The sequence below is a fragment of the Microcoleus vaginatus PCC 9802 genome, from assembly GCA_022701275.1.
GTDB lineage: Bacteria > Cyanobacteriota > Cyanobacteriia > Cyanobacteriales > Microcoleaceae > Microcoleus > Microcoleus vaginatus_A.
The window spans coordinates 3,249,256-3,364,598 of the sequence record CP031740.1; the positions used below are offsets into that span (position 1 = coordinate 3,249,256).

Here is a 115,343-nt window from a genome sequence, read left to right on the forward strand (position 1 = left end):
AATCACGAAAGCCGCCGCAAAATGGCAATGGAAGCTCAGGGCTTGCTGGAACAGGAAGTAGAGGCTTTCGATCTCTGGTGGCGCAGTCTGGAAACTGTTCCTACTATTAGCTGTTTACGGGATAAGATAGAATTGATTCGGGAACAAGAGTTAGAAAAAGCTTTATCGCGTCTGGGTTCGGAATTTTCCGAGAAACATCAAGATGTGATTGAATCTTTAACAAGGGGGATTGTGAATAAGATTTTGCACGATCCGATGGTACAGTTGCGCGCTCAGCAGGATATTGAGGCGCGGCGGCAAGCGATGCAAACTTTGCAAACACTGTTTAATTTGGATGTGGATGTCAATCAGCAGTACAGCTAGTTGGCTATTAGTCATTGGTCATTAGTCATTAGTCAGTTGACAGGAAAGCAGTTGGCAGTTGACAGGAAAGCAGGAGTCAGATTATGTCCGGTCAATTACCATGAATAAAAATGCCTCCAAGCTCTTGCGGAAAAAGCATCGTTCGGGAGGGGCAATTGCTTGAACCTGATATTAGTTATTATTCAACCAATAACTAATGACTAATAACTAATGACTAATAACTAATGACTAATAACTAATGACTAATAGGCGAATTTATCAAATAATCCTACTGATTGTAGGGCTGTGGCTGGTTTTGGAGTTGGCCTCCCGCATTGCGGCAGAAATTCTCTGGTTTCAGGAAGTTGGATATCTTCAGGTTTTTCTGTTAAAGCTGAAAACTCAAGGGTGGCTGGGGGCGATCGCAATTGCTGTTTCTTCTGTCTTTTTGCTGGGAAATTTGGCTTTAGCCCGCCGCCTGCAACACCCCGCAGAACAAATGAAATCGCCGGTTGCGGAGGCGCTATTCGCTTCACTGAGGGCGAACAAAACGGGGAAGAATACCGGGAATAATTACGAATTACCTGTTGCTAAATCCCAAATTACCTTTTCCTGGTTGCTGTTGACGGTATTCGGATTGACTTCGATCGCAACTTTGACAGTAATTCACTGCGGGCTGTTAGCTGCAAGCAGTATCGCCTATTTCGGTATAGCTGACAATTTACCTCTACCGCCCGTGCAGTTGGGAATTGAGTCAATCCAGCAAATAGCGGTGCAGCTATTTGCTCGCTGGTGGCAGTTGGGCTTGCTGCTGGGGACAATGTTAGCTGTGGTAATTAAGCCTGATTTTTGGCTGCGGGCGATCGCTTTTTTTCTCAGTTTAGCGATCGGGCTTATTGCCACCAGTCGCTGGACAAATGTTTTGCAATATTTTCACCCTATTAATTTTAACACAACCGACCCTCTTTTTAATCAAAATATTAGCTTTTATGTATTTATTTTGCCAATCTTAGATTTGCTAGGATTCGGGCTGACAGTTGTATTTTTGTACAGTTTAGTATCTTGTGCTTTAACATATTTGCTGTCAGGAAATAGCCTGAGTCAAGGGATATTTTTGGGGTTTTCTCGCTCGCAGCAGCGGCACTTGTACGGGTTGGGTGCAGCTTTAATGCTAGCCGTTGCATTCCGCTACTGGTTGGGGCGCTACGCATTGCTATATTCGCGGGGAGACGTTACTTACGGGGCGAATTATGCTGACGTGATGGTGCGGCTGCCCTGCTATGGATTTTTGAGTATTTTGGCAGGGGCGATCGCACTTTTGATGCTGTGCCAGGTTTACCAACTCAAAATTAAAAATGAACTCATAAAAAAGATTATTTTAGCGTGGATAAGTTTAAGTTTTTTGGGAAGTTTGCTGCTGCCAACAATTGTGCAGCAACTTCTAGTTAAACCCAACGAACTAGCACGAGAAAAGCCGTACCTCAAGCGCAGCATTGCCTTTACTCAAGAAGCCTTTGACCTCAAAGAAATTGAAATAAAAACTTTCGATCCAGCCGGGAAACTTACTTATGCCGACTTAGAAAAAAATAAACTTACTATTAGCAACATCCGGCTGTGGGACAAGCTGCCGCTGCTGCAAACCAACCGACAGTTACAGCAAATCAGACCCTATTATACCTTTCCTGATGCCGATATCGAGCGCTACACAATCAAAAATGAAAAAGCAAAAAAGGGAGATTCTGAAAGCCAACAAGTGTTTCTGGCAGCGCGGGAATTAGATTACACAGCAGTTGCCCCCGAAGCTCAAACTTGGGTGAACGAACACCTGGTTTACACTCACGGTTACGGCTTTACTCTTTCTCCGGTAAATACAGTCGGTGTCGGCGGTTTACCCGATTATTTTGTCAAAGATATTGGAGTGGCAGCCCAGAAAGGAGAGACTGCTTTAGAAGTAACGAGCGATCGAATTCGCGTCAGTATTCCGATCGGCTACCCGCGAATTTACTACGGCGAAGTAACCAATACAGACGCGATGGCCCCCACAAAAGTCAAAGAATTCGACTATCCCAGCGGCGAAGACAATGTTTACAATACTTACAGCGGTAGGGGCGGAATTGCGATGGGTTCTATGTGGCGGCGCTGGCTGTTTGCTAATTATCTCAAAAATTGGCAAATGGCGCTGACGCGCAATTTTACCCCAGAAACTAAATTGCTGTACCGCCGAAATATTAACAAAAGAGTCCGGGCGATTGCTCCTTTTTTACGCTACGATTCCGACCCGTATTTAGTAGTAGCAAACGCCAATCTTAGCAATGAAGATATAGAAAAAGAAAAAGATGAAAATGGCAACGAGATTAAACCTTCACCCTCGGCCACTGATAAATCTCCCAACTATCTTTACTGGATTATCGATGCCTATACAGCGAGCGATCGCTATCCGTATTCTGACCCGGGAAATCATGAGTTTAACTACATCCGCAACTCCGTTAAAGTAGTGATTGATGCCTACAACGGCTCTGTTGACTTCTACGTTGCCTATCCCTCCGATCCGATTATTAACAGTTGGATTGCTATCTTTCCCGGACTCTTCAAACCCCTTGACAAAATGCCTCCGGCTCTTCGCAAACATATCAGATATCCAGTAGATTTGTTGAGCATTCAATCCGAACGTTTGCTAACTTATCATATGGATGACCCGCAAGTGTTTTACAATCGGGAGGATTTGTGGCGAGTTCCCAATGAAATTTATGGCAGCGAACAGCAGCCCGTAGCACCGTATTATTTGATTATGAAGCTGCCAACTGAAAAAGCCGAAGAATTTATTTTGCTGCTTCCATTTACACCAGTAAGCCGCAACAATTTAATTGCTTGGATTGCAGGGCGATCGGATGGTAGCGAGTACGGAAAATTGCTGCTGTATTTATTCCCCAAACAGCGATTAGTTTACGGCCCGGAACAAATAGAAGCTTTAATTAACCAAGATCCGGTTATTTCCGAACAAATATCTCTCTGGAATCGCCAGGGTTCCAAAGCAATTCAAGGAAACTTATTAGTAATTCCCATTGAACAATCTTTACTGTATGTGGAACCTCTTTACTTAGAAGCCGAGCGCAATAGTTTGCCTACTTTAGTCAGAGTTATTGCGGTCTACGAAAACCGGATCGTCATTGCAGAAAATCTTGACTTGGCACTCAAGGCACTTTTTCAGCAACAATCTACTAATAAACCCGCAATTATTCGACCTGTAGAAGGAACTGAACCAGCTTTAAAGAATCAATGAGCTGCAAAGGACGCTCTTGGCGCACAGAGAAGACCCAGCGAAAAGATAAGAGAAAGAGAGAAATTTATTTAGGTTTATGGGTCTGAGGTGATTTACATCTGCCTGTTTAACTATGACATTTATCATGTAAATTACTGCGATTTCTGTTTGCTAGCAGTTTTGACATCGTGCTACCAAACATCCGCATAGGGCCACATCAATGTCTCATCTCCTCCAAAATCTAGTTTCACTGTCACCTCATAACTCAATATGCGTGAGCTCGCCAGTTTTGCCATTCAAATACAATTGTTTGGGATTGTCGGTGAGAATTTATACCCTTTGATTCAACAGGGGCAGCATCTGGGTAGAAGAACCCTGAAACGAATTTTTGCCTTTGATCGCATAGCTGCCCATCAAAAATAATTACATTGAAGCTAGGAAAAATACCGTACAGAAACCCACAGCTAGCAGTGTTTTTGGTTGCAAAAAATTGGTATGAACGCTCGCGATTCCTAGGATGATAGTTCCGAAAAATAAAAGACTTGGCACTAACAGCCCATCTCCCATAAACTTGCCACCAAAAAACATCAGGGCTATCTCAAAACCACATAATGCAGCTACCCAACTCCACCCAGCTAGCAACGATGCAGATAGTAGTCAATTCATTGCTACAGTAAGGGCGATCGCCATTGCTATTGCCCCAGGTGGTGCTGCATAATCGTACTGTCTGAAGGGAAGAAGAACAAACAAGACTAAAGCGCAAAACCCGCAAAAGCCAGTGCTAATCCACTAATTATTTCGTTCCCGTTCAGCATGGCGATGGGTTTTTAGATCACTAAAGTTAAGCGTTCATCTTCTGTTGTGATAGTAGCCGTTGAAAATTCCCCGCGGACTAAGGCCAGAAATTTTAACCGTAGGGTGCGCCACAAGAACCTTACCGCTATATTTAGGGGAGCGAACTAATGTGTGAACCAAGCGTGCTATCCCAGTTTCCCAAGGTGCAAGATTAACGATGACCGAAAGCACAACTTAGCCGGATCTGAAGGTGAAATTTTCAGAAAACCAGATTATTTAGGGTCGATCGACTTAACAAATTGTTGCACAGGCTGCGGTAGAGCCGGCACAAAAGTCTTTCTAAAACCCCTAACATCGAACACTCGCCACAAAATACCCACCGCTACCGTCAAGAAAAATAACGCTCCCAAAAAATTGAACACAGTAGAGAGAAAACCGTTACCCCTTTTTTTCGGAGGTGTAATATGTTTCATGCGATATACAGCCGGCTCGTAATCTCTCGACTCCTCGCGACTGCGCCGCGGCGTTTTGGGGCGCGAACTCGCACTGCGCTTCTCAGTCAAACCCGTTTTATTAGTTTTAGTAAAACTGCTGGCCGACTTCAATTCAGAAGCGCCGCGGGTTCCCGTTAACTTGCTAGCAGAAGCCCCCGTTTGGCCAACAGCAGCATCCTGAATTCTGCTGTTAGGGCGCTGAGTCGATTTGCGTTCGGCGAGGGTACGCATCAAACTTTGCAATTGCTGAGTCGCCGCCGGCGGGCGTTCCCCTTTCCTCGCCCAATTTAACAGCATCGCCCCGGTAATCCCGCAGAGATTCGTAGTGCCTACAGAAGCCAGCCGCTTCAGCAGAGGCTGGCTGTTGGACACAAAAATCACCAATGCCTCCGGGTGTTCCTGAGCCAAACCGTAAACGCACTGAGCCGTGGCCACCACGAGCATTGCTGGCTTGCTTTGATTTTTGATCGAAGGTTCGAGAGCTCGGTGTGTTTCCTGAGCGTCAGTTGCAATCCAGCCACTGTCGGCAAAAAATCGCATAAACTCTCTAGCTACTTGCTCTTGAGCTTTTTCCACCGCTTGCCCTGTCAGACGATCTATTTCGTCGTACACTACTTCCGGGATATAGCAAGTTCCCACCTTGGCATATTCTTGCCACACTTGGGTTCTGCCAGTCATTAAAACATCTGCATCAAAAGTTACTAATACAGGAGGAAGTTGATTAGCCATGACTTTATCCTATAGGCTCAGATAAGTTATTTAAACTTAATCGCTCAAGTTTAAACAAATTTTGGGTTATAAAAAAATCAACTTTTGGTAGTAGATAAATTGCCCTGGGCGGGGGTCTTAATTGGAAATTAGTAGTTAGGAACCCGATCGCCCTTCAGTTCCCCAGTTCGATCGCTCAATTCCAATATTCTACTAATTTACCGCAACCCAAGAGCCTATTACCAAAAACGCGCGGCTACTGTTAGTTCCCGATTCCCAGACGGCCCGCCAAAGCCGGAGTCAACGGCAACAGCGCAGCAATCATCAAGAACAAAGCTAGCAAGCCCAAAGCTGCGCGAGCGTCGTCAGGCTCAGTCAGCTCGTTGAGGCTCGGCCGCTCCAGATTTCGCTGTAAAATCAGAATCACGATCGCCCAATACAGAGCCAAAGGATTAACTAAAGAAACGATGGCCAGCACCACAAAAGTCGCCAAAGTAGTGCGACTGGCTATTTTCCGACCGTAGATGGCTTGCACAATTCTACCCCCGTCCAACTGTCCCGCCGGCATCAAATTAATCGCCGTTATTACCAAGCCCAACCAACCGATAACTACCAGCGGGTGAACGTCAACAATCTGCTGCTGCAACGCCGAACCCAAAACCACTTTTGCCAAAGTTCCCACCAAAACCGAGCCCTTGAAAAATTCTGCGGGAATTTGAAACAAACTGCCGGGGTGAGACAGCAGCAAACCCGTTACCAGCATTAGCAGAGAAACTATTCCCCCAGCCGCTGACCCGGCAAAAGCGATGTCAAACAAAACTTTACGGTTGGGCAGCAGCGACTCAAAACGGTCGATCGCTCCAAAACAACCTATCTGCAAAGTTGGTATAAAAAACGGCCAACTCAAGCGAACCTTGTACCGATTTGCCAGCACTCTGCGGGCAATTTCCCCAGAGCCTAAAACCGCCCAAATTCCGGCTGCAATTGGCAGAACTTCTACATATCTAGCCGGCGAGTTAAAGAAATCGAAACTTAGCAGCAAACCGCCTGTCTCTAAGCTAGTAGCAATTGTTGCCAGCAGCAGCACGACTGCTAGGATTTTTTGAGACACGGTTGTTGGCTGCGGGTCGTTGGTGCTGGGCAAGATAATAACTACGGGCTTGTCGTCCTGATTTTCTACTAAAAATAGGCGGTAGCGATCGTTTAATTTTTCTTCCAAACTTGCCGTCAAACGTGAGTGTACTTGTTCTGGGTCTCCCCGGAGATTGCCCTTCAAGATTACCCCATCTTGATAGGGAATCGTTTCTGTGGCAAAGAAAGTATCAATTCCAAAGATGCCTTTAATTGCCTTGAGGTCTTCAACTGGAACGGGAATAATTTGTAATTCATTATTCGCAGGCGACGAAGTGACGATTTTAATGGTTTCTGGGCCTGGTGTTCGCTGCGACTCAGGGGCCGAGAAAGCATCGCTTTGGGACTTTACCTCAGCAGCATCCGGGCGCGGCAGCACTGTATCCGATGCAGCCTTACGCAATTGCCGGCCCAGATAAATGTACAATCCCGTGGATGCCACGAGCAGCAACAATACCGCCACTAGATTGAGGTAAATTCCGGCGGCGAACAAACCAAAGAACAGCAGCCAGGGACTCATCAGCGCAACAGACTGCAACCAAGCCAAAATTCCCAGTTTGCCAAAAGGTCTGGCGCGATAAAATCCCCAACCCAGAATTCCCAGGGCAACCAATACGAGCGCAATTGTTGCCGTATTTTCCGATGCAACTATAGGCATTCCGGTTGCTTGCGCCAATAGGGGCTTTAATCGGTCGATCGCGCTGCGGTCGAGTAATAGCATTAAATTTTGGGGAATATGAAATAGAGTTGTTGGGAACATATCCAAACCTATCGGAAACTAGCCTGATTACTAAGGATAACCCCTGAGGGCTACTCGGCCCACAACCTGCTGCTGGTGCTGTTTGAACATCGCAGGAGCTATGCTATTGACACAATAGACTTTTTATGATACCACCTCGGCTGTGTCAAACCTCTACTCCGAAGGGTAGCAGTGTCGATCGCCCAGAAGCAGGCAGATGGGCCTGGGTTTGGCAGGCGGGGCTTTTTTAAGGATTTGTTTCGGATTCGGGCATCGGAAACCAATCCGAAGCAAATAAGATCTCAGCCGCTCTTTCCTTGGCGGTAGAAAGTGCTGAAACCCTTGATATCATTAAATTTGTGTAACGGGTACGGCAGGACTTGAACCTGCGGCTCGCTGCTTAGAAGGCAGCTACTCTATCCAACTGAGTTACGCACCCAACTCAAAAATCGCTAACAAGATTATTGTATCGGTGCAGTGTGCGATCGAGCAAGTAAATTATGTGATGACTTACGCAGAAACCGCTTTGAGCTACAAAAATATGGCGTGCAGTGCGATGGTTCGGGAAAAAAAACCAAGGTGATGAGAGTGTCTGTGCCTCCAAGACTGTATCTGACAAAAGCTGGAGGAACTCACCTGCCAACAGCACAATTGTAAATTTACAATCAAAACTAGGTAGGACGTGAACTCGGGTAAAGTATTTAGAGGTCGAGGTGAAACCCAACTATTTGGTCGATCGGATATCTCTCCCAATTAAGACGGAACTCAGACAGCACAAGAGTCACAGGTGCTTTTTCCCAGATTTCTATTGGTTATGTTAACATCCCGTAGTGGCAAAGCCTAAAACGCTGACGGCATTACCTAAAAACTAGAGCTCGTTCCCTGATTTTAGGTAGGAGTTGAGACAGAATGACTAATTGGCTGATGTTTAGTTATGTTTGCTAACATTCTGCTCGACTTGATATTTGATAAAAATGTGGTAGAACTAGGATTGAAAGACTCAGGTGAAAAGCCCTGATGGTACGGAGCCTCTATATAAGCTCCCTCTACGGCATCAAAGCAAAACAGTCAATCGCCCGCTCGGCACGAGCGCGAAAATCAAGCGTTGCCAGTACAGCAGTCGTAAATTGTGCGCGGGGGGTTTTCCTTCGTGCATTGATTTATACGCCCAGGCTGAGAGACAATCTCAGCTCAGATATTTGTTAGCATTTGTTAGCAAAAAAGTATCGGAACGCTTGAGGAGAGAACCATCTCTGGGTGATCGGGAGCAATCCTGCTAATTTAAGTGGACTCGCTGAATCAAGAATCCCTTCGCCTTTAGGCATCGGGAGTGTCAAAAGCACAGCACCTCGGCCATGACAGGAGTCAAATCGCAGTGTCATGTTTATTCTGAAACGGCAGGATGTTGAAATAACCAATTATCAACACCCAAAACGGGATCAACAAATTCCCATTCTCAATTATCAGGGGCAGACTTTTCGCCTGATCAGCGCCTTCAACGGCAAGCAAGCAGAAGACGCCAGAGCCTTGTGGCGGGACTTAACCGACAACCGAGGCAAAGCCTGTGTTCTGCTAGAAGAGCCGGATCGATATAGCGTCTGGGGAAAAGTCCGTTTAGATCAGCTTGCCGGTGAAGAACCGGCAGGTAATGAAGCAGCCAAAGCACCGCTGTTCGCGCAGGGTTGTCTGCTGCTGCTCCAAGCTGTTTACTTCGATGTAGAAGACCTCTTAGGCGCAAGGCAAGCCACATCGTTTCAGAAAGATATCGCCAAGGTATTTCAGCAGGGAAACTTCCCCCAGGCAGACTCCCCTGATGCGATCAAAAATTGGCTAACCGTTAGTCCCTTGCAAAATCACAAGGTGCCTGCTTGGCAAGAGCAGCATCTCAAAACCTTATTGCAAGAACTCCACCGTTTGGGGAAATCATATTTTGGCAATACGGACTTCGCTGAGGGAGTCAGCGATGTGCTGCAAGATATGCCAGGCCCGGATCGGACTCAGTTTCTAGATTGGCTGAAACAATCAGCCCTCAACAAATTGTGGATCGCAGGATAGAAAATCTTTGACAATTGCTCAGACAATTGGACTGAGAGAATTTAGCTTAGATAATTGCACTGTAGGGGGTAGGGGATATACAGGGTGGATTGCCAACTTGTATTGATCAACCAAATTGTTGATTCGGTTTGGATGCCACCTATGGTCTGGCAATTTAACTAAGTTTCGATCGCAGTCCCCACCCAGAATTATTGATATGAGTGGGGGGTGTGAAAGTAAAAAAACAGATACCTCAACCTTTGATGGTAGAATTTCAGAGATAGATTGGGTACTGTAAAAACCTTAATGGTTGAGACATATACCGTATTTCTATCATTATATTTCCGGGTACAAGATCGACTAACGACTAATTTATTGAATTAGTAAATAGATATTATTCTTGCTTAGTCTTTCTAGAGTGTACGAGGGCGAAAGTCCCGACGACACACTGAGGACGCCAGTTATTCCGGAAGCGTCAGATCGAGGTTTTTTAAGGTTTTTTGGCGAAAGAATCCTCATCTCCAATCAAAGATTGAGATGGGGTGCGTTCAACCGCTAGTTAGGTCTCGTGGAATCCCTATGAGTAGCACTTCAGAAAAGTCATCTACATCTTCATCTTTACTGTCAGCTCAGACCCTAGTGATTGCGGGCATTGTCTGGGCTGTCATGGCGCTGCTGTTCTTTTTGCTGTTCAGCGTCCCCCTCTCTGCTGAAGAGGGTTTACCTCTTTGGTACTCGATCGGCACTTATATTTTTGAATGCGGAGCATACTTCGGAGCGGCTTTAGTCTGTTTTAGAAACTGGCAAAGCCCCCACATGGTCAGTGGGCGCAACGTCTGGCTGGGTATAGGTCTGGGGATGCTGTTTTATTTCATAGCCGGCGTGCTGTTCGGGATTTGGGAACTCTATTTCGGGTTAGACCCGGACGTGTCTCCTGCAGATGCGTTTTATCTGGGCAGCTATGTGGTACTGATCGGGGGCATGGTTGTAGCTGTAACTTCCAAACGGCTGAATCTAGAAATTTGGCAGTGGGGTTTGTTAGCGGGAATTGCAGCCTTCGGGATTGCTGTAGCTATATGGGTTGCTGCACCTGACTCTTGGAGGGCCCAGCTAGGAATGGCTCCGGCAGCCACTCAAGAAGTAGTGACAGAATCTGAACCAGCAACCGCTGCCACAGGAAGAGCGCCTGCTTTGGACAATTCGTCCAAGATACAGCCAAAAGCAGCCGCGACCGATGCTGCATCAGCACCCGAAGAAGAAGAAGCAGAAATCAAAGCTCCCGGATGGGTGATGGCACTGGACAAGCAACTGGCGCCTTACAAAAATGCAATCAATTTGTTTTACATCGTCGGGGACGTTTTTCTGCTGATTATTGCTACTGCATTGCTGCTGGCATTTTGGGGAGGACGTTTTTCCCAATCTTGGAGAATGATTGCCGCTGCAACTTTTTCGCTTTACATCGCAGATATGTACTTTAAATGGCGCGATACTCAGGCTGAGGGTAGTTATCAAAGTGGCAGTTTGCTGGAAGTCTTTTTTGTTTTCAGTGCCATCCTGTTTGGGATTGGAGCTATCTTGGAACATGACATCTCAACCCGTTCTCGCCAGAGCAGGCGCAGTCGTCGCGCAGCCTAGCGATTTGATATTGGGGTTGCTTTGGCAAGCGATGGGGAAGCGAAAGCTTTTTTGCCCTTGTCGGCATCTGTGAGCTTGAAATTGAAAATGAAAAATCAAAGTTCGCTGACTGCTAGCCTGCGTCTTTTCACGTCTTTTTGCTGGGAAACTTGGCATGACGCCTACAAAACTCTCCGATTCAGACAAACGCGAACTCATCAGGCTGTACCGACAGTCAAACGAGAATACTATCACTCTGGCAAAGCGCTACGGAGTGAGCAGTTCGACTGTGAGGCGCATCCTTCAGGGTGCTTTGTCGGAGCCGGAATACGAATTTCTAGTGCAGCAAAAACAAAAGCGTTTGTCCGATCGCAGCAGTGTTTCTGAAGCGACAGAGGCGACTACTGAGTCGTCGGCAGATGGCGAAATCGATCCTGTAGCTGTCCCCCTGTCGGAGCCAGTCCCTGTCCAGCCGTCTGCCTCACATTCGAGACCGACGATCCGAAAGCGTTCTGAATCAGTCCCTAAACCAGTTGCAGAACTCGAAATTCGAGGGAATGCAGAGTCGGATTTGGATGTCTCTGATGTGCCAGATGCCGCAGCAGCCCATGTTGCCGATCCAAGCCACCGCGCTGTTGTGACTGGTGAACTAAAGGCAATGCTTCCAGCAGAAGGGCTGCTGGCAGGTGAAGACTTTAGGGATTTCGAGGACGACGACGAGGATGAGGATGATGATGAGGAGGATGAAGACGATTTAGATGACGACTTCGACGAAGATGTAGAGGATGAAGACTCTCTGTTTGAAGGCAGTCTCCTGGGTTCACTATCGTCGGGCGAGTTGATCGAGCTTCGGGGTACAGGACAAATTCAAGTTTTGCCTTTAAGCCAAGCATCTCTGCCCAAAATTTGTTATTTGGTGGTCGATCGGGCAGCGGAGTTAATCACCAGACCTCTAAAAGCTTTTGGCGAACTGGGCCAAATTCCGGCGGCGGAAATTCGCGAGAAAACCCTGGCAGTGTTTGACAATCACCGAGTGGCCCGCCGATTTGCTACTCGCAATCAAAGGGTTTTCAAGATTCCTGACAGCAGTATCCTGCAAAAAGCAGCGCCTTATTTGCGAGCTAAGGGAATTACTCGGCTGCTGATTGACGGTCAGGTATATTCCCTCTAAGGGATCAAATCTATTTAATATGGTACGCTGTCGGATTCTTCTGGATTTGCCTGAAATTTAGGACGTGAGTTTTGGGAATCTGAAATGTTCCACAGCGGTTGCAGTAGCGCACCTCCGAGCACTCCTGCACTCATGCTCATTGCCAATACTACTCCTACGGGCAGTTGTATCGATTGAAAAAAGATAAAGTTTAATGATACTGGGGCGGCGTTTTGCACTGAGATAATGCCGATCGCGCTTACTAACATTGCTACTAAAAAACTAATAGCGAGCAGAGGAATTGTTTTCATAAACGGTTGACAGGCTAATAATTTAACTTATATACTTGTTTTATAATTGAAATATGTGTTAAATTTTAATTTTTGCAAACACCCCATTATATAATAATGTACAATAAGATTAGGGGAAAAGTCAAGTAGAGACGGAAAAAATAGAGAATTTTTTTTAATTAATTAAAAATTTAACAAACATAAATAAATTTACACTTCCCAAACTTAAACAAATCCAAGTGTATTGCAAATATATAACTGACCCAGCAGTATCGATGATTAATGTTCATAGGCTTTCCCACAGTTATCAAAAATACGTAAGGTGCGCCAAGCGCACCTCACAATCCCAAGCGCTAGGGGAAAAACCCCGGTTGGAATAGGTAGAAATTTAAACAGGTTCTAACTGGGAAATTACCTTTTCCATGTGTTGGGCAACTTGGCTTTCTTTTTCCACAGAATTGGTTTCCATGTAAACGCGCATCAAGGGTTCGGTTCCCGAAGGCCGCAGCAGTACCCAGCCACCGTCTTCAAGATAAAGTTTAATTCCGTCTTTGCGGCCGATTTCCTTAACGCCAATACCTGCTATTTCTGTGGGGGGATTCTTGGTAAAAGATTCCAAAACGGCTGCTTTGTGGGCTTCTTCTAGGTGCAAGTCCAAACGTTTGTTGTACAGGGGGCCGTCGGCTTCTTTAATGGCTTCTTCGACTAGCTGAGACAGCGGTTTGCCTTCATAGGCGATCGCCTCAGCAACTAGCATATCAGCCAAAATCCCGTCTTTTTCGGGAATGTGACCCAAAACGCTCAAACCGCCAGATTCTTCGCCACCGATGAGTACCGCAGTTTCCCGCATTTTTTCACCGATGTATTTAAAGCCGACTGCGGTTTCGTAGATTGTTAAACCGTACTTGGCGGCCAAATTGTCCAGCAAGTGGGTAGTTGCGACTGTACGGACGATCGCCCCTGTCAATCCTTTATTCTTAACCAAGTGACGCGCCAGCAGCAACAGTACAGTATTTGGAGTCAAGACATTTCCCAACTCGTCAACAATACCAAAGCGATCGCTGTCGCCATCGGTAGCTAAACCCAAATCCGCCGAATCCTTCTTAACAGCTTCCACCAACTCAACTAACTGTTCCCCCTTGGGTTCGGGCATTCCGCCCCCAAACAGCACGTCGCGGTAGGTATGAAAACTTTCGACATCGCAGCCGCAGTGTTCCAAAACGCCGTCGAGATAGCCGCGAGAAGTCGAGTAGAGAGCGTCGTATTTCACCTTCAACTTAGCAGAGCGAATCCGCTCCACATCGATCAAAGTATAAAGAAACTTCAGATATTCGGGTTTCGGGTCAAAACTGGAGATTTTATCGTTGTGGCTGCCTTTGGCTGGGGCATCAGAAGCACCAGCAATATTTGCCACAATTGTATCAGTAATTTCCGGGGTTGCCGGGCCCGCGTAGTCGGGGATGTATTTGATGCCACAGTAAGGTGCGGGATTGTGCGAAGCCGTGAACATCAGGGCTCCTGCGGAGTTGAGATGCTTGGCGCTGTAGGCGATGACTGGTGTGGGGCAATCTCGATCGACCACTTTCACCGTCCATCCCAAATCTGCCAATACTTCAGCCGCCGTGCGGGCGAACTCGTCTGCCAGAAAGCGGGTATCGTAGGAGACTAGAACTGGGCGGTCTTTTGGGTAAGCGGTTTCTAGGTAGCTGGCGATCGCCCGAGTGACTTTTCGCACGTTGGCAAAAGTAAAGTCATGGGCAATCAGTCCTCGCCACCCATCGGTTCCGAACTTAATTTCAGTTGAATTGCTGCTAGCGCTCATTTTATCCACTTCCTCTCGTCCTACTAATCCTACCCGAAGCCATAGCCTTAAAGACGTACTGGCGGTGCTGTTTGTGAGGATTGATCGCCCGTGGGACCCGCATCAACGTCATCCTATCGTTGTAGAGACAGGCTTCGGCCTCCGGGAGAGGACTCGAAAAACTCAGAGTTGGCCAAATGTGGGAGTGATCGGGCTAGTCAGTCGCTAATTCCGGTTGTGAAGGGTCGTTTGCGGATCAAATGGACGACGATCAATTGCGGGCCATCGGGGAAGCTAAAAAACCGATCGCAAAAAACGGTCCTGGCAATGGCCTCAACGAAATGCACATAAATCTGATTCTCATCTCAAATTTAATTTTTTATTTAGAAAAGCCGATCATTAAATTTGTTAGGGTTTCCTAACAATCGCCAGACTCAAAATACATTTCTAATTCAGCTATAGAAATAAATTAACTAAAGTCACCCCTAGATCGTGCTGTAGCCTAGCTTCTTAAAGAGATTAGGGCGCTCAACCAAAGCGCTCCAAAAAAGATAAGGTATTTTAAGCGGCAGTTTTTTTTAAGCAGACTTAACTTTAATTCTCAGCTTTTAAGACAAATTAAATTTATTTCCAGCCTTCTTTATACGTCAAAAAAATAGATTAGGGTCGCGATCACAGGGTGATGGTGATCGATCGCACAATAAATAACGTTATTAACGTGCAGCTTATAAAAGATGCAGACAGTCGAGCCAAATGGCTTATAGCTTTAAGCGTAATGGCTGATGACTGTCAGCGTACAAATGCAGAAAATTGTAGTTAACAACGTTAAAAATTAGGGGAATCGATCGGGTGCGACTTAATAAAAAAACGAGGTTTATCATGACGGGTATTTCACAAATATCTTCAAAATCTTTACCAGCAGCCGACCAACTTCAACAGGGCGCAAGTCAGGCGTCCCAAGGTATTACCGGAGCGGACACTGACCAACTCCCAAAAGCTAAAGGGGCCAGCGTTTCTTCCTTCGCAGTTAGCTGGGCAAAAAAATATTACAGTAGCGTTGCCACACGAGAGAACCAAGCGGCACGCCAAATTCTCCCAAGCCTGGATTTAAGTAATTTTGAGGGAAATAGAGCCCCAATAGTTGACAAATTGACAGATACCCTGAAATTAGCCAGCGAGATAGCTTGGAGTAGAGTAGAAGCTCTTTTAGGGAAACAAATAGAGAGGCACGCGATTGATAAGAGCTTAATTAATCCTTTAGAAATTTCCGCCGACACTCGTACCTTATATCAGAAAGCAATAGACGCTTATGCGGATAGAGAACCTGTTTTCCGCTTGTCAGTGCTGGTGGGAAAAGATATTATCAAAGTGAGGCGAAAATACTCAGAGACAGATCCGTTAGTGCTGGGATTTGTGACAATGGAGTTTCAATACACTAGCAAAATCTTGTTAGGATGTCTTTCGGAGTCAGAGCGAGGGGAATTTGCGCCCTACTTAAAAGTTGTAGACGACTACCTGCACATTCCCTACGGAGAGATTAACGAGGCTGCCGCGAATCAGCCCCCGAATTCAAGAGCTCTATTAGCCGTTCAGCATTTGTTGCAGCACACGACTCAGATTGCTAGTGCAGTGTACGAGCGAGCTAGTTCCCAGCATCAAGGATACCGCAGCAGCAGCGGGTATTTGAGCGATCGCGAGGTAAAAATTTCTGGTATCCGGGATGTCGAGATTTTTCAAAGCTATTTGTGCTGGTGCGTTTTGGAAGGTAGCATTCACCCGGTACAGCAAGAATTGTTTCCAATTTGCGTGATGTTGTACCCGAAACTTCATGTAAGTTGGGAGTTAGTGCAGGATATGCTGCTGATTTTATTTTGGGAAATATGCGAGCGGCTTCCTGCTGAAGATTTAACGGTATTTGTACCTTACTTGCGTACTGTGACTGAGATGTTTTCTAGCGATGTGTTTGAAAATTAGATAATTGGAAATGGGGAATTGGAAATTGGGAATTGCCTCAAATTTACCAATTGCCTATTTAAAACTAAAAGCTGCGACTGCCAAACATCCCCAACCAGCAATAAAAGCAACTCCCCCCAGTGGCGTAATTGCACCCAGCCATTTGATGTCGCTCAAACTCAGGGCGTACAAACTGCCTGAAAAGATGATTGTGCCGGCAATAAAAGCCCATCCAGCCACTGCAAAAAAGGTTTGAGACTCTTGGGCGCGGCTCAAGAGTAAAGCGACGAGTAATAAAGCTAGGGCATGGTACATTTGATATCGGGCGCCGGTCTCAAAAATGGTTAAAGCTCGATCGCTCAATTGATTTTTCAAAGCGTGGGAGGCGAAGGCACCGCCTGCAACGGATAAACCTCCGAATACGGCCGCCGCTGCTATAAAAATGCGAATTAAAATTAGCGTTGACATAATATTTATTGAATTAAGAAGAAGGAAGAAGGAGGAGGGAAAAACATCTAATTGTTGATATCGAATGTGCGCGGTGCGTGCCTTACTTGTCATTGCGAGCCTCTGGGAAGCAATCGCATACTAGAGATGTTCACTAGCCTAACTCTGGGAAGGGAAGGTGCGCGGGGCGCACCCTAGGGTGATGAGAAATTAGCTTTTTTGCAGATATTTATAACCTATTTCCGCACAGCTTCCAGCAAGCGAGAATAGTAAAAGCTAGTGCTAGTCATCGCTGTTCTGTTAATAACAAAACCATTGTTTTCTAGGATTTTGATAATATCAGCTTCACGGTGCTGGTAAGCTCGGGTAGTTTTGCTCGGACCGGGGAAAAGTTCACCAATTTTTTTGAGGGCGGTGAGTGCTAAAGTTTTGGGTGCAAAACTAAGAATTAGTCGCGATTCGGCGATCGAACTTAGGTGAGCGATCATTTCTGCAGCCTTATTTTGAGGATAGTGGATTAGCACATCCAAACAAATCACTGTGTGGAATTTGCCCGTTAAAGCTTCCAAATCTTGGGCTGCGAAGGAGATGTTGTAGAGTTTGCCGGGAACTGCGGTCGATCGATCATAAGCTTCTGCTACCATCTTTTCAGAGATATCGCTAGCGCAAACAATTGCCCCAGCGTCAGCCAGAGGAATGCTCAGAGAGCCTACACCGCAGCCAGCATCACAGACACAAAGCCCGGGCAAATTGCCGTCAGCTTGCAGCCAGTTGATGACTGTATCCACCGTTTTCTGGTGGCCGGTGCGGATGTCTAGCTGAACTTTATTGACTTTGCCCTCGCCGTAAATTCGCTGCCAGCGATCGAATCCCGTCGAGTTAAAATACTGTCTAACTATAGTCTTGTCGTCTACCAAATTCATCGATCTGCCTGCTGCTGAATTATTGCCAACGGTTAGATATTATATAGCAATCCGGTTCGGAAAATGTGCAACTTCCAACAACCGATTTTAGATTGGCGATTTTAGATTTTAGATGAAAACGGCATATCTAAAATCTAAAATCTATTGGGTAATACCAGTTGGCCGATTCCCACTTTTTCACTTCTTTAATCTAGAAGGGTATAACAGGCTAAAAGAGTCGATGCCAAGTCAATTCCTTTGTCGCCACATTTAAATTCCAGCGCAACAATTGAGTTGCCGATTTGCCAATAATTCCCGAAATTCCGATCGCCCTTCTCGGAGATTCAGTTGCCAGGGCGATCGCACTATCGGCATCGCAAATCCCCCACTCCACCAAATTCTGCACTCCCGCCAACAGCGGCAGAGTTGTACCCGCCAAAGTAGCAGATTCCAGGGGCGAGTGGTAATCTAATCTGACCCAAGCTGTACCTTTTCTGACTTCAATTTGTCGGGAATCCCAAGGATAAACACCGTCAGGCAAACCCAAAGGAGCCAAAGCATCGCTCACTAAAAAAACGCCTGTTTCGTACCTGCCAGCACGCAGGAAAAAATCAATCATTGTCGGAGAAACGTGCTTGCCGTCCGCAATTAAACCACATTTTACGCCCGGATAAACAATCGCCGCTCCCAACAAACCCGGTTCTCGGTGGTGCAAACTCGGCATCGCATTAAAAGCGTGAGTTACCATTGAAGCTCCCCGAGCAAATGCTTGCTGGGCTTGCTCTGCCGTCGCTTGGGAGTGTCCGAGACTGACGGAAATTCCCAAACTTTGCAAATAGGGAATGACTTCGCCAGTGCTGTCTAACTCCGGCGCTAAAGTAATTATTTTGACAATATCGGCACAATCTCCTAAAACTTGCTTGACATTTTCTATAGTTAGCGGTAATAAAAACTCAACTGGGTGAGCTCCTCGCTTCAGAGGGTTGAGAAAAGGCCCTTCGAGGTGAACGCCGAGAATTTCCGCTGTTTTGGGTTTAATTGTTGCGGGAGCAGCGGTTTGTACAGTGCGGATATAATCAGCTATAGTCGAGAGCGATCGCCTAAACTTATCCAGCGAAGTTGTCACCAAAGTCGGCAAAAAAGCATCGACTCCCTGATTCCACAAAAATTGACAAATTTTCGGCAACATTTCAATATGCTTGCTTTCTAAATCAGGAAAAGCAAAACCGAGGGCGCCGTTAATCTGCAAGTCAACACCGCCTAGAGAAAGCCAATCGCCTCCTACATCAAGCACTTGCAAATCGGGAGGACAAATCCGTTTAAATACGGCATCCATCGGCCAAACTTCTTGAATGATGCCCGTTTCGTCAATAGCAAGCATCTGCAAATCCTTGCAACCGGGGAGGCGAACATTGAGAATATCTATGGGGGCGGCAGTTGGGGTTGTGGCTTCAGTCATCCGATTTTAGATTTTAGTTTTTAGATTTTAGGTTTTATATTCGCTACGGATAAATCCGGTGGCTGGCGATGATGAGGGGCAGCTTTTTGCTGGCTGCACGGCTGCTCAGAGTGCGGCTGGTGGCAAAATTGCTTTTAAGGGTCAGTTTTGGTACAAAATATCTAAATTTGAGTTAACGCAATCATTTAAAATTAGCATTTATCTGAAATCTGAAATCGGAAAATTGCATGAATCAAGCGACAGTTGGAATTATTATGGGTAGCGATTCGGATTTGCCAACCATGAAAGATGCGATCGCAGTTTGCGAAGAATTCAGTGTTGCTTGCTCCGTGGCGATCGTCTCGGCGCACCGTACCCCTGATCGCATGGTGGAATACGCCCAAACCGCGCACCAACGAGGCTTGAAAGTCATTATCGCAGGAGCCGGGGGAGCGGCGCACCTCCCGGGTATGGTAGCATCTTTAACGCCCTTGCCAGTAATTGGCGTGCCTGTACCAAGCCGCCACCTGCAAGGGGTAGATTCGCTGTATTCGATCGTGCAAATGCCAGGGGGGATACCCGTAGCAACAGTGGGGATCGGCAACGCTAAGAATGCTGGCTTGCTGGCAGTTCAGATACTGGCAGCTCATCAGCCGGAATTGCTAGAGCGAGTCTTGCATTACCGCAAAAATTTGTCCGAATCTGTACTGAAAAAACAAAATCAACTAGAAGAGCTAGGCTATCATAACTATCTCAATCTCAACAAATAATTCCTAAACTTTTGTAGTAAGATTGGAAAGTTTTCCGAATATTGCTGAGCTTACTAGCCGTAAAGAGGGTAAAAGTGATTAAAATGACTGTCGGAAAGAAAAAGTCGAAACAACTCAGGCAGGATGCTTTAAATTTGCCAGCAGCTAAATTTTTTACGAAAGTCAACAGGTTGAAGAAGTTACAACGGGCGATCGCCCGCCTCACTCCAAGTTGGCAAGCCTGCATACCTTTAGCTGCAATCATCGTCTTGGTGTGGGGATATGCGGCGGTAGCCCAAACAGCTCCCGCGCCAACCACCGAGGAACAATTAGCAAGCCTTAAGGTGGGCATGGATACCATGTGGGTCATGGTTGCTGGGATGCTAGTGTTCTTTATGAACGCCGGTTTCGGTATGTTGGAAACCGGTTTTTGCCGCCAAAAAAATGCAGTCAACGTGCTCTCCAAAAACTTGATTGTTTTTGCGCTTGCTACGATCGCATATTGGGCGATCGGCTTTGCCTTAATGTTCAGCGACGGCAACGGTTTTATAGGCACCAGCGGCGGATTTTTTCTGTGGAATGTAGCCGACAACAGCCCCGCCACAGGAGAGGCTTATCAAGGCATTTTCGACTCGCTTAACTGGACGGGAGTCCCCCTCAACGCTAAATTCTTTTTCCAGTTAGTTTTTGCGGGAACTGCTGCGACGATCGTTTCTGGAGCCGTTGCAGAGCGGATTAAATTCCTTGAATTCTTAATTTTCAGCTTGCTGCTAGTAGGCATTGCTTACCCAATTACCGGACACTGGATTTGGGGCGGCGGCTGGCTGGCAAAAGCAGGCTTCTGGGATTTTGCCGGTTCGACAGTGATTCACTCGGTAGGCGGTTGGGCTGCTTTGATGGGAGCGGCATTTTTGGGGCCGCGGATCGGCAAGTACCGCGACGGCGATACTGTGGCGATGCCGGGACATAATATGAGCATTGCCACCCTGGGCTGTTTGATTCTGTGGTTGGGTTGGTTCGGGTTTAATCCCGGTTCGACAATGGCAGTCGATCCAAATGCGATCACCCATATTGCGCTCACCACCAACACTGCGGGTGCCTTCGGGGGAGTTGCTGCAACCATTACTGCTTGGCTGTACCTTGGCAAACCCGACCTTTCGATGATTATCAACGGCATCCTCGCCGGCTTAGTCGGGGTAACAGCTAGCTGTGCTTGGATCAACCTGCCCAACTCTGCCATTATTGGCACAATCGCCGGCATCCTGGTAGTTTTCGCCGTAACTTTCTTCGACAACTTGAAAATTGATGACCCTGTAGGCGCAACTTCAGTTCACTTAGTCTGTGGCATCTGGGGAACTCTGGCAGTGGGCTTGTTTGCTGACGGGCCTACAACTGGACTTTATACCGCAGGCCCCGCAGCCGGATTGCTTGTGGGCGGAGGTTTCGGTCAACTCTGGAACCAGTTGGTCGGCATTATCTCTGTAGGCGGGATGACCGTGCTGCTGAGTACGATTTTTTGGATGGCACTCAAAGCTTTGCTGGGTATCCGCGTTTCTGCTTTAGAGGAGGCTGAAGGTTTGGATATCGGCGAACACGGGATGGAAGCTTACACCGGGTTTGTGAAGGAAACGAGCTTCGATAACAGAAGTGAGAGCGGCTACGGCGGTTATGGTGGGGGTTCTGGGGGAAGGACTAACAAACTGTAGAGCGTGCGAAGAGATCGCTCAATTCAGCTTTCGTGTCCTAGATTAGCTATTTATCAGCTAATTCACCCCTTTATTCAGAAAAACCCGAATCTGAAATAGCCGCCAACTTATGGCTGTCTATCGTTGTGCTCGCGTTTCAATCTTCAATGCGAACGCGGGCATATTTTTATTTTTAGTTAACGTTTAAGGGCTGACATATGGCGCTGCACAATTGGAGGATGATTATTGTGGGGTGTCTCGCCTGCTGTGAAAATACACGCCTTCGGGGTCAGGGGCCCATCCCACAAAAAAAATCAAAATCATGCCACTATTATGCAACGCCTTACATATAGTAGTTTCCGATTGCATGAGATGTGCGCCGGTAATTGGTAATTGGGAATTGAGAATCTGTAAATGACGAGCTTTGTAAACTGGTGTATTGATTAGAGTTTATCGCCAATTGCTTTAAGTTCTTCAAGGATGCGCTTGTTCTTGGGATTCCTGCTGCCATCAAGGCGGGCGGAGACAACAGTGATTATTTCTAGTATATCTTTACCTAAATCCTCGTCACAGGTAGCATTTTCGGTTTGATTTATAATCACTACCTCTGTCCCAAAGTGTTCGCACAAATTAAAAATTAGTTCACAACCAAATCTCAGCAGTCTGTCTTTGTGAGTTAATACCAGCCTTTCTACTTGATTGTCTGCGATCGCCCGAATTAGATGTTGTAAACCCCGCTTACTGTAATTAACCCCAGAACCCACATCATCAATGATTTGGAATTGCCAGCCGTGAGATGCACAAAACAATTCCAAAACTTGTTTTTGTCTGTCTAAATCATCTTTTTGGTCGTGGCTGCTAACCCGAGCGTAAGCTATGGTTAAAGCGCCGTTGGGTTTTAAGCCGAGAAGATGAGCTAGGTCATACCGTCTGTGACCGTTAGCCGTGCGTTCCGGTATTAGCTTGCCTTCGGCTTCCCACCTGCGTAAGGTGGAAGCGCTCACACCTTTAATTTTGGCTGCTTCAGTTATAGTTAATTTTTTCATTTTTGGATTTTAGCATCAGAACTGAGTAAGTTCGATCACTTTTAGATATATTTTTGTGGAGTGCAGCAGCTTTGACAAATCCGATTGCGGTGCAAGAAAGTTTGGTAGGCAGATTTTTTATGGTAAAGTAGTGCGAAAAAGCAAAGTTCTGCATCGCCGCCCTTGCCCAACACAGCACAGTGCTTGATTCTTACAAGAATTGAGGCTTTAATTGAGCGGTAAAATTTGATGCAGCAATGAGTGCAAATTATTCGGTGTGAAGCCTGCAAATAGCTTGAGTTTATGGAGAAGTTTGGAGGAGGTAGCAGAAGTAGAACTCATAAATCCCTCTTAGGGATGGAAGTTAGCCGATCGAAAGCTGTTCCGGTTTGGGCTTTGCTATCTTTGGTGACGAACGGGGTACTGATATTCACACTTGCTCAACTACTCCTGGGGGGACACAACTTGACAGAAAGCTTCCAGGCGAATGATGCGGTGACGGCAGAAGGCGCTGAGGAACAAATTGACCAACCGGTGAGCTCTGCAAACCCAGTGCTAGACGTGCCTGTTCCAGGACCGCGACATAAATGGACTTACCAGCAGTGGGTGATGCAGTTGGGTCGCGAAGCTGAGGCGGTGGCTGCGAATCGACCCTCAAGACTGAGTGTTTTGGCTGGGGATTCTCTAAGTATGTGGTTTCCGACGAAGCTGTTACCGGTCGATCGATTTTGGCTGAATCAAGGGATTTCCGGGGAGACTTCGGTGGGTTTGCTGAAGCGGTTGCAGTTGTTCGATCGAACTGTGCCGGATACGGTGTTTGTGATGATCGGGATTAACGATTTGTTGCGGGGGACCAGTGACGAAGGGATTTTGGACAACCAGCGGCAGATTATTCGCGATTTGCGGTGGGCTCACCCCAAAGCACAAGTGGTTGTGCAGTCGATTTTGCCCCACAGCGGGGAACAAGCTACTTGGGAAAATCGCGATCGCCTGTTGGCGATTCCTAACAGTCGGATTAGGGCAATAAATCGACGGCTGAAAGAAATTGCTAGTTCTGAAAATGTTTTGTATCTGGATTTGTACCCGCTGTTTGCGGATGCTGAGGGCAATTTGCCAACCGAACTCAGCACAGACGGCTTGCACCTTAACGATCAAGGTTATCTGGTTTGGCGATCGGCCCTGCAACTGTTCGATCAGATCCAGTTGAAAAATGAGTCATGAGTCATCCGTTTTAAAGATAAAGGATAAAGTAACATTCTCCCCAACTCTCCCCCCCTCCTCCTCCCACTCTCCCCAACTCAAAACTCTCCCCCTATCCTCCACTCGCCCTCCCCAATTACTCTGCTGTCACCGGCTATGTCAAGTAACGGCGGATAGATTAAGAAATATGATACTTAGCTATTTAGTATAGGCTGATACAGAATAACTGTTGGTACAAATGGTGCAATCCAAAAGGCATAGACCGTTGGATTGAGTGTGGACGAATTTAGATGAGTCCGGCTATAGGAAGTCGGGGGGTTGAGGATTGGGGAATTATCTATTGAAGATTTGTTCCGCTAAAACAGGGACTTAAAACCAAATAACTATTGCATCTAAAATCCTCGCATCTAAAATCGGCTCGGTCTTCCCTGAAAATTGCTGAGTATGAGAAGGTACAACTAACGTGATCAAAAAAAGTTTAACGATCGGCATCATGGCGCTGTGGCTGTTAAGCGTACCGCTAACGGACAATGCCTTCGCTCAAGATGCTGCTGGTGCTGCTGCTGCGGTGGCGCCGAATCCGATCGACACCGGCGATACGGCCTGGATGTTGGTCTCCTCAGCACTGGTATTGCTGATGACACCGGGACTGGCCTTTTTCTACGGGGGACTGGTGCGATCGCGCAACGTCCTCAACACCATGATGATGAGCTTAGTCATGATGGGAGTCATCGGCGTCACCTGGACGCTGTGGGGCTACAGTTTGGCTTTTGATGTCACCCGCAGCAACCTCAATGATAAAGGGTTTGCCCAAGGACTCGAAACCTTCATCGGCGGCTTGGACTGGATGTTCTTGAACAACGTCACGGCGGACACACCAGATCCGATCGGCTACGCACCGACAATACCCCACCAAGTCTTCATGGTTTACCAGATGATGTTCGCCATCATCACTCCAGCTTTGATTTCCGGGGCGATCGTCGAACGGGTAACATTTAAAACCTATTTCTGGTTCGTGCTGCTGTGGTCTACCTTCATCTACTCTCCTTTAGCCCACTGGGTTTGGGGTAGAGGCTGGCTGCAGGCGATCGGATCTCTGGACTTTGCCGGCGGCACCGTCGTACACATCAGTTCCGGTGTTTCTGCCGTGGTCGCAGCTTGGATGATCGGGCCCCGCAAAGATCACTTGAACAAGCCCCACACCCCCCACAACGTACCCTACGTCTTGCTGGGAATTGGCCTGTTGTGGTTCGGCTGGTGTGGCTTCAACGGCGGTAGCGCTTTGGGATCTGGTTCTTTAGCAGCAGTGGCTTTTGTCACCACGATGATTTCTGCAGCAGCCGGCGGTTTAACTTGGACAATTGTGGAATGGGTGCTCAGAGGCAAACCCACAGCAGTGGGAATTGCTAGCGGTTTCCTCGCGGGATTGGTGGGAATCACACCTGCGGCTGGATTCGTGTTTCCAGTGGGAGCGCTTTTGATCGGATCGATCACTTCGGTTTGCTGCTTCTTTGCCGTTAGTTTCCGGGCTAAGCTGGGATTTGACGACTCTTTGGATACCTTCCCGATTCACGGCGTCGGCGGAACTATAGGCGCGATTCTGACTGGCGTGTTTGCGACTAAAGCGGTTAACGCTGCCGGAAATGACGGGCTGTTTGCCGGGAATCCGGGGCTAATCGTGACCCAGCTTGTAGGCATTCTAGCTACTTACCTGTTTGCGGCTGTGGGCACTTTTGTGATCCTGAAAATTTTGGGGCAGTTTATGGAACTGCGAGTGCCGTTATCTGCTGAAGACCAAGGTTTGGATATCGGCGAGCATGGGGAAGAAGCTTACGGTGAGGATTTTGCCGGCGGTTTCAGTTCGTTTGAATCGGGTTCTCCTTTTGCACCGAAGAAGGTTTGAAGCTGATTTTCTGAATAAGTTCGATCGTGTAGAGACTCAGCTATCTGGGTCTCTATGCTTTTTTTAAGTTTTTTTTTAACGAACCGCGAAGGCGCGTTAGGCGAAGCCGCGCGTAAGCGCTAGAGCGCGAAGAAGGAAGAGGAAGAAGGGTTAAGATGAAAGTATGATTCGTTTGATGCCTTCTTTGAGGAGGGGAACGTTGAAGTTGATCAGAAGGCCCAAGCTGTTTTTGGTCATTTTAAGATAAGAGATAACTTGGGCTTCGTGGATGAGAGCTAGCTTTTCTACAGCTTTTAGTTCGACAATGAGGATATCGCCAACCATAAAGTCTAATTGACCTTCGCCGACTTGATGACCTTTGTAGGTGATTGCTACTGGCTTTTTAGGGTGACAAGCTATCCCCCACATCCGAAATTCAACTTCTAAGGATTCCTGATACACTGATTCTAAAAATCCTGGCCCCAAAAGCCGATGCACCTCAATAGCCGCCCCAATCACTCTATAAGCCAACTGTTCTACCTGTTCGCCCAATTGTCTCATTCTTCTTTCTTCTTCCTTCGCGTTCTTCGCGTCTTCGCGGTTCATTCCTTCTTCCCTCTCATGTGTCGATCGTATAAATAGCATATCTCCTCTTCACTACTGAACCCATAATCCCGATCGCACCCCAAGCATTCTAAAATCAAAGGTAATTAACCTAGATTTCAACTCGATACCGCATGGATACTAAAGCTTTTAAACGATCGCTCCAACAGTCTGAAAACTACCACCGCAAGGGTTTCGGACACGAAGCTGAGGTAGCTGGGGTGATGCAGACGGCTTATCAAAGCAGTCTGATCCAGCAAATTCGCGACAATAATTACAGGCTAGAACGCGGCGCAGTTACGATCCGGTTGGCTCAGGCTTTTGGGTTTTGCTGGGGGGTGGAACGCGCTGTAGCTATTGCTTACGAGACTCGCCAACATTTCCCGTCAGAACGGATTTGGATTACTAATGAGATTATTCACAATCCGTCTGTAAATCAGCATTTGCGGGATATGGAAGTTGGTTTTATTTCTGTCGAGAAGGGACAGAAAGATTTTTCGGTTGTCGATAGCGGCGATGTGGTAATTTTACCAGCTTTTGGAGCAAGCGTCCAAGAAATGCAGTTGCTTAATGATAAGGGCTGCAAGATTGTTGATACTACTTGTCCTTGGGTTTCTAAGGTTTGGAATACTGTTGAAAAGCACAAAAAGAGGAATTATACTTCGATTATTCACGGTCAATACAAGCATGAGGAAACTGTTGCTACGAGTTCTTTTGCTGATAAGTATTTGATTGTATTGAATTTCCAGGAAGCTGAATATGTCAGCAATTATATCTTGCACGGGGGCGACCGCGATGAGTTTATTGCTAAATTTAGCAAGGCTTATTCGGCTGGTTTTGACCCAGATGTGGATTTGGAAAGTGTTGGTATTGCTAACCAAACTACTATGCTCAAAACTGAGACAGAGAACATTGGCAAGTTATTTGAAAAAACGATGATGCGGAAGTTTGGACCTGAGAATTTGAACGAGCATTTTCAGAGTTTTAATACTATCTGCGATGCGACTCAGGAACGCCAAGATGCTATGTTGAGTTTGGTTGAGGAAAAGTTGGATTTGATGCTGGTGATTGGGGGTTTTAATTCTTCTAATACTACGCATTTGCAGGAAATTGCGATCGACAAAACTGTTCCTTCTTATCACATTGATTGTGCGGAGCGCATTTTACCGGGAAATCGGATCGAACACAAGCCTTTGGGGGGAGATTTGGTCGTAACTGAAGGTTGGCTACCGGATGGTAAAATTGTGGTGGGCGTGACTTCTGGTGCTTCTACGCCTGATAAGGTTGTTGAAGATGCGATCGATCGAATTTTGGCGATGAAAGCCGCTGCGGTTGTCTAATTATATTGTTTCTGCACTGCACTGGGAATCATAATTTTCTCAGTGCAGCACTTGCGTGATTCCTCGCTGGTGACATCGCTCGATCGCTCTCACGTAAGCCAATAGAGTATAATTCCGATATAACCGGATTTGAGATTCAACTAATTTCAACCCATTAATTCTCCGCAGTTACCCGATTGATCGCATTTCTGATACTATTTACCCGCGCCATCGTTCCTGTGAATTTTCCCCCTGCGTCCAACAGATTATTTATTAAATAAAATATTAAAAATTCGCCTTTTTTTTGCGGTAAAAAGCTTGACGGGGCTGGCTTGATAAGGTATTATTTAATAATGGGAATGTGGGCAAAGTTCAAATTTATGTTGCCACTCCTATTATTTAAATAATACCCCAAAAATCAACTTAAATCAATAGGTAAAAACTCCTTTTTTTGCGCCTCGATTTGAAACTGTGAAAGCAGCACGATCGATGCAACAAAACATGGCGAATAAAGCTTTGTTGACCGCCCTAGATTGTGTGACGTTGGCCTGAATCACGACACGCAAGAGAGCAATTTCTGGCATTTCTGGCTTAAGGGGGATGCGAAAAGAATCGAAACTAAGTTACAAACAAGATCGATCGCACATTTGAGCTTTAAATTTATAGTCTTTAGCCACCCTATAGGCCCGCGCCAAAAATTCGAGTAGTCCGCATCCAGTTAAAATAAAAAAAAGCAGGACTCGCACGGCGACTATTTCATGAAACAATCACTGACTCCCCAAATCACCGCAGGTATCGGAATGGTCGTGGCCCTGCTAATTTTCAATGCGGCAACTTCCTACCGCAACACTATCAAGTTAATCGAAAACGAACACTGGGTGAGCCACACTCACCAAGTTTTAACCGAACTCGAAGCTACGCTTTCCACCTTAAAAGATGCTGAAACCGGACAGCGCGGTTATTTGCTGACGGGAGAAGAACGGTATTTAGAACCGTATAACAGCGCGATCGCCCGCATCAACCAGCAAGTAGCCGGATTGCAGCAGCGAACGGCTGACAATAAGCGGCAGCAACAGCGCCTTCGCGATTTGAAAATTGCGATCGACTCTAAATTAGCTGACCTTGAAGGAACCCTCAATCTGCGACGCAAACAAAACTTAGCAGCAGCCGTGCGGCAAATAAAAACCGGTAGGGGAAAGCAAATCATGGGGGACATTCGGCAGCAGATAGCCACCATGACTGCCGAAGAAACTCAGCTATTGCAGCAGCGCGCCCGAGAATCTAAAAAAAGCGCTCATTTGACCATCCTGACTTTTACCGTTGCGAGTTTAGTAAATTTCCTGTTGATGCTGTTGGTTTACTATTTGGTGAAGCGCGATCGAACTTTGCGCGACAATGCCGAAATCAAGCAAAATCAACTTTTAGACCAGCTAGAGCACGATCGCCACTCCCTACAATTAAGCGAAGAACGTTTCCGTCGCGCCATTCTCAACGCACCGCTGCCAATTATGCTGCACGCTGAAAACGGAGAAGTTTTGCAAATTAACTGCGCTTGGACAGAACTCTCAGGCTACGAATACTCAGAAATTCCCACAATTGAAGATTGGACAGAAAAAGCTTACCACAGCCGCCAATCGGTAGTGCAAGCACATATCGATCGGCTGCACCAATTAAACGCCCGCATTTCTGAAGGCGAATATATGATTTCCACAGCCAGCGGCGAAACTCGAATTTGGGAGTTTTATTCCGCACCTTTAGGCCAGCTTTCTGACGGCAGAAGTCTAGTAATTAGTACCGCCCTGGACATAACTGCACGCAAACAAGCAGAAGCAGAAATTCGGATGCTCAACGCTACCTTAGAAAGGCGAGTGGAACTCCGCACCAATCAACTTCAAGCAGCTAACGAAGAATTAGAAGCTTTCGCCTATACCGTAGCCCACGATTTGCGTGCTCCCCTGCGGGGAATGCAAGGATTGGCTGAAGCTTTATTAGAAGATTACCGTGACATCCTCGACGAACTCGGTCAAGAATACGCCCAGCAAATTGTTAATTCTGGGCAACAACTAGAAGAATTAATCCAAGATTTGCTCGCTTATAGCCGCCTGAGCCGCACTGATTTATCGCTGCAAGTTTTGGACTTAGAATCTGCTGTGACCGAGGCAATTGCTATGGTAAAAGCTGACGCTAAATCCAGACAGGCTCAAATCAGTGTTCGAGCGCCCTTGCCTGCGGTAATTGCCCACCGCGTTACTTTAGTTCAAGTAATCGCCAATCTGCTCACCAATGCTATAAAATTTGTGGAAGGCACACCACCCCAAGTGCAGATCTGGGCCGAGGAACTTGAGCTGCCTCAAGAGGGAGAGACAGACAGTGATATAGCGGGAGAATTGGAAAGGGGAACTGTGGGACAGTGGGAACATTCCCAGTTACTGATGGTCAGCCCTGTATTGCCAGTCCCCATAATCCGTCTGTGGGTAGAAGACAATGGTATCGGTATTGCTCAAGAACATCAAAAACGCATTTTTCGGGTTTTTGAACGGCTGCACGGTATCGAATCTTACCCTGGAACAGGTATAGGATTAGCTATTGTAAAAAAAGGAGTCGATCGCATGGGCGGTCAAGTGGGAGTGGAATCTCAAGTAGGACAAGGCAGTCGATTTTGGATACAACTGAGGAAGCATGACCCAAACGCAGACGATTTTGCTAGTGGAAGATAACCCCGTTGATATTCTATTGATGCAGCGGGCATTTCGCAATGAGACTTTTGCTAATACTTCGCTGCAAATTGTCCGAGATGGAGATGCAGCGGTTTTTTATTTAAATGGGGACGGAGAATACAGCGATCGCGATCGCTATCCTTTACCTGCGATAATTTTACTAGACTTGAAATTGCCCAGGCGATCGGGTCACGAGGTTCTAATTTGGCTGAGGCAGCAGCCGGAACTAAAACGCTTGCCGGTGGTTATGCTTACTTCTTCTAGGCAAACACTTGATGTCAAGCGAGCTTACGATTTAGGGGCAAATTCTTATTTGGTTAAACCAGTCGGGTTTGCTTCTTTATTGGAAATGATGCAGAGTTTTAACGAGTATTGGCTCAACTATACCGAACTGCCGGAATCTAGAGAATTTTCTGGTTTGTAGTGGCGGTTTTCCCCGGTTTTTCTGCGTCGTTTTCTCGTTACCAGGCTCTTTCGGTTAACGATAAAATTAAATTTCTCCTGAGGAAGCCCGTCCTCTATAATCTTAAAGGGGCGACCTCCAACATTTTTATGATGCGCGATAGATCCGCACTTTATCTAACAGCCCAATAATCAATTGTTAAAGTGTTACACATTCTAGTAATTGACGATAACCCAACGGATCGGATGCTCGTCAAACGCGAGTTAGAGCGACAATTCTCGAAATTGCAAATAACGGAAATTTCCGACGATAAATTATTTGTGGAAGCACTAAATCGAGGCGGATTCCATCTGGTAATTACCGACTACCAACTACGCTGGACGAACGGTATAGATGTGCTTAAAACTATCAAAGCCAGTTATCCAGAATGCCCGATTGTAATGTTTACGAATACTGGCAACGAAGAAATTGCTGTAGAGGCGATGAAATCCGGATTGGATGACTACATTATCAAGTCGCCGAAGCACTACGTCCGCCTTTGCGTTGCGGTTCGCGGCGTACTCGATAGAGTTGCCGCGTGGGAACGAGTCGCCCGACTAGAAAATCAACTTAATTCTCTGCTAGAACGCTTAAATGTCGGAGTTTTTCGAGCGAGTTCCCAGGGGCAGCTTTTGGAAAGTAATCAAGCTTTTTTGCGCTTGTTTGATGCCAGCAATTTAGCAGATGTCCAAGGAATTTATCTGCAGCAATTGTTTGTGCAACCGGTAGATTCAGGGGAGTCTCGGTGTCAAAATCTGGAAATTACATTTCCTTTGGCAGACGGTCGAGTAAAATGGATTCGGTTTACTCAATATCTCTACAGCGCAGAAGGTGAAAGTACCATTGAGGGATTGGTAGAAGATATTACAGAGCTAAAGGTGGCTGAACTTGCTTTGCGGGAATTTAATGAAACTTTGGAAGAGCGGGTGAGAGAGCGTACTGCTGAGTTAGAAGAAGTTAATGCACAGCTCGAATCGTTTACCTATTCAGTTTCTCACGACTTGCGCGCTCCTCTGCGGGGAATTTCGTTTTTTGCTGAAATGTTGCTCCAAGATAGAACCAGCGAGTTGGATGCTACCGCCCAAGATTACTTGTATCGGATTAATGACGCTGCAAGTCTGATGAATACTTTAATCGAAAATTTACTAGAGTACAGCCGCCTCAGCAAAGCTAACTTGCCGCTAAAAGCAGTCTCTCTTAATTTAATTGTGGCAGGCTCGATCGCGCAACTAGAGGCTGAAATTGCCCAAAAACAAGCTCGGATAACGGTTGTTGAACCGCTACCTACGGTGTGGGCCCATCCTGCTACGCTGCTGCAAGTCTTGGTTAACTTGCTCTCCAATGCTATTAAGTTCGTGCAGCCTGGGATAGAGCCGCAGGTGCGAGTTTATGCAGAAGCTGAGGAGGAATATATCTATCTTTGGGTAGAAGACAACGGCATTGGTATTGCAGAAAGATTTCAAGAGAGGATTTTTGGGTTGTTCGATCGCCTGCACGGTCAAGAAGTGTATCCAGGGACGGGAATTGGGCTGGCGATCGCTCGCAAAGGAGTCGATCAGATGGGGGGTGCGATCGGGGTGAAATCGACTTTGGGAATCGGTACCCGCTTCTGGGTAAAATTACGCAAGTGCGAGAGTTGAGGAAGCAAGTTCGGCAACGCGCAGTGAATCGGGATTTAAAAGATGAGGTTCTAGGCAAGAGGGTTTTAACAGCCATATTCTGCTGTAGCTCAAAGAATCAATCAACCCGCTTGTGCACACCCGAATACAGAATAAACAATTAGTATAATGAGAGTTAAGTAATCTCTTGCACCTTTCCCGCCTGGCAGGCTTCCTGATCGGTTTTACAACCACTTACTTAATTAATTTGCTTGTGGGCACGCCCCTAAAAGGCTGGTTGAGGATATTACAAGCTTTAAAATATAATAAAATACAAGCAAATACAATAAAATTATTGGCAAGTCTAATTAACCCACCAAGTACATATTCAAATTGTCGAGATTGCTTAATAACATATTATTAGATTTAAGAATGTTTGCGCCCATATAAAAACTAAAAGGCTAATGCTGTCTATTCTTTTAATCGACGACAACCCGAACGATCGCCTGATGATCGAGCGAGAACTGAGGAAAACTTTTCCCGATTTAGAAATTAAGTCCGCTATTGATATCCAAACTCTAGAACACATCCTGGCAGCCGGCGGTTTTGATATAGTAATTACCGACTACCAACTGCACTGGAGCGACGGATTAACTATTCTCCAAAAAGTTCACAGCCGCTACCCGAATTGTCCGGTAATTATGTGTACTGACAGCGGCAGCGAACAAGTGGCAGTCGAAGCTATGAAAGCCGGCTTAAGCGATTACGTGTTCAAAGGGCGGTACTTAAAGCGGCTGGCGGGGGCCGTGGGCGAAAGCTTGAAAAAACAGCAGTTGCGCGAGAACTACGCGAAAACGTCGGCGCAGTTGGCAATTTCGGAGGAAAGGCTGAGGTTGGCGATCGAAGCCTCGAAAATGGGAATTTGGGATTGGAATGTATTAACTGGCGAGGTCGTTTGGTCGGAGGAACAGGAACTGTTATTCGGGTTGGAAAAAGGCAGTTTTCCGGGAACTTATGAAGCGTTTTTTGCCTGCATTCACCCGGATGACCAAGCCTCGATCGCCCGCGCTCTTGCCTTTGCTTTAGAAAACAAAATAGAATACAAGTACGAATTTAGAGTCCTTTGGCCCGATGGCAGCTTGCACTGGATCGCTGCTAGGGGCAAGTTTTTTGATGATGATACGGGTAAATCGGTGCGGTCGAGCGGCCTGGTTTGGGATATTACGGAGCGCAAATTATCGGAAGCCCGGGTGCAAGAAAGCGAGGAAAATTTGCGCTTTGCCCTAGAAGCAGCTAACACGATCGCTTTTACCTGGGATGTGGCATCGGGGGAAGTCCGCCGTTCGTCCAATGCCGAAACACAGATGGGTTTGGGCCCAGACAGCACCTTTGGTACTTTTGAGCAAAAAAAGAATGCGGTGCATCCAGAAGACCGTGAAAGGTTTTTGGCTGATGTGGATGCCGCACTCACCGGGACGGGAGTTTACGAGTCGGAATACCGCAAAGTGCGACCCGACGGCTCAGTGATTTGGCTTCACGAGAAAGGGCGGGTTGTTTTTGACGCATCCGGCACACCCCTTCGGCTGTTCGGCGTGGCGATCGACATTACGGCTCGCAAACAGTTAGAATATGACCGCTCGCGCGCGTTGGCCCGGGAGCGGTCGTATTTGCGCCGCCTGCAAAAGTTAACCTCCGCGTCAGTTGCTATCAACTCCACGTTGTCGGTGGCAGAAATACTTCAGTTAGCTGCCGATAGCGCCCGCCAAATTCTGGAAGTGCACCAGGTAGCGGTCAACCTCAACCCGGCAGCCAACTGGGATGAGGGAATTAGCAAGTTTTCCATGTCAGAAAAATACGCCGCGTGGCAAGATTACTGCGACGAGCCAGACGGTACAGGCATTTACCAAAAAGTTTGCCAGCACCAACAGGCGATGCGAATGACTCAAAGCGAGTTAGAGGCTCACCCGGCATGGCGGGAGTTCGGCAAGGCTGCGGGGAAGCACCCGCCGATGCGGGGCTGGCTGGCTGTACCGCTGACGACTCGGGACGGCAGAAATCTGGGATTGATTCAGTTGTCGGACAAGTATGAGGGGGAGTTTGCCGAAGATGATGAAACTATTTTAATGCAGTTGGCTCAGGCGGTGTCGGGGGCGATCGACAATGCCCGACTTTACGAGGAATCTCAGCAGGCAAATCGCATGAAAGATGAGTTTTTGGCAACCCTTTCTCATGAGCTGCGATCGCCCTTAAACGCGATTTTGGGCTGGGCGCAACTGCTGCAGCAACGCAGTTTGAGTCCGGCTGCTACGGGGCGGGCTTTAGAAACGATCGAGCGAAATGCTAAATTGCAAACTCAATTGATTGATGATTTGCTGGATATTTCGCGAATTATTCGCGGCAAGTTGACTTTGAATCCTTGTGCGGTAAATTTGATTTCGATGGTGGAAGGAGCGGTGAATACGGTACGGTTGGCTGCCGATGCTAAGTCGATCAAGTTGCAGTTTGCAATTGGAGATTTGGGCTTAGAGACTGCTGAATTTTCCAAACTTGGGGAGGTTTCTGGCACTCCTGAATCTGACTTAAATCGGAGATTTTGGGTATCAGGAGACCCGGGTCGCTTGCAGCAAGTAATTTGGAATTTGCTGACGAATGCGATTAAGTTTACGCCGCGCGGGGGGCGAGTTGAAATCCGGCTTTCGAGAGTTGATTCGGAGGTTGAGCTGGCTGTTACCGATACGGGAATTGGGGTTGCACCGAATTTTTTGCCTTACGTGTTTGACTCTTTCCGCCAAGCGGATGCTACGATTACTCGCAATTATAGCGGTTTGGGGCTGGGTCTGGCGATCGTCCGGCAGTTGGTGGAACTCCACGGCGGCAGGGTTTGGGCCCAGAGTCCGGGACTGAATATGGGATCGACTTTTACTTTCCGTCTCCCTGCGATGCAGGTAAATTCGAGCCCCGACGAGGAAGCGCAGGTTTTGGCTGGCGCTGGTAATTTACTGGCAGTTAAGATTTTGCTGGTTGATGACGAGGTTGATTCGCGGGAATTTATGAGGTTTGTCTTGGCAGATTCCGGGGCCACTGTCAGGGTTGCATCGTCTGCTGCTGAGGCGTTTGAGGTGGCTTCGCAGTTTAGCCCGGATGTTGTAGTCAGCGATATCGGAATGCCGGAGGAAGACGGCTATTCGCTGGTACGAAGGCTGCGTTCTGTGAACATACAGACAGGGAAATTTTGGGCGATCGCTCTGACGGCTTATGCTAGGGATGAAGACCGCGATCGTGCTTTTGCTGCGGGTTTTGACCGACATCTGGCTAAACCTGTGCAACCCGATGTCTTGGTAGAGACTATAGTGCAGTTAAGGCAGCAAGGGCTAACAACTTAAAACATTCTATTAATAATGGGAAATTGGGAATTAGGAATTGTGTTTTTAGTGACGACTTTAATTCTCGTAAAACTCGCTCGTACTTTTATTCCTGACTACAAATGTATAATGCTAATTTTACCGGATACGACCTGATTAACCCGACTGGATATCGAGGGAATCGCTCAACTGAAAAATATAAAAATTTGTATTTTTCAAACTATTCAACTTCTTCTTGTGGAACCTTGCTTCTAGCCAGCCTAAAATATGCAATTTCTATGCCGATTAGGTGAGGGGTTTGTGTTAATATGCTGAAATATCCAACAACCACGCGGTAATTAGGTGGACAAACTTCAGACAGATATAGAGGCAATTTACTCTCAAATAGAGGAATTGCGCCTGGAACGCCAGCAGCTTACTATTGCCGATGCTGTCCCAGCCGGTGATTCGCCCCAAGCGATCGCCGATGCTTATCGGCGTCACGCGAGGGAAACAGCACAAGTGTCGGCAGAAGTCAAGGGTATAGATGACGCGATCGCGGCTCTGTCTGCTCAACTGGCTCACAAACAGCAGCAGTCGGTAAAGTTGCAAAGAATCACTCCGATGGAGCAGCAAGTTGAAGAAGGAAGATTACTAGCTCAGGGACACGCGGAACGGATTAATGAATTAGCGGCGGAACTGGCGGCGGAAGTGAAGGGACTCAAAGCTATCGCCGACCAAATTAGTCCCAGCTACTGGCAGGTTTATTACAAGCCTTTTATTACTGGTTTTAAGAGTATATCTGTTCCCTACGTGCGATCGGACGGGGATGTTTGGACTATTGTCAATCGAGTAGTTTAGAGAGGCTGCGGGAGCAGAAATAATAAGCGCTCAAGACATTTTTTTTCCTGTCCCTATTCCTCAACCTCAACCTCGCAGCAATTGCTTAATAGTGCCGACCAATTCCTGAGGGTGAAATGGCTTGGCGATGTAAGCGTCGGCTCCTTGTTTCATTCCCCAATAGCGATCGAACTCTTCGCTTTTGCTCGAACACATTACCACCGGCAAATTTTGGGTTTTAGGGTCGCTTTTGAGCCGACGACAGACTTCGTAGCCGTTCATCCGGGGCATCACGATATCCAGAACGACTAAATCTGGCCGGTTAGCCTTGATTTGCTCTAGAGCTTCTACGCCATCACTCGCTACCGTGACGTTGAGTCCTCTACCTTTGAGCAAGTCGGCGATCATCTCCCGCAGAGTGACGCTATCATCAACAACCATAACTGTACTCATAGAATAATCCCTACCAAGTTTCTGGGTTGAAACGTTCACATTAACGTTTACACTAACGTTCACCTTCAAAGGTGTCTTTTCCTGATTGAGATTGCGCTCTGCTAGATGTAGTTTACCCACTTTTGCTGATTTCTCAATCATTTTCTGAGTAATTCCCGCAAAATTTAAAGATCCGCGCAATCTCGGTTGACACACAAGGCTATGTCCGTTAGTCTATCATTTTCTTTCTCAAATGGTACTATTATCAAAAAATGAGGGTATAGCTTGGTTGTGCGTTTCCGGTTGAGGACGGCGGCGCTCGGCCGCCTGCATCAACATTTGTCTATTTAGGATTTTTCGTACCTAAAGCCGATAGTTTTTGGTCGTAGAGCGTCTCTAAAACGGCCGGGCGCTGGCGGTAGCTCTGACCGGTGTTTTTGCAGCCGTTAGCAACGATTCCCAAGACGGAAGCTCCAGAAATTTTTAATTCTTCTAAAACTTTGCGAACTTGCGATCGGTCTGTTCGCCCAATTTGGACGACCATAATCGTAGCGTCTGTGTGAGCTGCGATCAAGTGGGTGTCTGCCAAGCCAGTTAGTGGCGGGGTGTCATAAATTACTAAATCAAAAAATGCTTGAAATTGCTCCATCAGATACTGCATTTTTTTGGAAGAAAGAAGCTTGATCGGATCGGGGGGAATTTGGCCGGCGGTGAGTACGAACAAATTTTCTTGGTTCGGGGCTCGTTGAATCGCGTCGTTGAGGCTGAGATCCGTGGAGATGGCATCGCCCAGGCCACGCACGTTGGGCAGTCCTAACTTAGCGTGCAGTTGGGGGCAGCGCAAATCTGCATCTACTAACAATACTCTCTGTCCGACTGCTGCTGCTGTGGCTGCCAGGTGCAAAGCTACTGTAGATTTGCCGTCTCCGGCTACGGCTGAGCCGACTAAGAGCGATCGAATCGCCGTGCCTGCACTGAGCAAGTGAATGTTCGTGTAGAGCGATCGAAATGCTTCTAAAAATTGATAGTCCAAGTCGCTCAAAATACTTGGTCCTCCAATCTCCTGACCCGTATGTCTAGCTTCGCCCGGTGCGACTATTTCCACTTTCGAGTTCGAGCGAGCCGATGTTAGTTTTCTCTGTCTGGCTGGCCGTCTGCGCTTGACTTTCTTGGTAAACGGAATCACCCCGAGTATTGGCAATCTTGTGGCCATTCTCAGTGATTCTGGAGTGTGGAACACAGTATTTAGTACCTCTACGAGCAAGCCGACTGCTATGCCCAGCAGACTGCTTAAAATTACTGCCAGCGCTAACTGTTTTTTGGTTTGTTTGACGGTAGCTGTTATAGGCTGGCCGAATTTGTCTAGCGGAATTTCCGGAGGATTTATCAGCACCCAGGGTATTTGCTGCTGAGCCGCCTCAATCCCCAAGGTTTCTCGTTTTGCCAAGAAGTCCGACAAGCTCTTAGTAACTACTTGGAGTTCCCGCTGTAAATTGTCGTATTGTCGGGTTGTAACTGAAAAGTTTCTAATTTTTTGGTTGAGAGCATTTTGCAAAGCGGTCATTTCGCGATCGCGCGCTTCAATTTCTTTGATTTGGGTCTCTAAATTCCCCATTACCACTTCTCTTGCTTGTTGAGTGGCGGTTAAAATCAGTTCTTCCCGACTTTTTCGCAGCGCTAAAACTGGCAAACTGTCTTCTCTGTACTGAGCTGATTTCATTGACAGTTCCGAGTCTATTTTCTGAATTTGACCTAAGAGTCCCGCGTAAGCTTGTCCTTGGGTCATCAGCAGCCCCTGGGGATTATTTTCCTTGAGTAGTTCTTCATAGCTTTGGTAGAGGTTTCGCATCCCTTTGAGCTGAACTCTGATTTCTACTTGCTTGCCGCGAATGCTTTGAACTTGTTCAGACAGAGATTTTCCCTCTAGCTGCGGTTCAAACAAGTTGCTCTGCTGCCGCAGTCTTTGGACTTGCAGTTGCAGAACTTCTACTCTTTCTCGGAGCTTGGGCATCTCCGTATCTATAAATTTAATACCTTGATTAATGCCCATCAGCCGTTGCTGCAAGCTGTATTCTAGATAAGCTTTAGAAATTTTGTCCAATACGCCGTAAATTTTTTTTCTATCTGAATCTTTGTAGCGAACTTGTAAAATTTTTGTGCCTTGCTGTTTGCCATCTTTCGTGTAGCTGATGCGGTTGATCGACATTTTTGAACTCAGTTCGCTATAGTTCATTTTGGGATACCAAGCCCGCAATTCCTCAATCACTGGCTGCATCATTTTGGGACTTCGCAAGATCCTAATTTGGGTTTCGTAGTCTAGTAGGCTAATTCCTTCTATATTAATTTTTGCGAAGTCGGCAGCTTGGGTGTTGTTTAATAGTTTGGATTGCAAACCTTCAGCCGTGGCTGGTTCTACTAACAGGGAAAAGGAGCCTTCATACTCGACCGTTATGCTTTTAGAAGTGGCGACGATCGCTGTTCCTGCGAGAGCGCTCAAAGCTATGGTGGCTGCAGCCATGACCAGGAATCGACGGCGCACGACGCCGAACAGCCAGGACAAGTCTAGCTTTTCTTCTTCTCTCTCCTCTACGAAGTGATCTCTGTAGTTCTGAGTAGATAAATCCGGCAGTTTGCCATTCGATTTGGGTGTGAAGGGTTGGTAATCTTGTCTGCTATCCATATTCAGCCTAGGTATTTTTGAGGTTGATATTTTTGAGGTTGATATTTTTGAAGCGGGCAGGTCGCGGCTGGGTAATCTTATTGTTTAGTTTATTCTAGCCTTTGCCAGAAATTATCCACCTCACCCGCCGCCTTCTTACCTGAATAAAAATCGGAGAACGTTTATAAAATTTAACACTCCCGTCGCTGGGCCGACAGGTCCGATTACAGCGTTCATGCGATCAACAAAATTGACGAGACCCCTGCGAGATACGATAATCATGTCGTTGTTGCGAAGTTGAGGATTGCTTTCTTCGTTAATCCCTTGACTTAAATCGACTTGGATCGTCCGTTTAGTAGCTGTACCGTCGTTATTCAGGCGGACTAGCTCAACTTTATCTCTTCTAGCTCTGGTATTCTCGTACCCAAAAAATCCTCTGGAAACTAAAGCTTGATTCAGCGTCGCATTAGCTGGGAGTCTCAAGGGATCGAGGGATGTTCTGAGTTCTCCTACTACAAAAACGTTAATGCCAGTGGGAGCAAAGTTAGTGCTAGCGAGCACACCAGCTTCTGCGGGGTTGACGATCGTAGCTTTGGGCACGATGATCGTGTCTCCCTCTTGGAGGATGGTATCTTGGGCGCCGTCGCCGGACTCTAGGAACTGCCACAGGTTGACTGGGATAATTTGTTCGCCTCTTCTGGTGACGCGCCGTACTTGGATTTGCCGGATGTCGGCATCCGAGGTGATGCCGCCAGCTAGCTGAATGGCGCGGATGACGGTGGGGAAACCTTCGCGGCTGAGGTCGTTTGTGGTGTTGCCGCCGATGACGACGTAAGCCCCAGGGCGGGTGACTTGACCAACGATGGAGATCGATCGAGGTTTTTCTGGGGGTGGCGAAAAGTTAGCCGTCGCAAATTGACGAGCTTCTGCTTGGTTGAAGTTGGCGACTGTGGGGATCACGATTGTGTCTCTGTCTTGCAAAATGATGTCTTGAGAGATGTCTCCTTCTTGCAAGAATTTCCACAGGTTGACGTTGAGAACTTGATCCGGGCCGTCTCGTTGGGGACGGCGGACGCGGATGTTGCGGATGTCGGCGACACCCGTGACGCCTTCTGCGAGTCTGATCGCTTGGGTGACGGTAGGGTACTGGACACTCGGCGAGGCTCCCGGGCCGGGAGTTAGGGTCATAATGAAGTTTCCGGGCCTGGTGACTTCTCCGATAACGCCGACGTTGAGGGGGCGGGCGGCGACGAGGCTGACTGTGACTATGGGGTCTTTGAGGACGCGACGGTAGGCGTTGCGGATGATGTTGGTGGCTTCTACTAAGGTGCGGCCACGGACGGAGACCAAGCCGATTAGGGGCAGGTTGACTGAACCGTCGGAAAGGACTTCGTAGCCACGGCTGAGTTCGGGTACTTCGAGTATTTCTACTTGGATGCGATCGCCGCCACCGAGTTTATAGCTTTCCGGCGATCTCGTAACGGGCGCAACATTCTGGGCTTGCTCTGCGCCTAGCGGGATGGGAAGTTGTGCCGGGGTGCTTCTGGCGTCAGCGATGACAGTGGAAGCAAACAAGACAACACCCACAACCGACCGGGCTATCTGTCCTGGAAAATGGGTGTTAACCATACACCACCTAATTTTATTGACTATGATTTATATAAGTGTAGCCTTTTTAGTGCTGGGCAAAAAGCTCATTATTTTAAGCTATCGCCGAAAAAACGATGCTGTATTTTTGCTTTATGCCTAATTTCTGTGTTAGCGTGGTTGCGGGTTGACCGCTATATTTTATATCTAGATAATTTGCTCTTGTTTTAGATAAAGGAAAGCAATTATGACTGAACCAGTGTCTCCAGCAAATATGCTAAAAGAGCTGATATTAGGTAGTTCTTCATTAACATGGATGCTAATTGCTCTACTCGCGATGGCAACTCTACTATTCTTTCAATTTGCCAGCTATAAAAAAACTGGTTTGGCTTTAGAAAAAAGCTTTGCTATTTTATATATTTTCATCTCCCCCGTTCTGATACAACCTCCTTTTAATTACTTGCATTTTGTTAACTTGAAAGATCCCGAAGGTGGCATTTTAAAACAGCTACCTTATTTTTTTTACCCCTGGGTATTACTTATTTTATTTTCAAGGGTTAAAATTTTTAGTAGCAATTTTATAGATTTTTTTGCTAAGTTATTAATAATGAATCCTTTCTTTTTACTTTATACATTACTTCCATTACTGTCTACATTATGGTCCCTAGTTCCTGAAGACACGCTAAGAGCAGGTCTAGCTTTTTCAGGATTTACTGTTTTCGGGTGTTACATTGCAGCGCAATATAAATGGGAAGATTTATCTCGTTTTTGGCGATGGGGATACACGGCTATCGGTTTGGCCAGTTTTGTAATGAAACCCCCAGGATCAGGCGATTTTGTAGGCTTAACCCTATCTAAAAATTCTTTGGGGGGAGTCTTAGCTTTATGTACAGCCTTTTGGTATTTGCATTATTCTCAAGGAGCTAAAACTCAGAAAGAACGCTGGATTGCTTTGGGAATGATGTTATTTTCATTTTACCTGGTGAGGGCTAATAAGTCTGGTTCTGCTCTAGTGATTACTATCATATTAATAATTGCAGTCTCCTCGCTAAATTTTCTCAAAAAGTTAAGTTTTCAGTGGGCATTTACCGCGATTATATGTTTCCTGGTTTTCAGCATAATTATGACTGTTTTTGTAGTAGACAACCTAGAGGATATTATTGTAGGTGGGTTAGGCAAAGACTTGACTCTAACTGGGCGCACCGAATTCTGGCCACAGTTAATGGATGCGGTCAACCAGCGCCCCTGGTTTGGCTACGGATACGATGGATTTTTTCAACAAGATAAGTTAGGCTCGGCTACTCCTGCTTATTTTATTTATACTCCTAATGGATTTCAACCTAAAAATCCTCACAATGGCGGTATCGGTATCTTGTTAGCCTTCGGTTGGCCGGGATTAATTTTAATGATGACTTCCTTGCTGCTCAATTTAGCTTACGCAGTTCGGTATTTGAGTCGTAGCACGCTGGAAGAAGCGGGAATACCTATTTGTTTTCTAGTGTCTATTATTATAAGCAATATCACAGAAGGTTATATTATAGATATAGGAAATCCTTGGCTGAGTTACGCAATGTTGACGGTTCGACTTGCGATAGATAATGCTAACAATAGTTCTAACAGTAGCACCAGTAACCCTCAAAGGCGTTCTTTAGCTCGCACTGTCTATTGAAGTAACCTTTATTGGGCGGATCGTGGGTCAAGTTGTGGTATGTTGTTATTAGGATCAACCAGTCTAATTTTGCGAGATTGCCGACCCTGCCAGAACCGCGTTTGTGTTTTGTAAAGATTTAAAATATTCTGATGCTAGATAAGTTAACTGCGGTCAGTCAAAGGCTCGCCCCTAGTCTGCGCCAGGTACTCAGCAACATAGCTTGGCTGTTCACTGACCAAATCTTGCAGATGGGTCTAGGTCTGTTTGTAGGCCTTTGGGTAGCTCGCTATCTTGGTCCGACACAATTTGGATTGCTCAACTACGCGCTCGCCTTTGTGTCGCTGTTTAGTTCGGTAGCAACGATGGGCTTGGGTACTCTGGTAGTGCGGAATATCGCTCGCGACCCAGAATGCAAAAATGAGACCCTGGGAACTGCCTTCGGACTGCAATTTACTGGTGGCTGCATCACTTTGGTGTTAAGTGTCACCGTGATTGCGCTACTCAAGCCCAACGACACTCTGACTCGGTGGCTGGTAGGTATCATCGCAGCAGGAACTATCTTTAATGCTTTTGAGGCTATCAATTTTTGGTTCCAGTCCCAAATCCAGTCAAAATATACAGTGTTGGCTAAAAATTCTGTATGTTTTTTAGTTGCTGCAGTCAGAATTGGGTTAGTGACTATTAAAGCCCCCCTGCTTGCCTTCGCCTGGATTCGATTGGCAGAGGTGGCATTGGTAGGCATGGCTTATGTATATTTTTATAAGCTTACTGGGAATAAAATTAAGGAGTGGCAATTCAGTTGGGAGCGGTGTAAGGAACTGCTATCGGAGAGTTGGCCGATAATTTTGTCGGGATTGGCAATTTATCTGTACTCAAAAACCGATCAGATCATGCTCGGTGCGATGAATAAAAATGCTGAACTGGGCTATTATGCGGCCGCTGTTAAAATTTCGGAAATCTGCGATTTCTTGCCAATGATTTTATCAAGCTCTATTTTTCCCAAACTAGCGAATTTGAGAAAGACAAATTATGAAGAATATCTAAATAAGTTTCAAATTTACTCGGATATTATGATATTTTTATGGTTGGGAGTGGCCATACCGATATCATTACTTTCTCCATGGATAGTGCATCTGCTTTACGGGGAGAAATATGCGAAGTCAGCAGCGGTACTGGCTCTCTATGTTTGGGCGCAATTTGGTAGTAACTTTGGAGTAGCACGGAGCACATATTTGAACATAGAAGGTCAGTTACGCTACGGTCTTTACTTGACTGTAGTCGGATCTATTCTAAATGTAGGGTTGAACTTTTGGTTGATTCCTAAGTATGGAGCTTTTGGAGCAACGGCGGCTACTCTGATAACTTATTTTTACGTGATTATATTAGTCAACTTCTTAATTAAGGAATTGCGGCCTTTTAGCACTTTCATCTGGCGATCCTTTAACTTATACAAGGCGGCTGGTAGAATCAGAGGATTAGTAAAGTGATTCAAATTAAACCTAAAATCGAACAGCGCTCGAATTGCCCCTATTGCGACACGGAACTCAATGCCAAAAAAATTTTGTGGCAAGGGATACATATTGTTCTGGACTGTAAGTGCGCGGGATGTGGTAGCGAAATAATCGACGAGTTGAGAGTAGGTCATGGAGTCCGAAACTCTGTCCAAGTTGATACAATCAAAGGTGAAGTTTTTGCAAAAGTTGCTAATATAAAAGAATGGCTAGGCAAACCATTACTCTATTCACTCCAAAATCCTCAACCCGAAAAACTTGAGATTGTCAAAGAAATTTTTAAACCCTGCAAGCGGGTAATTATCTTAAACTGTATCGATCATCTGTATGGTCATTCCCTGCTGAAGTTGCTAAATGCACAAAGGCACTTAGAATGCAACTCAGACTGCGGGTTAGTTGTGATAGTTCCTAAGTTTCTAAGGTGGATGGTTCCTGATGAAGTTGCCGAAGTCTGGACAGTACCTATTTCTTTAAAAAATGGTCAAACTTACTATCCCAGCTTCGCTGAGTTTGTTGAGGAAGAAACGAAACGCTTTGATGAAATTTATGTCAGCGAAGCCCATTCTCATCCTAGCCAGTTTGACATCACGCGGTTTACTAGAGTTCCCAAACACAAATTTGAGGAGCCAGAAACAAGAATTACTTTTATTTGGCGCGAAGATCGTTTATTAGTTAACAGTGGGCTGTTCCGAGTTTTGAAAAAGCTCAATCAACGAGAAAGGGCCTTGCCATTACAAAATTTGAAAATTCAGCAGTTATTTGAGAAAATCAGGTCGCAAGTACCAGAAGCAAAATTTGCCGTAGCTGGTTTGGGGACAAAAACTAAGTTTCCCGAATGGATTGAAGATTACAGAGTGGATAGTTTTAATGAAAAAGTTGAAAAGGAAATATGCCAGGTTTATTCACAAAGCCGCTTAGTAATTGGTCTTCACGGCTCTAATATGTTGCTACCTTCTGCTCATGCTGGTATGACAATTGATTTGATAGATGAACGTTGGGGGAACTTTGCCCAAGATATTTTATACCAAGAAGGTGACCCGAGAATGGCTAGTTTTCGCTATAGATTTTTGCCCTATCAGACTAGCAATGAGACACTGGCATACATAGCGGCTGTGATGCTCCAAAAGTGGTTTAATTTTAAATCGCAGATGACTGCTGATCTTGTTAATTCAGATGTTGAAGACTACTAGAAAAAGTAGAGTCGCAGAAATGTTCAATTACCAAATCCAAACACCCGTCGCTTTTATCATCTTCAAACGTCCAGATACAACGGCTAGAGTATTTGAGGCAATTCGTCAGGCAAAACCTCCCAAATTGCTAGTAATTGCTGACGGCCCACGTCCAGATAAGCCTGGAGAAGATCAAGCATGTGCTGCCGCAAGAGCTATTATTGACCAAGTAGATTGGGACTGCGAAGTTTTGAAGAATTACGCAGACGTAAATCTCGGTTGTCGCCTGCGGGTTTCTAGCGGTATGAATTGGGTGTTTGATACCGTTGAAGAGGCAATTATTCTTGAGGATGACTGTCTCCCTCATCCTACTTTTTTCCGCTTCGCTGAAGAATTGCTGGAGCGTTACCGAGACGATCAGCGGATTCTATCAATCTCTGGTCAAAATGTTCAGTTTGGGCGAAAAAGAACTGATTATAGTTACTACTTTTCTCGCTATAATCACTGCTGGAGCTGGGCGAGTTGGAGGCGAGCTTGGCAGCATTATGATTTAGATATGAAGTTGTGGCCAGAAATTCGAGATGGTAATTTTTTGATGGATGTACTGGGAGACTCCCATGCTGTAAAAGTTTGGACAAATACTTTTCAGCTTTGTTATGAAAAAAAATTACAGAGTTGGGCTTTTCAGTGGACATTTGCTAGTTTTATTCAAAATGGTATGAATATTCTTGCAAATGTCAATTTAGCTTCTAACATCGGACATGGTGTAGGGGGAACTAATACGGAGGATGTCAACAGTCCTTATAGTAATATGCCTGTAGAAGCTATAACATTTCCGATGAAACACCCAGCCTTTGCCATTCGGGATGTGCAAGCAGATAATTTTACTGAAAACACTTTATATGATTACGATCCGAAATTTGTCAAGAAAGTACAACGAAAAATCCAACAATTTTTGAAATAGTAAGTAACCATGAGTTAAGGATGTTTGGATGAAAGTTTTGCTAGTAAGTAATTATGATATTAAAGGTGGTGCTGCGAGAGCTAGTTATCGCCTGCACAAGGGTTTACAAAATATGGGGGTAAATTCCCAAATTTTGGTAGGGTCTAAGTCTAGTAATGATGAGAATGTGCGGTTGATGCCGACTAAATTAGGGGAGAAATTTAAGGGTATTAGAGCTAAATTAAATAGGTTGCCGTTAAAGGTTTATCCAAAACTGGGTCAGGTAATTTTTTCGCCTCAATGGGTTCCTGATTCCCTGGGATCGGAAGTTGCGAAAATTAATCCTGATGTGATTAATTTGCACTGGGTTTGTGAAGGCTATATGCAAATTGAAACGCTGCCTAAGTTTAATAAACCGATCGTTTGGACGCTGCACGATATGTGGGCGTTTACGGGTGGATGTCACTACAGCGAAAATTGCGATCGCTATCTTGATGCTTGCGGTGCTTGTCCGCAGCTTCACAGCACTAAAGATGCTGATATTTCTCGTTGGATTTGGCAGCGAAAAGCTCAATCTTGGCAAAATTTGGATCTGACTTTGGTAACTCCGAGTAATTGGTTAGCTGAATGCGCTAAATCTAGTTCTTTGTTGAAAAAATATCCAGTTAAAGTAATTGCTAATGGCCTTGATGCTGAAGTCTACAAACCGCTGAACCGCCCGCAGGTGAGATATAGTTTGAATTTGCCTCAAAATAAACATTTGGTGTTGTTTGGGGCGATGCAGGGAACGGGCGATCGGTGGAAGGGTTTTCCGCTGCTAGTTCCGGCTTTGCAAAGGCTCAGTAAGTCGGGATGGCAAGACAAAATTGAACTTTTGGTTTTCGGTTCTTCTCAACCGGAAAATCCGATCGATGTCGGTTTTAAAACTCATTATCTCGGCCGGTTGGAAGATGAATGTTTAGCAAAAGTTTATGCAGCGGCTGATGTAATGGTTGTACCGTCGCGGTACGAAGCTTTTGGTCAGACGGCATCGGAAGCGCTCGCTTGCGGCACGCCTGTGGTGGCTTTTGATGTGACGGGATTAAAAGATATTGTCGATCGCCAGCACAATGGCTATTTAGCTCAACCCTATGACAGTGAGGATTTAGCGCGAGGTATTGCATGGGTGCTAGAAAACCCGGAGCGACATCAAAAACTCTGCTTTCACGCCCGTCAGAAAGCGGAAAAAGAATTCACCTTGGAGATACAAGCAAATCGCTATTTGTCTCTTTTTAACGAGGTTCTGTCAACTCCAAAGTCAAGATAAAAATCAGATTTTATTGGGTAAAGTTTACCTTGCATATCGCTATAAGCCGCACAATTGGGAACAATGAACCGTACTAAAATCGCCGCCCTTTTAACTTGCTTCAACCGCAAAGAGAAAACATTAGCTTGCTTAGATGCTCTTTTTAAGCAGGCACTTCCAGCCGATGTTGATATCTTAGCCTATTTAGTCGATGATGCCAGTACCGATGGCACCAGCGAGGCAGTTCGTCAAATCTATCCTCAAGTCAAGATTTTTTCCGGCGATGGAAACCTATTTTGGAACGGGGGAATGCGTGGGGCTTTCACCGAAGCAATGAAAGATGATCCCGACTACTACCTATGGTTAAATGATGACACTCTTATTTATCCCGAAACAGTACGCGTCTTGCTAGAAACCACTCAAAAATTATCAGAAAAAGGAGAAACCAAAGCAATCGTTGGCGGTTCTACCTGCGACCCAGAAACGGGTAAAACAACTTACGGCGGTGTCGTGCGAAATAACCCTTTGCACCCCTTCCGATATGGTATCCTAGAACCAACAAAAGAGCCTCAGATGTGCGATACTATGCACGGCAACTGCGTATTAATTCCCCGCAGTGTTGTGCAAATGGTCGGCAACCTCGATCCGGCTTTTGTCCATTATATTGGCGATTGGGATTATGGTTTACGAGCCAGACAGAAAGGATGTACAGTTTGGATTGCTCCTGGCTATTTAGGCACTTGTTCTCTCAACCCCCAGGTGACCAAAACGGCTGCTGATAATTTAAGTGAAGGATTGGATAAAATGAGCCAACCGAAAGGTTTATCGTTCAAAGATACTACCCTGCAACCGGCTCAAGAGTGGAAAGTATTTACTCAGCGGCATGGTGGCTGGTTGTGGCCAATTTATTGGCTGCTACCTTATCGCAGGTTAGTTTGGCTTTCAGTGTTGAGTAAAGTGGGATTGACTAAAAACAAAACTCAAGGTGAATAGGATGGTTGATAGAAATGAACTCCGCATTGCTTGGCTTGTCCCGGAAGTGGAACTGGGAGCTTACTGGCAGCCTGTTTTGAGGGAATTTACGAAAATTTTTAAGAATACTGTATTTTATACTGGTCGTGTTTGGTCTGGGTTCGATCCGACCCTGCCGGGAGCATCGGCAATTCAATTGGTAGGGGAGACTAAATTTGTCGAGACGGAAAAGATAGAAACAGGATACGATCGCGGATTCATTGTAGTATCGCCTAGTATTATCGGCTATTTGCTAAAATTTAGACCTCATGTGGTCTTTCCCCAAGCTTTCTCTTTGTGGACTGTAATTGTTGCGTTTTTAAAACCGCTACTGAGATGGAAAATTGCGATTATTTACGATGGTAGTTCCCCAAATACAGACTTTCGAGATTCCAGTTTTAGGACATTTGTGCGCCGCATCCTGGTTCGGTTTGCCGATGCTTTTGTTGCCAATAGCAATGCGGGTAAAAAATATCTGATGGAAGTTCTCAACGTACCGGAAGAGAAAATTTTTACCCGAACCTATCTCGTACCTGATGCGGGAGCTTTGCTGAAACGATTGGATCAAACTCAGCAACCAAACTTGCAGTTGAAACGCCCGATTTTTCTCTATGTAGGGCGCATAACGGCTAGAAAGGGAATTAAAACGCTTTTAGAAGCTTGCGCTATTCTTAAAAATCAAGGTTATGTTGATTATTCGCTGTTGATTATTGGCAAGGGAGATCAGCGCGAAGAACTGGAAGCATTTATTAAAAAGTGCGATTTTGAAGAGCAAGTAACGTGGGCGGGATGGGTAGAATATGGAAATTTAGGTGCTTATTTTCAGCAAGCTGATATTTTTGTGTTTCCTACTTTTGAGGATGTTTGGGGTATGGTTGTACCGGAAGCGATGGTGTTGGGAAAAGCAGTATTGTGTTCAAATGGTGCAGCTTCCTGTGAGTTAATTATGTCAGGCGAGAACGGTTATATTTTCGACCCTAACAGTGCTCAAGAGTTAGCGGATCAAATGCAAATTTTTCTAGATAATCCTGATGTGATGGAGTCGATGGGAGAGCGTTCACGACAGATAATTTCTCAAAAAACGCCAGAAACAGCAGCTAAAGCTTACGTCGAAGTTACATCTTTTTTGATGGAGAATAGGTGAACGAAGTTCGGAAACGGATTTTTTAAATGATTTAACGGAGGGATGGAAGAGGGAAGAGGGAAAAATTAGCAATTACCAATTAGCAATTACCACTTAGCCATGAAAGTTTTATTATCTGCGTTTGCTTGCGAACCGAATCTCGGCTCCGAAGAGGGAGTAGGATGGAATACTGTTATCCAATCTGCTAAACATCACGAAAGTTGGGTATTTACTCGCACGTTTTGTCGATCGTACATTGAAGCAGAACTAGAGCGGAACCCAGTGCCAAATCTGCACTTTGTTTATTTTGATCCGTTTGGGTGGAGCGAAGATTGGAAGGGGAAACAAGGATTGCTGCAACTTCACTACTATCTGTGGCAAATCTGGGCTTATTTTATCGCTCGGAAGCTCGATCGCGAAATAGGTTTTGACATAGTACATCACGTAACTTATGTCAAACATTGGTCTCCCAGTTTCTTGGCGCTGTTGCCGCATCCTTTTATTTGGGGGCCGGTGGGGGGGGCCGAAGCAGCACCAAAGCCTTTTTGGCAAGATTTTAGTCGCCGGGGCAAAATTTACGAAACGCTCCGAGCATTGGCTCAAAGCGTAGGAGAACGCGATCCGTTTGTGGGCCTGACGGCGCGTCGCAGTGCCGTGGCACTGGCAACTACGGAAGAAACCGCTGCCAGACTGCGATTTCTCAAAGCAAAAAACGTGAAGATTTTCTCGCAAGTCGGTTTATCGCAGCAGGAAATTCAAGAACTAGAGAAATTTCCTACCCCGCCGGAGCAACCAATTAGATTCATCAGTGTCGGTCGTCTCTTACACTGGAAAGGGGTGCACTTAGGACTCCGTGCATTTGCGGAGGCGAAGCTGGAACAATCGGAATACTGGATTGTCGGAGACGGCCCGGAAAGGCAGCGTTTGGAAGCTTTGGCCACAGAATTGGGACTGGCAAATAAAATATTTTTTTGGGGAACTTTATCTCGCACTGAAACTCTTTCTAAAATGGGGGAGTCTCACGTTCTCCTCCATCCGAGTTTGCATGACTCTGGCGGTTTTGTGTGCACGGAAATGATGGGCGTTGGCCGTCCGACGATTTGTTTGGATTTGGGCGGACCGGCTACTCAAGTAACGGAGCAAACGGGGATTAAAGTGGCTGCTACGGACCCCGATCGCACTGTGCAAGGTCTAGCAGAAGCTATAGTGTGTTTAGCCCAAGATCGTGAATTGCGATCGCGCTTGGGTCAAGCGGGTCAAACACGTGTCAGGGAAATCTATGATTGGGATGTTAAAGGTAAATTCTTTGCCCAATTGTGCCAAAATGTATTCAACGGAAAATCAGGATAACTTCCGATTTTTTCGATCGGGCAAAACGAAGAAAACTATATTTTTTCAGGCGGTGAAACGTGGGCGTTGCAATCATTACGGGCTCGGCGGGTTTAATTGGCTCTGAGGCGTGTAAGTTCTTTGCCAAACAAGGCTTAGATATAGTTGGCATCGACAATAATATGCGCCAGTTCTTTTTTGGTGCTGATGGTTCTACAAACTGGAACCGCCAACTGCTCGAAAAGTCCTTGGGTACCAAGTATTATCACTTAGATGTGGACATTCGCGACTATGAAGCGATTACCAATATCTTTCAGCGGTACGGCGAGTCGATAGAATTAGTAATTCACACCGCAGCCCAGCCCAGCCATGATTGGGCTTCCCGTGCTCCGAAAATAGACTTTACCGTCAATGCTAACGGCACTCTCAATCTTCTAGAAGTAACTCGCTTGTACTGTCCTAAAGCGGTTTTCATTTTCACTTCTACCAATAAAGTATACGGCGATACGCCTAACAGTTTGCCTTTAATTGAATTAGAACATAGGTGGGAAATTGAAGCCGGCCATACTTACGAAAGCGGCATTCGGGAAGATATGTCAATCGACCAGTGCCTGCACAGTTTGTTTGGTGCTTCTAAGGTAGCTGCTGACGTTTTAGTTCAAGAATACGGTCGATATTTTAATATGAACACCGCTTGTTTTCGCGGTGGATGTTTGACGGGACCAAATCACTCGGGAGCTCAATTGCACGGCTTCCTCGCCTACTTGATGAAGTGTGCTGTCACAGGAACTCCTTACACCGTGTTTGGCTACAAAGGCAAGCAAGTTCGCGATAACATTCATAGCGCAGATTTAATTTCGGCATTTTATGAATTTTATAAAGCTCCCCGAAGCGCCCAAGTTTATAATACAGGAGGAGGCAGGTACAGCAATTGTTCGATGTTAGAAGCGATCCAGATGTGCGAGGCAATTGCAGAACGCAAATTTAATTGGACTTATGCTGAAGGGAATCGCATTGGCGATCACATTTGGTGGATTAGCGACAATTCCAAATTTTCCAGTCACTACCCCAACTGGAAAATGAAATATAACGTTAAACAAATCTTACAGGAGATTTATGACTGTAACCGCGAGCGTTGGCTGAAAGAGGATTCCAATGATTGAGCGGGGCCAAAAGAATGTGCTGGGAATTTCGGTAAACGATTGAAGAATACAAGGTTAAACAAATCTTAGGGGAGATTTATGACTGTAACTGCGAGCGTTGGCTTAAAGAGGTGTTCTATGATTGATAAAGGCAAAAAGAATGTACTCGGCATATTAGTAAATGCCGTTAATTATGAAGCGGCTGTTAGCAAAATTATTGCGGCAGCCAGCGCCGGAAAACCAATGTCAGTTTCTGCTTTAGCGGTTCACGGGGTAATGACTGGGGTTCTCGACAGCACTCATCGTTATCGGATTAATCACATTGACTTAGTATTGCCAGACGGACAGCCGGTCAGGTGGGCGTTAAATTGGCTATACCATACGGAATTGCCCGATCGAGTTTGCGGGCCGAATGCGATGTTACAAATCTGCGAACGTGCGGCAGAAGAAGGATTACCTATCTATTTGTACGGATCTCAAGCTTCTGTACTGGAAGCTTTATCTCGCAATCTCTGCCAGCGTTTTCCCAAGTTAATTATTGCTGGAACTCAGCCTTCTAAATTTAGGCAAGTTTCGCCCCAAGAGAAACAAGAAATTGCACAGCAAATTCGCAACAGCGGTGCAGCAATTACTTTTGTCGGTTTGGGGTGTCCTCGGCAAGAAGTCTGGGCTTACGAATACCGGGACGACTTATCAATGCCGTTGATTGCTGTAGGTGCTGCTTACGATTTTCATGCGGGTAATTTGGCTAAATCTCCTGACTTTTTATCTAAAATAGGTTTGGAATGGCTGTTTCGGATGATTAAGGAACCTCGGCGCCTTTGGCAGCGGTATGTTTTTTTGAATCCGCTTTATATCTGGCTATTTTTGCTACAAGCTTTGAAAATCAAACAGTTCGACCCCACAGACGCCACGCCGCCTGTAGAAGAAGTATTATATGGTTGAAATTTAAAAGTTTCTGGTGAATTATGGGTGCTCACAAGTAAAAAGTAAAAAGGCAAACACATCGTAACTAATCGTTGTGTGGTGCAACTGCGATCGCATATTCAAGAAAAGTTATATCAAATCCCGTGGCATCCGAATTATAGTGGGAGCTTAAGAACTCGCGATTTGGGTAGCGAGCTCTTAAACTCCCAGTGACATGATCCAAATATATTATTCCGATGCCACCGGAAACGATATTACGCCAGAAAACAATTTTTACATTATCTATGTGGTAAGCTGCGAACTGCACACCTTACATACAAAGTTGGTGCGTCAGTCTCGATCGAGTCAGGTGGATTGCTGGGTCAATAGTCGCATTTGGTTTGACTGTACACCCGGCCTGGGCGATGATCGCAGGGGATGGCCACAGTATGGTGAGTGTGTAACGAAAGTTGATAATCAAACCCAAAGTTTATTGCCCTTACCTCGATCTTGCTATCGCTTTTGTGCCACAATCCGGATCGAATCGTACTTGTTTTCATCAGCAGCAAAAATTGTTTTCAGCAGTAGCTTCCAAGCTTGGACTTGACTGTTTTCTTTGCGCTTTACTATCTGATGAGATGCAATGGAATCGAACACACTGAAAATTTTTCTTTCATCATTGATCCAAGTGTTGTCAAATTGGCGATAGTAGCCATTAAACTGGGTAGAAATTACCTCAAATCCTACTTTTTCACAGATAGCGCGCAAGCTCTGCGGTGTGAAGAAATACAAATGCCTTGGTACATCTAGATGCATCCATGCAATCCCTGATGACTTCAGCCCAATACAAGAGTTATTTGGTACTTCCATCACCACTTTGCCGCCATCCACGAGCAACTGCATGGCATTGCGGAGTGCAAGTAAAGGATCTCTGGTATGTTCGAGTACGTGGTTCATCACAATTATGTCGTACTGTCTAGACTCGACTTCTGGGGGCAAAGATTCAGCAGTACCATAAAATACATTAAGACCTCGCTGCTGAGCCAAAACTAAAGCTTGTCGATCGGGTTCTACGCCCCAGACTTTGTGACCCTCTGCTTGCAGTTCTTGCAGCAGGTGCCCGTTGGCGCAACCAATTTCTAAGATCGAAGAGGAAGCAGTCCCGAACTGTTGCTTCCACCATTTACTTGTGACATCTACTCCGCGATCGAAACGCCAAGCTAGATGGGTACGCAATTTATCGAAGAAGGAAATAGAAGAGGCAGATACGAAGCCTGTAAAGTCTATATGATGAGTATAATACTCATCAATGTCGTAGAAGCTGGCGATTTTGTTGAGTTCGGGTAGAGGATGAATGCATCCAAGTTGTGACTTTTCGCACCAGTACAATTGAAATGACTCTTTGTTTCGAGGTCTGCGCCAATCACCGGGTATGAATAGCCACGGTTTCATACTCTCTGCCGATATCGGGCAGACGACGGTAGGGCTTAAGCACGTTTGACTTTGCATTTTAGTTTTCCTTACTTAGGAACTTGATGTATTAATAACCACTCCTGTTAGAGCAATCCGGGACGTTATGTACCCGTGATAATTGCGGACTCCTAAACACAGTAGATGAATGCCTAAAACTTATGAAGTTTTGGGAATACAATTGCTGAGGCGTGCTTTTCAAGTAACATCGAATTTAAGCTAACGCATATAACTGGCTTTGTCACTTTTGATTAAAAACTACACCTTCCGCGAGCGGGCGGTGAGTAAGTTTTTCTGTTGTCAATAACTCAGCAATAATTCAAGTCTATATTAAGTTATAAACAAGGTAGGTTTCTCGGCTATGATACTAATAAAAGCATTTGTGCATCCACCTAAATAATGAAGCAGTTGATTTAACAAGATTTAAACTAAAACGCCTGTTAGTTTTGCCTGTTCCGGTGGAAAGGAAAATGAGTTGGTCGCTCAATGGTTTAGAGTTGCTGTGGGAGCGGGTGGTTGCCAAGAAAATGTAACCTGTTAAAGGAGACTTGAGAACCTATGGAAGAAGTGCGATCGCCCAGTCGAGTTTGATGCTATTAAGTGTGAAAAAAACATCTAAATCTAATGGCGATCGCTCCGCTCAACCATTGCCTTTACAAGACCTCCGATTTCCGTGGCTACCTTAATGAAACCTGTCTCAATCATAAGCCGAAGCATTCTTAAGGCAGTTGACTGTACGCCAAAACCATATGTGGAGCATCAGATACTTGAGTTTCGATGACTTGACTAGGCCGTGTTGAGTAGGCAATAGCCTGCATATGTTTTACGCGAGCTTGAAAAGTCTTCTCAAATGTGTGCTGTTGAGCAAACTTCAGCGACTTGAACGACATCGATTTAATTTCTTCCCGGTTTTGGCTGAGTTCGGCAATTTTCTTCGCCATCTGTTTAGGCTGATTCATTGGCACCACCCATCCTGCCTCCGACATTTCTGCAATTCCCTGGAATGCTTCGTTAGCATATCCAACAATCGGCACGCCACCAGCCATAGTTTCTATGTAAGTACAAGAAGGATCGCCCTGCCGATGACAGCAAACAAACAAATCAATATTGTTCTTCACAAAGGGGAAAAACTCTGTTTTAAAGTCAGGCACTCCGAGCATTTTCACGCAATCATTAAGTTGATTTGCAGCTATTTGCTGGTGCATCATCTCTTCTAAGTCACCAATACCACTGATGAACATTTCAAATTTCACCTTCAGTTGTTTGAGTTCTTTAGCGACCTCAAGTAAATGATCCGCTCCTTTCATCTTAATTAGGCGACCTGAGAATACTAGCCGCAGAGGCATATCTTGAGAGCGGTTTTCAGTGCGCCGTTCAATGTCAGCTTCTGTTGCTAACATATCCTCTCTAATCCGCGTGTCCAAGAACAACTGTGGGTTTCGATTGAGATGCTTGTATTCTTGGTAGGTAGGAGTGCCGTTGCACTGCAATCCGTCTGCCATTGCGATCGCCTTGCGCTGCTTATATTCCTGACTGTAGGTCCAGATGATTCTCCGCAAGCGGATCAAGGGATTGCTCGTACTCACATTCACGATCTGTTTGCGAGTTTTCAGACTGTATTCGGAAACGTAAATACACGGTACTCCCGCTATTTTACACACTTGACTGATATGGTTCTGTCTGTATTCCGGGGCTGCCAATACCAGGGCACTCTGATGCTGATGTAGTAAAGCTGGGGTGATTTGATCAAAAGAAATTATTTCCAGTTTGAATGGCAATTCATCAAGTTTGAATATTTTTGCATCCATCTGGTCGTTGTCTTCTTTCGTTTCTTCCATCATCACAGTAATTGAACCAGACCAATAGGTGGCTAACTCACCAACTGCTTCTATTAACTTCCGGGTCAGTAAAACTTCACTGTTTGGCAAAAACTTGGCTTTTAGTGGCTGTACGATTGTCAGATTGTTGTTAGTAAGCATAGGTTAGGTGCTCCCTGATTTTAAGTTTTTACTGTTGATGCGGTAGTGAATCTTTGCTGTAGGCAAGGGCTGTTGATCGATATAACCGACATCGACCGAATTTAAATTTCCCCGCCTGATACGAGAAGCATTTCAGACTCTGTTGCGGAGATATCTCATACTTAAGATGGAGCCCGCAATTGGATTAGACCTTTATTATTTAAGGTGGGGTCTGTTTGATATTTCGCAATCATCTGCGATCTCCGTATAAGTGTCAATAACCTTTTCCCAGCTTTACTCAATCTTTATAATTGAGCGGTCAATTATAAAGAAGAGCGCAATTTTAGGGTTAGTTTGGTTAAAACAAGGGCTGTTATAAGTATTTCTACTTAAGTAAAACCCTCTAACTGCTTCTAGCTAGCAAGACTGAGCGCGAGTTGCGAATACGGCGAGGCAAATGCTTTAAGTAAGTCGGCGCGAAAAAACGCTCCTATGTAAACGAGGGCCAAGTCTCCAAGTGATCTCTACTGGCTGACTTAAACCTGTTTACAGAGTGTTACATTATGCGGTTTAATCCGGCGTCCCTACTTAAACCATAGACTTATAACAAATTTATTAAAACTTTACATAAATACATATTGTGTAACATACAAATTATATTTCTTTACAATTAACAAGGCAAAGGAGAAGGAGTAAAAAAAAAGAAATTTTACCCCTTCTCTCTTCGCTAATGCGAAGCCTTGATGCTGAACTTTTCTTTAATAAACCGGATATAAAGGTGCTTGAAAGCCGACTTCACCACTCGGGGCATACCAAAGTCAATTGGCATCATGCTTTCCGGCAACTTCCAATCCAAAACCTTGAGAGTTTCCGGCTGCAAAAGCGGAAAATCAATCGCCTCTAAATTCGAGCAAAGTCCCAATCTCATCGCCGCAGCTACAGTGGGAACCGTCGCCGGATCAGCATTAATAATTTCAACTAAAGTTCTGTCCAAAGCAAACACATCATCAGACGCGGCCAATATTCCCAAAAACTTAGGTTCGCCGCCGCTTGGCCCGTTACCTTCGTGACCGATAATGCCATCCAAAATCGTCAAATTTGGGTTAATTGCCCGGGCAGTTTCTACCAGCATTTCACCGAATCTGGCGCTATCTTTGCCAGCTTCCATGTGCCACCAAGCCTTCATTTTCCCGGGGACGCAGCCAAACAAATTTTTCACGCCCATTGTCACGGTTAATTGAACGTGAGATTTGAGTTTGGGCAAATTAATCACTACATCCGCTTCCATTGCTTCTTTGCAAATTCGCAGATGATTGAAATCTTCGCTGACAGTTTCGTAGCGTTTTCCTTGAAACTCAACTATTGGCAAATTCAGTTCTTCCAACAGGGGCAAATAACCGTTGGCTTTGGCTACACCCATTGCGCTGCCAAAAGCTGGACTATCACCTAAAAACGGTTTTCCTCCCGCTTCTATAACCATTTTGGCCACACAGTAAACCAATTCAGGGCGGGTGACACATTCTTTTGTAGGGCGAGAACCTGTCAGGAGATTGGGTTTGAGTAAAACCCGATCGCCCGATTTGACAAAAGCCGAGATTCCGCCCAAGGGTGCGAGCAAACTTTCTAAAGATGTTTGCAAGATTTGGCGATCGTATGAATTGGCACGAATTAAACTAACAGCCGACATAATGGGTAATTGGTAATTGGTAATCGGTAATTGATAATTGGTAATTAGTAATTGGTAATTGGTAATTTTTCCTCGCTATAAATTGTCAGCGATTATCCTTACCCATTACCCATTACCTCTAACTAGCAACTCGGTTTAAGTATCCATCGGCAATCTGCCAACGGCCGCCCGCTGCATGGTACTAACTCGCAGCGAGTTAGAGAATATTCCTTGACCTTGAAGTGCCGGGATAGCAGGTTTTACTTCTACTTTTACTATCCGGGCAGTACAGATAAAAACTGTTTGATCGGCTAAATGGAAAGTCAACCAAGGTTGACTTAACAAAGTCAGCACTTCCTCTTGGAATTCTTGTGCAGGCATCGGAATAGTAAAGGTTTCTGCGTGACCTTCCACATAATGAAATGTCACTTGAGTTGTGTTCTCTTTATCTTGAGTTAATTTGCCAAAAGAACCGGCGCGCATGAATGTTGCTCCCAAACTTTAGACTATAAAAAAAATTCAGAATTAAATGTAAAAAAATTAAATTCTGAATTCTTTAACTTTAACCTGTGACAGCACTTAGGCAGAACTCAGAAGGCAGAAGGCAGAATTAAATCGAGTTCAGCCTTCTAGTGTCTAGCTGATACCTGCGAGATCCTAAACGTTAGCAGAAGATGCCGGCATCGCACTCATTTTCTCTAAATCTAGAACTTTTGCCAAGTCTTCTGCACTCATTAAACCCCGTTCTAGCACAATTTGCCGCAAAGATTTGCCTGTTTCTAGAGATTCTTTGGCGACGGCGGCGGCGTTGAGATAGCCGATGTGAGTGTTGAGGGCGGTAACGAGGGCGAGACTGCCTTCTGCGTAAGCGAGACACCGATCGCCCTTAGCTTCAATTTTGGCGAGGCATTGGGTAGTCAAAGCACTGATGGTATTGCCTAAAATTTCGATGCTGTGAATGAGATTGTAGGCAATCAGGGGCATCATCACGTTCAATTCTAATTGTCCCGCTTGGGCAGCAAGGGCGATCGCGCTATCGTAACCCATAACTTGAAAACAAACCATCGATGTCATTTCTGCCATCACAGGATTGTATTTTCCCGGCATAATTGACGAACCAGGTTGCACAGGAGGCAGTTGAATTTCTTTCAAGCCCGTTTTCGGCCCGGAGTCCATCAAACGCAAGTCGTGGGACATTTTAACGCAATCCTGAGCGAGATTTCGCAGTGCGCCGGACACATTTACAAACGGTGCCATACTCTGCATAGCTGCCATTAAATGCTTTGCTGGTTTTAGGGGGTGGTCGATTAATTCTGAGAGAATTTCAGCAACTTTTTGACAGTATTCAGGGTGAGTATTTAACCCGGTTCCGGCCGCACTTCCCCCCAATCCCAGGGATGTCAAATCATCGGAGGCCCTGTCAATTCTCAAAGTATGTTCTCTGAGAATTTGCGCCCAAGCGCCGAAGGTGTCGCCGAGTCGAACCGGCACAGCATCTTGCATATGAGTGCGGCCGGATTTTACAATATCTTTGAATTCTTCTGCTTTGTTTTCTAAGGCGACTACGGCATCTGACAAAGCCGGAAAAAGAGTTTTTTCTAACGCCAACAATCCGCCGATCCGAATTGCCGTTGGAATCACATCATTTGTCGATTGACCGTAGTTTACGTGGTCGTTAGGACTGACGCGCTTGTAGTTGCCTTTTTCATCGCCCATAATTTCCAAAGCGCGATTGGAAAGAACTTCATTAACGTTCATGTGGTGAGAAGTTCCGGCGCCGGCTTGGTAGACATCAACTACAAATTGATCGCGCAAGTTGCCAGCTAGGATTTCATCTGCTGCTTGGACAATTGCTTGACTGATGTCTTGGGGAATGCAGCCGAGTTCGCCATTGGCGATCGCCGTTGCCTTCTTAATTAAAACACAAGCATCAACGTATGTTGATAAAGGCTTAATGCCGCTAATCGGGAAATTTTCAACTGCGCGCAGGGTTTGGATGCCGTAGTAGACATTAGATGGGATTTGTTTGTCTCCCATCGAGTCGCTTTCAGTGCGATAGGTTGCGGTTGGCTTTTGAGTCATATCGTCTGGTTTGTGATTATTAGGAATTGTGCAAACAGAACTTACGCACAGTTGGTCAAAAACCGGGTTTATTGTCGGGGAATCTGTTTGAAAGCATAGTTTTTTGTCAAGAAACCCGGTTTCTGAAGGTTTTTGTGTGTCGTGGACTGGCAATTTTTTTGGTAACACGGCTGACGGGCGATCTTACTTTTCTGCGCCCGCAGGCAACTTTACAGTAATGCGTAAGTCCCGATCGTACAAAATTATCCCACATATTAGGCTTCAATCTAAAATCTCAAAGCTGAAATCGATTGACAGTTTGCAAAAGCTAAAATTAGTCTATCGGTAAGAGCGATCGCACGCAGACAAGGCGAGTCAGCTATAATCATACAAGTAAATCCATTTCACAAGAGTGTTAAACTCCCATGAACAAACCAGCAAAAACTTTCAAACACCCGCTAAATATTTTGATAATCGGCTTAAGCGCCTCTGCGCTTTTTCCGGCTTCAGTAAAGGCTATATCCAGCATTGTTCCCACCGCAGCCATCCCGGATAAACCGGCGATTTTAATGAGTCAGCGCCAGCAGGAGATTCAGTTTAAGCGCGGTGCTAGTTCAGCGGAAGTAAAAGGAGGAGTAGCGCGCGGCGAAGTCATGATTTATCTGATTAACGCCAAAGAAGGTCAAACCATGAATGTTGAGATCCAATCAGTTGAGGGAAATGCTGCTTTTAAGGTTGTCGATCCAAATACAAACGCCGTAGCTGAAGGAGAAAAAAGCTGGTCTGGAGAAGTGTCCCAGACGGGGCAATATCAGATAGTCGTCGGTACAGAACGAGGAGGAGCTAGTTACACTCTATCAGTTTCGATCAACTAATTGTATGGTGCGTCGCCACGAGATATTCAAGCTGCTTGGAGATTGTTAGTAGCGACGCACTCTACGTTCTGTCTCGCGTGGGCAATCTTGCCGTCGATTTACCCGATGCCGATGTGTTGCTTCAGGTATCAGGAAAGTATGGTTCTCGCCAAGAAGAAGCGCAGCGCCTCGGACGAATTCTACGCCGGAAATCTGACGGACATACTGCGAGTTTTTATACATTAGTCTCGCTACAAACTTGCGAGGAAGATTTTGCCAGACACCGGCAACTATTCCTCACCGAACAGGGCTACAGTTATACTATTGAGGTTCAAGGCGATGGTTAGTCAGCGAGCGATAAATTCTTGGTAAAACTGCTCATGCAAACCGGAGAAATTATCCATCCCCTCCTTTGTCAGATACCCGCTATTCTTACCAGTGTGCGGATTTTTTACGTAGCTATAAATTACTTTTGAAACCTTAGGATTCTCGCTCCACCTAATGTTGAACGCTGCATAGTTTGGGAAAAAGGTCATTTCTGCATAAGCATCAATGTGGTCATGTATCCACCATGCCAATGCTGTCCAATCTTGAGTGCGTTCATAGTAAGGGATAAATGATGAAACAATAATACATACTGTTGCTCCCATATACCCATCTGAATCTTTTACGTCCCAGATATGTTCTGCATAGTTGGACTCATTACTGGCACAGTTGTACTGATTTTTATTCTCTGCTCCTTTGGCGTTCACGGCACAAGAACGATAGGCTGAGCGGATACTAATCCGACCCAGCGCATCTTGAATTGGTTCAAGCACCCTCTCACACAAATTCTTTCCTGCTGCGATCGCCAAGTCAGGATCGCTAGGAATGTTAGGGATACCTTCAATTTGAGAGATTTCTGAATAAAGAAACTCACGCATGAAAAAACTCTTAGAGAGTTGAACCCGTCCTAGCTCTTCCAAAGCTTTAACAGTTTGTGGCTTTCTCATAGACTGAACTACAGCAATTAGAGGTGAATAGCTTAATGTTACAATACTGGCAGATAATTTAGAAGCATTGTTTCAGCCAAAAGCAACGTTCCGGTTGAGTGGCTAGAAATAACTTTTGCATCACCACCAATATCTTTCGGTAGTCCGCTCCAACCGGGTTGTTAGATCGCGGCGATCGCCACTTGACGCTGTTATTGTCCGCGTCCTGGTTTGCAATCTGCAAAACCTAATGCCTCTGTGTCAAGGAAACTAGCGATCGCCATCTCAATGACTGCTTCGATTGGGTATTCAATTTCAGCAGCACGAGCAATTAGGGCAGCACGAATTCGTTCAGGAAAACGTCCTAAAATAACTTCGGCATCAGCGAGGGAAAGTTGCTCTTGAAGTTTGGCTTGCATGGCTTTACATCTCAGTTGGAATTTGGACGTTGTAAGGGGGTTCAGTAGCTCTTAGAATGATGGCTTCTAGCTCCAATAGTAACGCAGGGTTCTCAAGCGTGAGAAATTGTCTGTACTGCAATCCGTATGTCTTCATCGCTATATTTATCGAGCCATCCCCACAAAAAAGCTTTGTGCCCACCACTGAAGCGACCTCGTAAGCTCTTGGTTTTACCGATGTAGAGCAATCCATCAGTTCTGTGCCTGATTGCATAAATGCCAGGACGCGCAGGAATGCTCTCAAACCCACGGGTCAAGGGTTGACATTGCTCAAAAGGAATGAAAGCAATCGCGTCTAGAATTCTTCGTGCTTGGATTTGTAGGTCAGAATCATTCGTTGGCATGAAGGCAAGAAGGCTAATTGCACAGAAATCATAATCCCACAAATTCTGTTACAACCATCATCAACTAGGGATGGTTTCCTGCGCGATCGCACAGAGAAGGCGATCGATCCCGAGCTGAGTTGAGCCTTGGCCGTGCCTGTGTTTTTCTAGGATATGGGAAAGGGGCGAGCGATCGAGTTTTACCTGCCGGTAAAAGATGTAACGTTATTTCCGTAAAAAACCTCGTTTCTGCGTCCCGGAGTATTAATGATGAAATTAAATCTAAAAAGCAACAAGTGCAGAATATCTAGCCACCATCCGAATTATACCTCCTAACATCCTGCTACACTATTAATAATCGCATCCTCACCCACAATTATGCTCGCAAAAGCAATCCTCGCTATCGCTCCCTACATCTCAGAAGTGCTCTCACCCATCGCCCGAAATATCGGCTACAAACTAGGAGAAGCCTTCGGCAATAACTCTCAAAAGTACCGAGATATTCTGATTCCCGCTCCCAATAATTCATCGAATTCGGCTGAGATAGAGCGAGCAAAACAGAGTTATTCCCAAGAACTGCTGGAATACGCGAAGGCGAAAGATACCAGAGATAGGGAATTGTTAAAGCTAACAGTAGCACAAACAGCGCGTCGCATTGAGTTGCAGGAACAGGAACAGCGAGACAGACTGAAGTTGGCAGCCTTGCAGCGGGATTTGATGCGGGAATTGCAAGCAAAGGATATTCAGGTCAAGCTGGCTGAAATTCAAACAATTTGGGATAAAGATACTTGGTTTTCTAAGTTGAATCGAGAGGAAACTAAGCAGATTTTACTTCAGCAGCAACACCGCCTCTTAATCTTACTATCACCGCCCAAAATTAGCAAGCGATGCCCGGAAACCTTTTGTGAAGATTTGCCAATTGAGATGAGAAGTGTGGGAGATTTTCTCAGACAGCATTATCCTCAACAGGATGTCTTACGCCCAGTTAAGTTTTATAGCGACTATTTCACTGAGTCGATTGGTGATATTGATGTGGAACGCTTGCAGCGAATTTTATCTCCGGTTCCTACTACAATTTTATATAGCGATATCAGCGACTATGCGGTAACTTTCCGCGTCGGCTTTTGGGGATTCCTCAACAATCAGGAAGTCTCCCTGTTTTCTACCAAAGTTTTTGACTGGGAAGAGGCAAAAGATGCACTTTTAGCCTCTGGGGTAAGTGAGAAAAAAGCCCTCCGCATGATTCGGCAGTTGATTGTAGCGATTCATAAGTTGCTGGCGGGATTTTTAGCCGATTTGTATTATCTCAATATTGACCCTGGCTATGAACCTTTGTTATTTAATTTAAAGGATGAATTGGCTGAATATGGATTAGCAGAAGAGTGGGTGAAACCTTATTTTGATATTCTTCAGGATATTCAGCGGCAACAGCGAGAACAGTATGAACAGGAGTTGAAAAAGCTGATTGAGCAAGTAGAAGCGGAACGTCAATCTCAAGAGACTGTCAAAGCTGAAGCAAAACGCCAACAACAAATAGAAGAAGCTGCCAAAGCTGAAGCAAAACGCCAACAACAAATAGAAAAAGCACTCAGGAGAAAAATTTATCAGCCATTCAAATGTGTCAAAACTCTTAATCGCGTAGGTAACTCATCTGTTAATTGCGTAGTTATCAGTCCAGATGGCAAGACTTTTGCTAGTGATAGCAGTGGAGATTGCAGCAAAATTTGGAATTTGCAGACAGGAGAGCTGATTCGTAGTTTCTATGGGCATTTATATGAGGTTTCTTGCGTTGCCATTAACCCTAATGGTAAAATTTTAGCTAGCGGAAGTTATGACGGAATAATTAAGCTGTGGAATCTAGAAAATGGACAAGAGATTAGGACTCTCAAGGGTCACTCACGTTTAACTCGGTCTCTTGCTTTTAGTCCAGACGGAGAAACTCTTGTTAGTGGCAGTTATGACCATACTGTCAGACTGTGGAATCTGAAAACAGGACAGGAAATCCGCACTCTCACTGGACATTCAGACCTGGTTTATTCTGTCGCCATCAGCCCGGATGGAGAAACTATTGCTAGTGGCAGTTGGGACAAAACTATCAAACTGTGGAGTCTGAAAACCAGACAGGAAATTTGCACTCTCACTGGGAATTCAGAGTCAGTTTATTCAGTCGCCTTCAGCCCGGATGGACAAATTATTGCAAGTGGTAGTGGAGACAACACTATCAAGCTTTGGAATCTGAAAATCAAACAGGAAATTCGCACTCTAACAGGGCATTCACACTTGGTTTTTTCCCTTGTCATCAGCCCGAATGGACAAATTATTGCAAGTGGAAGTAATGACAATACTATCAAGCTTTGGAATCTGAAAACCGGACAGGAAATTCACACTCTCACTGGACATTCAGCCAGGGTTAATTCGATCCGTTTTAGCCCAGATGGACACACTCTAGTTAGTGGCAGTTGTGATGGGAGTATCAAGATTTGGCGGCGTGATGAGTGAAGTAACAGGGAAAGATGAAAATTATGGCGCTATTTGCAAACAGGGAACTACAAAACTTGACTGCGTGAGAAATAAACCGATAAACGCTTAGGGAAGGTAATTGAAATGTCAGAAACAATTAATTTTGAGCAAGCAGTGTTAGATAATCTGCGACAGTTGCCAAGGGAGAAACAACAAGAAGTGCTCGACTTTGCACAATTCCTCGTGCAAAAAGCGGAACAGAAAAAGCAGTTACCCAGCGAAAGTTCTGAGTCTAACAGTTCGTCAATAACCGAACCTACTCTCAAGCTATCACAAGCGAGAAATTGCTAGCCTGCCAATAGCAGAACGCCATAAAATACTAGCAGCATTTATACCTGCTACAGCCGAAGATTTTTTGACATATCCTGAATTAACCGAGTTTTCGGTACTCGATGGCGAGGAGTATTTAATTGAGAAATGTTACACTCGCAGCCACGACGCTTTTTTGAAAGGCTACGTACCCGAAGACGAAGGACTTTATGATAACTACAGTACGTTTGTCTAGATTAGATTGTGTGAAAAAGTTTTTGTTGCTAGCGAAAATCGGGCAAATTTCTCAACCAGATGCAGCAGCAGTGAAACCAGTCTGGGATTTGTACGTTAAGCCTCAACTTTAATCATAATTCGATCGCCCTCAACTCCCCAACTCCCCTCAACTGGGCCCTCCCATCCCCCAACAGCCCAACAATACTTAATAAAAAGTTTATAAAACTTACCATGTTCGCATAGATTAGAGTTATCCTAGAAAATCCAGCAATCCTGCAAAGCGTCAACCTTCTCGTCACTTATCCAGTGGTTCGATGACTCAAACCCAAAGCACTAAGACCGCCACCGCACCAGCAATTTATTCCTTGACAATTGCTCCCGCCTGTGTATTGCGAGGTCGATCGGCCATCGCACAAGCCGGAGATGCGATCGCCCGTTTCGGAAAGCGGCCGCTAATCGTCGGCGGCAGCAACTCCCTCGCCGCCGCCCAACCCTACCTGCAACCAATCCTCGAACAGCAGCAGTTAAAATCCGCCGAAACATCATACGGCAAGGATTGCAGCGAAACCAGCCTCGAAACCCTGCGCGCTGCAGCCCAAACCCATCAAGCCGACTTCATCATCGGTGTCGGCGGCGGCAAAGCCTTAGACGCAGCCAAACTCGTCGCCCATCAGTGCAAAATCCCGATCGTCACCATACCCACATCAGCAGCCACCTGTGCCGCTTGGACAGCCCTATCTAACATTTATTCAGAACAAGGTGCATTCCAATACGATGTCACATTAGCCAGATGTCCCGACTTATTAATACTAGACTACGGCTTAATTCAAACCGCACCGCAGCGGACATTAGTAGCAGGAATTGGAGATGCGATCGCGAAATGGTACGAAGCATCAGTCAGCAGCGGACACTCCGAACAAACCCTGATTATTTCGGCCGTTCAACAAGCTAGAATACTGCGCGATATTTTATTCCAAAAATCAGCCTCCGCCCTCAAAGAACCCGGTAGCGAAACCTGGCAAGAAGTCACAGATGCCGCCGTATTGCTAGCAGGAGTAATCGGCGGAATTGGCGGTGCCCAATGTCGCACCGTCGCAGCCCACGCCGTCCACAACGGCCTAACTCATCTATTAGCAAGTCACGGCACATTGCACGGCGAAAAAGTCGCCTACGGCATTTTAGTACAACTGCGACTAGAAGAAATGCTGCAAAACAATCAACTCGCCGCTAGCGCCAGACAGCAACTGCTAAAATTCTACGCCGAGATTGGATTACCGCAAACTTTAGAAAACCTCGGACTCGGAGACATTACCATCACAGAATTGCAGCGCGCCGCCGACATAGCCTGCAATCCCAATTCCGACATCCACAGACTGCCTTTTAAAGTCGTTCCCCAACAATTAATGGCAGCGATGGTTTCTACCACCGCACCTGTGGGAGAATTAAAGATTAAGAATTAAAACAGTTTGTAGTAAGGACTAAAGTCCTGAAAAGGCTGTGCTAGCAAGGACGAAAGTCCTTACTACAAACCAGGAAAACTGACAACTGACAAAAAATAAATGACCTTGGATTGGATTAGCCCTGCTGACAGGTTGCAAAAACTACCGCCCTACGTATTTGCCCGTCTCGACGAACTCAAAGCCCGCGCCCGCGAACAAGGACTCGATTTAATAGACTTAGGAATGGGAAACCCCGACGGTGCCACTCCTCAACCAGTAGTAGAAGCCGCCGTCGCAGCCATCCAAAATACTGCCAATCACGGCTATCCACCCTTTGAAGGAACTGCCAGTTTTCGCCGTACTATTACTAAATGGTACAGCCGCCGCTACAACGTTGAACTCGATCCAGAAAGCGAAGCATTGCCTCTGTTGGGTTCTAAAGAAGGTTTAGCACATTTTGCGATCGCCTATATCAATCCAGGGGACTTAATATTAGTACCCAGTCCTGCTTATCCCGTATTATTTCGCGGCCCAATCATTGCCGGTGCAAAAGTTCACAACATCATCCTCAAACCAGAAAATGACTGGGTAATTGACTTAGCCGACATTCCCGACAGCGTAGCCGAACAAGCCAAAATACTCTACTTTAATTATCCCAGTAATCCGACTGGAGCAACTGCACCCCGCGAATTTTACAAAGATATTGTGGCTTTCGCACACAAACATCAAATCTTGCTGGTTCACGATTTGTGTTATGCGGAATTAGCCTTTGACGGCTATCAACCGACAAGTTTATTAGAAATTCCCGGCGGTAAAGAAATCGGCGTCGAATTTCACACCATGTCCAAAACCTACAATATGGCCGGCTGGCGCGTCGGTTTTGTAGTAGGAAATAGCAAAATTATTCAAGGTTTGCGGACATTAAAAACTAACCTAGATTACGGTATATTTTCCGCATTGCAAACAGCAGCAGAAACAGCACTGCAATTGCCCGATAGTTACTTGGACGAAGTGCAGAATCGTTACAGGACTCGCCGGGATTTTATGGTTGAAGGATTGGCAGAGTTAGGGTGGAATATTCCCAAACCTCTGGCTGCAATGTATCTTTGGGTTCCCTGCACTCGCGGCATGAGTTCGACTGATTTTGCCCTGAATGTTTTGCAGCAAACCGGTGTGGTGGTGACTCCTGGGAATGCTTTTGGGCCGGGCGGCGAAGGATATGTGAGAATTAGTTTGATTGCAGATTGCGATCGACTGGGAGAAGCCCTGCGGCGTTTGAAACAAGCAAACATTCGCTATCAATAGTCATTGGTTATTGGTAATTGGCGATGATTGGCCGCTCACTCTGCATCAACTCATTATTATGTTAAGGATGACACCCATTACCCCCTAAACATAATAATGAGATTAACAAGCTCAGGCGCATACAAATTTTACAGTCAAGTTTGATGAAATTATTGTGGGGTGTCCCGCCCGCCCGAAAAATATAACGCAAGGTGCGGGACAGCCGAGTGTGTAGGATGCCCCGGAGCAGAATAAACCTGTTAAAATTGAAATAATCAATCTCCGACGCACTCTACAAGTTGATTTAAGAGTCACTCTTTATTTTGTGGCAAGGTTTAAAACATCCGTGGATGTACGATGTCCGACGCCGTGCCTCCTTAGTTATAGTTAACAAAGATCATTAAGGAAGCATTTTTGCCATGCCTGTAATCGAATCTAAGTTAAACAACACCCGCAACCTTTTACAAGAATTAGGCAACTCAGTCTCTAGCTTAGTCAACTCGTCCCCGGATGTTTTTGCTGATTCGGGGATTCAATCTTGCCTACAGGATTTTTTAACTGTTTATCAAGAAGCCGTCCAACGCCTAGAAAATCCTAGTTTTCGGATTGCTACTCTGGGCACAACTTCCTCTGGAAAGTCAACGATTGTTAACGCGCTGATTGGTCGGAAAATTGCGCCTATTGAAGCAGGGGAAATGAGTGGGGGTGTATTAACCATCAAACATTCTCAAGAACAGAGATTAATGATTGCAGAAACGGAAGATGCTGCTTGGGATGCTGGTGAATGGACGGGATTAAGCGATGAGGATTTATACCAGCGAATTAGCAGCGTGATGCACTCCTATCACGCGGCGCGGAAAAAGCGTGAGTATGTTGCGCCACAAATAACAGCTCATGTTCCTCTTTTACCTGCTTGTGATGCTTCTTTACTGGGTTTACCCAACGGAATCGGAGTTGAATTGATTGATTTACCGGGATTGAAATCAGTTCAAGACCGGGCTAACTTAGCAACTATCCAAAAGCAAGTTAATAAAGCTTTTAGTTTAGTGGCTTTAGACTATATGCAGGTAGATGATGAGCACAGAAAACGCTTATTAGAAGAATTAAAGAAAGTTGTCGAATATCTACAAGGTCGCACAGATTCGATGATTTTTATCTTAAATCGGGTCGATAACCGAGGAGCCGATGATTTACCTCTTTCAGTGCGGATTGATAAGTTGAGAGAGGAAATTAAAGAGGTTTTATTACTGCCAGAACTTCCTGATGTCCTGCCTTTTAATGCTCGTCTTTTATATTATGCTCAATGTGCTTGGGGTTCAGGATCTTTTAACGAACCATCACTGATAAATCAGGAACTACGGTTAAAACTCCTTAAGGCTATGTTTCAAGATTGTGCAGGAGTTATTAAATTAAATACTAAAGAGAATCGAGATTTAAAGAATTGGTTTCGCTATATTGAAGATGGGGTAGAAGACAATGAGGCTATTGATGATGAAACCATGCGAGAAATTCTCCGCTATTCTTTAGAATGGAGTGGTGGTAGAGAACTTTGGGATCGTTTCCGTGTGCGGGTTCAAGAATCATTTTCAGAACTGGTAATACTTCCTGCATTGTTGGAAGTATTCGATAATTATGATGCTTTGGAAAAATTACTAGAGGTTCTGATTCAGGCTCGAAAAATTAACAATCAAGAACAGGTTGAACAAGAAAAAGATAAAATCGCTAACATTCGTCAAGATTTGCAGAAAAATATCAAGAAAATTGGGAAAGAATTTAAGGGCGAAATTGAGCTACTGATAGCAGGGTTGAAAAGCGATGATCCAAATATTCGGATTAAGATTAAACAAGCTGCTGAAAAAAAAGGGTTGGATGGATTTTCTCTGAAGGGATTTTCTCTGATTCTTGATGCTGTTAATGAGGTAGAAGGAGATTTGACTAAAGTTTTAATTGTTCCAGTTCGCGATGCTCTTAAAGATAATCAAGGAGCTTTTGAGCTAAGAGATAAACTACGGGAAGTCACATTACCTTCATTGGCTGATGATATTTCTCATGCCTATGATAATGTTAGTCGAAGACTCAGTAAGTTTTCTCCTAAGTCAGAATACTTAGTTAAGCGTGTACGGGCTGATGATGATCAGGGAAAAAAAGAAATTGAACATGATGAACGCTATACTCTGTTGCTATATCACAGCATGAGAAAAGCTATGTCTACAAGAGCAGAATTTTTCTTGCAAGGAAAAGCTCAACAATTTGAACAAGCTTTAGAGTCATTAGTTAATGAGCAAGTTAAGAGATTAAAAGTTTGTTTGTCAGATGAAAATTTTTCTTCGATTAACATTGAAAAAGCAGCCCTCAGTAATTTACGCAAAAAGTTAGCTCAAAACTTACCAACTTTACCTGAGAAGTTTTTTGAACTTTCCGAGCCTATCAAACAAAATCGCTCCAAACAAAAAGAAGTCGTTGGTACGAAAACAGAATATGAAACTCGCACAAAAACTGAATATCAAAACTATACAGAATCTTATCAAGATGGTTCTTGTTTTTCTAGCACGAAAACGAGAACAAAAACACGACCCGTAACCAGTAATTACCAAGAAGCTGTAACTCGGAATATTTACGAAGATATCGAGTATGTTGAACTTTTTCTTCCTTCTCCCGACTTAATGGCAAAACAATGGTTAAGTGGAATTGAGAAAAAGAAAGGAAGTTTGTGGGATATTTTGCTTGACTGGATTCTCAAACGATTAGATGATGTTAGCAGTATCTTTGAAGAATCCGTTGATGAGATTACCAATCTAGCTGAACGTGCTTTGCAACAACAATTAACTATTATTGAGGAAAACTTTGAGCAGCAAAAACAGTTCTGGCTTGATTTTGAAGTTAAAAAAGATCATGCAGCAGCAGATTGTGAAAAGTTACAAGAGATTATTGGCCAGTGAAGCAAGTTTTAAACATAATGAAATTTAGGAGTTCAAAAATGGAATCTAACGATCTAGATATAGTAGCAGCAGGAGCATTAGTAGGAGGACTAGGAGGACTATTAGTAGGAGGACTAGGAGGAGCATTAGTAGGAGCAGCAGGAGGAGCAGCAGGAGGAGCATTAGCAGGAGCAAAATTTAAACAGCTAAAAGAGGAGCAATCACCACAGCTAACTCATAGAGAAGAATCAAGAAAATTTGACCCTAATCCTCCGGGTTCTGACACTTCTACAGTTCAAACGCCTCCAATTCCAACTCCTCCAGTAAAAATAATTACTAAACAGTTTTTAGTTTTAGTAGTTTCTCATTTACAAGCAGATTTTTTGAAATCACTGGAAGCAAAGGGACGAATTAACGTTAATGAGGGAGAAGCACTTTACGAAATCACAAAATATTTATGGCTAGGCGATGAAAGTGAATTTTCTCAAAGAAAAGCTAATCTCAATCGGTATTTAGTGTCAGAAGGAGCAGAATCAGAATATGATATTTATCTAGTCTCTATAGAGCTAAATAAAGCCGATGAAGGATTTAAGCCTAAAGTCAATCAACTGGATAGATATGACGCTTTTCGTAACTTAGCTGATTTAGTTAACTTTGAAATATCGCCTAGATTGCAAATGGAAGCCTACGGAAACTTTGACGTTTATAATCGCTAAACATAGTAAGTCAAATGTTAATTGATACCACTCTTTTAGTTAACAATCCCGAAATCATCCAAGGTTTGTTAAATGGCTCAATGCAACGCTATGGCAGCGTTATTAGATGGGCTGCGGGAACTGTAAATGGTGGTCAAATTGTCCGCCATTTAGCCGAAACTCCCGGACTGACTAGCAAACTGATGACTGTTCCATTTTCTCCCATTTTGGCAGGAATTGATGTTATTGGTCATGGGCTTAACTATCATAAATTAATAGGTGTCGAGCGTAAATTAATCGGTATTGAAAATACCTTATCCTCAGTGATGGGGCTAAGTCAAATTGCTGCCGGCGCAAGTGTTTTAAACCTGGGTGTCAGTATTGCTGGCTTTGCCTATATGGGCTATAAACTGCACCAAGTACAAAAAACTTTAGGTCACATTCAACAGTCAATGGAAGAAGGCTTTAACCGTGTTGAAGCGGGCTTAAATCGGATTGATAATCGCATGGAAGAAGGATTTAATCGAGTTGAATATAGGTTAAATCAGGTTGATAATCGCTTAGATAATATCTCTGGACAATTGGCATATCTGTATTTATTGGTAGAAGACAGCCGCCAAAAGCAAAAAAGCCTTGCTAAAGCTATTTCCCATCTTCATCAAGCCCTGCTAATTCAAGAAATAGCTGCTTTAAAAGCTGAACTTGACGATCGCTCTCGTTTTCCTGATGAATCACCGAGATCGGCCATTAAAACAGCTTCTCGGGTGGGATTATTTCTCAGTAATCAAGCAATGCAAGCTACCCCAGAATTAGATGCTGAAATTATGCTTAATGCTGATGTTTCTATTCAAGGTTGGGCTGTAGCCATAGCAACAGAAGCCAATCTTCTCTTAGAAATAGGGAAACATCAAGAAGCTAAAGAATTACTGGCGTTACAAATCCCCCAATTTAAACAAGTCGCGGAAAGATGGGGTAAGGCACTAATCAATGATGAAAACACTTATCTATCTACAGCTTATCGCTTTACTAATGCTCGGTTTAAAAACCATATTGCCTCAGAACGAGTAGAACGGATTACGGAAATATCACCAAGCGATCGCACTTTATCTCCTGACCAAATCAGAAGCAAAAAAATTAACGTTGATGTAGAGTTTGAAATGTCCTATAGTTCTGCTAAATTTGATCAAACATGGACACATCGCCAAATTGCTGTAGCTGAATATTTGGATGGATTGAGTGAACTTTCCGCCAGATTAGAGGGTTTAGAATCGTTTGCAAATCTGTGCGAAAGTAAAGGTGTTAAAAGCAGCCGTGAAATTCTGCCTGGGCCAGACACTGAACCGGGCATATACATACTATCCAGCACATAGGGTAGGGTGCGTCATAAGCCCAAACCCTTATTCTATCAATCTATAATTTGCTCTGACGCACCCCACAACTGACAACTGACTATAACGTTTTAATTTGTTTAATCACCCAATCAAAAGTTTGTATAACTTGCTTGAGGGCAGATTCCTCTTGCAAAGTAAACAAAGCCAGACTCGGCGACCTTCTCTCACCCGGTTCTATAGGTAGCGACAGACCGATCGAACTCAGTTTACTTCTCAATTCCAGCCAATTGTGTTCCCCATTAAACGGCGGTTGGGAACCGTAATTGTCAGCAGAAATCTCCATTCTGCCAGCAATATTTACAGTGAATAACTGATAGGGTTTTCTTCCTCTGTGAGGCAATTGAGCGGCGAAACCGCCGTAGGCGTCCCCCGTTCCCCACTGGATTTGAACTTCGGGTTCTTGACTTTTCGCCCACAGGTAAATTGCTTTTGCCATTTGCGCCTCGTCCGCGCCTCGTCTAGCTTGGATTTCCGCAAAAAATGAAGATTCATCCCAGCGCCTTCTTTCGCGCGTTGCGCTGGATTTTTTCTGCTGTGCTTCCGCTGTCTGACCGATCACTCTGGGAACCAGCGTTTTTAAACCGTCTTCACTTACATACTGCTTAATTTCCAGGGCCAAAACTTCAACCGGGTCCATTTGTTCGTTGAGAAATTCCACAACTCGGCGCATTTCAGCGGAAATCTCGTCAGCTACAAACACTAAGCGAACTTTACCCGCTTGCAAATTAGTTTTAACCTTCTGCCAAAATCTGTCTTCATTAGCATCTGCACCGAGAAACTCTTCAAAAATCTGTTCAGGATCGCGACCCCGATCGCGACAATTAGCTTCAAACAGAGCAATAATTGAATCGATGGGCCAGTAAAACAACGCATTAGCAGCATAGTCGATCGACTGACCCAAAACTTTTTGCCGCAGTTCGGCATTAGGAGTTCGCCGCACATCCACCAAAGTAGGAACTGCATTTTGGTCGAGAAACAAATGATCCAGCGACCACTGCACCGCTGTTTCCTCATCGCTGGGTGCAGGTTCCCGCGAAATTAACAGCCACCTCCGCGCCGTCGCCCGATCGATTTGGTCTCCCGCGATCAAATTAGGATAAGTTACTAGCAAATCTTGTAACTGGTCTTCCGAGTCGTAGGGCTGTTCCATCATTTCTACCAGCCTGTCGTCGTCCTGAATGAGATAAATACCTCCAGCCATGCAAACCCACCTAGTTAATTTTAGATTTTAGATTTTAGATTTTAGATTTTAGATTTCAGGCTTAGTTATTAGTCTTCAGTCTTCAGTCCGCAGCCAATAATTTGTGAAGGCGGAAGGCATTGGTCAGAATTCAATAAAAATTTTGAATTCAATAATTTTTATTGTTTGTTAATTCCACCAAAAAAACCTTCTGACTGATGACTGATGACTGATGACTAATCACTAATCACTAATACAACCAGTAAATACTCGCTGTGCCGGCCCGGTCATGTAAATCCGCCCAGAAACTTCTGCCCATTCGATTTCCAAAACGCCACCGGGGAGCTCAACTGCAGTTGCCCGATCGCACTTCCCTACCAACACCCCAGCTACCACAGCAGCACAAGCACCAGTCCCACAAGCTAGAGTAACACCCGCGCCTCTTTCCCACACCCGCATTTTTACATAGTCTGAACGTACCACTTCAATAAATTCCGTATTGGTACGCTGCGGGAATGCTTTGTTGTGCTCGAATTGAGGCCCCACAGTTTCTAAAGCAACAGCCGAAACATCGTCTACAAAAGTAATGCAGTGAGGATTACCCATGCTGACACAGGTAACAGACCAAGATTTATCAGCAACTTCGATCGGCACATCTATAGCTTTGGCATCCGCTGCAGCCAGAGTTGTCGGAATTTCCGCAGCCAGCAGCCGGGGCACTCCCATATCCACCTTCACCTGACCGTCCGATCGCAATTCCGGGGTAATCACACCAGCCAGAGTGTGGAGGCGGTACTGAGTTTTCGCCTCTGACCCTTCCAAATCGGCGATAAACTTAGCCAAACAGCGAATCCCGTTGCCGCACATTTCCGGTTCCGAACCGTCGGAGTTAAAAATCCGCATCGTATAATCAGTGTCGTTTTGACCCGGAAGAGCAAATATCACACCGTCTGCGCCAATCCCGAAATGTCGATCGCACAAATCCACAGCTTGTTCTGGCGTGATCACCGGTTCTGACGAGTGGCGGTTGTCAATCAGAATAAAATCATTTCCCAGTCCGTGATACTTCGCAAACTCGATCGGCATAAAAACAAACCTCTTTTGGTTAAAACTGATTAGATAATTTGATGACCAAATTACCCATTTCCCAGTATTATAAAACTTTATGCAATTTATAGTCCTTTCTAGTAAAATATAAACAAATATAATTTTTATAACTCCACAGGGATATCTCATTAATGCTGATGTCAATGGCTCAATGAATATCCGTCCAAAAGTAGCCACCAAGGGGTTTCTATCTCATCCGGTAGAGGCGCTTGTAATTGCGCCAGTATCGGTTAAACGGTATAAACAGAAGAATATGGTTTAAGGTAATATTTGACTATATTTTTCTGAACTATGTCTGAATTTGAAACCGGATTGCCCAGCGTTCGCTTAATACAAAGCTACATCAAAGACAAACAACAGGTGGAGATCAAACTCCTGACCGGCGACTCACTAGCGGGTAGAATTTTTTGGCAGGATCATAGCTGCATTTGCCTCGTCGATGCCTCAGAAACACAAATTCTGATCTCGCGGCCAGCAATTGCTTATCTCAAACCCAACGGCTGAGGAGACGGGGAGAGTGGGAGAGGGGGACAGTGGGAGAATGGAGACGGAGAGATTGGGAGAGGGAGACAGTGGAACAAATCTTCCTTCTTCCCTCTTCCCTCTTCCCTCTTCCTTCTTCCTTCTTCCCTCTTCCCTCTTCCTTCTTCCTTCTTCCCTCTTCCTTCTTCCTTCTTCCTTCCCTAATCGCTAAACAGCTTTTCGCTGACTTGGGCCGTGACAAAAGGCAGCTTTAAAGCAGGTTGTGGCACCGGCGGTGAGGCCGTCCGCTGCATCAAGCCGAGTTCGTAAAAGCCGCCACACAGCAGCAAACGATCGCCTTCTTGCAAATTTGTAGTTCCGTCCGGCCAGCGAGTAAATTTTCCTTCCCGGCGGATCGCCCGCACCTGCACCCCGTACTGGCTAAGCAAATCTACCTCTGACAGTTTTTTGCCCGCCCAAGGGCTGTTTGCTGGCAACCTCAGCCACTGGCAAGAACTGTCGCCCTGCGGCACTGCAACTTCCCCCTTCGCCAGCAACTCAAAACTGATGAGTTCTTCCGGTTCTCCCACTACAAAAAGTCGATCGCCCGACTGCAAAGCTGTCTTCCCGTTAGGATAATCAATTTCCTCGCCATTCTCGCGGACGATCGCCATCACGCTGACCCCTGTCAACTGTCGCAAGTTAGTTTCTTCCAGAGTCATGCTGGCGATGGGAGAACCCGACGGCAAGCTGTACCACTCGCTGTTCATATCTCGAACCGCCACTTTCAAATCCCGCGAAATCGCCAAAGGTTCGCGCGGTGGCCGCAATTCCAGATAGCGGCTGCTGCGAATTTGCTGCACTTCCCGCCCGATCGCCATTGCCGAGATCCCAATACTAGCCAACAAGTGGGCCGAGAGTTCTAAACTCGCCTCAAACTCCGGCTGCACGACTTCCCAGGCCCCCAGTTGGTAAAGCAGTTCGATGTCTTTATCTTGGTTGGCCCGCACCACAATATCCAAATCCGGGACTAATTCTAAAGCCCGCTTCAGACACAAGCGAGTGCTCATGGGATCGGGAAGGGCGATCGCCATTGCTTTTGCCCGTTCCACCCGGGCGGCTTCCAATACGTGCAAGCTAGCAGCATTCCCGTAAATGTAAGGAATTCCCTGCATTCTGCACTCTTGAATTCTACTTTCTGACTCGTCGATCACCACAACTGAACAGTTGCGGCTTTGCAGCATTTTGACTAAAATTCTGCCGACTCGCCCGTAGCCACAAACCACAACATAATTTAGTTCCGGCAAATTTTCAGCTATTGCCACAGGTTGAGATGTTTCGTCAAAATAGCGCTGCAAAGGCCCGAAATTTTCCGCCCATTTCAATAACTGTGGCACGCTTCTCAATACAAACGGAGTCAGCACCAGGGTGACTGCTGTCGTTCCTAAAATTAACAGGTAAACGTCCCGCGAAACCAGCCCCATAACTTGACCGGAACTAGCGAGTACAAAGGAGAATTCTCCTATTTGAGCTAAGCCCAAACCTGTGATTAATGCTGTTTTTAACGGATAGCCAAATAGTCGGACGATCGGCGCGATGATCAAGAATTTGCCGACAAATACTAGAAATACCAGTCCCAGAATTAATTCTAGATGGTTCCACAGAAACACCGGGTCGATTAACATTCCGATGGTGACAAAAAATAAGGATGCAAAAATATCTCGCAAAGGCTCGACGTAAGTTAGAGTTTGGTCGGCATATTCCACCTCCGAAATCATTAAACCCGCCACAAATGCGCCCATCTCGATCGAAAAACCCAAATATTCTGTCAGCAGCGCAATCCCTAAAGCCAAAACTACAACTCCCAGCAAAAACAGTTCGCGACTTTCTGTTTTCGCCAGGTAGCGCAGCAACTGCGGTACGAGCCAAATGCCCGCGACTACAGCACCGACAGCAAATAACCCGATCCGCAGCAGGGCCCACGCTACCGTCATGCCGATCGCTTCTGCGGGCTGGTTGAGTGCCGGCAAAACCGCTAGCATTAGCCCCAAAGCCAAATCTTGAACTACTAATATTCCCAGCATGACTTGACCGTGGGAAGTACCGCCTTCATTGCGCTCCATCAAGCATTTCAGGACGACTGCGGTCGAGGAAAGCGACAGAATCGCTCCTAAAAACACGCCTTGAGCAGGCGATTCTACCCAGCCTACAGCCAAGGAAATTGCAGTAGTAATGGCGATCGTCAGCACAATTTGCAAGCCCCCCCCGCCCAAACTAATGGTTTTAACTTTTTGGAGTTCGGCGAAAGAGAATTCCACTCCCAAGGCAAACAACAGAAAGGCAACCCCGAATTCAGCCAGGGTGTCTACCTGAATTAATTTTTTAATCAGCCCCAAACCTGCCGGCCCAATTACGATCCCTCCCAGCAGGTAGCCGAGAATTACCGGCTGTCGCAACAGCGATGCAAAGAGTCCTCCTGCTGCGGCAGCAGCGAGAACTACAACTAAGTCAACGATCAGTCGGAAGTCTTCTTGCACAACTTTATGAAAAAAGTATAAAGTTATATTATTATAGTGTCTAATGTGTTGATTATGTTTAGTGGGTTGACTGTAGTTGGGGAGCCAGGGCAACTGCAACTATAGAACCCGGTATTTTCTGATACCCAAGAGTTTCACTCCTCAAAAAAAGCTTAACCTCTTGCCAGTAGAGCGAGGCATTGCACGTTGATTGGGGGTAATGTTTCACCTCAACGAGATGAGCGCGGTGAGATTAAATCAAGTTACTTTTTTTAATCTCTTTCAGGCGGGGTGGAGTGATTTTAATTACCTTTTTGTATTGAGTGGTTTTATCAGGGTGTACGTTCACTGATCGGCGATCGGTCAGTGAAATCAGTTAAAATCTTTTTTAGTCAAACGCGCTGTGAGAATTTATCCGATCTACTGGATAATTACTCTGACAGTTTTGTGTTTCTTTTTAGGAATTCCCGAATTTGCGAACAATACAGATTTAAGTTTGGGGCGCTTAATTGTATCGCTGCTGTTGCTACCTCAAAATGACAAGCCGATTCTGGATGTAGGCTGGACTTTAATTTACGAATTATATTTTTACTTCCTGTTCAGTATAGCTATCTGGTTCAAACCAAAACATTCTGTACCGATACTTTCGACTTGGCTATTTGTCACGATTCTACATTTTTCTAAAATTGTAAAATTTCCAGGCTCTTTTTTCTTGCTGAATCTAGTATTTGGGAATATGAATCTAGAATTTGTTTTGGGCTGCTTGGCTGCGTATATTGTGATTAAATATAACCATAAAATCGGCAAGTACAGGTGGATATTGTTTGGGATAGCAAATTTAGGATATATTATTTTAGGAATGCTCCTCGCATGGGGAAACATAGAGTTTGAGCGCGTCACTACTTTTGCCGTGGTAGCAGCTCTGTTAATCATTGCTGCTACTTCGATAGACCCCAAAGATTCTCCGAAAATACCTCAGATTTCCACGTATTTAGGAGATGCCTCGTACTCGATATTTTTAACTCACGGCCCGCTGATTTCAGCAACCACCAAATTGCTGCCAAAGGCAAATCTAGGAAAATATTTCGATAGCTTTTTTGCACCCGCATTGGTAGCACTGATAACTGTAATCGCTGGCTGCATCTTTTACTCTTTAGTTGAAAAACCGCTGACAGTTTACCTGCGGAAAAATATAGTTGAAAAAATGAGTCTTCCGAAGGTACAAGCAAGCTAATTGTAGGGAGAGCGCATTTAATCTAAATAGGTGCGTTTTTGCTCCCACCAATCATCAGTAATGTCTAGAGAATTGCCCCTAGCCAAACCAGCCAACAATAACGACTCAACCCGCGCGGTTCTTGCTTGTTATTGGCGAATTAGGTGCAAGATATATTCTGCTGCATTGCTGTAGCCTCCGCTTGCCACTTGTTCGTTAATAAATTTTTGAATTGAATCGGGAAGAGGAAGATTGAGGGTCATATTTTTTATCCTCCTTCCTGATGTGCGATCGATCGCAGGCATATTCTAAATATTATAAACCAAATTTAACCTATTTTCGTTTGTCTAGGGTGCGTGGCTGTGAGATGTCGATCGCATTTGCAGATTGTAGAAGAATCCGCGCCCTACAAATAATCGAGAAAAGAACAAAAAGGGCTAAAGAGAAAAGAAGAACCCTTGCTGGAAAAACTAGGAGGGGGAAGAATACGACGACATTGCTACGCGAACACCCTCTATCAAAGAAGAGCCGATGCCTTCTTGATACGGGCTGTGACACAGGTGCAAGGTGCGATTGAACCACTTGGGATCTGTATGGCCGATAGAGTCAAGCCCCATCCTGGTTAAGAGTGAGATAATACCGCCTGTCGACTCGGGGCCTTCATCGGTATCATTTAAGCCACTATTGCCACACCATTCCGCAACCTTGCCGTGCATATCGTAAAGTCCAAAAGCATTAGGCGGAAAACTCCCCACATCCTTTATTTGGCGATGAAGACCCTGCGGTGCATCAAGATCCAGATGATTGCCTTCACGGTTAACTTCTTTTATAATTTGCATAAAAAAATCACTATCAAATGGGGCTGTTGTACCGGCACGGCAGGCATATTCCCATTCTGCTTTACTCAGAAGACGATATTTTTTACTGGTTTTTTGCGAGAGTCTTCGACAGAATCTGATGGCTTGCAACCACGATACATTTTCAACAGGACGTTTTTCGCCTGTGAAACTCGATTGGTTGGTTGTCTTTCCCATAACTGCTTCCCACTGTGCTTGGGTGATGGGGTATTTGCTTGCATAAAAAGCGGGTATTGTGACTTGAGGCTTCCCACCTTCCCCATAATCTCTATATCTATCAACTTCTGTTACTGGCCAATCTACCATCAATGTGCCACCGGGAATGTAAACCATTTCCAACACAATTCCATTTCCTAGGTCTTCGGGGAAGTAGAAAGCAAACGACTTGCTGCGGCTGCTTTCTCGTCCATTAGAATTAACAGTGATGACATCAAAATCAAAAAAATAGTTTTGTAAATGTTGTTTTATCTTCTCCTCATTTCTATCTTTCAGTAGTGAATAGACAGCTAATTTAACCTGTACTGACTCATCCTGCAATGCTCCCAGTATCAAATCTAATCCTGCATCTCCATATTTGAGCGCTTCGGATAGTGCGGCGATTCTAGCTTCGACAGAGGGCAAGGGCAATCGGGTTTTAACCCCGGCAATTCCTCCCTGTACCGCCGCACCGACAGGAATTGAATTTTGCCCCCCCTTGACTGCATCGTATTCTCTGGGTCGATCGCGATCGCTTGGCATGGCATTTTAACCTCTGTAATATCTACAACTGTGGCATTTAAATAATAAATATGTCAAATATTGAAAATTTATAATATATTTGACATAAGTGTTTCTGTGTCATGTTAAATGCAGCGCACGGAAGTGAAATATCTCAGTATTTTCCCACAATCCCAGATGATTCGCTGCGATCGCCCTCCACTCAGAATGACAAAATTATACCGCGCTCGAAACCGTGAAACATCCTCTGATGCAGCTTTGCTACAAAGTCCGCAAATAGCGCCTTGCGCTCCGCTAAATGGCGATACCTTTGCTGACTTTGGGCAAGTCGTAATAGTGCGTTATCCTTTGCGGTGAGAGGGTGCTAAAATTTGAATTTTTGGGTAACATTAACCAGACAAAGATTAAGGATATCCGTCATGACAGCGACTGCGAATCGAGCCAACTGCGGACAAAGTGCGAAAATAGTTGCGGGTGCTATTTTTGGATGCAGGCTATTGAAAGCAAACATGAAGAAGGCGATTTTGAGCGGGGAACGATCGCGAGCATTCTCAGTTTGGTATCCCCGGTACAAGCTTTGCAGGTGAAGGTGACGCCGGCAAATCCCGAACTAGGAGATACGCTGTCAGTAATGATTCAGGTAAACAGCAGCAGCGGAACTCCAACGGTTTCCGTACAGCAAAAAAACTACCCAGCTTTTCCTATGGGCACCAATCGCTTTCGGGCCCTGCTGCCGACGACGCCGCTCGATCGCCCCGGTACCCGCCAAATCCAAGTGGCGGGAGACGGAAAGGTGCAAGATTTGAGCGTGCAAGTGCGCGTTCGATCGCACATCCCCTCGCTATATGTTGGCACTCCCCATCCGTTTCTCGGACTGCATCGTTGTGTCGATCGCACCCTCGCAGGTCAAACTCAACAAGATAATCAATCTAGCAACCATAATATCGGATAATTGTAAAGCCATTCACCAAGCCAACAGCATGAGTATTGACCAGTTAAACACAGACTACGGCATTGCCGGGAACCTCACCTTCGCCACGGGAAACGGTGGTTTCCCGATGATTCACATCGACAACGGTCAAGCCAAAGCCTTAATTTCTGTGTATTCCGGTCAAGTGCTCTCCTTTCAACCAGCCACCGAAACCACAGACTTGATGTTCGTCAGCGAAAAAGCTTACTACGCCGAAGGGAAAGCCATCAAAGGCGGTATACCCATCTGTTGGCCCTGGTTTGGCCCCGATCCCGAAGCCTTGGGGCGTCCGAGTCATGGGTTTGTGCGGAATCGCCTCTGGAATGTGCTAGAAACCGCCACAACCCCAGATGGCGCAACCCAAGTCACTCTAGGACTCAAGGATACCGATGAAACTAGAGCAATTTGGCCCCAAGCCTTTGAACTGGCGATCATGATTACGATCGGCACCAGCCTCACTGTAGAATTAATCACCCGCAATCTAGGCGACAAAGCATTTCCCCTCACCCAAGCTTTCCACACCTATTTCCAAGTCGGCGATATCAACCGCGTGCAGGTTTTAGGTTTAGAAAATAGCCAGTATCTTGATAAAGCGGATGGTGGTGTCGAAAAAACTCAAGTGGGTGCAGTGGTAGTAACAGGTGAAGTCGATCGCATTTATCTCGATGTCACCAATGAATTAGTCATTGACGATAGCGCCCTCAATCGTCGGATTCGCATTAAATCATCGGGTAGTAAATCCGTCGTAGTGTGGAATCCGTGGGTGACAATTTCTGCAAATATGGCCGACCTTGATGATGCAGATTATCAGCGTTTACTCTGCGTAGAAACGACCAATGCAGCTACAGATATTGTGGAAGTTCCCGCTCATGGTGAGTTCCGCTTGCAGGCAATTTACAGCGTTGAACGCGACTAAGTAATTAGAACTTAATCTTAGCGGTGATGGGGTCAAAATTCCCAGTAAGCGGTTCAACATTTCGATTGGATATTTTGGGCGTTGCTGAAATCCCACGCACAAGACTGGGATTGTTTCTTTAAATACAACTTAAATGCCGATTAGCTGATTGAATTGAAAAACTCTGTCACCCTAATGACTAATAATACCAAAACTAAAATTTCTCCCCTGTTTATTTCTTAGTCCGCGCAGGAAGTTCGGCTAATCTGACTCGAACCGTCTAGCCATAGAACAAACTTTGTACGCTCGGTTTCAACCGCCGACTCCGATCTTTTTACTTACCATCAATTATTATGCAAATCTTCAACTGGACAAAACTTCAAAATGGATCAGACATTCGCGGTATCGCCCTCGAAGGCGTTCCCAATGAAAAAGTCAACCTAACGCCCGAAATTGCGACAATCTTAGGTAAATCCTTTGTCAGTTGGCTGGTGCAAAAAGTCAATAAACCAGCGGCCGAATTAACGATCGCGATCGGGCGTGACAGTCGCCTATCAGGGCCAACCTTAATGCAAGCAGTCATGGAGGGAATCGCCTCAGTTGGTGCAACCGTGTACGACTTTGAAATGGCCTCAACCCCCGCCATGTTTATGAGTACCATTACCCCTGGTTTTGATTGCGACGGCGCGATTATGCTCACTGCTAGCCATTTGCCATTTAATCGAAATGGCTTAAAGTTTTTCACTGCCAAAGGTGGGTTACAAAAGCAGGATATTACAGATATCTTAACACTAGCCCAAAGCAATTACTTTCAGCCAGCCTCATCGCCCGGTAAGATTACAAAGCATGATTTTATCTCAGTTTATGCTAACCAATTTGTCAAAAAAATTAGGGAATCAGTCAATCATCCCGATAATTTTGATGAACCACTAACAGGACTAAAAATTGTTGTAGATGCAGGAAATGGTGCTGGCGGCTTTTATGTTGATAAAGTCTTAAAACCTTTAGGTGCAGACACTACGGGCAGTCAGTTTTTAGAACCCGATGGTACTTTCCCCAATCATGTGCCAAATCCTGAAGATAAACAGGCAATGCAGTCAGTTTGTCAAGCGGTAATTGAACATCAAGCTGATTTTGGGATTATTTTTGATACCGATGTCGATCGCAGTGCGGCCGTCGATCAAGTTGGCAAGGAACTCAATCGCAATCGCTTAATTGCCTTGATTTCTGCGATCGTATTAAAAGAACACCCAGGCTCTACCATTGTTACCGATTCTATCACCTCCGATGGCTTAACGCAATTCATCGAACAAGATTTAAAAGGGATTCACCATCGCTTTAAACGCGGCTACAAAAATGTGATTGACGAGTCGATTCGCCTCACTGAAGCCGGACACGAATCATGGCTGGCGATTGAAACATCGGGACATGGAGCTTTGAAAGAAAATTACTTTCTGGATGATGGCGCTTATTTGGTCAGCAAATTATTGATTGAATTGGCTAAATCCAAGTTAGCAAATCAATCTTTGCCCGATTTAATTGCCAATTTAAAAGAGCCAGAAGAAAGTGCAGAATTTCGGATTAAACTTGGTGTGGATGATTTCAAGGCTCAGGGCGATCGCGTTATTGAGCAACTGCAAGAATTTGTCTCAACGCAAGCAGACTGGAAAATAGTTCCCAATAACTACGAAGGTTTGCGAATTTCCTGCACGTCAGCTAGCGAATCCGGCTGGTTTCTGTTACGATTATCACTCCACGATCCGGTGATGCCTTTGAATGTTGAGTCTAATGTTAAGGGTGGTGTCGCTCACATAGTAGCTCGGCTTTTAACTTTTTTCCAAACAACAGAATCCCTTGATTTGTCGGCACTATTGAGCTAAGTTTCACGGTCGTCAGACTATTAGTAAACCAAACCCAAGGAGTAATTTAATTATGTGGCGTTTAATCATAAAATGTTCTGCTGAAAGCTGGGAGATCCATTCCAAAACTTTCAAAGCGATTGCTGCCAAATATCCTGCCACGATTCTTTCTTCCAAAAAGATGAAAGGCGATGCTCAACGCATCATGGAATATCAGCTTGAGGATGTGAATGAGGTAGAGGAATTTATGGAAGAATGCTTGACATTAGAGGGTTTCACCGCTGCCTTTGAATCCCTATAAATCTACGTGATAAGACTATAGCACTTCTCAATTTTTATCTCATACCATCCATTTTAGATTGGAGGCGTAAACATTGGGAATTAATACTAATTAATCAAAAATAGGCTACTTTAACTAGAGAGTTTTAGGAATGTTATAGGAAAGTAAACGGTCAAGAAAGAATTGATTTAACAGCAGCAACACTTCGGAGAATTTTTGATTTTCTACCTGAAAATAAGGGTTTGTGGGCGCTCCAATAGCTGCAAGCAACGCTTACGTAGCACGCTAATAGCAAAAGTGAAAATCAAGGGTTTGATGCTACGACATAAAAACGCAAGCGGGGGCTGAGGCACGCTATTAGCAAAAGTGAAAATCAAGGGTTTGATGCTACGACATAAAAATGCAAGCGGGGGCTGAGGCACACAGACTTCAGAGACCGGGTTTCTTCGTAAATTTTTCCGGACTCGTCGCAAAATTCGTAGAAACCGGGTTTATAGCTACCTATGCGTGGGCAATGAAACTGTACGAAGTATTGTAAATCTTGGACTTGATGAATGCAACGGGATTTGTGCGAGAGTATGATCACCTGGTCAAGTTTTTGAGTGTTGTTAAGTATTTATTTAAGTTAGTCTCTCATCTCCAAATCTTTGAGTTTCCCAAGCTTTTTACCTACGGCTGTTTCTCTCGGCTCATTGAGGGTTGCTATAGTTACTCTAGATAGTGGAAAAAATGTCAGCGAGAGAAAGGTTAAGGACGGCTGTGATGATAATGACTGTGAATCGAGGCAACTGCGGGCTAAGTACGGAAATAATTACAGGTCTGATTTGGCAGTGGGGGCAGTTGAAAGCGAACAAGCTAACCGCCAGTTCGATCGGGGGAATTGTTGCTGGCTTTCTAAGTTTTGCCCTGCCAGTGCAAGCTTTGCAGGTAGTTGTAACGCCGGCTAATCCCGAACTGGGAGATACGCTGTCAGTAATGATTCAGGTAGACGGTAACGGCGGGGAAACTCCCAAAGTTTCTCTACAGCAAAAAAACTACCCCGCGTTTCCGATCGGCAACGGCCGCTTTCGGGCCCTGCTGCCGACGACTCCGCTAGAGAAACCCGGTGCTCGCCAAATCCAAATCACAGGTGATGGACAAGTGCAGAAGTTGAACGTACAAGTTCGATCGCGAGATTTTCCCACTCAATCCATCTGGCTACCTCCCGGGAAAGACGAGGAAGGTACAGATGCTGAATTCGATCGCGTAGACGCATTTAAAGCACTGGTGACACCCGAAAAATTTTGGGACGGCAAATTGTTGCGCCCCAACTCCGGCGAAATTACTACTATTTACGGGGTGCGGCGTTATTATAATGGGGTATTTGCTCAAGACTACTACCACCGCGGCGTTGATTACGCGGGTGCTTACGGTTCCCCTGTAGTCGCACCAGCAGCAGGTCGGGTGTCTCTAGTGGGACGCGAATCTCAAGGCTTCAAAATCCACGGGAACGTGGTTGGTATCGACCACGGTCAGGGAGTAGCAAGTATTTTGATGCACCTCAGCCGGATTGATGTCAAGGAAGGCGATGTCGTGAAAGCTGGTCAAGTAATCGGTGCTCTGGGGTCAACGGGGGCTTCCACAGGCCCTCACCTGCATTGGGGACTTTACGTGCATGGGCAGTCCGTCGATCCTGTACCTTGGCGGCTTCAGGGAGTTGAGTAGGAGTTTTTACAGGTTTTGACGGATTTATCAGTCAATTATGGGGTAAGTTTGTGGCTAGGGTGTGCAGATAACTGTGATTGGTTATCAGTATTGAGTTAGGATTTGTAGAAAATTTCTCAACTCAACTCTCAAAACTCGACTCTCAAGACGCTAACAATCGCGTCTTCACAAAACTTTATTGATGATGCCGTTGAGCGGGGACGCATATATGAGTATTGAAAAAATTGTTGAACAGGCTTTGCAGGATGGTTATTTAACGCCGTCTATGGAAGCTGAGGTGGGACGGATCTGCAATACGGCTTCGGAATTGTCCATCGAAGAGTACATGGCTCTCGATCGTCTGATGGGATCTTTGTTGACTGGCGAAGTGGTGGTACTGCCACGCAAACAGTTTATCAACGTGATGGAAGAGTTGGTACTCAGCGATGCGATCGCTAGGGTGGCCGAAATTGAAGCAACGAGCGACCTGAGTCTGGATGTGGGAGATATTGCAGCTTATGCCTTAAATAGGCTGCCACCTCTGTACGCTACGACGGAAGAGGGAGCTCACTTTCAAAGGGCTAGGGCTAAAGAGCAACTTCACGATTTGATTTCCAAAGAAGTCAACGCAGCCATCGCCCGCAACTTGGACAGGCCCGACACCCCAAACCCGACAGCTTTGGGCAAGTCTTCTGGAAACGAGGTTCTTTCACAGCTAAGCACTTGGCTGCAAGCTAACGCCACTAATTTTGAGCCGCAGCCTTAGCACCACCCCAACAGCTCTATTTTATTAGTTAAGTAGATCCCGCTCAATTCAGAAAGCGGGATTTTTAGTTTCTGAGCAACCAACATCTGAAGGCACAAGAAAGCCAGAATTCAAGAAGAAAAATTAAAATTTAAGATTTTTTTATTTTTTACATACCATAAAAAAATCCCTCTTCCTTATTCCTTGTTCCTGAGATCCGTTACATCCGAAGAAAGCGAATCCGTTGCCAAATTTCCTGCTTCCTTCAAACGATTAATTGTTGCTGTCAGAAGAGTCTGCTGAGGGACCAGCGGTAACTTTTGTTTCTCGCTTTTCGCGTTTTTTCCGTTCCGCTTGGATGACATCTTGAAGCACTATTCGCGCTTGAGCCATTTTTTCCAAATTGCTGCGGTACAAATCTAAATCTTTGCTAACTTTGTCTTCTGGCAGGTGCAAGGCCGCACTGACTTTAGCGATCGCGTCGTTTCGCGTTTCTTGGTCTTTTACTAAGTTAGGGTCAGCTTTTTCTAACAGCGAGAACAAACCGATCGCGAACAAGCGGCTGTACTTAAATTGAGGGTTGCTGGCGATCGCCCCTAGAGACGCTTGCAAATCCGCTGTATCTTCAAAGCTGGTCGAACGATCGAGCCACGAGAGCAACTCTTGCCCGGAAAGTCTATCTGCCAAGCTTTCCAATCGCTGAGCGTCTTGCTTGTAGCGATCTGGATCGTCTTCTAGGGACTTGCACAAAGCGTTAAAAATCGAAACTCTGTCTGCTTCTGGAGCGTACCCAAGCATGAATCGATCAAAAGCTGTCACTACACCCAAAGCATAAATCGGGTCGTATTGAAAATCGGCATTCGCCGAAAGCAAGTGCATTTCTACCATCAACTCTTCCACCACTCGACGGTAAATTGAGTTGATCGGTCGAGTGTGAATCGTATAGAAACTTCGCTTAGTATCTGAAACAGTACGGTTATTGTTCACCTGAGTCTTATAGATAAATAATTTTGCCGTAGCGGGCGTGCCAGCGCGGCGTGAGTAAAGTCGGGGGAGTCAATTCTGCGATCGGTCTGACAAAAAGTGCCAGTTTTTTAAGCGTTGCCGCCTCCTTGCGAGACAAAATTTTATCAAAAAGATTTTACGCGCGATCGGCAGCAACAATTAATATGTCGCAATAGGAGGGAAAAACCCCAGTATCTTTACAATCATAGCTTAGCTGGGATCGCTCATAAATCTAATCTTCTGACTTGCCCAGCTCAGCTATCGCCTCTCTTATCACAATAAGCCTTTTTTGTCAAGCCCTTATCCTAAAAAATCCAACAAACATGACAATTTCTCCTGAATTAATAGCTTTAGCCCAGTACATGGCGGGCGAATTTGACAACCGGGAACAAGCGCTAGCAGAGCCGGCTTGGTACGTCCACCTTCGTTTGTGGCAAAGACCCCTGCCGGTTCCATTATTTTCCGAACCCAGCATTGCCCTGTTTGCCGAACAAGCCAACATTCTGGAATTAGACAAGCCCTACCGCCCCCGAATCCTGCAACTGAGGCACTCACAGATAGCGCCGGGACTGATTGAAGCTCAGTATTATATGTTTAAGGATATCGCAGCCGTCAAAGGAGCCGGGTGCAACCCCGACTTGCTTGGAAAGCTAACCAACGAGCAAATCCAACTCCTTCCCGGCTGCACCCTATCGGTTGTGGTGCAAAATTTAGCCTCAAACGGCTATCGCTTTCGCGCATCTTTGCCGGAGGGCACTCGCTGCGGCTTTGCCTACGGGGGGCAAAATTACCAAGTAGACTTGGGATTTGAAGCCGCAGGCGAGGAATTTCTCAGCTACGACAAAGGAATAAGCCCCACGACAGGCAAGGCTATCTGGGGAGCTTTAATGGGCCCTTTTAGATTTGTCAAGCGTCAGGATTTTGCTGCTGAGATATTGGTTTGAAGCAAGAAGCAACAAGAAACAAGGAAGAAAGATTTAGCTATCTAGGATAGAAGGCAAGACTTTACCTTGACCTATTCTTCTACTTTAGTGTTTTGGTGAACCTCTCAACCTCTCAAGAAAGGAAGAAAGCATAAGGAAGCTGGCAATAATTTACCTGCTTCCTGTTCTTGTGCAGGGTTCCGGCGCATTTTGTGAGCCTCAAGCTTAAATTAACCCGCGACACTGCAATCGATGCCAGCAGGAGTGCTCAACTTGCGCGTGGCACCCCCTCTAGAGCTTCTTCTTCCGTTTCAAAGATTTCAAACACAGAATCCATCATGGTGACTTCAAACACCAGTTTGGCTTCGGGATGAACATTGCAAATGCGGAAACTTCCCTTAACTTTATCCGCATCCCGCATACCTGCTACAAGTGAGGTCAGGCCAGAACTATCGATAAAGTTAACCTGACCAAGATTCACTACGACATGGCGGCTGAGTTTGGAAATACACTCTTGCAACTTGAGGCGGAATTGCCAAGCTGTAGTGATGTCCAACCGTCCTGTCGGTGCTAAGACGATAACTGTTGTACCGTCTTGAAGCGTGTGGGTTTTTTGATCAATATGAATCACTGACCCTTCCCTCAAATTTATTATCTATCGCGGTGGTTACTGTCCCAGTAGTTTAACTCAGGTCGGTGACTGCTGAGGCATCCAATTCGCCCAATCTTGCGGTTTTAAGAACTTCGAGTAGAGTTCGGCTTCGGGAGAGTTGGGTTCTGGCTCGTAACAGTATTCCCAGCGTACCAAAGGTGGCAGGGACATTAGAATCGATTCGGTGCGTCCGTTGGTCTGCAAGCCAAAGGTCGTGCCTCGATCGTACACCAAGTTAAATTCAACGTAACGGCCGCGGCGGTAAAGTTGGAAATTACGCTCGCGCTCGCCGTATTCTTTCGATCGGTGCTTTTCAATAATAGGGGTGTAAGCCGGCAAAAATGCCCGACCGCAATCCTGTACGAAGGCGAACAGCGACTCCCAAGTTCTAGGTTCCGGCACGCCGATGTTGTGGCTGCACTCAGCGGCTTTACCTTTGACATGATGGTCGCGGTAAAGCGCGCCTTGAGCGCTTTGGTAGTCAAAAAACAGGCCGCCCACGCCCCGGGTTTCTTGGCGGTGGGGGAGGTAGAAATATTCGTCGCACCAGAGTTTAAAGGTCGGATAATATCCGGGATGGTGGCGATCGCAAACTGCTTTCAGAGTTTTGTGAAAATGAGCTGCATCCTCAGCCAACGGGTAATAAGGAGTCAAATCTACACCGCCGCCAAACCACCAAATCGGGCCGGCCTCAAAATAGCGGTAATTCAGGTGAACCGTAGGCAAGTATGGATTGCGGGGGTGCAGCACCATCGAAGTGCCTGTTGCATAGAAATCGTGCCCAGCAGCTTCAGGGTGCTTTGCCAGAATCAAAGCCGGCAAACTTTCGCCCCACACTTGGGAAAAATTGACTCCGCCTTGTTCAAAAACATCGCCTTCGCGTATGACGCGAGAACGTCCGCCGCCGCCTTCGGAGCGTTCCCAAGAGTCCTCCTTAAATTTGCCAACGCCATCGAGCTGTTCGAGGGATTGACAAATTTCGTCTTGTAGGCTTTTCATAAATTGGCTGACTCTAGCTCTAGAGTCAGCGGGTGGCAAAAACGGGGAAGTGGCGGTTTTAAGTGTTGTAGAAACTGTCATAAAATTTTCTGTTGTCAGATTTGAGTCTTAGATGGGCGATGAATCCCAAATCCAGTCGTCATGTAATTATGCCACCGTAGGTCTGCAAATGATCGCTATGAAGTTACATTAAAAAATAGCAATAAAAATATACTTAAACCTGCGATCGAAAATTCGCTAACCCAATTGCAGAGCTATGGTGGAGAACACAATGCCCAATACACTCGATGTTAGTTCAGTCTTAGAAATCCTGCGACCTGTGCAAGACCCCGAACTGCAAAAGAGTTTGGTGGAATTGAACATGATTCGTAACATCAAAATTGACGGCGGTGTCGTCAGTTTTACTTTAGTGCTGACAACGCCTGCTTGCCCGCTGCGAGAATTTATTGTCGAAGATTGCCAAAAAGCGGTCAAACAGTTGCCAGGAGTCGAAAAAGTGGCGGTGGAGGTGACAGCCGAGACGCCACAGCAGAAGGGAGTGGTCGATCGCCAAGGCATTGAAGGCGTTAAAAATATTATCGCAATTTCCAGCGGTAAAGGCGGCGTCGGCAAAAGCACGGTGGCGGTAAATGTGGCAGTAGCGCTGGCGCAAACCGGCGCTAAGGTAGGTTTGCTGGATGCGGATATCTATGGGCCCAACGACCCGACAATGTTGGGTCTGGGGGACGCGAAAGTGATGGTTAGGGACGGAAAAAGCGGGGAAAGCCTCGAACCCGCTTTTAATTACGGCGTCAAATTGGTGTCGATGGCGTTTTTAATTGACAAAGACCAACCCGTGATTTGGCGCGGCCCGATGTTGAATGGGATCATTCGACAGTTCCTCTATCAGGTGAATTGGGGCGATTTAGACTATTTGATTGTCGATATGCCTCCGGGTACTGGAGACGCGCAGTTGACTATGGCGCAAGCGGTGCCGATGGCTGGTGTGGTGATCGTGACGACGCCGCAGACTGTGGCATTGTTGGACTCCCGCAAGGGTTTAAAGATGTTCCAGCAGTTGGGAGTGTCGGTGTTGGGAATTGTGGAAAACATGAGCTATTTTGTGCCGCCGGATATGCCCGACAAGCAATACGATATTTTCGGTTCCGGTGGCGGGGAAAAGACTGCTGCTGAGTTGGGAGTGCCGCTGTTAGGTCGGATTCCGCTGGAAATTCCGTTGCGGGAAGGTGGGGATTCGGGGGTGCCGATCGTAGTGGGGCAACCGGGTTCTGCTTCAGCTAGGGAGTTGCGGGCGATCGCGGGCCGCATTGCGGGTAAAGTTTCCGTAGCAGCCTTAGCCTAACAAACTCTCGTTTCTGGGCTTTGCCTGGTGTCTTCGGGTTGACGAAGATTTGCCTAGTTCTCAGGCTCTGCTTGGGAACTAGAAACGAGAAAAGGTAAGCTATAAAGAGCAAACTTAACATTCAAAGAATTATGATTTTTCCAGGTTCGGCAGTTCGAGTTAAAGATAAGGGTGAGATTTACTACGCCTTTCAAGGACAAGTTCAGCGAGTTAGCGATGGGAAGGTCGCGGTACTGTTTGAAGGTGGCAATTGGGACAAGCTGATCACGTTCCGGCTGTCGCAGTTGGAACTTGTCGATGCTACGGCTGGTCGCGTGAAATAGTCAGCGGTCATTAGTCATTGGTAAAGGGTAATGCGTAATTTGTAAAAAGTACCCAAGACCAGGGTACTAAATGAAAACCCTTGACTAATGACTAATGACTGATAACTGATGACTAATGAGTAATGACTAATGACTAATCACTAAAACTATGCGTTTACCTTTACCCCAATTTGCTACAAAAGAGCGTCACCCCGATCGCATTGCTGAGGTAATCGAGACGGCAACTTCGGAGTTTTTGGCTCAATGTTTGGAACCGGAAGACTTAAGCTTTCCCGTGATGCCGCCTTTTGGGAGTTGGGTGAAGGCCGAGGATGAAGAGTCGAAAAATCAAATTTACGGCGTGGTTTATTACGCTACGACTAGCCCGATCGACTCGGTGCACAGAGCTCGCGCTTTGGGTTTGTCGCTGGAAGAGTTGCGGGAAGAACAACCGCAGATTTTTGCGATGCTCAAAACCGAGTTTCGAGTGGCGATTGTGGGGTTTGAGGCTGCGCCGGAAAGGTTGAACGGTCACGGCCCATCGAGGGGTAAAATTTATCAGTATTTGCCGCCGCGCCCCCCGCAAATTCACCAGGCGGTTTATCGCTGCGAACCGGATGAGGTGATTGATTTTACCGTGCAGTTGGATTTTTTGAGGACGCTGCTGGGGGTGGCTAATGCGCCGGTGGAGGCGCTGACGGCGGCGGCGATTCGGGAGATTTATCAGTTGCGGATGCGCGATCGATCTTGGTTGGTGGAAGCGGGGAGGAGTTTGAGTGTTTTGTTGAAGGATGATTATGACAGGTTGAGGGTGATTTTGAGTCAGATTCATCCGTAGGGAAAAGCTGGAATAAGATAATCTGGACTTACGCAAAAAGTGGTTTGACACGCTACGGATAGCAGTAAGGTGTGCAATGTGCACCCTAGATAATTAGGTTCTGCGTCAGTCCAGATCAGGTTTTTTGGAGGCCAAATATTTTATGTGGGTAGAGGTAACAGCGCTAAATCAAGTTCCCGAAGGGGGTGTGTTGAAGGTAAAAGTTGAGGAAACTTCAGTGATTTTGAATCGTCAAGGCCTGAATGTCACTTGTTACCGCAATGCTTGCACTCATTTAGAATATCCGATCGACATGGGTAAGGTAAGCAGCGGTATCCTTACCTGTCCTTTTCATAAGTATCAGTACAAATTAGATACGGGTAAATGTGTGAATGCACCCAGCGATTCTCTGGAATCTTATCCGGTAAAGATTGAGGGCGATCGCGTTTTTGTAGAAATAGATTAGTTATGCGTTAGTCGTTCAGTCCGACAGGGGTTTAAACCCCTGTCTCATAGCTAAAGTCGTCTTTAGACGACTGTAGATTAATATTGGATATTCAATCCGGCTTAAATACCCCCTCGCCCTTTTAGTCCGCATTGGCGTAGCTTGCGCGAAGCGCTTATGCGGACTAAGGTTTGACTCTTAAGCGGTTTCAAGCGCCGGTCAATGTTTCAACCTACCATTTTCGCGCGCCGCTGGCGGAGGAAAACCGCCAAAAGCCCGATCGCACCTACCGCCAAAAGCAGCCATTCTTCCGGTTCAGGAACCCCCGAAACATTCAGAGGATTATTCGGCTTACTTAACTGTTCCTTACCAGATTCTACCTCTCTGTCAAATCGATCGCTCTTAGCTTCCGCTGCTTTTAGCTGCTCCCTTTGCGCGTCATTAACTAACACAATCATCGAAGAATAAGGCGTCACCACTTTGAAATTTTTAGCTACTGCGTGCATCGCATCCAGTTGCGTCAATTGATTGGAACTTTTCTGCTTGCTAAGTGCAGTTATCAACTGCCGCGCAGCTATCGGTTTAAAGCCTTCATTTCCGGCCTTTTTTGACTCTGCGACGGCCGCCGATTTTGCAGTTTTTTCCGACTGTGGCGTTTTGGCATAACTCCAAGCATAGCCGTCAACAACGCTAACTGTAGATGGGCCCGAAGCTGCTGTTGTTGCTACTCGCTGCATCGCCTCTTTCATATCCGTAGCAACTCCGCCGCCGCTATCTTGAATAACCTTCAAAGTTGCATCGTCGTAGCCGGGGGGCAAACCTCCCAAATGCACTGTCCACAGCGGTGGAGAGATGGAAACTTTAGGTTTGCGATCGTCCGATAATTCGTAACTGTGGCGATCACTCACCACAAATACAGTATCGTAACTTTTATCGCCCCGCAACTGTGCAAACCGTTGCAGCATATCTTTGAGCTGGATTGTACCGTAAAATGTCACCTTTGCGGCATCGAAATTGCGTACATCTTCCACAAACTTAGGTGGCATTCCCGCAGCGCTGGCGACATACAAATCAACAGCATTTTTTCCGGCTGCATTAGCTTTCAACCATTCAAAAGTCTCTTTTACTTCCTTACTTTCCGCCGCCATGCTGCGGGAAGTATCGAGAATAACTGCAAATTTCTTGCCTTGCGGTAGCGAGTAACTTGCATCAGCCAGCGGCTTAGCAGAAATGATATTTCCTCCCGGTAGAATCGCCTGCTGCGCGGTTAGCGGTTGCTGTGCGACTGCGGGCAAAAAGGGTGGCAGCCAAGTTTCTCTTGCTTCTTTCCCGCTGTATTTTACCTCTTTCCCGGCGATCGTGCGGCGAGTATTTTGGTTCCAAAAAATGTTGCGTTTTTCAGCTAAAACAGGCATCGCCCAACCCTGCGGCTGCCGCATGACTTTGTAAGTAAGCCACAGGTGCATTTCGGTTGGCCCGTCACTTAGGGTGAATTCTCTTTTAGCCGGGATTGGAAAAGCCCGCAAACGGTATTGTTTGGGGCCAATTTGTTCTAGCAAAGCCGGATCGACTCTTTCTACTACCTGCTGGTTGTAAACTTGCTGTGCGGCACCGCGAGGCGATACCGTAAATACAAAACGTTTGTTTAAATCCGCAGTATCTCCTAGCCAAACTCCTGTAACTGCGGCGCTTTCAGGCAGGGAAAAGTAGTAAAATACTTCTTGCAAGTTCGGCGTTTGATTTTTGTAAACTTCGTAGAGTTGAACGTCTGCCCAATCGCCGTTTTCTTTGACTGTCACTTCTTGCGACTGCAACCATACTTTTTCTTGATTGACATTCAGCAAACCGGCTTTTGCTTCTTCGCGGTTTGAGGTTGACTGCACCGCGTGTTTTACTACTTCTGTGTCGCCTTTTTGCAGTTCCGTATCGAAGAATTCGCCGTAGAGTTTTTCGGCTTTTTCCACATCAGCACTAGAGCCTTGATACAAAAACGGCGACATTAAAAAATTATAGCTGTTCTGCACCGTTTGAGCTGCTCCGTCAGGCAAATTCAAAGTATTTTTGTATATCTCATAAATGTGGTTGTTTTCTCCTACAGTGCTGAGGTAGCGGTAAGGGGACAAATAAGCGTTAACTAAGCCCGAGCGAATCATATCAGACTTGGCTAATAAAGTTTGGCGAACCGTGTCATTTGCGGGGGGAGTCGCCAGCATTTTCAGTGCTGCAACTTGCGGCTGCTGCTGCAAAGCCGAGAAAATAGCCAGCCAAGCTGCTATGACTCCCAAACTTCCGATTAACGCTTTATTTTTCCCGTATTGTGCAGCAAAACTCTGCCATATTTTCCGCCCGGAATGAATGTAGAGAAAGCCGTACAGCGAAGGCATGACAACGAATAAGCTACAGGTTAAACCAAAGAATATCAAGAATAGCGCTATCCAAGTTAAACCCGAAATTAAACCCCATACCCACGCCCCGTATCTAAACATATCCCAAAAGGGTAATACCCATGTAAACTTGAAGAATTCAATCACTGCACTGAAGAATCCAGCAACTGTCACTAATCCCACAGGTATAGCGTAATACATCAGCAATGTTGCCGCCCAAATGCCCACTACTAGCATTAAACTGTGGCATCCTAATTGCAGCCACGCACTTCGTTTTTCTCCGATCAACCTTAAAAAACGAGGCTGTTTCTTATGGGAAGTTTGAGAATCTGAGATATTTTGAACATTTTCTCTTTTACCCAGATATCCGTACAGCATTTCCACTGAAAATGCTGCAATGCACAAAGCAATAGTAGCGATGATTTGAGAACTAGCTGGGGTGAGTTCTCGCAGCAGGAACAAGCGGAGCAAACACAGCAAAAATAGCGGTGCTTCTACGCCGTAAAACCAACGCATTAGCTCTAGGGGTTGCTTGCTAAAAAGCCTAGATCCTATTACTGTACATACAGTGGGTACTGCGATCGTAGCTGCCATCGTCAAAGTAAACTCTAGCGGGATGATGCCATCGATTGTCGCCATAATTAATGGCACTCCTATAATCGGCAAAATTCCCAAGTAAACAAGCGATAAAAAACTCAAATTCCAGAACCAAAAAATTCTTTTTAAAATTCCATCAAATACCTGTTTGATTTTCATTCATTTCTCCTTGTAAGCTTTGTTTAACGCTAGCGTAGACGTTACCAGCAAACTCTTTTACTTCAGGATTTTCGGCGGGTAACGAACTGTTAAATAAAATGGAAACTAGCACCCAATTGTGATTTTTGTGAGTGAGATCGCTGCCGATGCGCGACAAGAAGTTATCGGTAGTATGCTGTGCAGATTGCAGCCAGTATGTAGCGGATAGTTGGTTCTCTTTGAGAGACAGCCAGCGCCCCGTTACAGCAGGAGTTAGTTGTTTTTTTTCTATGCGATTGACGGGAATTCCGCTCGCTACAAAACACAACTCGGGGGCGTGATAAGTTTGCCAGGATGTGCTGGCTACTGTGAGCATGGAACCGCGCAAGTTGCCGGCGACAAATCTGATTTTTTGTGTTTGCGTGTCCGGATAGTTGCCAAAGAATTTTTGTTCGCTAGCATTCAGGGGAATCGACTCTGATTTAATATATTCAGGCAATCTTAAAGGTGCGATCGCCATTTTTGACGTTTCTACATGAGACAGTTGAGCCATGACTGCCAAAACTGTGACTGCTGCAATTATTCCTGGTTTGGCTAAAGGGTGATTTTCGAGAATTTCTGAGTTGAGTTTTGCAGAAATACCGCTGGTTTTTTCTGGCTGGAATTTCGGTACTCGTTGCAGCATTAACCAGGTCACAAAACAAGCACATACTAAACCGACAATTCCCAGAGGAACGTGAATAATTTCTGCTATTTTTGGCTGGTTAAACACTTCTGAAACCAGGACTAACACGGCAACCCGCGCAGCGTTAGCAGACACCAACATTAAGAGATTAGCAGCGCCGACTGCTAGCCATCTTAAACTCAATTTACGCCCTTCCAGCCAGGTAGCAGATAGCAAAAATAGCGTTCCGACTAAGAGGGTTTTAATGCCGCTACAAGGCACGTCAACGTGAGCGATGCCGTTTTCCAAAAGGATAATATCGTAAGAAGAAATAGCCGCAACGTGCAGCATTGAGAGCAACTGTTCTACTACCTGAGCAGTCAGCACTCGCGCCGGCAAACCTAATCCGCTATTAAACTGACTGTTGAATGGTAAAATACAAGCTAGCAAGCCGGCAACTGGCAAGTTTTTTTGCCAAAAGTTCTGCTCCACCAATAAGCCGCACAGCCCGTAAGTTCCGAGGATAAATAGGAGGACAGTAACTTGTTTGATATCAATTATGTACTGAAGCGCGATCGAGCAAATACCCGCACCCAACATCAACACCAACGGATCTCGCCTCAAAACGAAATTTGGCGAAAATCCCGGCGGGCGATCGGAGTTGCCAATCGATCGCACTACTAATGCTACAATCAAAAAACCAATTACTATCTTGTACAGTGTGGGTATCTCAACAAACGAGGATAACAGCCACTTAACTGCCAAGATATTGGCCCAAAACCAAGCAAGCGCCAGTAAAAAAGGAGCCAGCCAAACCCAATTAACCGCAGGATGAGGAGTAACAGAATCTGGAATTGCAGAATCAGTGATATTGGTGCGCTGCATGATACCGCTTGACATTCACGTTGGTGACATCTTAGCTCAGCCAAATTGGTAATGTCTAGACCGATTATTTAAGTTTTGTCAAGCTTCGATTTTTTCTACAGATAAGCTAGCGTTATAATAATTAATTTTAGCCGAGGTAAAAATGAGCGAAAAAAGCCCAGGATACAAAATTGTTAGCGATAACCGACAAGCGCGCCATCTCTATGAAATTATAGAGACATACCAAGTGGGCATCGAGTTGAAGGGAACCGAAGTCAAATCAATTCGGGAAGGAAAAGCCAATTTGCGGGACGGATATGGTTTAGTTCGGAACGGGGAACTGTGGCTGATCAACGTTCACATTTCGCCTTGGAGAAGTGCTAGCAACTATTTTAATCACGAACCCCGCCGCACCCGTAAATTGCTGATGCACAAGCAGGAAATTCGCAAATTAATCGGCAAAGTGGAAGAAAAAGGCTTGACTTTAGTGCCGTTAAAAATGTATTTGAAAGGCGGCTGGGTAAAACTGGATATCGGTTTGGGTAAAGGGAAAAAACTGTACGACAAGCGTGAAGATTTGAAGAAACGCGAAGATAAGCGAGATATGGAAAGAGCGATGAAGCAATTTTAGTCAGAGTCATTTAGTCATTAGTCATTAAACATCTCCGAACAATAAACTAAAACCTTTGCTACTCGAAGGTTGAAAGTTAATTTATGGAGATGTTTATTAGTCAGGAGTCATTAGTGATTCATTATTGGTGATTGCTCATTAATGATTGGCTATTTTAAATCGATTTCGGTTAATAACTCATCATAATATTTTTCAAAATCCTCCCTTGAGGATTTTGAGGACTTCCATCGTCACTACAAACTTAATTAGAGTTATTTCACCCGAGCCCATCTTACAGCAGATTCTATGTTGAGGAACTAAACCCCAGCTCGTTCCATCTCCGTAGGGAAACGGCTCAGGGTAAGTCCCTACACTTCATAAACCTGGAATACGCTGTATCTCCTCATACAGTCGCATACTGTCGATCGGCTGACCGCTGACTAAGTATTATTACTTAGGCATGGCAACAGTTCTACCTTCTTCCTGCTTCCCGCTTCCATCCCCGTAGGGAAACGGCCCAGGGTAAGTCCCTACACTTGATAAACCTGGAATACGCTGTATCTCCTCATACAGTCGCATACTGTCGATCGACCGATCGCTGACTAAGTATTATTACTTAGGTAAGGGCCACAGTTCTACCTTCTTCCTGCTTCCCGCTTCCTTTTTTCTGAAAATATCCGGATTGCTTGTGGAGCCTCATGAATGATTAACCTATGCTCGAATACATCTGGGTAGTGGGGCATTACCCAAGCATTTGGCTGTGGACTGACAAACTCTTATGAGAAATAAGCTCAAACCTGAGTCATTTCGTAAGACTCTGATGCCATTAGGGTGGCAATTAAATCTGGCAAACAAAATATCGCCCAACTCTCAAGTTAAAAAATGCTAAAAATGACACCATTAGCTAACATTTTCAATGCCATGAAAGAGCCAGCAAAAAAGCATCAGAACTCCAAGTGGGGAGCCTTCTTGCTGATGCTAGCAGTAGGCTTTGGCGGCTGGAAAATTGCTTTGCCGGAACTGGCATCTTTTTTTAATAATATTGCGTTTGAAAACTACAAAGCCAATCGATTGGCGGATACTCAACAAGCATATGAGTTAGCGCTCTGGGTAGATCCAAAAAGCCGAACAGCTCTTTACAATTTAGGATGGCTTTGTGAAGAGGTGCAAGATTTACAATGCGCCCGAGGAAAATATCTGCAAGCTGCAAAACTCGGTCTGCCTGCTGCTTACAGCAATCTGGCTCGATTATATATAGTTGATCAAAAAAACTATCCGGCTGCCGTTCACTTCCTGTGGCAAGGTTTGAAATTAGCAGAGGATGATCGAGTCAAATATTCTTTACTCAAAAACTTGGGATGGGCTCGGCTGGAACAGGGTCGATATTCAGAGGCATTGCAACATCTGGATGCAGCGATTAAACTTGATAGTGAAGGACCAGCAACTTACTGCTTAAAAGCGCAAGTCCTAGAAAAGATGAAAAATACTAAGGAAGCGCTACCGCAGTGGAAAATTTGTCTAAAGTATGCGGATTCTCAAGAATTCGATGAGGATATATGGATAGGGATGGCACGTCAACGATTAAACGAGGAAAAAACAAATAAATGAAACGCACAGTTTTGCTTTCATCAACCATACTGGCAATTATAACGGTACTGGAGCTAAGTCAAGCCTCAAAAGCAGTGCCAACTCCTGCGACTGTTAAATCTGCCGTTAATGAATCAGTCGAGATGCTGTTGAACTCGAGTCAGTCGATGCGACAGTGCAAAGATAAAAATGGTGGAAAATATGCGTGTCCGAGATTCACCATGCCTCCGGAGAGCGAAGAATAAGGGTTATTTTCAATAAATTTTGTAGAGTGTACCATCACCACTTTACACAAACAGGTATGTAGTATGTAGTAGTAGTATGCAGGGTGCGCCGTCCGCACCTTATAGCATTTGAGATTTGAGATCAAGAATTGAAGAATGGGAAATAACTTATGCCTATAAGGGTTTGCAGCTTGCATAAAGCTGCATTCTTTTTTTGCACTGATATAACTCTTAATCATTGCTGTATCGGCTATTGCTGGAATCCGCACCGGGCGGGGAGAAAATCCCCGCCAGCAATTCTATCTACTCGCCCTCCGTCAAAGCTGAATCTTGCTGCTGCTGATGTGAGTTGCTGTAAAAACTAGCAATAATCGCCACCATCAACCACCAAAGCATATTCACTTCCGGTCGGTACCAAACTGTATCGACAAAACCGTGGGCCATCATGCCGGCTAAAGTTGCGATCGCCCCAATCAACCAAAACCCCTGACTCGATTTTAGATTTGGGATTTTAGATTTGGGATTTTCGGATTCTTCCTCTAAACTAGAGATCTTAAATTGTGAATCCCGTAGATGTTTGATCTGCAACAAACCTTGATTGACGGTGACAGTCATCAGCCAAAGGAAACACATTAAACCGATAAAACCGGTTTCCACCGCAATTTCCAGCAGCACCGAATAAGCGCTCAAAGCAGTGAATTTCGGCCTCATATAAAGCGGATAAACTTTATTAAAAGCAGTGTTTCCCGGCCCAATTCCGAGAATTGGTCGATCGCGAATCATGTCAATCACCGCCGTCCAAACATTAATCCGAAAATTGTTGCTGCTGTCACCTCGGCCGATAAACATACTCGAAACTCGATCGCGCAGAGGTTCCACTAAAGCCACTCCCAGAATTAAGGCTCCCGCCAAACCTCCTAACCCTAACGGCAGCGCCCAAGTTCGCCAGAACCGAGGCATCAAAGGGCTGTACCAGTACCACAGCAGCACTAAAAATACCACCAGTAGAGCCACAAAACCGATCCAAGCACCCCGGCTATCGGTGTAGCGCAAACACGCGCAATTCACCACCAGCATCGTCAGCGCTAAAATTTTTGTTCCCCATCCTTTCCACACAAAAAGTGCGGCGGCGCTCAATGCAATGGCCGGCAGTAAATAGGAACCAAGCAAGTTAGGATTTCCCAGAAAGCTGTAAACTCGCGTGACATTGGCTTGAGTAGAAGTCGGATCGTTCCAAGTAGCTAATGGTGGCACTTTGTCAATCCACTGCCGCACGCCGTAGAAACTGACAATTAAAGAGACGTTCAAAAATACGGCAATTAACCACGATCGCCAACGGGGCGATCGCAATATCCGAGCCATCAGCGCAAAAAACAGCAAATACAGCGTTAGCTTGCTCCAACCACTAGCAGCGGCGACTTTGACCGGCGACATCGCCGTTGCGACGGTGGCAATGCCCCAGTACAGCAGTACCAGCAAATGAATCGGCGTGAAGGGAATCTCGCGATCGTCCGAAACAGTCAGCAGCACCCAAAATGCAGCGCTAGCCGCCATCAACACCCCCACCAAGGCATTGTTTACAAACGGCGCAAAACCGAAAGTCAAGGCCAGCAAAACAAAACCCAAGGGTTCTGCCCACTGCATCAGCCAGCTACTTTGTCGCCAACTGCGTAAAGAGCCGATCGCCAAATTGAATAAATAACTTCTACTTTGCCACTGAGAGAGCGGCAAATTTGCCAGAGTTAACTGTTGCCAAACTGAATTCATTGCTATTTTAGATTTGTACTTTGTAATCGGTAATTGGTAATTGGGAATTGGGAATCGCTAATCGCTAATCGGCAATTGGTAATCGGGAATTGGTAATCGGGAATTGATAATTGAAAAAAGTTGAGTTATTTTTCTTCCTTCTTTCAGCAGTTACGTCCTGTACACTGCTTCTTCCTTCTTCCCTCTTCCTTCTTCCCTCTTCCCTCTTCCTTCTTCCCTCTTCCTTCTTCCTTCTTCCTTCTTTACCCTTCCAACAATTCCGTAGCATTTGTGCAGGGCAGCCAGAGCACGTAGCGATATCCAGATTCCGGGGCTCCTTGAATTGAGAGTTGACCGCCTTGAATTTCCACCAACTGGCAGCAAAGCAGCAGCCCCAAGCGTTCCCTGGCCCCGTAACCAGCTAACACCGGTGCGGTATCCTCGGCATTCTGGGCCACCAAAGCCGCCAACTCAGAAAACGCCAGCGTTAATCGCTGCGAACCCTGTGTCGGGAGTTGCGCTTCGAGTCCGAGGGAGTCGGTTTCGGAGTTCGATGTCGAACCGCTACCAGACCCGGCCCTCAACAAGTAGTCGGTGTAGAGTTTAGCATGGGGCAAACTTTCCCCTAACCAAGGATGAAAAACCCAAACTCCGATGTTGATACCGTCTTCTTTCCGAGAAACGTGGACTCGAATCACGCTGCCTGCCCCAGCAGATTGAATAATGCTAAAAATTAAGTGGTGCAGCATTTGCTGAACCTTATCTTTATCTACCAACCAGATGCGCGACCCGGGCCCCATCGACAAATTAATTTCTTGCTCTCGTCTACTTGCCACCGACGACAGGATTGTCACAACCTGCTGGCACAAAGTTTCTATATCGACTGCGGTTCGCTTCAAGGTGAAAGCGGAATCATCTAGTTCTGACAGTTCCAAAATTTCTTCAACTAGCGATCGCAAAGAGCGGCTGCTGTCTTGGATCACGTCAATATATTCTTTTTGCTTGCTCGTTAAGGGGCCATAAATTTCTTGTTTCAACACGCTTGCCATGCCGAGGACAGAAGTGAGCGGTGTGAGCAATTCCTGCGCTAAATTATTTAGCAGTTTTATTTTAATTGAGTTAGTAGACAAATCGATAGGTTTGTTAGTCATCGCTAATTTTTATTGGTTCATTGTCGAGCGAGGGTTTGCGGTTCATTAGACCTATTCCAAAAGTCTATAACAATCTGTATATAATTCACCCAGAAAAAACGTAGCGAAGAAAAATATATATTCCTTCTTCCCTAGAAGCTCTTCCTTATCTGAGTAATTAAGATTTAATCATTGCTTCTAAAGCTGATTGCAAGTCTTGAGTGAGTTCGGCAACTGCTAACCTGCGGCTGGTTTGATATCGATCCCAACGATGGCTCACTGATATGGGTTCGCCCACGGTCATTTGTACCTGCTGTTTGCCCAACTTCGGTCTGCCGAAAGGATTTCCCCCTTTGATTCGAGCCAGTACGTCCCACAGCAGTAAAGTTGTTTCTGCCAAACGTTCTGCTGTCAGTTGTTCTGCGACGTACCTGCCCGTGACGGACACGAAACTTTCTACAAGTCTCATGTGCCACATCCGAAGACTTGCTTCTTCAGCGAGGCGATCGGCTAATCCTCTTTCTAAGGGAGAAAGTGCTGCAATATCTTTGATATCTTCTCGATAAATATACTCCCAGCCTGCTTGTTCCACACGGCGGCAGCGGTCTATTAAACTGCCTTTGGGCTTCAAGTTAAAATATTCTTCTGCTACTTGCAAACCCACGTCTAACAGGGCTTTCAGCCGAGCCATCATTACTTCATTGCCCGAATCATTTGCCGTTTGTTGTGGTAGCGATAATGATGTTAAAATAGATGTTTCAGGATGTAAACTTTTATGATAAAAACGGCTGTAAAACTCTTCCATTACTGCTAGCAAATGGCTGCCCAGTCGAATCAGGCGCAGATATTGGAATTTGTGATTGTGGTTTTCGGAATCGGGATTTGCAGTCTCTAAATTAGCGATCTCGGTGCGTTCTAAGGGTGGCAGTCCGCAATCAATTTCTAATTGAGTTAAAAGTTTTTCTAGGGGTTGCCAAGGTGGGTTGACATAGCGGTATTGAATGCCGATCGGCACAATTAAAACTTTTTCAGTGCGTCCGGCTTTCAGCAAATCTTCAACGCACCAGAAACCCATTTGAGCAATTCCCGGTTCGAGGGGACTGACTATTTCATTGTGACCGTTGGTAGCGCCTTCTGGGGCGGCGGCGATCGGGAATTGGCTGTTGGCAAATAAATCGCGGGCCGATCGCAATCCGGCGCGATCGATTTTACCGCGAACAATCGGAGTGCCACCGAGTTGGGAATACAACCAGCCGACTCCCGCACCGGCCCACAGGGGAATACCGCGATCGTAGATAAAGTGGGAATGTACCGGAAATTGCAGGGGAATGCCTTTGGCGCGCGCTGCCTGGGGAACGAGTTTCCAAATTAGTTGTCCCAAACAGTAGGGATCGTCTGAGTTGGGGTGGCGGAAGGCTAGCAAGAAGCGAACTTTCTGATTTTGAAATTGGTGGAATAGTTCGGCGAGGGTTTCGACGTTTTCGGCTTGAACGTGGCTGATACTCGTCCGAAATCGCAGCCACCAGGGGAATATTTGCTTACAACCTTGCATCACTAGAGGGTTGTAGGCTGGGGGTATGAATTCCAGCGGCGGCTGAACTTGGCTAATTGAATTGGGCATTTTGCGATTTTAAATTTTAGATTTTAGATTTTAGATTACTAGGCTGCGGTAAAATTTTCCAATTTTTATGATGCTGAAGTTTTTTTTATTAACCGCAGAGGACACAGAGGACACGGAGGAAGAGAGGAGATAGCAAAGCGTGTCAATTTAATGTCAAAAGTATTACCCGTCTTGGATTGAATGTCATGTCCAGTCGATCGACCCCAATATTTTGGTCGGGGCAGGTTTACGGGATTTTTGGCTGATATTACAGATCGGGGGTGAACTAGCCCTGACAAGAATTACGATTATTTTACAGGACTAGATATGAAACCATCATCTTTTTTACCCCCCTGCCCTTGACAAGGGGGATGCGAGGGGGTCAGAAACTCGACTAAAAACGAGATTTCTCCTCAGTTTCAGCCTTCAACACAGATTTTTGCAATCCAAAATCTAAAGTCTAAAATCTAAAATCCTATTGTGCGGCTTCAAATATCATTTCCTGGAAGTTAATGACATCAGATCGCGGATCGCAGTGGGTGACTTTGACTTCTAGCCGATCGCCTATTGCGACCGATCGACCAAATCGCATTGCCAATTCTAAACCCAACTCTTCCAATAAAATCAATCCGAGATTGCTGTCTTCTCTCAGCCAGCGCAGCATTAAAGCTTCCCAAACTTCGTCTGGGTTGCGCCGCAAATATTCCAATCCCCAATAGCGGTTAGTTTGACGTTCGACTGTGGATGCTTCTTTAACTGCGGTGCCGAGGCACATCACAATGTCCTGTATTTCTTCAGCAGAAAAAGGCAGTGGTTCGCCCCGCAGGTGGGCTTTGATTTGGAAGTGAGTCAGCAAGTCGGTATAGCGGCGGATCGGGGAAGTAACTTGAGTGTATAATTCCAAACCCAAGCCGGCGTGGCGTCCGGGGGTGAGGCCCATTTCGCTGCGGGGCATACACCGACGCACGGCGCAAGCGCGGGCGGGGCCGGCAGGTACGGCCAGCAGTTCTTCATCGGGAGGGAGTTCGGGCTGCGGCTGATAGCGGTAGGGTATTGGCAGGCTGTGAGCTTGACCGTAGCGGCCGGCTAGTTCGCCGGCTAAAATCATCATTTCGGCTACTAGCATCCGGGCTGTGGAGTCGTCGATGACGTGGATTTTGATGTCGTCGCCGTTGACTTTGATGACTGATTCGGGCATGAAAATGCTGATTGCGCCTTGGGCTTCCCGCCATTTTTGCCGCAGTTTGGCCGCAGAGGCGATCGCTGCTATTTCCGGTTCTGCTTCGATTCCCAACTCCAGCATTTCGTCTACGTCATCGTAGGTCAAGCGGTAGGTGGGTTTTATGGTGCTGATGTGGATGCTGTAATCTTGAGCCGCGCCGATTTCGTCTAAGGTGACACTGAAGCTGAGCGCGCTGCACTCTTTGCCTTGAATTAAACTCATCGGCCCGGTTGCCAAAGCTGGGGGAAACATGGGAATCATTCCCGTTGGCAGGTAAACCGTAGTGGTGCGCTTTCTGGCTTCGAGGTCGAGTTCGTCTCCAGGGGAAAGCAAGCGGGTGGGATCGGCGATGTGTATCCACAGGCGCTGCTGGCCGTTTTCGAGGAATTCTAAGCTGAGGCCGTCGTCGATTTCGGTGGTGCTTTCGTCGTCGATCGTGTAAACCTTGAGGTGAGTTAAATCGAGACGATTTGTGTCGGAGTCGGCTGGGGGATTTTCTAGGCAGCGTTGGGCCACTTCTAATACCTTTGCGGAGAATTGTAGGGGAATTTGGCTGCGCCGCAAAAACAGGTTTTCGTGGCTACTCCACAGGCCGAGATCGACTAGGAGTTGAAATGCTGCTTCGGGGTTTTCGGACCGTTCTAAGCTGGCTAAAGTTTCTAAGGCCGGGGTGCGGTGCGTTGCTTCTTCTCCGAGGGTGGCAAAGCGTTCTAAAGCGTCGAGGCGAGTTCGATCGCTGTGTTCCCAATCTACATTTTCCCCTGCCAGCCGCTGTTTGACTCGATCCCAAAATCCTTGGGATTCTTGGTGTCGCTGCTGTTCTACTTCTTGCTGGTGTTTGATTTCGGCTACTTGGGCGGCCGGTCGCGGTTCGTAGCGATCGCCCTTTTGTTTGAAATACAGTTTGTCTGTTGATAGCAAACAGTAAGCCGCGTAACACTGGGCCGGACTGCGCTCGGAAAATAGCAGCATTGCCAGGGATTCGGGATCTGCTGTTTCTCCGTCACCGACTAAAAGTTCCCAAGCGACTTCCAAACTCGACGGATCTGAGTATGCTTCTACTTCTTTGAGAAATTTGGGAATATCGGAGGGTTTGTAAGTTTCTCCGACTACTTCGTAGGTGATTTGTTTGGGCGGTATGCTGTGCGGTTGACCGTTTTCGTCTACCACAACCCAGTTTTTCTTGCCGTCGGGGCGATCGGCAACTGCCAGACGGCGGTCGCCGTGCACTCTAAATTCTACTAACGTTCCCTTCTCCACTTGCCAGCTTTATATTTGAGATTTTGGATTTTTACCGTGGCCACTTATCGAGTTTCGAGCTTGCGATTTTAGATTTTGGATATTGGCAATTTTTCTGGTCAATTGTGAAAGTTAAAATCTAAAAAGTTGTTCTTTCTTCTTGCTTTTTTTTAACTTTTGACTTGTGATTAAGACTTGCGCTCCAACGACTCTTAACCCTATTTCGCGATTATTTCGCTGCACTCTTGCTGCACTCTTAATGACAGAAAGACGTTCTTTTCGCGCAAGTCTTATTCCCAGTCCAAAATCTAAAACCCAAAATCCCAAATCCTGTTAACCTTCTTGGTTTACGAAGGGCATCAAAGCTACAATTCTTGCTCTTTTGATGCTTCTGGTCAGGTCTCGCTGCTGTTTTGCCGTCAAACCGGTAATCCGGCGGGGCAAAATTTTACCGCGTTCTGTGACGTATTTTTTGAGCAAATCAACATCTTTGTAGTCGATCGGGTCTCCTGGTTTGATTGGCGAAACGCGCCGGCGAAAGTAAGTCATGGTTTGTTGTTTGTTTACTGTTGTTCTTGGACTGTTGACTGTTAGTTTTTAGTTATTAGCCGTTAGTTGCTAGCCCTCAGGAAAGCATTGGTTAGTTATCTGCTTTTCGCGCGTCAATATCAATTGCCAACAACTGATGACTGATGACTAAGGACTAATGACTAATCACTACTTGATCTCTTTGTGGGCAGTGTGGCTGTTGCAATGGGGGCAGAACTTCTTGAGTTCCAGCCGCGCCGTCGTGTTGCGACGGTTCTTGGTCGTGGTGTACCGAGACACGCCTTTCGAGCGTTTGCTTACGTTTGTACGGCACTCAGTACACTCTAGAGTAATTATGATGCGGACGCCTTTAGCCATAATTCTAAATAAATTTCGACTAATTTAAACACAATTTATTATCTTCTCACATTGCTCTGCACTTGGTCAAGCAATCTTCTAACTTTGATGTCGAGCGAGTAGCCACGGCGGGCTCCGACGACGATCGTCCCGCCGATGCGATCGTGGAAAGCTTGGGGAAACCTTTCGGCGGAGGTGAGGGCAACGCTACAGTCGATCGCCAGGGGCAGCATCAGCAGCAAGACGGCGGCGTTGGTAGATGTGATCCCAGCTATACCTGCGAAGGCTAAGGCCAGGCACAGACCCAGCAATGCCTCGCGCTTGCACAGTTCTTGTACTCCAGGAATCCGTTGGAATCTGGTATCGGCAATTTTCATGTCCAAGGCCCAGCGCCCGAGACTTTGACCTTGGTTTTTCCTGACGATGGGTACGCGCAGGATCAGCCACAGCAAAACAAAAAATATGGTTTGGACGATGGCATTAGTGCCCAGAAGCAAACTGGGCAGCCAAACTGCTATTCCGTCGATGCAGAGGGCCGCGGCGCGGCGGCCGACGGATACTTTGGGAAGGAGAGGAACTAGGTCGGAACTCATAGGCAAAAAGGTCGATCGCCACTAGCTACTTTTTCATTTTTCATCTTAAGCTGTGGAATAATCGATCGCCACCAATGGTGCCTAAATCAACGTCAAAGCCAACCGCTAATTATTCAAGCGGAAAATGGATTTTCGCCAATTCCCAACTGCTTTTTCGACTTTTCTACCTGTTCCCACAGTGTTTGGATCTGAGTAAATGCCTGTTCCACAGAGATTTTACCGTTAGATGTCAAGGAACTTATGTAACCCACTCGCTGAGAAAACTCTTGTAAATTCGCATTAAATACCACATTCTCTGGCTTTACTTCACCGTAATAGCGAGTTTGAGGATATAAAAAATTTGAATTGGCTGCCATTGGTTTAACCTCCCATGAAAACTTGTTCCCTGAACATATCAATATTATAAACCACGCTTCCACTCTAAAGTTGTGCTGTAAGTAGCATAAATCATGTGACATTTTGCGATGTTTTTTGTGATGGCAATTACACATAGAGATGAGGGCGACAAAAAACTCAGTAATTTCACTTGTAAAACTTACGCATACGGGGTCAAAAATCAGGTTTTTGCGTTAAGGCTCATAACTTGGGAGTTGGCGCCAAAACCAGGTTGGTGTTTTTCCAGGACTGATTTATTGAAATAAGTGACAAAAAAAACCAAAATGGATAATATTATTGCAGACATAAATAGTTAGACTTTTAGTAGGAATCTGCGTAATGTCTCCCAATGCGCTATCGCTCCGTCCCAAACCCCGGCTGAGGCAAGTTTTAATTAGAGTTGCCATCGCCGTAATTGCTGCTGTTATCGCCTTCAACCTTCCTCACTCCTTAATTCCAGTGTTTAAAGAATCCGTATCCCAAGCAACGCCGGCACCAGAAATCCAGAACTTGCTCGCCGGCAAGCGCAAAATTGTGATAGTGGGCGACAGCATCACCGAGGCCGCGAAATTCCCCGGAGGTTACGTTTGGCTGCTGCAACGCTATCTGAATGCCCTTTATCCCGATCGCCCAATCGAAATCGTCAACGCGGGGATCGGCGGTAACAAGTCGACTGATATGCAAGCGCGCTTCCAGAAAGATGCGATCGACCAAAAGCCAGGTTTAGTGATGATTAATGTCGGAGTCAACGACGTTTGGAACGCTTTCTTCGACTTCCCCAACAATCAGTTTTATCCGGAAGGCAACTGGTCCGCGGGAGTGCCAGTGGCAGAATATCGGGAGAAAATAACTCAAATGGTGCTGGCAGCAAAAGCCGCAGGAATTCGAGTTGTACTGCTTTCTCCTACTCTGATAGGGGAAAGTATCGACGGCCCAGAAAATCGCAGGTTGCAACAGTATGTTGCCGCGATGCGAGAAATTGCGTTAGAGAATCAGTGCTTGTTTATTGATTTGAATGCGCCTTTTCGGGAAGTTATCGGCACGTATCAAAAGCACGCGGGCAAGACTCTGAATTTGTTGGCAGCAGATGGAGTTCACCCGAATCCGTCGGGGTATCAAATTATGGCTTTTACTATTTTGCGAGGTTTTGGAGTACCCGCAAATGATATTGAGAATTTAGAAGTCAAAAAGTGAATCTTTGAATTTAGTTGACGGTTGACGGTTGGCTGTGGACTGTTGACTGTTAATTGAAAGTCTCCAGGGTAAAAGCCCCCAGATTTATCTCTGGGCTAAATTCTTCAAATCTCAAATCTCCAATCTCAAATCATTCAATTGGGGGATGATACCGCTTCAACCAACAACTACCGATAATCACCAACGCCACCACAACAATAATTTCCGTCCAAAAAAACGACAGAAAATCGCTTGCAGTTCCCACCGGAGGCACCCCCGGTTGAGCATTGCGAATGGCGGGAAAAGCAAACAGCATCACAGCAGTCCAACTCAGCATTCCCACTTCCGGCAACTTGCCCGATTTCATCACTTTTAATGCTAGCAAAAGCGCCATAATTGACAAGACCCACATGATCACAATAATCACTAAGGCAAAGAATTTCACCGGGATGGAGCGAGTTGCAGAAACATCTATATAAATAAATATAGACGAATTCTCTTCCATGGGTCTATAACTGATGTCGAAACCGGGAACGTCGGCATGAAAATTAAATTCCAGCGGCACGGGATTCAGTTCAAATGGAGCAAACTTTTTACCAATTGAAGGCAGCGGGTCGAGCGAAATAGCTACTTTAGCAATGTGCTTGTCAAACGGGTAATTGTTAATTTTTCCTTTTACTAAGTTAAACTTCAATGCAGGAACAATCATCGGTTTGCCTTCTTTAAAGGTAATTTCCGAATCCTGTACATTTGCTCCGTTAACTGTCATTAACAAGTCTTGAGCCGGGTAAGTTGGCCCTTTTTTATAGATACCTTTGAGTTCAAACTGCAAGCGGGTTTCTAATTCGTTTTTAATGGGATCAACTGCAATTACCGTCATTTTGACCTCAACCAAGCCTTTGGACGCTACAGCGCTTTCTGGAGAGGGCTTGTAAGGCTCTTGGGCGTTAGCATTGTGAGAGTAAATAGATAAGATGATTGCCAAAATTACGACCAGACTGCAAATTAAAATAAGTATTTTTTTGAGATTAAAGGTGTTGAGAGTGGGCATTTATTATGGATGTTTTACATATTGAATAGTTGTGAGCAGTCGCCGCAGTCCGCCAGGGGTTTAAACCCCTGGCTCATAGCTAAAGTCGGTTAAAAGTGAGATATTGCATCATTCTCAATTACTTGTTTAGGAACAGGCAAGATGCCTGTTCCACAAGAGATGAATTTTTCTTCTTGTGAGGTGGGCATCCTGCCCGCCCATAGTAGCCGAACTACGAACCGATAGGAAGCAATACATTTGGTGTGAAACTTCCGTGCAAACCGTAGGGAATATGCTGTTTTAAATGCAAGCGCGCTACAGGGCCTTTGGTGATGTCGCGAGCATCTAAAATCACTAAGGTCGATCGATGATTAGCTGCATCATACATTAAAAGCAGCAGCCAGCCGTCATCCTCAGCCACAGCATCGGGACGGAGAACAAACACCGGTTCCCCCGCAAAACCGCGTGGTGCCGCACTCCAAATTTGCCTTTCACCAGTCACGAAATCCATTTTGAGGATAGCTTGCAAAGGAGCATTTCCCGTGGGAGCATCAGCAGCACCGATGTAAAGATATCGGTAAGGTTGTCCGACATTATTGGGATGCAGAGTCGGAAACTCGCAACACCGAGTTTCAACAACTTGATGCTGCACCGTTTTGTCTTGCAAATTTAACTTAAACCGCCACAATTCGCCCGCTGGAACGCTGTCAAAATCAACCTCACGAAAATCGCCGTCCGCTTCTACAGTGGGAAAAGAGTCGTAACAAACTGAATCTACAAAAACTTCGTCTCCTTCTTCCCATGCGTTGCAGTGGTGGAAGACAAAACAAGGTTCGGTTTCTAATATCTTTACCTCGTCAGTGCCGTTGCGGGGAATTAAAATTGCTTGTGTTGGCTTGTTTGGCGAAAATTGAATGCACTGGGATGCACTCCGAAATCCTAACACGAAAAGCAGCGGATTGAAGCTGACGGGATTTTGGAAGAATATGCAGTAATTCGGGGTAATTACCATGTCGTGCAGGAAGGCAAAACCCGGTATTGCATGGGCGTGACGCTGCAAAAGTTTGCCGCTTTCGTCGAGTTCGTAAATCGTGATGGTACTCGACAAACCGGGCTTGACAGAAAAGTTTACTAATCTGTCTCCTTTGCCATTTTTCCCTTTTTCAATTCTGGGGTGGGCGGCGAAGGCTTCACCGGGTTGTAAAATGCCGTCTAGGGTATCTAAGCCGAGTGTTTCTAGGGTGCGGGGGTCGAGTCGGTAGGGCTGTGCGGCTTCCCAAAGCGCTAGCAGTTTGTCGCCCCAATAAATGATGTTGGTGTTGGCAATGTTTTTGATTTTGACATCAAAGATGTTGGCTAGCCAGCCCCCTGGCTTTTGTGTGCCGAAAACGCCTCGGTGGAGGATTTTTCCGGCTTTTTGTTCGGCGAGATAGCCCTCTGTGTGTATGAATCGGTTGCGGAAATGGGCGCGGCCTTCGGATATGGCGATCGCACAAATCATCCCGTCGCCGTCAAACGGGTGGTGGATGCGCTGGCCGTTGACATCCAATAATCCGGGTCCGTTGCGAAAGAATGTGCCTTGCAAGCCGGGGGGGATTTCGCCTTCTATGTCGTCAATCCAGTAGTCGGATTCGTTGGGTTGGGATTCGTAGCCGCGCTGCCAGTCTGTGCGATCGTATGATACTTTTTGGGCGGCTGTTTGAGATGCAGAAAGTTGTAAGTTTTGCATTGGTGTTACGGGAGCGAATTTTTTAACCGCAGAGAACACAGAGGGCGCAGAGAGAAGGAAATTCGGAGAATGGGGAAACCCAGTTAAATTCATCCGTGTATCCGTGCCAAAATCCGTGTGTGCCTGCCTTTATTTGGTATCTGCGGTGCGGCTTTGTGACCTTACTGTCGGTACTAAGTCGGGAAAGTATTCGGGCATGAAATGCTGTCCGCCTGGTTTGGAACTGCCCAGTTCTGGTTCTAATACGGGAAGAGAGTTTTGATAGTTTGGATCGCCGCTTTCTGTACTCTCGGCGGGCAGCCAATTTAAGAAAGGTAGGGGCAGAAGTGTGGAGAGGTTTGTGATGACAATTAGCAGCCAGAGGTTATCGAAATTGTGATCGGTAATTCCTAGCAAGTGGGTTAAAAGTGCACCGCCTTCGTGGGACAAAAGTCCTGCTAAATTTGTGATTGACATCAGCAGCGCAAATAAAGTTGCTTCGACGCCTCGGGGACACAACCGGGCGGAGAGTACCAGTACCGGCATATAAGCAATTTGTCCGATTACTGTCAGGATCAGGCTGTCTCCGATGCTGAACCATTGATCGTCAATTCCTAAAGCTCGGTTGGCATGAGTTACTAATAATAAAGTAGTCATGCCCAAAGCAGTCGCAAGGACGGTTGACCAGCCAAAAATTACTCGAAATGGAACAGTTTTGAGGAAGCGCTGAAACAGCCAGACGCCGGCGAGGGCGGCAATGCTGGTAACGAGGCGCACTCTGCCCAGAAATTCTGGTGGAAAGCCTAATTCGTTGGTGGTGAAAAAGAAGAAGGCGGAGTCTGAGCTTGGGGTGGCTTGCAAGAGG

93 protein-coding genes, 1 tRNA gene and 6 pseudogenes (2 of these 100 only partly in view) are annotated in these 115,343 nt (G+C 45.7%); 56 read left to right on the forward strand and 44 right to left on the reverse strand.

The features are described 5' to 3' along the window. The 3 genes from D0A34_13190 to D0A34_13200 form a co-directional block, all read left to right on the forward strand. Positions 1–363, forward strand: the 3' end of a protein-coding gene (locus D0A34_13190) for a glutamyl-tRNA reductase (protein ID UNU19700.1). It extends 930 nt beyond the left edge of the window; 363 of the gene's 1,293 nt are visible here — the last part of the coding sequence; the start codon falls outside the window, past its left edge; it ends in the stop codon at positions 361–363. Positions 364–601: 238 nt separating this feature from the next. Next, positions 602–3,622: a UPF0182 family protein gene (locus tag D0A34_13195; GenBank protein ID UNU19701.1), complete on the forward strand. Its 3,021-nt coding sequence runs from the start codon at positions 602–604 to the stop codon at positions 3,620–3,622. Positions 3,623–4,118: 496 nt separating this feature from the next. Further along, entirely contained in the window at positions 4,119–4,319 is a 201-nt protein-coding gene (locus D0A34_13200) for a hypothetical protein (GenBank protein UNU19702.1), read from the forward strand. Positions 4,320–4,668: 349 nt separating this feature from the next. Here the strand turns inward: D0A34_13200 and D0A34_13205 are convergent, their stop codons facing one another. The 3 genes from D0A34_13205 to D0A34_13215 form a co-directional block, all read right to left on the reverse strand. Beyond that, entirely contained in the window at positions 4,669–5,619 is a 951-nt protein-coding gene (locus D0A34_13205) for a hypothetical protein (GenBank protein ID UNU19703.1), read from the reverse strand. Positions 5,620–5,860: 241 nt separating this feature from the next. Beyond that, positions 5,861–7,489, reverse strand: coding sequence for a site-2 protease family protein (locus D0A34_13210; protein UNU19704.1), 1,629 nt, complete (start codon positions 7,487–7,489; stop codon positions 5,861–5,863). A gap of 344 nt (positions 7,490–7,833) precedes the next feature. Further along, positions 7,834–7,907, reverse strand: a tRNA-Arg gene (locus D0A34_13215). A gap of 941 nt (positions 7,908–8,848) precedes the next feature. Between D0A34_13215 and D0A34_13220 the strand changes: the two genes are divergently transcribed. From D0A34_13220 to D0A34_13230, 3 genes are all read left to right on the forward strand, one after another. Continuing rightward, positions 8,849–9,523: a hypothetical protein gene (locus D0A34_13220; protein UNU19705.1), complete on the forward strand. Its 675-nt coding sequence runs from the start codon at positions 8,849–8,851 to the stop codon at positions 9,521–9,523. Positions 9,524–10,081: 558 nt separating this feature from the next. Further along, the gene (locus D0A34_13225) at positions 10,082–11,137 is read left to right on the forward strand and encodes a hypothetical protein (protein ID UNU19706.1); all 1,056 of its coding nucleotides are present in this window, start codon (positions 10,082–10,084) and stop codon (positions 11,135–11,137) included. Positions 11,138–11,291: 154 nt separating this feature from the next. Further along, positions 11,292–12,287: a hypothetical protein gene (locus D0A34_13230; GenBank protein ID UNU19707.1), complete on the forward strand. Its 996-nt coding sequence runs from the start codon at positions 11,292–11,294 to the stop codon at positions 12,285–12,287. A gap of 14 nt (positions 12,288–12,301) precedes the next feature. On the opposite strand, the gene D0A34_13235 is transcribed toward D0A34_13230, so the two are convergent. Both D0A34_13235 and D0A34_13240 read right to left on the reverse strand, forming a co-directional pair. Then, positions 12,302–12,577 (reverse strand): LapA family protein, encoded by a 276-nt coding sequence (locus D0A34_13235; GenBank protein ID UNU19708.1) that lies wholly within the window; start codon positions 12,575–12,577, stop codon positions 12,302–12,304. A gap of 367 nt (positions 12,578–12,944) precedes the next feature. Then, positions 12,945–14,378: a phosphoglucomutase/phosphomannomutase family protein gene (locus D0A34_13240; protein UNU19709.1), complete on the reverse strand. Its 1,434-nt coding sequence runs from the start codon at positions 14,376–14,378 to the stop codon at positions 12,945–12,947. 858 nt (positions 14,379–15,236) lie between these two features. On the opposite strand from D0A34_13240, the gene D0A34_13245 reads away from it, so the two are divergent. Next, complete coding sequence (locus D0A34_13245) at positions 15,237–16,331, forward strand: hypothetical protein (GenBank protein UNU19710.1); 1,095 nt, start codon at positions 15,237–15,239, stop codon at positions 16,329–16,331. Between the two features lie 54 nt (positions 16,332–16,385). Here the strand turns inward: D0A34_13245 and D0A34_13250 are convergent, their stop codons facing one another. The 3 genes from D0A34_13250 to nagA form a co-directional block, all read right to left on the reverse strand. Further along, on the reverse strand, positions 16,386–16,778 hold the full coding sequence (locus D0A34_13250) for a DUF423 domain-containing protein (GenBank protein UNU19711.1): 393 nt from the start codon (positions 16,776–16,778) through the stop codon (positions 16,386–16,388). A 215-nt stretch (positions 16,779–16,993) separates the two neighbouring features. After that, positions 16,994–17,680: a magnesium protoporphyrin IX methyltransferase gene (locus D0A34_13255; GenBank protein UNU19712.1), complete on the reverse strand. Its 687-nt coding sequence runs from the start codon at positions 17,678–17,680 to the stop codon at positions 16,994–16,996. A gap of 208 nt (positions 17,681–17,888) precedes the next feature. After that, a complete protein-coding gene (gene nagA, locus D0A34_13260; GenBank protein UNU19713.1) occupies positions 17,889–19,118 on the reverse strand; it encodes an N-acetylglucosamine-6-phosphate deacetylase in 1,230 nt (409 codons plus the stop codon). A gap of 58 nt (positions 19,119–19,176) precedes the next feature. On the opposite strand from nagA, the gene D0A34_13265 reads away from it, so the two are divergent. From D0A34_13265 to amt, 3 genes are all read left to right on the forward strand, one after another. Beyond that, positions 19,177–19,380, forward strand: a complete 204-nt coding sequence (locus D0A34_13265) for a hypothetical protein (GenBank protein ID UNU19714.1) — start codon at positions 19,177–19,179, stop codon at positions 19,378–19,380. Then, positions 19,346–19,867 (forward strand): 5-(carboxyamino)imidazole ribonucleotide mutase, encoded by a 522-nt coding sequence (purE, locus tag D0A34_13270; GenBank protein ID UNU19715.1) that lies wholly within the window; start codon positions 19,346–19,348, stop codon positions 19,865–19,867. The genes D0A34_13265 and purE overlap by 35 nt, the downstream gene beginning before the upstream one ends. Before the next feature lie 83 nt (positions 19,868–19,950). Then, positions 19,951–21,552: an ammonium transporter gene (gene amt / locus D0A34_13275; protein ID UNU19716.1), complete on the forward strand. Its 1,602-nt coding sequence runs from the start codon at positions 19,951–19,953 to the stop codon at positions 21,550–21,552. 422 nt (positions 21,553–21,974) lie between these two features. Here amt and D0A34_13280 read toward each other — a convergent pair whose 3' ends face one another. Next, the gene (locus D0A34_13280) at positions 21,975–22,577 is read right to left on the reverse strand and encodes an IS607 family transposase (protein ID UNU19717.1); all 603 of its coding nucleotides are present in this window, start codon (positions 22,575–22,577) and stop codon (positions 21,975–21,977) included. 282 nt (positions 22,578–22,859) lie between these two features. On the opposite strand from D0A34_13280, the gene D0A34_13285 reads away from it, so the two are divergent. Further along, a complete protein-coding gene (locus D0A34_13285; GenBank protein ID UNU19718.1) occupies positions 22,860–23,777 on the forward strand; it encodes a GDSL family lipase in 918 nt (305 codons plus the stop codon). Between the two features lie 547 nt (positions 23,778–24,324). After that, positions 24,325–25,659, forward strand: coding sequence for an ammonium transporter (locus tag D0A34_13290; protein UNU22280.1), 1,335 nt, complete (start codon positions 24,325–24,327; stop codon positions 25,657–25,659). A gap of 150 nt (positions 25,660–25,809) precedes the next feature. On the opposite strand, the gene D0A34_13295 is transcribed toward D0A34_13290, so the two are convergent. Continuing rightward, positions 25,810–26,244, reverse strand: coding sequence for a GxxExxY protein (locus D0A34_13295; protein UNU19719.1), 435 nt, complete (start codon positions 26,242–26,244; stop codon positions 25,810–25,812). A gap of 131 nt (positions 26,245–26,375) precedes the next feature. Here D0A34_13295 and D0A34_13300 point away from each other — a divergent pair, with 131 nt between their 5' ends. The 6 genes from D0A34_13300 (at position 26,376) to D0A34_13325 (ending at position 36,519) form a co-directional block, all read left to right on the forward strand. Continuing rightward, positions 26,376–27,581 carry a 4-hydroxy-3-methylbut-2-enyl diphosphate reductase gene (locus tag D0A34_13300; protein UNU19720.1) on the forward strand — a complete coding sequence of 402 codons (1,206 nt, stop codon included), beginning with the start codon at positions 26,376–26,378 and terminating at the stop codon, positions 27,579–27,581. 737 nt (positions 27,582–28,318) lie between these two features. Continuing rightward, positions 28,319–30,277, forward strand: coding sequence for a PAS domain S-box protein (locus D0A34_13305; GenBank protein ID UNU19721.1), 1,959 nt, complete (start codon positions 28,319–28,321; stop codon positions 30,275–30,277). Continuing rightward, positions 30,240–30,701 (forward strand): response regulator, encoded by a 462-nt coding sequence (locus tag D0A34_13310; GenBank protein UNU19722.1) that lies wholly within the window; start codon positions 30,240–30,242, stop codon positions 30,699–30,701. Before D0A34_13305 ends, D0A34_13310 begins: the two co-directional genes overlap by 38 nt. Before the next feature lie 173 nt (positions 30,702–30,874). Next, entirely contained in the window at positions 30,875–32,359 is a 1,485-nt protein-coding gene (locus D0A34_13315; GenBank protein ID UNU19723.1) for a response regulator, read from the forward strand. 422 nt (positions 32,360–32,781) lie between these two features. Continuing rightward, positions 32,782–35,700: a response regulator gene (locus D0A34_13320; GenBank protein ID UNU19724.1), complete on the forward strand. Its 2,919-nt coding sequence runs from the start codon at positions 32,782–32,784 to the stop codon at positions 35,698–35,700. Between the two features lie 321 nt (positions 35,701–36,021). Next, entirely contained in the window at positions 36,022–36,519 is a 498-nt protein-coding gene (locus D0A34_13325; GenBank protein ID UNU19725.1) for a hypothetical protein, read from the forward strand. Between the two features lie 66 nt (positions 36,520–36,585). Here D0A34_13325 and D0A34_13330 read toward each other — a convergent pair whose 3' ends face one another. The 3 genes from D0A34_13330 to D0A34_13340 form a co-directional block, all read right to left on the reverse strand. Then, a complete protein-coding gene (locus tag D0A34_13330; GenBank protein ID UNU22281.1) occupies positions 36,586–36,951 on the reverse strand; it encodes a response regulator in 366 nt (121 codons plus the stop codon). Positions 36,952–37,273: 322 nt separating this feature from the next. Then, positions 37,274–39,610, reverse strand: coding sequence for a polysaccharide biosynthesis tyrosine autokinase (locus tag D0A34_13335; protein UNU19726.1), 2,337 nt, complete (start codon positions 39,608–39,610; stop codon positions 37,274–37,276). A gap of 135 nt (positions 39,611–39,745) precedes the next feature. Then, positions 39,746–41,218, reverse strand: a complete 1,473-nt coding sequence (locus tag D0A34_13340; GenBank protein UNU19727.1) for a polysaccharide export protein — start codon at positions 41,216–41,218, stop codon at positions 39,746–39,748. Between the two features lie 205 nt (positions 41,219–41,423). Here D0A34_13340 and D0A34_13345 point away from each other — a divergent pair, with 205 nt between their 5' ends. The 10 genes from D0A34_13345 to D0A34_13390 all read left to right on the forward strand — a co-directional run bounded on the left by D0A34_13345 (position 41,424) and on the right by D0A34_13390 (position 53,285). Continuing rightward, positions 41,424–42,845, forward strand: a complete 1,422-nt coding sequence (locus tag D0A34_13345; GenBank protein ID UNU19728.1) for an O-antigen ligase family protein — start codon at positions 41,424–41,426, stop codon at positions 42,843–42,845. A 131-nt stretch (positions 42,846–42,976) separates the two neighbouring features. Then, positions 42,977–44,314, forward strand: a complete 1,338-nt coding sequence (locus D0A34_13350; GenBank protein UNU19729.1) for a flippase — start codon at positions 42,977–42,979, stop codon at positions 44,312–44,314. Next, a complete protein-coding gene (locus D0A34_13355) occupies positions 44,311–45,528 on the forward strand; it encodes a hypothetical protein (protein ID UNU19730.1) in 1,218 nt (405 codons plus the stop codon). Before D0A34_13350 ends, D0A34_13355 begins: the two co-directional genes overlap by 4 nt. Before the next feature lie 19 nt (positions 45,529–45,547). Continuing rightward, positions 45,548–46,471 (forward strand): glycosyltransferase family 2 protein, encoded by a 924-nt coding sequence (locus D0A34_13360; GenBank protein UNU22282.1) that lies wholly within the window; start codon positions 45,548–45,550, stop codon positions 46,469–46,471. Between the two features lie 28 nt (positions 46,472–46,499). Then, positions 46,500–47,756: a glycosyltransferase gene (locus D0A34_13365; GenBank protein ID UNU19731.1), complete on the forward strand. Its 1,257-nt coding sequence runs from the start codon at positions 46,500–46,502 to the stop codon at positions 47,754–47,756. Between the two features lie 63 nt (positions 47,757–47,819). Next, on the forward strand, positions 47,820–48,728 hold the full coding sequence (locus tag D0A34_13370) for a glycosyltransferase family 2 protein (GenBank protein UNU19732.1): 909 nt from the start codon (positions 47,820–47,822) through the stop codon (positions 48,726–48,728). 1 nt (position 48,729) lies between these two features. Then, positions 48,730–49,890, forward strand: a complete 1,161-nt coding sequence (locus tag D0A34_13375; GenBank protein UNU19733.1) for a glycosyltransferase family 1 protein — start codon at positions 48,730–48,732, stop codon at positions 49,888–49,890. A 99-nt stretch (positions 49,891–49,989) separates the two neighbouring features. Beyond that, positions 49,990–51,219 (forward strand): glycosyltransferase, encoded by a 1,230-nt coding sequence (locus D0A34_13380; GenBank protein UNU19734.1) that lies wholly within the window; start codon positions 49,990–49,992, stop codon positions 51,217–51,219. A gap of 59 nt (positions 51,220–51,278) precedes the next feature. Continuing rightward, a complete protein-coding gene (locus tag D0A34_13385; GenBank protein ID UNU19735.1) occupies positions 51,279–52,361 on the forward strand; it encodes an NAD-dependent epimerase/dehydratase family protein in 1,083 nt (360 codons plus the stop codon). 117 nt (positions 52,362–52,478) lie between these two features. After that, positions 52,479–53,285: a glycosyltransferase gene (locus tag D0A34_13390; GenBank protein UNU19736.1), complete on the forward strand. Its 807-nt coding sequence runs from the start codon at positions 52,479–52,481 to the stop codon at positions 53,283–53,285. A gap of 474 nt (positions 53,286–53,759) precedes the next feature. Here the strand turns inward: D0A34_13390 and D0A34_13395 are convergent, their stop codons facing one another. From D0A34_13395 to D0A34_13415, 5 genes are all read right to left on the reverse strand, one after another. Next, entirely contained in the window at positions 53,760–54,755 is a 996-nt protein-coding gene (locus D0A34_13395) for a class I SAM-dependent methyltransferase (protein ID UNU19737.1), read from the reverse strand. 680 nt (positions 54,756–55,435) lie between these two features. Next, entirely contained in the window at positions 55,436–56,695 is a 1,260-nt protein-coding gene (locus D0A34_13400; protein ID UNU19738.1) for a glycosyltransferase, read from the reverse strand. Positions 56,696–57,401: 706 nt separating this feature from the next. Beyond that, complete coding sequence (locus tag D0A34_13405; protein ID UNU19739.1) at positions 57,402–58,361, reverse strand: DUF362 domain-containing protein; 960 nt, start codon at positions 58,359–58,361, stop codon at positions 57,402–57,404. Positions 58,362–58,496: 135 nt separating this feature from the next. Next, positions 58,497–58,823, reverse strand: a complete 327-nt coding sequence (locus D0A34_13410; protein ID UNU19740.1) for a hypothetical protein — start codon at positions 58,821–58,823, stop codon at positions 58,497–58,499. Between the two features lie 174 nt (positions 58,824–58,997). Further along, positions 58,998–60,422 carry an aspartate ammonia-lyase gene (locus D0A34_13415; GenBank protein ID UNU22283.1) on the reverse strand — a complete coding sequence of 475 codons (1,425 nt, stop codon included), beginning with the start codon at positions 60,420–60,422 and terminating at the stop codon, positions 58,998–59,000. A gap of 404 nt (positions 60,423–60,826) precedes the next feature. Between D0A34_13415 and D0A34_13420 the strand changes: the two genes are divergently transcribed. Together D0A34_13420 and D0A34_13425 are read left to right on the forward strand one after the other, a co-directional pair. Beyond that, complete coding sequence (locus D0A34_13420; protein UNU19741.1) at positions 60,827–61,276, forward strand: hypothetical protein; 450 nt, start codon at positions 60,827–60,829, stop codon at positions 61,274–61,276. 65 nt (positions 61,277–61,341) lie between these two features. After that, a pseudogene (locus D0A34_13425) lies at positions 61,342–61,602 on the forward strand (helicase). Here D0A34_13425 and D0A34_13430 read toward each other — a convergent pair. From D0A34_13430 to D0A34_13440, 3 genes and pseudogenes are all read right to left on the reverse strand, one after another. Next, entirely contained in the window at positions 61,603–62,247 is a 645-nt protein-coding gene (locus tag D0A34_13430; GenBank protein ID UNU19742.1) for a peptidase M15, read from the reverse strand. Positions 62,248–62,438: 191 nt separating this feature from the next. After that, positions 62,439–62,645 carry a hypothetical protein gene (locus tag D0A34_13435; protein UNU19743.1) on the reverse strand — a complete coding sequence of 69 codons (207 nt, stop codon included), beginning with the start codon at positions 62,643–62,645 and terminating at the stop codon, positions 62,439–62,441. A 4-nt stretch (positions 62,646–62,649) separates the two neighbouring features. Next, positions 62,650–63,028, reverse strand: a pseudogene (locus tag D0A34_13440) (GIY-YIG nuclease family protein). A gap of 1,218 nt (positions 63,029–64,246) precedes the next feature. Between D0A34_13440 and D0A34_13445 the strand changes: the two are divergent. The 8 genes from D0A34_13445 (at position 64,247) to D0A34_13480 (ending at position 73,719) form a co-directional block, all read left to right on the forward strand. Further along, a complete protein-coding gene (locus D0A34_13445; protein UNU22284.1) occupies positions 64,247–65,506 on the forward strand; it encodes a hypothetical protein in 1,260 nt (419 codons plus the stop codon). 117 nt (positions 65,507–65,623) lie between these two features. After that, on the forward strand, positions 65,624–65,818 hold the full coding sequence (locus D0A34_13450) for a DUF2281 domain-containing protein (GenBank protein UNU22285.1): 195 nt from the start codon (positions 65,624–65,626) through the stop codon (positions 65,816–65,818). Then, positions 65,811–66,032 (forward strand): hypothetical protein, encoded by a 222-nt coding sequence (locus D0A34_13455; GenBank protein UNU19744.1) that lies wholly within the window; start codon positions 65,811–65,813, stop codon positions 66,030–66,032. Before D0A34_13450 ends, D0A34_13455 begins: the two co-directional genes overlap by 8 nt. 295 nt (positions 66,033–66,327) lie before the next feature. Then, complete coding sequence (locus D0A34_13460; protein UNU19745.1) at positions 66,328–67,473, forward strand: iron-containing alcohol dehydrogenase family protein; 1,146 nt, start codon at positions 66,328–66,330, stop codon at positions 67,471–67,473. A 99-nt stretch (positions 67,474–67,572) separates the two neighbouring features. Then, complete coding sequence (locus D0A34_13465) at positions 67,573–68,757, forward strand: aspartate aminotransferase (protein ID UNU19746.1); 1,185 nt, start codon at positions 67,573–67,575, stop codon at positions 68,755–68,757. 398 nt (positions 68,758–69,155) lie between these two features. After that, complete coding sequence (locus tag D0A34_13470) at positions 69,156–71,675, forward strand: hypothetical protein (GenBank protein UNU19747.1); 2,520 nt, start codon at positions 69,156–69,158, stop codon at positions 71,673–71,675. 362 nt (positions 71,676–72,037) lie between these two features. Further along, positions 72,038–72,370, forward strand: coding sequence for a hypothetical protein (locus D0A34_13475; GenBank protein ID UNU19748.1), 333 nt, complete (start codon positions 72,038–72,040; stop codon positions 72,368–72,370). Between the two features lie 14 nt (positions 72,371–72,384). Next, positions 72,385–73,719: a hypothetical protein gene (locus tag D0A34_13480; GenBank protein ID UNU19749.1), complete on the forward strand. Its 1,335-nt coding sequence runs from the start codon at positions 72,385–72,387 to the stop codon at positions 73,717–73,719. Between the two features lie 79 nt (positions 73,720–73,798). Here D0A34_13480 and D0A34_13485 read toward each other — a convergent pair whose 3' ends face one another. Further along, positions 73,799–74,941 (reverse strand): hypothetical protein, encoded by a 1,143-nt coding sequence (locus D0A34_13485; protein ID UNU19750.1) that lies wholly within the window; start codon positions 74,939–74,941, stop codon positions 73,799–73,801. Positions 74,942–75,163: 222 nt separating this feature from the next. Beyond that, entirely contained in the window at positions 75,164–76,006 is an 843-nt protein-coding gene (locus tag D0A34_13490; GenBank protein ID UNU19751.1) for a diaminopimelate epimerase, read from the reverse strand. Positions 76,007–76,318: 312 nt separating this feature from the next. On the opposite strand from D0A34_13490, the gene D0A34_13495 reads away from it, so the two are divergent. After that, positions 76,319–76,531: an RNA-binding protein hfq gene (locus D0A34_13495; protein UNU19752.1), complete on the forward strand. Its 213-nt coding sequence runs from the start codon at positions 76,319–76,321 to the stop codon at positions 76,529–76,531. Here D0A34_13495 and D0A34_13500 read toward each other — a convergent pair. Continuing rightward, a pseudogene (locus D0A34_13500) lies at positions 76,510–76,701 on the reverse strand (TIGR00299 family protein). The gene D0A34_13495 and the pseudogene D0A34_13500 overlap by 22 nt on opposite strands. Before the next feature lie 9 nt (positions 76,702–76,710). Next, positions 76,711–79,026, reverse strand: coding sequence for a sodium:calcium exchanger (locus D0A34_13505; GenBank protein ID UNU22286.1), 2,316 nt, complete (start codon positions 79,024–79,026; stop codon positions 76,711–76,713). 382 nt (positions 79,027–79,408) lie between these two features. Here D0A34_13505 and D0A34_13510 point away from each other — a divergent pair, with 382 nt between their 5' ends. Further along, positions 79,409–80,239 carry an acyltransferase gene (locus tag D0A34_13510; GenBank protein ID UNU19753.1) on the forward strand — a complete coding sequence of 277 codons (831 nt, stop codon included), beginning with the start codon at positions 79,409–79,411 and terminating at the stop codon, positions 80,237–80,239. A gap of 17 nt (positions 80,240–80,256) precedes the next feature. Here D0A34_13510 and D0A34_13515 read toward each other — a convergent pair. Together D0A34_13515 and D0A34_13520 are read right to left on the reverse strand one after the other, a co-directional pair. Continuing rightward, positions 80,257–80,481 (reverse strand): annotated as a pseudogene (locus D0A34_13515) (type II toxin-antitoxin system ParD family antitoxin). A gap of 207 nt (positions 80,482–80,688) precedes the next feature. Further along, complete coding sequence (locus D0A34_13520) at positions 80,689–81,813, reverse strand: formylglycine-generating enzyme family protein (GenBank protein UNU19754.1); 1,125 nt, start codon at positions 81,811–81,813, stop codon at positions 80,689–80,691. A gap of 108 nt (positions 81,814–81,921) precedes the next feature. On the opposite strand from D0A34_13520, the gene D0A34_13525 reads away from it, so the two are divergent. From D0A34_13525 to D0A34_13555, 7 genes and pseudogenes are all read left to right on the forward strand, one after another. After that, a complete protein-coding gene (locus D0A34_13525) occupies positions 81,922–82,149 on the forward strand; it encodes a hypothetical protein (protein UNU19755.1) in 228 nt (75 codons plus the stop codon). Between the two features lie 62 nt (positions 82,150–82,211). Beyond that, a pseudogene (locus D0A34_13530) lies at positions 82,212–82,612 on the forward strand (M23 family peptidase). 160 nt (positions 82,613–82,772) lie between these two features. Next, the gene (locus tag D0A34_13535) at positions 82,773–83,678 is read left to right on the forward strand and encodes a D-hexose-6-phosphate mutarotase (GenBank protein UNU19756.1); all 906 of its coding nucleotides are present in this window, start codon (positions 82,773–82,775) and stop codon (positions 83,676–83,678) included. A gap of 332 nt (positions 83,679–84,010) precedes the next feature. Beyond that, positions 84,011–85,537 carry a phosphomannomutase/phosphoglucomutase gene (locus D0A34_13540; GenBank protein UNU19757.1) on the forward strand — a complete coding sequence of 509 codons (1,527 nt, stop codon included), beginning with the start codon at positions 84,011–84,013 and terminating at the stop codon, positions 85,535–85,537. Between the two features lie 52 nt (positions 85,538–85,589). Further along, entirely contained in the window at positions 85,590–85,817 is a 228-nt protein-coding gene (locus D0A34_13545) for a hypothetical protein (protein UNU19758.1), read from the forward strand. A 741-nt stretch (positions 85,818–86,558) separates the two neighbouring features. Beyond that, complete coding sequence (locus D0A34_13550; GenBank protein UNU19759.1) at positions 86,559–87,500, forward strand: M23 family peptidase; 942 nt, start codon at positions 86,559–86,561, stop codon at positions 87,498–87,500. A 208-nt stretch (positions 87,501–87,708) separates the two neighbouring features. After that, positions 87,709–88,245 (forward strand): competence protein ComFB, encoded by a 537-nt coding sequence (locus D0A34_13555; GenBank protein ID UNU19760.1) that lies wholly within the window; start codon positions 87,709–87,711, stop codon positions 88,243–88,245. A gap of 252 nt (positions 88,246–88,497) precedes the next feature. Here the strand turns inward: D0A34_13555 and D0A34_13560 are convergent, their stop codons facing one another. Continuing rightward, a complete protein-coding gene (locus D0A34_13560; GenBank protein UNU19761.1) occupies positions 88,498–89,211 on the reverse strand; it encodes a photosystem II biogenesis protein Psp29 in 714 nt (237 codons plus the stop codon). Between the two features lie 341 nt (positions 89,212–89,552). Between D0A34_13560 and D0A34_13565 the strand changes: the two genes are divergently transcribed. Next, positions 89,553–90,173: a chorismate mutase gene (locus D0A34_13565; GenBank protein ID UNU19762.1), complete on the forward strand. Its 621-nt coding sequence runs from the start codon at positions 89,553–89,555 to the stop codon at positions 90,171–90,173. Positions 90,174–90,420: 247 nt separating this feature from the next. Here D0A34_13565 and D0A34_13570 read toward each other — a convergent pair whose 3' ends face one another. After that, a complete protein-coding gene (locus tag D0A34_13570; protein UNU19763.1) occupies positions 90,421–90,783 on the reverse strand; it encodes an anti-sigma factor antagonist in 363 nt (120 codons plus the stop codon). Between the two features lie 57 nt (positions 90,784–90,840). After that, positions 90,841–91,884 carry an oxygen-dependent coproporphyrinogen oxidase gene (locus tag D0A34_13575; GenBank protein UNU19764.1) on the reverse strand — a complete coding sequence of 348 codons (1,044 nt, stop codon included), beginning with the start codon at positions 91,882–91,884 and terminating at the stop codon, positions 90,841–90,843. A gap of 190 nt (positions 91,885–92,074) precedes the next feature. Here D0A34_13575 and D0A34_13580 point away from each other — a divergent pair, with 190 nt between their 5' ends. From D0A34_13580 to D0A34_13595, 4 genes are all read left to right on the forward strand, one after another. Continuing rightward, positions 92,075–93,145: an iron-sulfur cluster carrier protein ApbC gene (locus D0A34_13580; GenBank protein UNU22287.1), complete on the forward strand. Its 1,071-nt coding sequence runs from the start codon at positions 92,075–92,077 to the stop codon at positions 93,143–93,145. 131 nt (positions 93,146–93,276) lie between these two features. Beyond that, positions 93,277–93,468, forward strand: a complete 192-nt coding sequence (locus tag D0A34_13585; GenBank protein UNU19765.1) for a DUF3252 domain-containing protein — start codon at positions 93,277–93,279, stop codon at positions 93,466–93,468. A 148-nt stretch (positions 93,469–93,616) separates the two neighbouring features. Further along, a complete protein-coding gene (locus tag D0A34_13590; GenBank protein ID UNU19766.1) occupies positions 93,617–94,285 on the forward strand; it encodes a hypothetical protein in 669 nt (222 codons plus the stop codon). Between the two features lie 142 nt (positions 94,286–94,427). Then, the gene (locus D0A34_13595) at positions 94,428–94,730 is read left to right on the forward strand and encodes a Rieske (2Fe-2S) protein (protein UNU19767.1); all 303 of its coding nucleotides are present in this window, start codon (positions 94,428–94,430) and stop codon (positions 94,728–94,730) included. Positions 94,731–94,936: 206 nt separating this feature from the next. Here D0A34_13595 and D0A34_13600 read toward each other — a convergent pair whose 3' ends face one another. Together D0A34_13600 and xrtO are read right to left on the reverse strand one after the other, a co-directional pair. Further along, on the reverse strand, positions 94,937–97,849 hold the full coding sequence (locus D0A34_13600; GenBank protein UNU19768.1) for a TIGR02921 family PEP-CTERM protein: 2,913 nt from the start codon (positions 97,847–97,849) through the stop codon (positions 94,937–94,939). Then, on the reverse strand, positions 97,827–99,377 hold the full coding sequence (xrtO, locus tag D0A34_13605) for an exosortase O (GenBank protein ID UNU22288.1): 1,551 nt from the start codon (positions 99,375–99,377) through the stop codon (positions 97,827–97,829). The genes D0A34_13600 and xrtO overlap by 23 nt, the downstream gene beginning before the upstream one ends. Positions 99,378–99,519: 142 nt before the next feature. Here xrtO and smpB point away from each other — a divergent pair, with 142 nt between their 5' ends. From smpB to D0A34_13620, 3 genes are all read left to right on the forward strand, one after another. Next, complete coding sequence (smpB, locus tag D0A34_13610; GenBank protein ID UNU19769.1) at positions 99,520–99,987, forward strand: SsrA-binding protein SmpB; 468 nt, start codon at positions 99,520–99,522, stop codon at positions 99,985–99,987. An 861-nt stretch (positions 99,988–100,848) separates the two neighbouring features. Next, entirely contained in the window at positions 100,849–101,574 is a 726-nt protein-coding gene (locus D0A34_13615; GenBank protein ID UNU19770.1) for a tetratricopeptide repeat protein, read from the forward strand. Continuing rightward, positions 101,571–101,798: a hypothetical protein gene (locus D0A34_13620; protein ID UNU19771.1), complete on the forward strand. Its 228-nt coding sequence runs from the start codon at positions 101,571–101,573 to the stop codon at positions 101,796–101,798. The genes D0A34_13615 and D0A34_13620 overlap by 4 nt, the downstream gene beginning before the upstream one ends. 282 nt (positions 101,799–102,080) lie before the next feature. Here the strand turns inward: D0A34_13620 and ictB are convergent, their stop codons facing one another. From ictB to D0A34_13665, 9 genes and pseudogenes are all read right to left on the reverse strand, one after another. Further along, on the reverse strand, positions 102,081–103,544 hold the full coding sequence (gene ictB, locus D0A34_13625; protein UNU19772.1) for a putative bicarbonate transporter, IctB family: 1,464 nt from the start codon (positions 103,542–103,544) through the stop codon (positions 102,081–102,083). Between the two features lie 60 nt (positions 103,545–103,604). Continuing rightward, positions 103,605–103,769, reverse strand: a pseudogene (locus D0A34_13630) (polymerase). Positions 103,770–103,786: 17 nt separating this feature from the next. After that, positions 103,787–104,674 carry a sensor histidine kinase gene (locus D0A34_13635; protein ID UNU19773.1) on the reverse strand — a complete coding sequence of 296 codons (888 nt, stop codon included), beginning with the start codon at positions 104,672–104,674 and terminating at the stop codon, positions 103,787–103,789. Positions 104,675–104,831: 157 nt separating this feature from the next. Next, positions 104,832–106,274 carry a 1-acyl-sn-glycerol-3-phosphate acyltransferase gene (locus D0A34_13640; protein ID UNU19774.1) on the reverse strand — a complete coding sequence of 481 codons (1,443 nt, stop codon included), beginning with the start codon at positions 106,272–106,274 and terminating at the stop codon, positions 104,832–104,834. A gap of 454 nt (positions 106,275–106,728) precedes the next feature. Next, positions 106,729–108,735 (reverse strand): RNB domain-containing ribonuclease, encoded by a 2,007-nt coding sequence (locus D0A34_13645; protein UNU19775.1) that lies wholly within the window; start codon positions 108,733–108,735, stop codon positions 106,729–106,731. Positions 108,736–109,047: 312 nt separating this feature from the next. After that, positions 109,048–109,263: a 30S ribosomal protein S18 gene (gene rpsR / locus D0A34_13650; protein ID UNU19776.1), complete on the reverse strand. Its 216-nt coding sequence runs from the start codon at positions 109,261–109,263 to the stop codon at positions 109,048–109,050. A 168-nt stretch (positions 109,264–109,431) separates the two neighbouring features. Then, positions 109,432–109,620 carry a 50S ribosomal protein L33 gene (gene rpmG / locus D0A34_13655; protein ID UNU19777.1) on the reverse strand — a complete coding sequence of 63 codons (189 nt, stop codon included), beginning with the start codon at positions 109,618–109,620 and terminating at the stop codon, positions 109,432–109,434. A 38-nt stretch (positions 109,621–109,658) separates the two neighbouring features. After that, positions 109,659–110,192: an RDD family protein gene (locus D0A34_13660; protein ID UNU19778.1), complete on the reverse strand. Its 534-nt coding sequence runs from the start codon at positions 110,190–110,192 to the stop codon at positions 109,659–109,661. Between the two features lie 113 nt (positions 110,193–110,305). Further along, positions 110,306–110,548 carry a hypothetical protein gene (locus D0A34_13665; GenBank protein ID UNU19779.1) on the reverse strand — a complete coding sequence of 81 codons (243 nt, stop codon included), beginning with the start codon at positions 110,546–110,548 and terminating at the stop codon, positions 110,306–110,308. Between the two features lie 358 nt (positions 110,549–110,906). Here D0A34_13665 and D0A34_13670 point away from each other — a divergent pair, with 358 nt between their 5' ends. Further along, positions 110,907–111,761, forward strand: coding sequence for a lipolytic protein G-D-S-L family (locus D0A34_13670; GenBank protein UNU19780.1), 855 nt, complete (start codon positions 110,907–110,909; stop codon positions 111,759–111,761). A gap of 130 nt (positions 111,762–111,891) precedes the next feature. Here D0A34_13670 and D0A34_13675 read toward each other — a convergent pair whose 3' ends face one another. The 3 genes from D0A34_13675 to fbt all read right to left on the reverse strand — a co-directional run. Then, positions 111,892–112,791 carry a DUF4436 domain-containing protein gene (locus D0A34_13675; GenBank protein ID UNU19781.1) on the reverse strand — a complete coding sequence of 300 codons (900 nt, stop codon included), beginning with the start codon at positions 112,789–112,791 and terminating at the stop codon, positions 111,892–111,894. Positions 112,792–113,002: 211 nt separating this feature from the next. After that, on the reverse strand, positions 113,003–114,499 hold the full coding sequence (locus D0A34_13680) for an Apocarotenoid-15,15'-oxygenase (GenBank protein UNU19782.1): 1,497 nt from the start codon (positions 114,497–114,499) through the stop codon (positions 113,003–113,005). A gap of 129 nt (positions 114,500–114,628) precedes the next feature. Beyond that, on the reverse strand, positions 114,629–115,343 hold the 3' end of the coding sequence (fbt, locus tag D0A34_13685) for a folate/biopterin family MFS transporter (protein ID UNU19783.1). The gene runs 740 nt beyond the window's last position; only the last 715 of its 1,455 coding nucleotides appear in the window; the start codon falls outside the window, past its right edge; the stop codon is at positions 114,629–114,631.

Coding starts and splice junctions, on each gene's coding strand:
- D0A34_13195 (UNU19701.1), top strand. CDS start 602: ATGACTAATAGGCGAATTTATCAAATAATCCTACTGATTGTAGGGCTG.
- D0A34_13200 (UNU19702.1), top strand. CDS start 4,119: ATGATAGTTCCGAAAAATAAAAGACTTGGCACTAACAGCCCATCTCCC.
- D0A34_13205 (UNU19703.1), bottom strand. CDS start 5,619: ATGGCTAATCAACTTCCTCCTGTATTAGTAACTTTTGATGCAGATGTT.
- D0A34_13210 (UNU19704.1), bottom strand. CDS start 7,489: ATGTTCCCAACAACTCTATTTCATATTCCCCAAAATTTAATGCTATTA.
- D0A34_13220 (UNU19705.1), top strand. CDS start 8,849: ATGTTTATTCTGAAACGGCAGGATGTTGAAATAACCAATTATCAACAC.
- D0A34_13225 (UNU19706.1), top strand. CDS start 10,082: ATGAGTAGCACTTCAGAAAAGTCATCTACATCTTCATCTTTACTGTCA.
- D0A34_13230 (UNU19707.1), top strand. CDS start 11,292: ATGACGCCTACAAAACTCTCCGATTCAGACAAACGCGAACTCATCAGG.
- D0A34_13235 (UNU19708.1), bottom strand. CDS start 12,577: ATGAAAACAATTCCTCTGCTCGCTATTAGTTTTTTAGTAGCAATGTTA.
- D0A34_13240 (UNU19709.1), bottom strand. CDS start 14,378: ATGAGCGCTAGCAGCAATTCAACTGAAATTAAGTTCGGAACCGATGGG.
- D0A34_13245 (UNU19710.1), top strand. CDS start 15,237: ATGACGGGTATTTCACAAATATCTTCAAAATCTTTACCAGCAGCCGAC.
- D0A34_13250 (UNU19711.1), bottom strand. CDS start 16,778: ATGTCAACGCTAATTTTAATTCGCATTTTTATAGCAGCGGCGGCCGTA.
- D0A34_13255 (UNU19712.1), bottom strand. CDS start 17,680: ATGAATTTGGTAGACGACAAGACTATAGTTAGACAGTATTTTAACTCG.
- nagA (UNU19713.1), bottom strand. CDS start 19,118: ATGACTGAAGCCACAACCCCAACTGCCGCCCCCATAGATATTCTCAAT.
- purE (UNU19715.1), top strand. CDS start 19,346: ATGAATCAAGCGACAGTTGGAATTATTATGGGTAGCGATTCGGATTTG.
- amt (UNU19716.1), top strand. CDS start 19,951: ATGACTGTCGGAAAGAAAAAGTCGAAACAACTCAGGCAGGATGCTTTA.
- D0A34_13280 (UNU19717.1), bottom strand. CDS start 22,577: ATGAAAAAATTAACTATAACTGAAGCAGCCAAAATTAAAGGTGTGAGC.
- D0A34_13285 (UNU19718.1), top strand. CDS start 22,860: ATGGAGAAGTTTGGAGGAGGTAGCAGAAGTAGAACTCATAAATCCCTC.
- D0A34_13295 (UNU19719.1), bottom strand. CDS start 26,244: ATGAACCGCGAAGACGCGAAGAACGCGAAGGAAGAAGAAAGAAGAATG.
- D0A34_13300 (UNU19720.1), top strand. CDS start 26,376: ATGGATACTAAAGCTTTTAAACGATCGCTCCAACAGTCTGAAAACTAC.
- D0A34_13305 (UNU19721.1), top strand. CDS start 28,319: ATGAAACAATCACTGACTCCCCAAATCACCGCAGGTATCGGAATGGTC.
- D0A34_13310 (UNU19722.1), top strand. CDS start 30,240: ATGACCCAAACGCAGACGATTTTGCTAGTGGAAGATAACCCCGTTGAT.
- D0A34_13320 (UNU19724.1), top strand. CDS start 32,782: ATGCTGTCTATTCTTTTAATCGACGACAACCCGAACGATCGCCTGATG.
- D0A34_13330 (UNU22281.1), bottom strand. CDS start 36,951: ATGAGTACAGTTATGGTTGTTGATGATAGCGTCACTCTGCGGGAGATG.
- D0A34_13335 (UNU19726.1), bottom strand. CDS start 39,610: ATGGATAGCAGACAAGATTACCAACCCTTCACACCCAAATCGAATGGC.
- D0A34_13340 (UNU19727.1), bottom strand. CDS start 41,218: ATGGTTAACACCCATTTTCCAGGACAGATAGCCCGGTCGGTTGTGGGT.
- D0A34_13345 (UNU19728.1), top strand. CDS start 41,424: ATGACTGAACCAGTGTCTCCAGCAAATATGCTAAAAGAGCTGATATTA.
- D0A34_13350 (UNU19729.1), top strand. CDS start 42,977: ATGCTAGATAAGTTAACTGCGGTCAGTCAAAGGCTCGCCCCTAGTCTG.
- D0A34_13360 (UNU22282.1), top strand. CDS start 45,548: ATGTTCAATTACCAAATCCAAACACCCGTCGCTTTTATCATCTTCAAA.
- D0A34_13365 (UNU19731.1), top strand. CDS start 46,500: ATGAAAGTTTTGCTAGTAAGTAATTATGATATTAAAGGTGGTGCTGCG.
- D0A34_13370 (UNU19732.1), top strand. CDS start 47,820: ATGAACCGTACTAAAATCGCCGCCCTTTTAACTTGCTTCAACCGCAAA.
- D0A34_13375 (UNU19733.1), top strand. CDS start 48,730: ATGGTTGATAGAAATGAACTCCGCATTGCTTGGCTTGTCCCGGAAGTG.
- D0A34_13380 (UNU19734.1), top strand. CDS start 49,990: ATGAAAGTTTTATTATCTGCGTTTGCTTGCGAACCGAATCTCGGCTCC.
- D0A34_13390 (UNU19736.1), top strand. CDS start 52,479: ATGATTGATAAAGGCAAAAAGAATGTACTCGGCATATTAGTAAATGCC.
- D0A34_13395 (UNU19737.1), bottom strand. CDS start 54,755: ATGCAAAGTCAAACGTGCTTAAGCCCTACCGTCGTCTGCCCGATATCG.
- D0A34_13400 (UNU19738.1), bottom strand. CDS start 56,695: ATGCTTACTAACAACAATCTGACAATCGTACAGCCACTAAAAGCCAAG.
- D0A34_13405 (UNU19739.1), bottom strand. CDS start 58,361: ATGTCGGCTGTTAGTTTAATTCGTGCCAATTCATACGATCGCCAAATC.
- D0A34_13410 (UNU19740.1), bottom strand. CDS start 58,823: ATGCGCGCCGGTTCTTTTGGCAAATTAACTCAAGATAAAGAGAACACA.
- D0A34_13415 (UNU22283.1), bottom strand. CDS start 60,422: ATGACTCAAAAGCCAACCGCAACCTATCGCACTGAAAGCGACTCGATG.
- D0A34_13420 (UNU19741.1), top strand. CDS start 60,827: ATGAACAAACCAGCAAAAACTTTCAAACACCCGCTAAATATTTTGATA.
- D0A34_13430 (UNU19742.1), bottom strand. CDS start 62,247: ATGAGAAAGCCACAAACTGTTAAAGCTTTGGAAGAGCTAGGACGGGTT.
- D0A34_13435 (UNU19743.1), bottom strand. CDS start 62,645: ATGCAAGCCAAACTTCAAGAGCAACTTTCCCTCGCTGATGCCGAAGTT.
- D0A34_13445 (UNU22284.1), top strand. CDS start 64,247: ATGATTCGGCAGTTGATTGTAGCGATTCATAAGTTGCTGGCGGGATTT.
- D0A34_13460 (UNU19745.1), top strand. CDS start 66,328: ATGACTCAAACCCAAAGCACTAAGACCGCCACCGCACCAGCAATTTAT.
- D0A34_13465 (UNU19746.1), top strand. CDS start 67,573: ATGACCTTGGATTGGATTAGCCCTGCTGACAGGTTGCAAAAACTACCG.
- D0A34_13470 (UNU19747.1), top strand. CDS start 69,156: ATGCCTGTAATCGAATCTAAGTTAAACAACACCCGCAACCTTTTACAA.
- D0A34_13480 (UNU19749.1), top strand. CDS start 72,385: ATGTTAATTGATACCACTCTTTTAGTTAACAATCCCGAAATCATCCAA.
- D0A34_13485 (UNU19750.1), bottom strand. CDS start 74,941: ATGGCTGGAGGTATTTATCTCATTCAGGACGACGACAGGCTGGTAGAA.
- D0A34_13490 (UNU19751.1), bottom strand. CDS start 76,006: ATGCCGATCGAGTTTGCGAAGTATCACGGACTGGGAAATGATTTTATT.
- D0A34_13495 (UNU19752.1), top strand. CDS start 76,319: ATGTCTGAATTTGAAACCGGATTGCCCAGCGTTCGCTTAATACAAAGC.
- D0A34_13520 (UNU19754.1), bottom strand. CDS start 81,813: ATGCCAAGCGATCGCGATCGACCCAGAGAATACGATGCAGTCAAGGGG.
- D0A34_13525 (UNU19755.1), top strand. CDS start 81,922: ATGCAGCGCACGGAAGTGAAATATCTCAGTATTTTCCCACAATCCCAG.
- D0A34_13535 (UNU19756.1), top strand. CDS start 82,773: ATGAGTATTGACCAGTTAAACACAGACTACGGCATTGCCGGGAACCTC.
- D0A34_13540 (UNU19757.1), top strand. CDS start 84,011: ATGCAAATCTTCAACTGGACAAAACTTCAAAATGGATCAGACATTCGC.
- D0A34_13545 (UNU19758.1), top strand. CDS start 85,590: ATGTGGCGTTTAATCATAAAATGTTCTGCTGAAAGCTGGGAGATCCAT.
- D0A34_13550 (UNU19759.1), top strand. CDS start 86,559: ATGATAATGACTGTGAATCGAGGCAACTGCGGGCTAAGTACGGAAATA.
- D0A34_13555 (UNU19760.1), top strand. CDS start 87,709: ATGAGTATTGAAAAAATTGTTGAACAGGCTTTGCAGGATGGTTATTTA.
- D0A34_13565 (UNU19762.1), top strand. CDS start 89,553: ATGACAATTTCTCCTGAATTAATAGCTTTAGCCCAGTACATGGCGGGC.
- D0A34_13575 (UNU19764.1), bottom strand. CDS start 91,884: ATGACAGTTTCTACAACACTTAAAACCGCCACTTCCCCGTTTTTGCCA.
- D0A34_13580 (UNU22287.1), top strand. CDS start 92,075: ATGCCCAATACACTCGATGTTAGTTCAGTCTTAGAAATCCTGCGACCT.
- D0A34_13585 (UNU19765.1), top strand. CDS start 93,277: ATGATTTTTCCAGGTTCGGCAGTTCGAGTTAAAGATAAGGGTGAGATT.
- D0A34_13590 (UNU19766.1), top strand. CDS start 93,617: ATGCGTTTACCTTTACCCCAATTTGCTACAAAAGAGCGTCACCCCGAT.
- D0A34_13595 (UNU19767.1), top strand. CDS start 94,428: ATGTGGGTAGAGGTAACAGCGCTAAATCAAGTTCCCGAAGGGGGTGTG.
- D0A34_13600 (UNU19768.1), bottom strand. CDS start 97,849: ATGAAAATCAAACAGGTATTTGATGGAATTTTAAAAAGAATTTTTTGG.
- xrtO (UNU22288.1), bottom strand. CDS start 99,377: ATGCAGCGCACCAATATCACTGATTCTGCAATTCCAGATTCTGTTACT.
- smpB (UNU19769.1), top strand. CDS start 99,520: ATGAGCGAAAAAAGCCCAGGATACAAAATTGTTAGCGATAACCGACAA.
- D0A34_13615 (UNU19770.1), top strand. CDS start 100,849: ATGCTAAAAATGACACCATTAGCTAACATTTTCAATGCCATGAAAGAG.
- D0A34_13620 (UNU19771.1), top strand. CDS start 101,571: ATGAAACGCACAGTTTTGCTTTCATCAACCATACTGGCAATTATAACG.
- ictB (UNU19772.1), bottom strand. CDS start 103,544: ATGAATTCAGTTTGGCAACAGTTAACTCTGGCAAATTTGCCGCTCTCT.
- D0A34_13635 (UNU19773.1), bottom strand. CDS start 104,674: ATGACTAACAAACCTATCGATTTGTCTACTAACTCAATTAAAATAAAA.
- D0A34_13640 (UNU19774.1), bottom strand. CDS start 106,274: ATGCCCAATTCAATTAGCCAAGTTCAGCCGCCGCTGGAATTCATACCC.
- rpsR (UNU19776.1), bottom strand. CDS start 109,263: ATGACTTACTTTCGCCGGCGCGTTTCGCCAATCAAACCAGGAGACCCG.
- rpmG (UNU19777.1), bottom strand. CDS start 109,620: ATGGCTAAAGGCGTCCGCATCATAATTACTCTAGAGTGTACTGAGTGC.
- D0A34_13660 (UNU19778.1), bottom strand. CDS start 110,192: ATGAGTTCCGACCTAGTTCCTCTCCTTCCCAAAGTATCCGTCGGCCGC.
- D0A34_13665 (UNU19779.1), bottom strand. CDS start 110,548: ATGGCAGCCAATTCAAATTTTTTATATCCTCAAACTCGCTATTACGGT.
- D0A34_13670 (UNU19780.1), top strand. CDS start 110,907: ATGTCTCCCAATGCGCTATCGCTCCGTCCCAAACCCCGGCTGAGGCAA.
- D0A34_13675 (UNU19781.1), bottom strand. CDS start 112,791: ATGCCCACTCTCAACACCTTTAATCTCAAAAAAATACTTATTTTAATT.
- D0A34_13680 (UNU19782.1), bottom strand. CDS start 114,499: ATGCAAAACTTACAACTTTCTGCATCTCAAACAGCCGCCCAAAAAGTA.